The 112,116-nt window shown below is 65.7% G+C and carries 102 protein-coding genes and 1 pseudogene (1 of these 103 only partly in view); 49 read left to right on the top strand and 54 right to left on the bottom strand.

Annotation, left to right across the window (positions count from 1 at the left end; genetic code table 11):
- Together QYS36_RS08375 and QYS36_RS08370 are read right to left on the bottom strand one after the other, a co-directional pair.
- A protein-coding gene (locus QYS36_RS08375; protein WP_308839042.1) for a hypothetical protein crosses the window boundary here: on the bottom strand, window positions 1-308 show its 5' portion. It extends 124 nt beyond the left edge of the window; the window shows 308 of its 432 coding nt (coding positions 1-308); it begins with the start codon at window positions 306-308; its stop codon lies beyond the left edge, outside the window.
- Window positions 305-847: a gamma carbonic anhydrase family protein gene (locus tag QYS36_RS08370; RefSeq protein ID WP_308839041.1), complete on the bottom strand. Its 543-nt coding sequence runs from the start codon at window positions 845-847 to the stop codon at window positions 305-307. Before QYS36_RS08370 ends, QYS36_RS08375 begins: the two co-directional genes overlap by 4 nt.
- 99 nt (window positions 848-946) lie before the next feature.
- On the opposite strand from QYS36_RS08370, the gene prlC reads away from it, so the two are divergent.
- Window positions 947-2,995, top strand: coding sequence for an oligopeptidase A (gene prlC, locus QYS36_RS08365; protein WP_308839040.1), 2,049 nt, complete (start codon window positions 947-949; stop codon window positions 2,993-2,995).
- Window positions 2,992-3,282: a YheV family putative zinc ribbon protein gene (locus QYS36_RS08360; RefSeq protein WP_308839039.1), complete on the top strand. Its 291-nt coding sequence runs from the start codon at window positions 2,992-2,994 to the stop codon at window positions 3,280-3,282. Before prlC ends, QYS36_RS08360 begins: the two co-directional genes overlap by 4 nt.
- Window positions 3,283-3,346: 64 nt before the next feature.
- On the opposite strand, the gene QYS36_RS08355 is transcribed toward QYS36_RS08360, so the two are convergent.
- From QYS36_RS08355 to QYS36_RS08345, 3 genes are all read right to left on the bottom strand, one after another.
- Complete coding sequence (locus tag QYS36_RS08355) at window positions 3,347-4,867, bottom strand: tripartite tricarboxylate transporter permease (protein WP_308839038.1); 1,521 nt, start codon at window positions 4,865-4,867, stop codon at window positions 3,347-3,349.
- Between the two features lie 9 nt (window positions 4,868-4,876).
- Window positions 4,877-5,401: a tripartite tricarboxylate transporter TctB family protein gene (locus tag QYS36_RS08350; protein ID WP_308839037.1), complete on the bottom strand. Its 525-nt coding sequence runs from the start codon at window positions 5,399-5,401 to the stop codon at window positions 4,877-4,879.
- A 64-nt stretch (window positions 5,402-5,465) separates the two neighbouring features.
- Window positions 5,466-6,443, bottom strand: a complete 978-nt coding sequence (locus tag QYS36_RS08345) for a tripartite tricarboxylate transporter substrate binding protein (protein WP_308839036.1) — start codon at window positions 6,441-6,443, stop codon at window positions 5,466-5,468.
- 617 nt (window positions 6,444-7,060) lie between these two features.
- Between QYS36_RS08345 and QYS36_RS08340 the strand changes: the two genes are divergently transcribed.
- The 4 genes from QYS36_RS08340 to QYS36_RS08325 all read left to right on the top strand — a co-directional run bounded on the left by QYS36_RS08340 (window position 7,061) and on the right by QYS36_RS08325 (window position 11,759).
- On the top strand, window positions 7,061-8,368 hold the full coding sequence (locus QYS36_RS08340) for an MFS transporter (protein ID WP_308839035.1): 1,308 nt from the start codon (window positions 7,061-7,063) through the stop codon (window positions 8,366-8,368).
- Between the two features lie 27 nt (window positions 8,369-8,395).
- Window positions 8,396-9,814 (top strand): FAD-binding oxidoreductase, encoded by a 1,419-nt coding sequence (locus QYS36_RS08335; RefSeq protein WP_308839034.1) that lies wholly within the window; start codon window positions 8,396-8,398, stop codon window positions 9,812-9,814.
- A 72-nt stretch (window positions 9,815-9,886) separates the two neighbouring features.
- Window positions 9,887-10,960 (top strand): hypothetical protein, encoded by a 1,074-nt coding sequence (locus QYS36_RS08330; protein ID WP_308839033.1) that lies wholly within the window; start codon window positions 9,887-9,889, stop codon window positions 10,958-10,960.
- 19 nt (window positions 10,961-10,979) lie between these two features.
- Complete coding sequence (locus QYS36_RS08325; protein WP_308839032.1) at window positions 10,980-11,759, top strand: DUF1835 domain-containing protein; 780 nt, start codon at window positions 10,980-10,982, stop codon at window positions 11,757-11,759.
- Between the two features lies 1 nt (window position 11,760).
- Here QYS36_RS08325 and QYS36_RS08320 read toward each other — a convergent pair whose 3' ends face one another.
- A complete protein-coding gene (locus tag QYS36_RS08320; RefSeq protein ID WP_308839031.1) occupies window positions 11,761-12,552 on the bottom strand; it encodes a helix-turn-helix transcriptional regulator in 792 nt (263 codons plus the stop codon).
- 98 nt (window positions 12,553-12,650) lie between these two features.
- Between QYS36_RS08320 and QYS36_RS08315 the strand changes: the two genes are divergently transcribed.
- On the top strand, window positions 12,651-13,667 hold the full coding sequence (locus QYS36_RS08315; protein WP_308839030.1) for a bile acid:sodium symporter family protein: 1,017 nt from the start codon (window positions 12,651-12,653) through the stop codon (window positions 13,665-13,667).
- A gap of 18 nt (window positions 13,668-13,685) precedes the next feature.
- Here the strand turns inward: QYS36_RS08315 and QYS36_RS08310 are convergent, their stop codons facing one another.
- The 3 genes from QYS36_RS08310 to QYS36_RS08300 are packed head-to-tail and all read right to left on the bottom strand — an operon-like array spanning window position 13,686 to window position 16,984.
- Window positions 13,686-14,633: a transporter gene (locus QYS36_RS08310; protein ID WP_308839029.1), complete on the bottom strand. Its 948-nt coding sequence runs from the start codon at window positions 14,631-14,633 to the stop codon at window positions 13,686-13,688.
- A 55-nt stretch (window positions 14,634-14,688) separates the two neighbouring features.
- Window positions 14,689-15,453 (bottom strand): coniferyl-alcohol dehydrogenase, encoded by a 765-nt coding sequence (locus QYS36_RS08305; RefSeq protein ID WP_308839261.1) that lies wholly within the window; start codon window positions 15,451-15,453, stop codon window positions 14,689-14,691.
- Between the two features lie 49 nt (window positions 15,454-15,502).
- A complete protein-coding gene (locus QYS36_RS08300) occupies window positions 15,503-16,984 on the bottom strand; it encodes a benzaldehyde dehydrogenase (RefSeq protein WP_308839028.1) in 1,482 nt (493 codons plus the stop codon).
- A 255-nt stretch (window positions 16,985-17,239) separates the two neighbouring features.
- Here QYS36_RS08300 and QYS36_RS08295 point away from each other — a divergent pair, with 255 nt between their 5' ends.
- Both QYS36_RS08295 and QYS36_RS08290 read left to right on the top strand, forming a co-directional pair.
- Window positions 17,240-19,006, top strand: coding sequence for a sigma 54-interacting transcriptional regulator (locus QYS36_RS08295; RefSeq protein ID WP_308839027.1), 1,767 nt, complete (start codon window positions 17,240-17,242; stop codon window positions 19,004-19,006).
- A 143-nt stretch (window positions 19,007-19,149) separates the two neighbouring features.
- Window positions 19,150-19,617 (top strand): transposase, encoded by a 468-nt coding sequence (locus tag QYS36_RS08290; RefSeq protein WP_308839026.1) that lies wholly within the window; start codon window positions 19,150-19,152, stop codon window positions 19,615-19,617.
- Between the two features lie 171 nt (window positions 19,618-19,788).
- Here QYS36_RS08290 and QYS36_RS08285 read toward each other — a convergent pair whose 3' ends face one another.
- The 3 genes from QYS36_RS08285 to QYS36_RS08275 are packed head-to-tail and all read right to left on the bottom strand — an operon-like array spanning window position 19,789 to window position 25,042.
- Window positions 19,789-22,875 (bottom strand): efflux RND transporter permease subunit, encoded by a 3,087-nt coding sequence (locus QYS36_RS08285; protein WP_308839025.1) that lies wholly within the window; start codon window positions 22,873-22,875, stop codon window positions 19,789-19,791.
- Window positions 22,872-23,936: an efflux RND transporter periplasmic adaptor subunit gene (locus QYS36_RS08280; RefSeq protein ID WP_308839024.1), complete on the bottom strand. Its 1,065-nt coding sequence runs from the start codon at window positions 23,934-23,936 to the stop codon at window positions 22,872-22,874. The genes QYS36_RS08285 and QYS36_RS08280 overlap by 4 nt, the downstream gene beginning before the upstream one ends.
- Window positions 23,933-25,042 (bottom strand): efflux RND transporter periplasmic adaptor subunit, encoded by a 1,110-nt coding sequence (locus tag QYS36_RS08275; protein WP_308839023.1) that lies wholly within the window; start codon window positions 25,040-25,042, stop codon window positions 23,933-23,935. The genes QYS36_RS08280 and QYS36_RS08275 overlap by 4 nt, the downstream gene beginning before the upstream one ends.
- Before the next feature lie 151 nt (window positions 25,043-25,193).
- On the opposite strand from QYS36_RS08275, the gene QYS36_RS08270 reads away from it, so the two are divergent.
- The 15 genes from QYS36_RS08270 to QYS36_RS08200 all read left to right on the top strand — a co-directional run bounded on the left by QYS36_RS08270 (window position 25,194) and on the right by QYS36_RS08200 (window position 43,124).
- Window positions 25,194-26,255, top strand: a complete 1,062-nt coding sequence (locus QYS36_RS08270) for a PA0069 family radical SAM protein (RefSeq protein WP_308839022.1) — start codon at window positions 25,194-25,196, stop codon at window positions 26,253-26,255.
- Window positions 26,256-26,537: 282 nt separating this feature from the next.
- A complete protein-coding gene (locus QYS36_RS08265; RefSeq protein ID WP_308839021.1) occupies window positions 26,538-27,263 on the top strand; it encodes a carbonic anhydrase in 726 nt (241 codons plus the stop codon).
- Window positions 27,264-27,519: 256 nt separating this feature from the next.
- Window positions 27,520-28,425, top strand: a complete 906-nt coding sequence (locus tag QYS36_RS08260) for an AraC family transcriptional regulator (protein ID WP_308839020.1) — start codon at window positions 27,520-27,522, stop codon at window positions 28,423-28,425.
- Window positions 28,426-28,649: 224 nt separating this feature from the next.
- On the top strand, window positions 28,650-29,960 hold the full coding sequence (locus QYS36_RS08255; RefSeq protein ID WP_308839019.1) for a sugar ABC transporter substrate-binding protein: 1,311 nt from the start codon (window positions 28,650-28,652) through the stop codon (window positions 29,958-29,960).
- A gap of 184 nt (window positions 29,961-30,144) precedes the next feature.
- Window positions 30,145-31,071 carry a carbohydrate ABC transporter permease gene (locus QYS36_RS08250; RefSeq protein ID WP_230125371.1) on the top strand — a complete coding sequence of 309 codons (927 nt, stop codon included), beginning with the start codon at window positions 30,145-30,147 and terminating at the stop codon, window positions 31,069-31,071.
- A gap of 10 nt (window positions 31,072-31,081) precedes the next feature.
- The gene (locus QYS36_RS08245; protein WP_027908524.1) at window positions 31,082-31,915 is read left to right on the top strand and encodes a carbohydrate ABC transporter permease; all 834 of its coding nucleotides are present in this window, start codon (window positions 31,082-31,084) and stop codon (window positions 31,913-31,915) included.
- Window positions 31,916-31,933: 18 nt separating this feature from the next.
- Entirely contained in the window at window positions 31,934-33,040 is a 1,107-nt protein-coding gene (locus tag QYS36_RS08240; protein ID WP_308839018.1) for a sn-glycerol-3-phosphate ABC transporter ATP-binding protein UgpC, read from the top strand.
- 17 nt (window positions 33,041-33,057) lie between these two features.
- A complete protein-coding gene (locus QYS36_RS08235) occupies window positions 33,058-34,533 on the top strand; it encodes a mannitol dehydrogenase family protein (RefSeq protein ID WP_308839017.1) in 1,476 nt (491 codons plus the stop codon).
- 3 nt (window positions 34,534-34,536) lie between these two features.
- Window positions 34,537-36,021: a xylulokinase gene (gene xylB, locus QYS36_RS08230; RefSeq protein ID WP_308839016.1), complete on the top strand. Its 1,485-nt coding sequence runs from the start codon at window positions 34,537-34,539 to the stop codon at window positions 36,019-36,021.
- A gap of 70 nt (window positions 36,022-36,091) precedes the next feature.
- Entirely contained in the window at window positions 36,092-37,039 is a 948-nt protein-coding gene (locus tag QYS36_RS08225; protein WP_308839015.1) for a carbohydrate kinase, read from the top strand.
- A 113-nt stretch (window positions 37,040-37,152) separates the two neighbouring features.
- Window positions 37,153-38,817 (top strand): glucose-6-phosphate isomerase, encoded by a 1,665-nt coding sequence (pgi, locus tag QYS36_RS08220; RefSeq protein ID WP_308839014.1) that lies wholly within the window; start codon window positions 37,153-37,155, stop codon window positions 38,815-38,817.
- A 366-nt stretch (window positions 38,818-39,183) separates the two neighbouring features.
- Window positions 39,184-39,915, top strand: coding sequence for a carbonic anhydrase (locus QYS36_RS08215; RefSeq protein ID WP_111462820.1), 732 nt, complete (start codon window positions 39,184-39,186; stop codon window positions 39,913-39,915).
- A gap of 200 nt (window positions 39,916-40,115) precedes the next feature.
- Window positions 40,116-41,645: a SulP family inorganic anion transporter gene (locus tag QYS36_RS08210; protein WP_111462819.1), complete on the top strand. Its 1,530-nt coding sequence runs from the start codon at window positions 40,116-40,118 to the stop codon at window positions 41,643-41,645.
- Window positions 41,646-41,840: 195 nt separating this feature from the next.
- A complete protein-coding gene (locus QYS36_RS08205) occupies window positions 41,841-42,473 on the top strand; it encodes an SCO family protein (RefSeq protein ID WP_308839013.1) in 633 nt (210 codons plus the stop codon).
- Between the two features lie 123 nt (window positions 42,474-42,596).
- A complete protein-coding gene (locus tag QYS36_RS08200) occupies window positions 42,597-43,124 on the top strand; it encodes a transposase (RefSeq protein WP_308839012.1) in 528 nt (175 codons plus the stop codon).
- A gap of 115 nt (window positions 43,125-43,239) precedes the next feature.
- On the opposite strand, the gene QYS36_RS08195 is transcribed toward QYS36_RS08200, so the two are convergent.
- Window positions 43,240-43,665, bottom strand: coding sequence for a VOC family protein (locus QYS36_RS08195; RefSeq protein WP_308839011.1), 426 nt, complete (start codon window positions 43,663-43,665; stop codon window positions 43,240-43,242).
- 96 nt (window positions 43,666-43,761) lie between these two features.
- On the opposite strand from QYS36_RS08195, the gene QYS36_RS08190 reads away from it, so the two are divergent.
- Together QYS36_RS08190 and QYS36_RS08185 are read left to right on the top strand one after the other, a co-directional pair.
- A complete protein-coding gene (locus QYS36_RS08190) occupies window positions 43,762-44,652 on the top strand; it encodes a LysR substrate-binding domain-containing protein (protein ID WP_308839010.1) in 891 nt (296 codons plus the stop codon).
- Window positions 44,653-44,655: 3 nt separating this feature from the next.
- Complete coding sequence (locus QYS36_RS08185) at window positions 44,656-45,087, top strand: GFA family protein (RefSeq protein ID WP_308839009.1); 432 nt, start codon at window positions 44,656-44,658, stop codon at window positions 45,085-45,087.
- 81 nt (window positions 45,088-45,168) lie between these two features.
- Here QYS36_RS08185 and QYS36_RS08180 read toward each other — a convergent pair whose 3' ends face one another.
- The 7 genes from QYS36_RS08180 to QYS36_RS08150 form a co-directional block, all read right to left on the bottom strand.
- Window positions 45,169-45,945: a MetQ/NlpA family ABC transporter substrate-binding protein gene (locus QYS36_RS08180; RefSeq protein ID WP_308839008.1), complete on the bottom strand. Its 777-nt coding sequence runs from the start codon at window positions 45,943-45,945 to the stop codon at window positions 45,169-45,171.
- Between the two features lie 61 nt (window positions 45,946-46,006).
- The gene (locus QYS36_RS08175; RefSeq protein ID WP_308839007.1) at window positions 46,007-46,672 is read right to left on the bottom strand and encodes a methionine ABC transporter permease; all 666 of its coding nucleotides are present in this window, start codon (window positions 46,670-46,672) and stop codon (window positions 46,007-46,009) included.
- Complete coding sequence (locus tag QYS36_RS08170) at window positions 46,672-47,676, bottom strand: methionine ABC transporter ATP-binding protein (protein ID WP_308839006.1); 1,005 nt, start codon at window positions 47,674-47,676, stop codon at window positions 46,672-46,674. The genes QYS36_RS08175 and QYS36_RS08170 overlap by 1 nt, the downstream gene beginning before the upstream one ends.
- 141 nt (window positions 47,677-47,817) lie before the next feature.
- Entirely contained in the window at window positions 47,818-48,645 is an 828-nt protein-coding gene (locus QYS36_RS08165; RefSeq protein WP_308839005.1) for a hypothetical protein, read from the bottom strand.
- A gap of 85 nt (window positions 48,646-48,730) precedes the next feature.
- Window positions 48,731-49,519, bottom strand: coding sequence for a zinc ABC transporter permease subunit ZnuB (gene znuB / locus QYS36_RS08160; RefSeq protein ID WP_308839004.1), 789 nt, complete (start codon window positions 49,517-49,519; stop codon window positions 48,731-48,733).
- Window positions 49,512-50,315 (bottom strand): zinc ABC transporter ATP-binding protein ZnuC, encoded by an 804-nt coding sequence (gene znuC / locus QYS36_RS08155; RefSeq protein ID WP_230124344.1) that lies wholly within the window; start codon window positions 50,313-50,315, stop codon window positions 49,512-49,514. Before znuC ends, znuB begins: the two co-directional genes overlap by 8 nt.
- Window positions 50,312-50,812, bottom strand: coding sequence for a Fur family transcriptional regulator (locus tag QYS36_RS08150; protein WP_230124343.1), 501 nt, complete (start codon window positions 50,810-50,812; stop codon window positions 50,312-50,314). Before QYS36_RS08150 ends, znuC begins: the two co-directional genes overlap by 4 nt.
- Before the next feature lie 153 nt (window positions 50,813-50,965).
- On the opposite strand from QYS36_RS08150, the gene znuA reads away from it, so the two are divergent.
- Complete coding sequence (gene znuA / locus QYS36_RS08145) at window positions 50,966-51,931, top strand: zinc ABC transporter substrate-binding protein ZnuA (RefSeq protein ID WP_308839003.1); 966 nt, start codon at window positions 50,966-50,968, stop codon at window positions 51,929-51,931.
- Here the strand turns inward: znuA and QYS36_RS08140 are convergent.
- The 3 genes from QYS36_RS08140 to QYS36_RS08130 form a co-directional block, all read right to left on the bottom strand.
- Window positions 51,928-52,587: a VTT domain-containing protein gene (locus QYS36_RS08140; protein ID WP_308839002.1), complete on the bottom strand. Its 660-nt coding sequence runs from the start codon at window positions 52,585-52,587 to the stop codon at window positions 51,928-51,930. The two genes, znuA and QYS36_RS08140, sit on opposite strands and share 4 nt — an antisense overlap.
- Before the next feature lie 180 nt (window positions 52,588-52,767).
- The gene (locus QYS36_RS08135) at window positions 52,768-53,718 is read right to left on the bottom strand and encodes a homoserine kinase (RefSeq protein ID WP_308839001.1); all 951 of its coding nucleotides are present in this window, start codon (window positions 53,716-53,718) and stop codon (window positions 52,768-52,770) included.
- A gap of 12 nt (window positions 53,719-53,730) precedes the next feature.
- Window positions 53,731-54,015, bottom strand: coding sequence for a DUF2782 domain-containing protein (locus QYS36_RS08130; RefSeq protein ID WP_013793388.1), 285 nt, complete (start codon window positions 54,013-54,015; stop codon window positions 53,731-53,733).
- Between the two features lie 75 nt (window positions 54,016-54,090).
- On the opposite strand from QYS36_RS08130, the gene polA reads away from it, so the two are divergent.
- The gene (gene polA / locus QYS36_RS08125) at window positions 54,091-56,952 is read left to right on the top strand and encodes a DNA polymerase I (RefSeq protein WP_308839000.1); all 2,862 of its coding nucleotides are present in this window, start codon (window positions 54,091-54,093) and stop codon (window positions 56,950-56,952) included.
- Between the two features lie 457 nt (window positions 56,953-57,409).
- Here polA and yihA read toward each other — a convergent pair whose 3' ends face one another.
- From yihA to QYS36_RS08105, 4 genes are all read right to left on the bottom strand, one after another.
- Window positions 57,410-58,057 carry a ribosome biogenesis GTP-binding protein YihA/YsxC gene (gene yihA / locus QYS36_RS08120; protein WP_308838999.1) on the bottom strand — a complete coding sequence of 216 codons (648 nt, stop codon included), beginning with the start codon at window positions 58,055-58,057 and terminating at the stop codon, window positions 57,410-57,412.
- 85 nt (window positions 58,058-58,142) lie between these two features.
- A complete protein-coding gene (locus tag QYS36_RS08115) occupies window positions 58,143-59,039 on the bottom strand; it encodes a D-hexose-6-phosphate mutarotase (protein WP_308838998.1) in 897 nt (298 codons plus the stop codon).
- Window positions 59,040-59,149: 110 nt separating this feature from the next.
- A complete protein-coding gene (locus tag QYS36_RS08110) occupies window positions 59,150-60,526 on the bottom strand; it encodes a TRAP transporter large permease subunit (protein ID WP_308838997.1) in 1,377 nt (458 codons plus the stop codon).
- A complete protein-coding gene (locus QYS36_RS08105; RefSeq protein ID WP_308838996.1) occupies window positions 60,519-61,064 on the bottom strand; it encodes a TRAP transporter small permease subunit in 546 nt (181 codons plus the stop codon). Before QYS36_RS08105 ends, QYS36_RS08110 begins: the two co-directional genes overlap by 8 nt.
- Before the next feature lie 211 nt (window positions 61,065-61,275).
- On the opposite strand from QYS36_RS08105, the gene QYS36_RS08100 reads away from it, so the two are divergent.
- Window positions 61,276-62,370 carry a TRAP transporter substrate-binding protein gene (locus QYS36_RS08100; protein ID WP_308838995.1) on the top strand — a complete coding sequence of 365 codons (1,095 nt, stop codon included), beginning with the start codon at window positions 61,276-61,278 and terminating at the stop codon, window positions 62,368-62,370.
- 739 nt (window positions 62,371-63,109) lie between these two features.
- Here QYS36_RS08100 and argB read toward each other — a convergent pair.
- The 4 genes from argB to coaBC form a co-directional block, all read right to left on the bottom strand.
- On the bottom strand, window positions 63,110-64,015 hold the full coding sequence (gene argB, locus QYS36_RS08095; protein ID WP_308838994.1) for an acetylglutamate kinase: 906 nt from the start codon (window positions 64,013-64,015) through the stop codon (window positions 63,110-63,112).
- Window positions 64,016-64,038: 23 nt separating this feature from the next.
- Entirely contained in the window at window positions 64,039-65,430 is a 1,392-nt protein-coding gene (gene algC / locus QYS36_RS08090; protein ID WP_308839260.1) for a phosphomannomutase/phosphoglucomutase, read from the bottom strand.
- Window positions 65,431-66,641: 1,211 nt separating this feature from the next.
- Window positions 66,642-67,097 (bottom strand): dUTP diphosphatase, encoded by a 456-nt coding sequence (gene dut, locus QYS36_RS08085; RefSeq protein WP_111462798.1) that lies wholly within the window; start codon window positions 67,095-67,097, stop codon window positions 66,642-66,644.
- Window positions 67,098-67,128: 31 nt separating this feature from the next.
- On the bottom strand, window positions 67,129-68,337 hold the full coding sequence (gene coaBC, locus QYS36_RS08080) for a bifunctional phosphopantothenoylcysteine decarboxylase/phosphopantothenate--cysteine ligase CoaBC (RefSeq protein ID WP_308838993.1): 1,209 nt from the start codon (window positions 68,335-68,337) through the stop codon (window positions 67,129-67,131).
- A gap of 177 nt (window positions 68,338-68,514) precedes the next feature.
- Between coaBC and radC the strand changes: the two genes are divergently transcribed.
- Complete coding sequence (radC, locus tag QYS36_RS08075) at window positions 68,515-69,189, top strand: DNA repair protein RadC (protein ID WP_308838992.1); 675 nt, start codon at window positions 68,515-68,517, stop codon at window positions 69,187-69,189.
- A 24-nt stretch (window positions 69,190-69,213) separates the two neighbouring features.
- On the opposite strand, the gene QYS36_RS08070 is transcribed toward radC, so the two are convergent.
- Window positions 69,214-70,575: an esterase-like activity of phytase family protein gene (locus QYS36_RS08070; protein WP_308838991.1), complete on the bottom strand. Its 1,362-nt coding sequence runs from the start codon at window positions 70,573-70,575 to the stop codon at window positions 69,214-69,216.
- Between the two features lie 125 nt (window positions 70,576-70,700).
- A complete protein-coding gene (locus QYS36_RS08065) occupies window positions 70,701-72,278 on the bottom strand; it encodes an ABC transporter substrate-binding protein (RefSeq protein WP_308839259.1) in 1,578 nt (525 codons plus the stop codon).
- Window positions 72,279-72,661: 383 nt separating this feature from the next.
- Between QYS36_RS08065 and rpmB the strand changes: the two genes are divergently transcribed.
- Window positions 72,662-72,898: a 50S ribosomal protein L28 gene (gene rpmB, locus QYS36_RS08060; protein ID WP_013793374.1), complete on the top strand. Its 237-nt coding sequence runs from the start codon at window positions 72,662-72,664 to the stop codon at window positions 72,896-72,898.
- Between the two features lie 10 nt (window positions 72,899-72,908).
- On the top strand, window positions 72,909-73,064 hold the full coding sequence (gene rpmG, locus QYS36_RS08055; RefSeq protein ID WP_013793373.1) for a 50S ribosomal protein L33: 156 nt from the start codon (window positions 72,909-72,911) through the stop codon (window positions 73,062-73,064).
- Window positions 73,065-73,136: 72 nt separating this feature from the next.
- Here the strand turns inward: rpmG and QYS36_RS08050 are convergent, their stop codons facing one another.
- From QYS36_RS08050 to QYS36_RS08040, 3 genes are all read right to left on the bottom strand, one after another.
- Window positions 73,137-75,515 (bottom strand): penicillin acylase family protein, encoded by a 2,379-nt coding sequence (locus QYS36_RS08050; protein WP_308838990.1) that lies wholly within the window; start codon window positions 75,513-75,515, stop codon window positions 73,137-73,139.
- 68 nt (window positions 75,516-75,583) lie between these two features.
- The gene (locus QYS36_RS23930) at window positions 75,584-76,318 is read right to left on the bottom strand and encodes a methyl-accepting chemotaxis protein (protein WP_374990433.1); all 735 of its coding nucleotides are present in this window, start codon (window positions 76,316-76,318) and stop codon (window positions 75,584-75,586) included.
- A 986-nt stretch (window positions 76,319-77,304) separates the two neighbouring features.
- Window positions 77,305-77,874 carry a DUF6436 domain-containing protein gene (locus tag QYS36_RS08040; protein ID WP_308838988.1) on the bottom strand — a complete coding sequence of 190 codons (570 nt, stop codon included), beginning with the start codon at window positions 77,872-77,874 and terminating at the stop codon, window positions 77,305-77,307.
- Between the two features lie 124 nt (window positions 77,875-77,998).
- Between QYS36_RS08040 and QYS36_RS08035 the strand changes: the two genes are divergently transcribed.
- Window positions 77,999-78,940 carry an alpha/beta hydrolase gene (locus QYS36_RS08035; protein WP_308838987.1) on the top strand — a complete coding sequence of 314 codons (942 nt, stop codon included), beginning with the start codon at window positions 77,999-78,001 and terminating at the stop codon, window positions 78,938-78,940.
- On the opposite strand, the gene QYS36_RS08030 is transcribed toward QYS36_RS08035, so the two are convergent.
- On the bottom strand, window positions 78,934-79,665 hold the full coding sequence (locus QYS36_RS08030) for a hypothetical protein (protein ID WP_308838986.1): 732 nt from the start codon (window positions 79,663-79,665) through the stop codon (window positions 78,934-78,936). The genes QYS36_RS08035 and QYS36_RS08030 overlap by 7 nt on opposite strands.
- An 82-nt stretch (window positions 79,666-79,747) precedes the next feature.
- Between QYS36_RS08030 and QYS36_RS08025 the strand changes: the two genes are divergently transcribed.
- Window positions 79,748-80,371, top strand: a complete 624-nt coding sequence (locus QYS36_RS08025; protein WP_308838985.1) for a 2OG-Fe(II) oxygenase — start codon at window positions 79,748-79,750, stop codon at window positions 80,369-80,371.
- A 218-nt stretch (window positions 80,372-80,589) separates the two neighbouring features.
- Here QYS36_RS08025 and serA read toward each other — a convergent pair whose 3' ends face one another.
- Window positions 80,590-81,819 (bottom strand): phosphoglycerate dehydrogenase, encoded by a 1,230-nt coding sequence (gene serA / locus QYS36_RS08020; RefSeq protein WP_308838984.1) that lies wholly within the window; start codon window positions 81,817-81,819, stop codon window positions 80,590-80,592.
- Between the two features lie 184 nt (window positions 81,820-82,003).
- On the opposite strand from serA, the gene QYS36_RS08015 reads away from it, so the two are divergent.
- The 5 genes from QYS36_RS08015 (at window position 82,004) to QYS36_RS07995 (ending at window position 86,663) form a co-directional block, all read left to right on the top strand.
- The gene (locus QYS36_RS08015; protein WP_308838983.1) at window positions 82,004-83,395 is read left to right on the top strand and encodes an FAD-binding oxidoreductase; all 1,392 of its coding nucleotides are present in this window, start codon (window positions 82,004-82,006) and stop codon (window positions 83,393-83,395) included.
- A 35-nt stretch (window positions 83,396-83,430) separates the two neighbouring features.
- Window positions 83,431-84,096, top strand: coding sequence for a fumarylacetoacetate hydrolase family protein (locus QYS36_RS08010; RefSeq protein ID WP_308838982.1), 666 nt, complete (start codon window positions 83,431-83,433; stop codon window positions 84,094-84,096).
- 185 nt (window positions 84,097-84,281) lie between these two features.
- On the top strand, window positions 84,282-84,629 hold the full coding sequence (locus tag QYS36_RS08005) for a NirD/YgiW/YdeI family stress tolerance protein (protein ID WP_308838981.1): 348 nt from the start codon (window positions 84,282-84,284) through the stop codon (window positions 84,627-84,629).
- A gap of 99 nt (window positions 84,630-84,728) precedes the next feature.
- Window positions 84,729-85,649, top strand: coding sequence for an SdiA-regulated domain-containing protein (locus QYS36_RS08000; protein WP_308838980.1), 921 nt, complete (start codon window positions 84,729-84,731; stop codon window positions 85,647-85,649).
- 99 nt (window positions 85,650-85,748) lie between these two features.
- Window positions 85,749-86,663 (top strand): SdiA-regulated domain-containing protein, encoded by a 915-nt coding sequence (locus tag QYS36_RS07995; protein WP_308838979.1) that lies wholly within the window; start codon window positions 85,749-85,751, stop codon window positions 86,661-86,663.
- A gap of 107 nt (window positions 86,664-86,770) precedes the next feature.
- Here the strand turns inward: QYS36_RS07995 and QYS36_RS07990 are convergent, their stop codons facing one another.
- Together QYS36_RS07990 and rpiA are read right to left on the bottom strand one after the other, a co-directional pair.
- A complete protein-coding gene (locus QYS36_RS07990) occupies window positions 86,771-88,723 on the bottom strand; it encodes an autotransporter domain-containing protein (RefSeq protein WP_374990430.1) in 1,953 nt (650 codons plus the stop codon).
- A gap of 238 nt (window positions 88,724-88,961) precedes the next feature.
- Complete coding sequence (gene rpiA, locus QYS36_RS07985; protein ID WP_308838978.1) at window positions 88,962-89,633, bottom strand: ribose-5-phosphate isomerase RpiA; 672 nt, start codon at window positions 89,631-89,633, stop codon at window positions 88,962-88,964.
- A gap of 131 nt (window positions 89,634-89,764) precedes the next feature.
- On the opposite strand from rpiA, the gene ilvA reads away from it, so the two are divergent.
- Window positions 89,765-91,279: a threonine ammonia-lyase, biosynthetic gene (gene ilvA / locus QYS36_RS07980; RefSeq protein WP_308838977.1), complete on the top strand. Its 1,515-nt coding sequence runs from the start codon at window positions 89,765-89,767 to the stop codon at window positions 91,277-91,279.
- A gap of 133 nt (window positions 91,280-91,412) precedes the next feature.
- Window positions 91,413-91,853 (top strand): DUF2269 family protein, encoded by a 441-nt coding sequence (locus tag QYS36_RS07975; RefSeq protein ID WP_308839257.1) that lies wholly within the window; start codon window positions 91,413-91,415, stop codon window positions 91,851-91,853.
- Here QYS36_RS07975 and QYS36_RS07970 read toward each other — a convergent pair whose 3' ends face one another.
- Both QYS36_RS07970 and QYS36_RS07965 read right to left on the bottom strand, forming a co-directional pair.
- Entirely contained in the window at window positions 91,854-93,080 is a 1,227-nt protein-coding gene (locus QYS36_RS07970) for an MFS transporter (RefSeq protein WP_308838976.1), read from the bottom strand.
- A 49-nt stretch (window positions 93,081-93,129) separates the two neighbouring features.
- Entirely contained in the window at window positions 93,130-93,786 is a 657-nt protein-coding gene (locus tag QYS36_RS07965) for an HAD family hydrolase (RefSeq protein ID WP_308838975.1), read from the bottom strand.
- A 165-nt stretch (window positions 93,787-93,951) separates the two neighbouring features.
- On the opposite strand from QYS36_RS07965, the gene QYS36_RS07960 reads away from it, so the two are divergent.
- Both QYS36_RS07960 and ptsP read left to right on the top strand, forming a co-directional pair.
- Window positions 93,952-94,431, top strand: a complete 480-nt coding sequence (locus QYS36_RS07960; protein WP_013793353.1) for an RNA pyrophosphohydrolase — start codon at window positions 93,952-93,954, stop codon at window positions 94,429-94,431.
- A gap of 10 nt (window positions 94,432-94,441) precedes the next feature.
- Entirely contained in the window at window positions 94,442-96,721 is a 2,280-nt protein-coding gene (gene ptsP / locus QYS36_RS07955) for a phosphoenolpyruvate--protein phosphotransferase (protein WP_308838974.1), read from the top strand.
- A 101-nt stretch (window positions 96,722-96,822) separates the two neighbouring features.
- Here the strand turns inward: ptsP and QYS36_RS07950 are convergent, their stop codons facing one another.
- Both QYS36_RS07950 and QYS36_RS07945 read right to left on the bottom strand, forming a co-directional pair.
- Entirely contained in the window at window positions 96,823-97,569 is a 747-nt protein-coding gene (locus QYS36_RS07950) for an NRDE family protein (RefSeq protein ID WP_308838973.1), read from the bottom strand.
- A gap of 2 nt (window positions 97,570-97,571) precedes the next feature.
- Window positions 97,572-97,937 (bottom strand): hypothetical protein, encoded by a 366-nt coding sequence (locus QYS36_RS07945; protein ID WP_308838972.1) that lies wholly within the window; start codon window positions 97,935-97,937, stop codon window positions 97,572-97,574.
- Between the two features lie 122 nt (window positions 97,938-98,059).
- On the opposite strand from QYS36_RS07945, the gene QYS36_RS07940 reads away from it, so the two are divergent.
- The 3 genes from QYS36_RS07940 to QYS36_RS07930 are packed head-to-tail and all read left to right on the top strand — an operon-like array spanning window position 98,060 to window position 100,443.
- Window positions 98,060-98,842, top strand: coding sequence for a sulfite exporter TauE/SafE family protein (locus tag QYS36_RS07940; RefSeq protein ID WP_308838971.1), 783 nt, complete (start codon window positions 98,060-98,062; stop codon window positions 98,840-98,842).
- Between the two features lie 9 nt (window positions 98,843-98,851).
- Window positions 98,852-99,652 (top strand): prolipoprotein diacylglyceryl transferase, encoded by an 801-nt coding sequence (gene lgt, locus QYS36_RS07935; RefSeq protein WP_308838970.1) that lies wholly within the window; start codon window positions 98,852-98,854, stop codon window positions 99,650-99,652.
- Entirely contained in the window at window positions 99,649-100,443 is a 795-nt protein-coding gene (locus QYS36_RS07930; protein ID WP_308838969.1) for a thymidylate synthase, read from the top strand. Before lgt ends, QYS36_RS07930 begins: the two co-directional genes overlap by 4 nt.
- A gap of 94 nt (window positions 100,444-100,537) precedes the next feature.
- Here the strand turns inward: QYS36_RS07930 and QYS36_RS07925 are convergent, their stop codons facing one another.
- Together QYS36_RS07925 and QYS36_RS07920 are read right to left on the bottom strand one after the other, a co-directional pair.
- Window positions 100,538-100,867, bottom strand: a complete 330-nt coding sequence (locus QYS36_RS07925) for a hypothetical protein (protein ID WP_308838968.1) — start codon at window positions 100,865-100,867, stop codon at window positions 100,538-100,540.
- On the bottom strand, window positions 100,864-101,787 hold the full coding sequence (locus QYS36_RS07920) for a LysR family transcriptional regulator (RefSeq protein WP_308838967.1): 924 nt from the start codon (window positions 101,785-101,787) through the stop codon (window positions 100,864-100,866). Before QYS36_RS07920 ends, QYS36_RS07925 begins: the two co-directional genes overlap by 4 nt.
- Window positions 101,788-101,878: 91 nt before the next feature.
- Between QYS36_RS07920 and QYS36_RS07915 the strand changes: the two genes are divergently transcribed.
- Window positions 101,879-102,760, top strand: a complete 882-nt coding sequence (locus tag QYS36_RS07915; protein ID WP_308838966.1) for a DMT family transporter — start codon at window positions 101,879-101,881, stop codon at window positions 102,758-102,760.
- A gap of 94 nt (window positions 102,761-102,854) precedes the next feature.
- Here the strand turns inward: QYS36_RS07915 and QYS36_RS07910 are convergent, their stop codons facing one another.
- The 5 genes from QYS36_RS07910 to QYS36_RS07890 all read right to left on the bottom strand — a co-directional run bounded on the left by QYS36_RS07910 (window position 102,855) and on the right by QYS36_RS07890 (window position 107,716).
- Window positions 102,855-103,175 (bottom strand): cupin domain-containing protein, encoded by a 321-nt coding sequence (locus QYS36_RS07910; protein ID WP_308838965.1) that lies wholly within the window; start codon window positions 103,173-103,175, stop codon window positions 102,855-102,857.
- A 22-nt stretch (window positions 103,176-103,197) separates the two neighbouring features.
- A complete protein-coding gene (locus QYS36_RS07905) occupies window positions 103,198-103,470 on the bottom strand; it encodes a hypothetical protein (RefSeq protein WP_308838964.1) in 273 nt (90 codons plus the stop codon).
- On the bottom strand, window positions 103,467-104,852 hold the full coding sequence (locus tag QYS36_RS07900; protein WP_308838963.1) for a GTPase/DUF3482 domain-containing protein: 1,386 nt from the start codon (window positions 104,850-104,852) through the stop codon (window positions 103,467-103,469). Before QYS36_RS07900 ends, QYS36_RS07905 begins: the two co-directional genes overlap by 4 nt.
- 45 nt (window positions 104,853-104,897) lie before the next feature.
- Entirely contained in the window at window positions 104,898-106,274 is a 1,377-nt protein-coding gene (locus tag QYS36_RS07895) for a DUF2868 domain-containing protein (RefSeq protein WP_308838962.1), read from the bottom strand.
- A gap of 335 nt (window positions 106,275-106,609) precedes the next feature.
- Window positions 106,610-107,716, bottom strand: coding sequence for a glycerophosphodiester phosphodiesterase (locus tag QYS36_RS07890; RefSeq protein WP_308838961.1), 1,107 nt, complete (start codon window positions 107,714-107,716; stop codon window positions 106,610-106,612).
- A 136-nt stretch (window positions 107,717-107,852) separates the two neighbouring features.
- Here QYS36_RS07890 and QYS36_RS07885 point away from each other — a divergent pair, with 136 nt between their 5' ends.
- The gene (locus tag QYS36_RS07885; protein WP_308839256.1) at window positions 107,853-108,377 is read left to right on the top strand and encodes a dihydrofolate reductase; all 525 of its coding nucleotides are present in this window, start codon (window positions 107,853-107,855) and stop codon (window positions 108,375-108,377) included.
- A gap of 19 nt (window positions 108,378-108,396) precedes the next feature.
- On the opposite strand, the gene QYS36_RS07880 is transcribed toward QYS36_RS07885, so the two are convergent.
- Both QYS36_RS07880 and QYS36_RS07875 read right to left on the bottom strand, forming a co-directional pair.
- Complete coding sequence (locus QYS36_RS07880; RefSeq protein WP_308838960.1) at window positions 108,397-110,349, bottom strand: alkaline phosphatase family protein; 1,953 nt, start codon at window positions 110,347-110,349, stop codon at window positions 108,397-108,399.
- A 107-nt stretch (window positions 110,350-110,456) separates the two neighbouring features.
- Window positions 110,457-111,134 carry a Crp/Fnr family transcriptional regulator gene (locus tag QYS36_RS07875; RefSeq protein ID WP_308838959.1) on the bottom strand — a complete coding sequence of 226 codons (678 nt, stop codon included), beginning with the start codon at window positions 111,132-111,134 and terminating at the stop codon, window positions 110,457-110,459.
- 88 nt (window positions 111,135-111,222) lie between these two features.
- On the opposite strand from QYS36_RS07875, the gene QYS36_RS07870 reads away from it, so the two are divergent.
- Window positions 111,223-111,744 (top strand): Mpo1-like protein, encoded by a 522-nt coding sequence (locus QYS36_RS07870; RefSeq protein ID WP_308838958.1) that lies wholly within the window; start codon window positions 111,223-111,225, stop codon window positions 111,742-111,744.
- Between the two features lie 149 nt (window positions 111,745-111,893).
- On the opposite strand, the pseudogene QYS36_RS07865 reads toward QYS36_RS07870, so the two are convergent.
- A pseudogene (locus tag QYS36_RS07865) lies at window positions 111,894-112,116 on the bottom strand (hypothetical protein); the annotation flags it as partial.

Genomic DNA, 112,116 nt, shown 5'->3' with positions numbered 1-112,116 from the left:
AAGCTGTAGCGCCCGCCGATGCGTTCTTCGTCAGGCAGCACCTCCAGCCAGGTGCTGAGGTATTCCCACGGGCGACCCTCTACCTCGTCGACCACTTCGCTGCTTTTGAACACGATGGGCAGGCTGTCGGCCTGGCCGGCATACAGCACCGTGCCGGCGCGGCTCCACTCGCCTTGTTCGGTGGTGAACAGGGTCAGGCTCAGGCGGATCGGCTTGCCGCCGCCGGTCGATTGCAGGCAGCGCACATCGTCTGCCCAGGCTGGCGCGCAGGCGGTGACCAATAGCGCGCCTGCCAGCAGACGCCTCACCTGTCGTAGCCCTCGGTGATGTGCTGATCCTTGAGCTTCACGTAGTTGCCAGCGGTGTAGCTGAAGAAGTTGCGCTCCTTGTCGTTCAGTGGCCGCGCCTGTTTCACCGGGCTGCCGACGTACAGGAAGCCGCTCTCCAGCACCTTGCCCGGTGGCACCAGGCTGCCTGCGCCGATGATCACGTCGTCCTCGACCACCGCGCCGTCCATCACCGTGCTGCCCATGCCGACCAGGATGCGGCTGCCCAGGGTGCAGCCGTGCAGCATCACCTTGTGGCCGATGGTCACTTCGTCACCGATGATCAGCGGGAAACCGTCCGGGTTGAACGGCCCGGCGTGGGTGATGTGCAGCACGCTGCCGTCCTGCACGCTGGTGCGCTTGCCGATGCGGATGCGGTGCATGTCGCCGCGGATCACGGTGAGCGGCCACACCGAACTGTCCTCGCCGATTTCCACGTCGCCGATGACCACCGCCGAGGCGTCGACGAATGCACGTTCGCCAAGCTGCGGGGTGATGGATTGGTAAGTACGAATCGCCACGATAGAACCTCTTAAGCTGCGTCGGGGGTTGATTGTAATTAAGATGACCGCCATATCAGTTGTCAGTCTTTCTAATTCATTCCACCACAGGTACCCGACGTGAGTGCGAACAATCCCCTGCTGCAAGATTTCGACCTGCCGCCGTATTCGACCATCAAGCCCGAGCATGTAGAGCCGGCGGTGGACGCCATTCTCGCCGAGAGCCGCAGCGTGGTCGCCAAGGTGCTGGCCAGCCAGGGCGATGCGCCGCGCTGGGAAAGCCTGATCGACGCGCTCGACGAGCAGGGCGCCAAGCTGGGCCGCGCCTGGAGCCCGGTCAGCCACCTCAATGCCGTGCGCAACAACCCCGAGCTGCGTGCCGCCTACGAGGCGTGCCTGCCGAAGCTGTCGGAATACTGGACGGAAATGGGCCAGAACCGCGCCCTGTTCCAGGCCTACGAGGCGCTGGCCGCCAGCCCCGAAGCGGCGAATTTCGATGTCGCGCAGAAGACCATTCTCGAACAGGCCCTGCGTGATTTCCGCCTGTCCGGTATCGACCTGCCGCCCGAGCAGCAGAAGCGCTACGGCGAGATCCAGATGAAGCTGTCCGAGCTGGGCAGCCGCTTTTCCAACCAGCTGCTGGACGCCACCCAGGCCTGGACCAAGCACATCGAGGACGAAAGCCTCCTGGCCGGCATCACCGAGTCGGCCAAGGCGCAGATGCAGCAGGCCGCCGAGGCCAAGAACCTGCAGGGCTGGCTGATCACCCTGGAATTCCCCAGCTACTACGCGGTGATGACCTACGCCGACAACCGCGCGCTGCGCGAAGAGCTGTACGCGGCTTATTGCACCCGGGCCTCGGACCAGGGTCCGAATGCCGGGCAGCACGACAACGGCCCGGTGATGGCCGAGATTCTCGAGCTGCGCCAGGAGCTGGCGCGCCTGTTGGGCTTCGCCAACTATTCCGAACTGAGCCTGGCCAGCAAGATGGCCGACTCCACCGAACAGGTGCTGAGCTTCCTGCGCGACCTGGCGGTGCGCAGCAAGCCGTTCGCCGAGCAGGACCTGACCGAGCTGCGTGCATTCGCCGCCGAGCAGGGCTGCAACGACCTGCAGAGCTGGGACGTGGGCTACTACAGCGAGAAGCTGCGCGAGCAGCGCTACAGCATTTCCCAGGAAATCCTGCGTGCCTACTTCCCCATCGACAAGGTGTTGAGTGGCCTGTTCGCCATCGTCGAGAAGCTCTACGGCATCCAGATCAAGGAGCTGCATGACTTCGACACCTGGCACCCGGACGTGCGGCTGTTCGAGATCAGCGAAAACGGCGGGCACGTCGGGCGCTTCTTCTTCGATCTTTACGCCCGCGCCAACAAGCGTGGCGGTGCCTGGATGGATGGCGCCCGTGACAAGCGCCGTGCATTGAGCGGCGAGCTGGTCAGCCCGGTGGCCAACCTGGTGTGCAACTTCACGCCTGCTTCGGCCGGCAAGCCGGCGCTGCTGACCCATGATGAAGTCACCACGCTGTTCCACGAATTCGGCCATGGCCTGCATCACCTGCTGACCCGCGTCGAGCATGTCGGCGTATCCGGCATCAACGGCGTGGCCTGGGACGCCGTCGAGCTGCCGAGCCAGTTCATGGAAAACTGGTGCTGGGAGCCCGAGGGCCTGGCGCTGATCTCCGGCCATTACCAGACCGGCGAACCGCTGCCCCAGGACCTGCTCGACAAGATGCTCGCCGCCAAGAACTTCCAGTCCGGCCTGATGATGGTGCGCCAACTGGAGTTCTCGCTGTTCGACTTCGAACTGCACGCCACCCATGGTGACGGCCGCAGTGTACTGGAGGTGCTCGAAGGCATCCGCGACGAGGTCTCGGTGCTGCATCCGCCGGCCTACAACCGCTTCCCCAACAGCTTCGCGCACATCTTCGCCGGCGGTTACGCGGCCGGTTACTACAGCTACAAGTGGGCCGAGGTGCTGAGCGCCGACGCCTTCTCGAAGTTCGAGGAAGAGGGCGTGCTCAACCCGCAGACCGGTCGTGCCTTCCGCGAGGCGATCCTGGCGCGCGGTGGTTCCCAGGCGCCGATGGTGCTGTTCGTCGATTTCCGCGGCCGTGAGCCAAGCATCGACGCGCTGCTTCGCCATCTCGGCCTGAGCGCGGAGGCGGCATGAGCGACGCGCCTGTAGAGGTCACGCCCAAGCGCTTTATCGCCGGTGCCGTATGCCCGGCGTGCAGCGAGATGGACAGCATCAAGATGTGGAACGTCGACGGCGTGCCGCACCGTGAATGCGTGCAGTGCGGTTACGCCGACACCCTGGACGAGCGCGGCAACTCGGTGGCCAGGGAGCTGCCGACCCGCGTCAACGTCAGCGGCCTGACGCCGAAGAAGCCGGCCGACCCCAAGGTCAAGGCGGTGCAGTTCTTCCCCAATCCGAAGCTGAAGAAAAGCGACGACTGACAGCATCGCCACAATAAAAAACGCCGCTCCAGTTGGAGCGGCGTTTTCGTTTCCACGGCAGCGATCAGGTACGCAGAATCTCGTTGATCGCGCTGGGTTTCGGGCGCAGTGCGCTGAACACTTGCCAGAGGATGAACGCCAGCGCCAAGCCGAGGAAGGTGCCGGCGATGGGGTTGGTGAAGAACTCCGTGAAGTTGCCATCGGACAGCATCAGGCCGCGGCGCAGGTTGGTTTCCGCCATCGGCCCGAGGATGAAGCCGATGATGAACGGCGCCGCCGGCATGCCCGCCTTGACGAACCCGTAGCCGAGCAGACCGAACAGCAGGATCGACCAGACGTCGAACAGGCGGCTGGAGAGGCCGAAGGCACCGACCACGCACAGCACCAGGATGATCGGCAGCAGGATGTGCTTGGGCACGTCGAGCAGCTTGATGAACAGGCGCAGGCCGTAGAACTCCATGAACAGCATCATCACCGTGGCGACGATCAGCGCGGCGAAGATGGTGTACACCAGTGGCCCCTGGCTGATGAACAGCAGCGGGCCAGGCTGGATGCCGTGGATCAGGAAGCCGCCGAGCATGATCGCGGTAACGGTGTCACCGGGAATGCCGAGGGTCATCAGCGGCATCATGGCGCCACCGATACCGGCATTGTTGGCGGTCTCGCTGGCCACCACGCCACCGATGTTGCCCTTGCCGTAGGTGTCACCATCCTTGGCGCGCTTCTTGGCGATGATGTAGGACACCAGGTTCGAGGTACCCGCGCCGATACCCGGCAGGATACCGATGCCCAGGCCGATCAGGCCGGAGCGGCCAGCGTTGGGCAGTTGCTCGCGGAACTCCTTGAGCGAGAAACCGAAGCCCTTGATGTTTTTCATGCTCACCGACTTGGCCTTGCCCTGCACGGCATGCCGGCCGGTTTCGGCGAGTTTGATGATCTCGGCCACGGCGAACATGCCGATCATCACCGTCAGCATCGAGAACCCGCCGTTGAGCTCGCTGAACCCGAAGGTGAAGCGGCGGATGGCCTCGACCGGGGCGATGCCCACGGTAGACACGGCGATGCCCAGTGCACCGGCGAACAGGCCCTTGACCATGGAGCCGGCCGACAGGGTGGCGATCAGGGTCAGGGAGAATACGGCGATGGCGAAGTATTCATGGGGCCCGAAGCTCAGGGCTACCTTGGCCAGCTGCGGGGCGATGAACATCAGCGCGGCGATGCTGAAGATGGTGCCCAGGAACGAGAACACGATGCCCACGCCCAGCGCTTTCACGCCATGGCCCTGTTCCATCAGCGGGCCGCCGTCGAACACCGTGGCGATGGAGGACGGCGTACCGGGGATCTTCAGCAGGATCGCCGAGATCAACCCCCCCGAGGTGGCACCGATGAACAGTGCGACCAGCAGGGACAGGCCCGCTTGCGGGCCCATGGTGAAGGTCAGCGGCAGGCACAGCGCCACGGCCATGGTGGCCGACAGCCCCGGCACGGCGCCGAAGACGATGCCCATGGCCACGCCAACGGCCATCAGCATCATGATGTTCAATGAGAAGACGGCACCGAAGCCTTGCTGCAATAAGTCGAGCATGGTCGATCCTCAGATGAAGTTGTTCAGCAGGCCAGCGGGCAGCAACAGGTCGAAGGCCTCGCGGAACAGCAGGAAGATGACGGCCGAGCAGATCGCCGCGGTCAGCAGGTAGACGACGTGCCGAGGTTTCTGCGTGACGGGCGTCAGCACCAGGAACTGCAGGTACAGGTAGATCACCGTCATGATCGGGAATCCGACCGGGCCGAGCAGCGCCATGTACCCGAGGATCAGGCCGAGGGTCAGCAGCACGGTTTTCGGTTCGATGACATCGGCTGGCGCTTCTTCCTTGGGCACCTCGGGCAGGTCGCTGGCGGTGGTCACGGGCACTTCTTCGCCGGGCCCTTTCTTCGGCAATGCGCCGAGCAGCTGAAACACGCCCAGCAGGGTCAGGAAACCGGCCAGCAGCACGGGCAGGGTGCCGGCATCGATGCCGTCATGCCCGGGCAACTGGTAGGCCATCACCATGTAGGCGAGGCTGACACCGATCATGACCACGCCAATGATCAGCTCTTTCTTTTTCGCGGTGGTGCTCATGTGAAACCTCGAAGAACGAATGCGCGGCGCCGGCCCGCTCATTGAGCCGGCGCGGCGTCATGACTCACTTGGCCTGGCGCAGTTGATCCTTGAACTGCATGAAGTCTTCGCGGGTCTTGGCCAGAACCTGCTTGGCCTCTTCGGTGCCGTAGAACGCGACAGGTTGCTTGAATTTCTTCAGGTCTTCGGCGTACTCGGGTTTCTCGGTGATCTGTTTCATGATGTCAGACATCTTCTTGATGATCGCCGGATCGGTACCTTTCGGGAAGGCCACCACGTAAGGCTTGTCCATGGTGATGTCCAGGCCTTGCTCTTTCAGGGTCGGCACGTCGCCCAGCAGTTCGTTGCGCTCGGCGTTCGGCTGGCCGAGGGCAACCATCTGGCCGCCGTTGACGTAGTCCTGTACCGAGCCATAGGTGATGGCGCCCAGATCGAGGCGGCCGCCCAGCATGCCCACCACGCGGTCGGATACGGTGCCACCATCGACCATCTTCAGTTTGGCGCCGGTGAGTTTTTCCAGCATCAGGCCCTGCAGGTGCGAGAAGCTGCCCATCTCGGTGCCGTAGGTGATGCTGCCCGGCTTGGCCTTGGACTTCTCGACCAGATCCTGCATGTTGGTCACGCCCGACTGCTTGGAGGCGACGAACACGGTGCTCTTGTCGACGCCGGCAATGCAGGCCACATCGAAGGTCTCGTAGCTGTCTTCGGTCAGACCCGCCACTTCGTTGACGATCAGCTGCCCCGGGTGGGTGAACAGAATGGTGTTGCCGTCAGCGGCTGCGCCTTTCACCTGCTCGGCTGCCAGGGTTCCGCCACCACCGGCGACGTTGGTCACCACCATGTTCTTGCCGGTGATCTCGTTGAAGTACTTGGCCATCATGCGGGCGTTGAAGTCGGTATCACCGCCCGGGTTGGCGATCACCACGACCTGCACCGGGCGGGTCGGCCATTTGACCTCATCAGCAATGGCTGCTGATTGAGCGCCGATGGCACCCATGCCGACGACGGCAGATAGAAGAGAGGCGCGGAATATTTTTTTCATTGGAAGCTCCGTGGTGGTGTAGGACCGTCAGTTCATGACGATGAATCGGGAACGGCGCATCGCTGCCGTGCCGCAAGGCGAAGGAAGACAGGGCGTGACTCGGGTGCGGTAGCGTGGCCATGGCAGAAGCCTTGGTGGCCGACAGGCAGGCATGCGGGAGCGGCGTGATCAGGCGCAGGCATGGGCGCTTGACCGGGGTAAGGGGAGCAGAGGTGTCGGGGCACCCGGGTAGGCAGTTGTGGTCGTAGGCATGACCGTAGCCTCTCTTGTTATAGGTTGTCGTATGACTTGGCGAATTAGTACCAAGCTCGCTCGGTGCTGTCAACGGAACCCTTGCTGTTGATGCGCTTTGAGTCACGTGCAGAAATGCGACTGGGCTTCTGAGAAGCCGCGGTAGGTAGGTGTGGGATGATTTTTTATGTTGTTGTACGATAACGTATGACAAAAGTTGTGTTCGAGTCCGTATGCTCGTTCTCCATCCGCCCGCGCGCTCCCGGCGCCGTATAACAACAAACAAGGCCCCTGATGATCAACATTGCCCCCGCAGCCCCCGACATCCGCTGTGAACCCTGACGCCGGCCTTTTTCCCGTGTCGTGTTTCATCGCAAGGATCGCTCATGGCTGCCCCTAGAATCGGACGCGTACGCTTCAGCATCGTGGCGATGCTGTTTCTGGTCACTGCGGTGACCTTTGCCGACCGCTCGAGCATGTCCATCGCCGGGGCGGCCCTGCAGGCCGACCTGGGCATCGACGCGGTGACCCTCGGTTATATCTTCTCGGCATTCGGCTGGGCCTACGTGGTCGCGCAGATTCCTGGCGGCTGGCTGTTCGACCGTTTCGACGTCAAGCGCGTGTACGCCATCGCCCTGTTGAGCTGGTCGGCGCTCACCTTCGCCCAGGGTTTCGTCGGCTTCCTGCCGGTGGCCTGGACGGTGGCCAGCCTGTTTCTGCTGCGCGTGGCGGTCGGCCTGGCTGCGGCCCCTTGTTTTCCCGGCAACGCGAGGATCATCGCCGCCTGGTTCCCGAGCGCCGAGCGCGCCACCGCCACCGCGGTGTCCGGCTCGGCGCAGTATTGCTCCACGGCGCTGTTCGCCCCCCTGATGGGCTGGGTGGTGCAAGCCTTTGGCTGGCAGCAGGTGTTCATCGTGCTCGGCTGTTTCGGTTTCGCGCTGTGCTTCCTCTGGGCGCGAACCATCCACAGCCCGCGCCTGCATCCGCGCATCGGCGCCGCCGAGTTCGCGCATATCGAGCGCGGCGGCGGGCTGCTCGACCTGACGCCGCTGCCCGCGACCGGCAAGCCCCGGCAGCGCGGTCATCTTTGGCAGCTGCTGAGCCAGCGCACCCTGCTGGGCATCTACGCCGGCCAGTACCTGAGCAATGCCACCACCTACTTTCTGCTGACCTGGTTTCCCGTGTATCTGGTGCAGGAGCGTGGCATGACCCTGATCGGAGCCGGTTTCGCTGCGGCATTGCCGGCCATCAGCGGCTTTGTCGGCAGCCTGGCGGGCGGCATGCTTTCCGATGCCCTGGTACGTCGCGGCTACTCGCTGACCCTGGCGCGCAAGCTGCCGATCGTCACTGGCATGACGTTGTCGGCCTCCATCGGCCTGTGCGTGTTCGCCGACAGCGACGCCGCGGTGCTGGCGCTGATGGCCCTGGCGTTCTTCGGCAAGGGCTTCGGCACCCTGGGTTGGACACTGGTGGCCGACACCTCGCCGCGGCAGATCGTCGGGCTCAGCGGCGGGCTCTTCAACAGCTTCGGCAACCTGGCGGCGATCACCACGCCGATCATCGTCGGTTACCTGGTCAGCCGCAGCGGCTCGTTCGACCTGGCCCTGGCCTACGTGGCGGCCAACTCCCTCCTGGCGGTGTTTTGTTACCTGCTAGTGGTCGGCCGTATCCAGCGCATCGAACTGAAAGACTGAAAACCCGCCGACGGAGGAATAGAGACCATGAGCATGCTTGATCAGCGTTTGCTGCAGGATCTGGAAAAGGTGGTCGGCGAAGCCGGTCTGGTACGCGATGAACAGCGCCTGCAAAGCTACCTGAGCGACTGGCGCAACGCCTACCGCGGCAAGGCCGCGCTGGTGGTGCGCCCGGCCAGCACCGAGCAGGTCGCGGCGGTGGTTCGCCTGTGCAGCGCGGCCGGCGTGGCCCTGGTGCCCCAGGGCGGCAACACCGGTTTGTGTGGCGGTTCGATTCCAGACGGCTCCGGCACCCAGGTGGTGCTGTCGCTGACGCGCATGACGCAGATTCGTGACGTGGACGCCGGCAACGAAACCATCACCGTCGAGGCCGGCGTGCTGCTGCAGCGCCTGCAGGAGGCGGCTGCCGAGGCCGGCCGGCTGTTTCCGCTATCCCTGGGCGCCGAGGGCAGTTGCACCGTGGGCGGCAACCTGGCGACCAACGCCGGCGGCACCGCCGTATTGCGTTACGGCAACATGCGCGACCTGGTGCTGGGCCTGGAAGTGGTGCTGCCCGACGGGCGCATCTGGAACGGCCTGCGCGGCCTGCGCAAGGACAACACCGGCTACGACCTCAAGCACCTGTTCGTCGGCAGCGAGGGCACCCTGGGCATCATCACCGCCGCCGTGCTCAAGCTCTACCCGGCGGTGCGCAGCCGCACCACCGCCTGGGTCGCGTTGCCGAGCCCACAGGCGGCGGTCGACCTGATCGGGCGCATGCGCGCCCTGTGCGGTGATCGCCTGACCGGCTTCGAGCTGATGTCGCGGCAGAGCGTGGAATTCGTGCTGCGCCACGTGGCCGGCTGCAGCGAGCTGTTCGCCGAGCCGCACCCCTGGTACGTGCTGATCGAACTGAGCGACACGCTGGTCGACGCGCCCCTGGCCGAGATGCTGGAAAGCGGCCTGGGTGAGGCCTTCGAGCAGGGCGAAGCGTTGGACGCCGTGGTGGCCAGCAGCGAGGCGCAGGTTGCCGCGCTATGGAAGCTGCGCGAGGGCATTTCCGAGGCGCAGAACCATGAAGGGCCAAGCCTCAAGCACGACATCAGCGTGCCGGTCAGTCGTATTCCTGCGTTCATTGCCCAGGCCGACGCGCGCCTGCAACAGGCCTTCCCGGGTGTGCGTATCGTCGCCTACGGCCACGTCGGCGACGGCAACCTGCACTACAACATCAGCAAGCCGCTGGGCAGCGAGGATGCACCGTTCAAGGCTCAGGCCGAGGCGATCATGCAGCTGATCTACGACGTGACCGCGGCGTTCGCCGGCAGCATCAGCGCCGAGCACGGCCTCGGCCAGGCCAAGCGCGAGGCGGCGCGCCGCTACAAGGACCCGCTGGAGCTGGAGCTGATGCGCACCCTCAAGAACGCCCTGGATCCGGCCGGGTTGATGAACCCGGGCAAGCTGCTCTGAGCCTTCGTCTGGAGTTCGCGGGGGACGTGGCGGATACTGCCGGCCTTTCGTGACTGCATTAAGGACGTGCTCGTGCGCTTGCTGCTATTGCCCCTGGTTGCCATCGCCCTGCCTGCGCTGGCCGATGTGCGTATCGATGACCTCACCGCCAAGCGCAGCGACTGGGAGACCTATCGCTTCCCGCTGCTGGTCGGCGACAGCCCGGCCATCGGGCGTATCAACACCTTTTTGCATGCGCGCGAACTGCAGGCGCTGCCGGGGCGGTTCAGCAAATCGCCGTTCGAGAAGGTACAGCCCAAGGATGGGGAAATCTGGGGCGTGAACAACCTCGATTATCAGGTCGTCGGCCAGGGGCCAGGCTATCTGTCGCTGAACATCGACGGCGAGTACACCGGCGCCTACACCAGCCAGGGTTCACGCAGCTACAACTTCGACCTGGCCAGCGGGCGGCCCATCGGCTTGCCGCAGTTGCTCACTCCCGAGGGGTTGCTGCGTGTGCAGGGCGAGCTGCAGAAGCAGCGGGTCAAACGCCTGGAAGATTTCCTGACCGCATTGCCGCCCGCCAAGGCCGACGACGCCGAAAACCTCAGCGACGACGAGCAGTGGCTGGAAGGTCAGCGCGCCATGTACCGCCAATGCGTGGGCATGCGCCGCGCCGCCAGCCTTGACTACGACCGCTTGCAACTGGGCAGCGACAGCCTGACGCTGATAGGCGAGACCTGTGCCAACCATGCCAGCCGTGCGCTGGACGACCTTGGCGAGTTCGCCAACAGCCTCGGCTATCAGGCCCTGAGCGGCGATCTCAGCCCCTACGGCCGCTGCCTGCTGCTGGAAAAACGCAGCGACTGCACCTTGCCGGCCAATAGCACGGCGCAAGGCGTCTACCACGGCACTCTCGGGCCTTATCCGATCACCTTGGTGATCGAGCAGCCCTATGCCGATCACAGCCTGTCGGCCAGCTACTTCTACGACAAGCATGCCAAACAGATCGAACTGGGCGGCGAATTCCAACAGGACTTCCTCACCCTTCACGAGAACGGCGAACCGCCGGCCCGCTTCGAACTCGAATTCCAGGCCGATGGCAGCCTGACCGGCACCTGGCAGCAGGGCGACAAGCCGGCGCTGGCGGTGAAACTCACCCCGTAACGCTCGACGAGGAGGACTTATGTGGCATCTGGTCTGTGGTGACAACGCTGTCGCCGGCGTCGCCCATGTGATCGGCCCGCAGGCCGCCGAAGCTGGCCTGCGCGTACTGCGCGACGATCTGGCCGTCGGCCCGCTGGGTGATGTCGACACACCGCCCTGTGCGGCGCGCGTGGCGTTCTGGCACGCGCTGTGGCCCGAGGGCGTGGCGCCGCTGCCGGATTTCGCTACGGAGCTGCCCGCCGACGCGCAGTGGCTTGCCGGCCTGGCGCTGCAGGCGCGGCCGGTTACCGTCTGGCATGGCGACAGTGCCAGCGAGCAGCTGCTGCTGGCGCGGGTAGCCAGCGCGTTGGAAGGCAGCCCCGTGGCGCTGATCGAGGTGGCCTGCGGCACCGGCAACAGCTGGGTGCAGAGCCGCCAGGCGGTGGCCATGCATGCGCCGCAAGCGTTGCTGGGCCTGGCCAAACCGCGTGTGGTCGAGGCCCAGCGCCGTGCCAGCCTGGCCGCGCAATGGCGGGCCGCCGTGGCCGATGGCGGGCTGATTCATCGCTGGCAGGCGGGCCATTTCACGGCCGAGGATTACCAGGCCATCGACGCGGCGCTGCTGCGCCACGCCCGCGCCGAGCCGCAACCTCTGGCCCGGGTCATGGCCGAGGTGATGGCGCGCTGCGACGGTTTCTTCGCCAGCGATTACTTGCTGTTCTGGCGTGCCCGCGAGCTGGCGGCAAGCGGTCAGCTGGTAGTCGATGGCGAGCCCGGCGAGCACGGCTACTCGGGCCTGCAGGTGCGCCGTAGCAGCTGATTCAGGCGCTGAAGAACTCGCCGGGCGTGGCACCGAACTGCTGGCGAAACGCGGCGATGAAGGCTGAGGTCGAGTCGTAGCCGCAGAGCAGGGCGACATCGGTGACCCGCTCGCCGCGCTCCAGCGGCGTCAGCGCACCGAGCAGGCGCAGGCGTTGCCGCCAGGCACGAAAGGTCAGGCCGGTGTCGCGCAGGAACAGGCGGCTCAGGGTCTTTTCCGACACGCCAAGCTCGTTGCCCCAGGCGGCCAGCGTGCGGTCATCGTCCGGCTTTCGCTGCAGGCGGCTGCAGAGTTTTTTCAGGCGCGGGTCGCTTGGCAGGGGCAGCGACAGGAGCACTTCCGGCGCCATCCGCAGGCGGTCGAGCAGCACCCCGGCGAGGCGGCCATCCGGCCCGCTTTCGTCATACTCCACCGGTAGCTCGCAGAAGCTGCGGATCAGCTCGCGGGTCAGCGCATCCACGCCCAGCACGCGGCAACCTGGCGGTGGGTTTTGCGGGCTGTCGTCGTGCAGGTACAGGCTGCGCATCTCGGTATTCGGCGAACTGAGCACCTCATGCTCCAGGCCGGCGGGGATCCAGATCGCCCGCTGCGGCGGCGCGACGAAGCTGCCGGCCGCGGTGCGTACGTGCAGCACGCCCTGAATCGCGTAGGTCAGTTGCACCCAGGCATGGCTGTGGCGCGGTGTGCCGGTCTGCCGGGGCAGTGATTCGTTGCGTGCGTAGAGCGGGCGGGGCAGGCGCTCCAGCTGGGGAATACTGCGTTCGGTGATGCTGCTTTGTCCGTTAGGCGACATGATCTGGCTTTATGGCGTTAGTCGGCAATTATGGGGCAGGGTAGAGTGGCCGCCTTTATGTGGCAACTGCCTGCCATCGCCTGCCCGGAGTGCTGCCCATGGCCCGTTCCCGTTTACTGCCCGACAACTTTACCCTGACGCTGATCGCCGTCGTGCTGATCGCCACCTTCCTGCCCGTCAGCGGCCAGGCGGCGGTGGCCTTCGGCTGGATCACCAACCTGGCCATCGCCCTGCTGTTCTTCCTGCATGGGGCCAAGCTGTCCCGTGAGGCAATTCTTGCCGGTGCCGGCCACTGGCGTCTGCACCTGTTGGTATTCAGCTGCACCTTCATTCTCTTTCCGCTGCTGGGGCTGGCGCTCAAGCCGCTGCTATCACCGATGATCGGCGCCGAGCTGTACCTGGGCATGCTCTACCTGTGCGCCCTGCCGGCTACCGTACAGTCAGCCATCGCCTTCACCTCCCTGGCGCGCGGCAATATCCCGGCGGCGATCTGCAGCGCAGCGGCCTCCAGCCTGTTCGGCATCTTTCTCACCCCGCTGCTGGTGGCGCTGCTGATGGACGTGCAAGGCAGCAGCGGTTCGACCCTGGACGCCATCGGCAAGATCACCCTGCAACTGCTGGTGCCCTTCATCCTCGGGCAGATCGCCCGGCGCTGGATCGGCGCCTGGGTCGGCCGCAACAAGAGCTGGCTCAAGTACGTCGACCAGAGTTCGATCCTGCTGGTGGTCTACACCGCGTTCAGCGCGGCGGTGGTCGGTGGCCTGTGGAGCCAGGTGTCCTGGCCGACCCTTGGCATGCTCATCGGCGCCTGCTGCCTGTTGCTGGCCCTGTCGCTGGGCATCACCGCGCTGCTCGGCAAATGGTGCGGTTTCAACATGGAAGACCGCATCACCATCCTGTTCTGCGGCTCGAAAAAGAGCCTGGCCACCGGCGTGCCGATGGCCCAGGTGCTGTTCGCCGGTAGCAGCATCGGCCTGATGATCCTGCCGATGATGATCTTCCACCAGATCCAGCTGATGGTCTGCGCGGTGATTGCCCAGCACTACGCCCGACGCCCGGAGGCCGTCATCGAGGCACCGGCAGCGCAGCCGGCGCCTGTCGCCAAGGCGCCGTGATGGCGTCCGCGCCGGAGCTTAGAACAGTTTGTGCACGAAGCTGAGCACGAACTTGTTGCCCTCGGTGCGGTTCTCGGCGTCCTGCTCGAAATAGCTGTTGGCGGTGAGGATGTTCTCCTTGGAGAACCCATAGGTGAAGCCCGGGCCGATGGCCCAGACCTGCTCGCGGCGGCCGCTGACATCGCGGCCGTCGACCTGGGTATCACTGATCTGCTTGAGCCAGTAACCGGTCAGGCCGACGCTCAGTTTGTCGTTGAGCGCGTACTGGGTGGCGAAATTGGCGTGCAGCGCCTGGCCGGCCTGGGTGCTCGACACATCGCCGAACGCCGCTGACGGGTCACGGTTCTTGGCGTTCCACAGGTACCAGAAGCGGCCGCTGACCGACCACCTGGGGGTGAACCAGTAGGTGGCCGCGTAGTAGGGGTTGAACGACCAGAAGTTGCTGCCCGGGTTGACCGACTTGTCACGGTCGTAGGCGCCGGTCGGCAGGATCACCTCGGCCTCGAGGCGCTGGGCGAACAGCGGTGAGCCGTCGGCGCGGGTGGTCAGCGGCGATTGCAGGAACGCGCCCAGCACCAGGTCTCCCAGGCCTTCACGTGAGCTGAGCACGCTGTTGTCGAGGCCGTCGTCTACCTCGGCATGGGCCAGCCAGGGCAGGATCACCGTGGCGCCGGGCATCCAGCCGTTGGCCAGCGGCTGGCCCAGGTGGATGTACTGGGTGACCGGCGCGAAGGTCTCGATCTCCTGCCTGGGGAGCGGCAGCTTGTCGCCGCGCTGGTCGTTGAAGCGCGAAGCCTTGCCGTAGATCAGGTACTCGACCACGTAGTCGCCCGGTCCGCCGGGCAGCGGCGCGCCGTCGTAGAAGCTGGTGGAGCCCAGGTTGACGGAAGGCAGGTCATAGGCCTGGGCGGTGCCCGCCAGGGCAGCCAGGCCGAGGCTCAGCGCCGAGAGGCGTGATGCGTGCATGGTGATGATCCTTGTCTTGTTGTTTTCGTAGATCGCTGCGCCGCGTTGGCGCGACTCACACGTAGCTGGCGGCCAGCCCGCCATCGACCGGGATGTTGGCGCCACACACCCAGCGCGCCGCATCCGAGCAGAGGAACAGCACCACCGCGGCCACCTCGTCGGCCAGGGCCGGGCGCTTCATGTGGCGGCCGTCGCGTTCCAGGCGCTCGTCACTGAGCATCTGCACGAAGTCGCCGAGAATCGGCGTGAACACCGGGCCGGGGGCCACGCAGTTGAGACGCACGTCGTGCTCGCGGAACCAGGGCGAGGCGTTCTGGTACGACCAGACGATCAGCGCCTCCTTGAAGTACTGGTAGCAGGTGGCCTGTTCCACCGGGTTGGCGGCCAGCCAGGCGCTGCCGGCCGCGAAGCCCGCCGTGGCGGCCAGGGCCTTGTGCGCGGCGAGGCGTTGCGGCCATTCGGCGCCGAGGATCGAGGCGGCGTTGACGATGCAGCCGCCGGCCAGGCGCGGCAGCAGGCCTTCGCTGAGGTGGCGCAGGCCCAGGTAGTTGACGCGGCTGACCAGGTCGGCGGGTGCCGTGCCGGGCACGCCGGCGATGTTGCACAGACCGTCGATGCGCTCGGGCAGGCGGGCGATCACCTGGTCGATACTCGCCGGGTCGCCCAGGTCCACCGGGTGGTAGGCGTGCACGCTGATCTGCGGTTCGTTGCGGTCCAGGGCGATCACCCGCGCGCCTGCGAGGCGGGCCAGGCGGGCGACTTCCGCGCCGATACCCGAGGCGGCGCCGGTCACGATCAGGGTCTTGTCTTGCAGGTTCAGGTTCATGGTGGATCCTCTTGTTCTTGTCGTGAGCCAATCGGCTGAAGCCTCAGAAGGGGTATTGCGGCGGCGTGTCCTTGACCGTCACCCACTGCCACTGGGTGAACTCGTCCCAGTTGGCCGGGCCGCTCATGCTGCCGCCGTTGCCGGAATTGCCACGGCCGCCGAACGGGTTGACGCCGTCGTCGTTCACCGTCTGGTCGTTGATGTGCAGCATGCCGGCGCGCAGCCGCGCGCCGACCGCCATGGCGCGGCCCACCGAGCGGGAGATCACCGCCGCGGCGAGGCCGTACTCGCTGCGGTTGGCCAGCTCGATGGCCTGCTCGTCGCTGGCGAAACTGGCCACGCAGGCGACCGGGCCGAACATCTCGGTGTCGAAGGCCGGCATGCCCGGTTTGAGGTGGCTGAGCACGGTGGGCTGGTAGAACAGCCCCTCGTACTGACCGCCGGTGTGCAGGCGCGCGCCGGCCACTACGCTGTCGAGCACCAGTTGGTGGGTGCGTACCAGCTGGTTCTCGTTGATCATCGGGCCGAGCTCGACGTCGCCGCCGGCCGGGTCACCCAGACGCAGGCGCCGGGTACGCTCGACCAGCCCCTCGACGAAGCGCTCATGCAGCGACTCGTGCACCAGGATCAGCCCGCTGGCCATGCAGATCTGCCCCTGGTGCAGAAAGGCGCCCCAGCTGGCGCAGCTCAGGGCACGCTCCAGGTCGGCGTCGTCGAGGACGATCAGCGGGTTCTTGCCGCCCAGCTCCAGGGCGACCTTCTTCAGGTGCCGGCCAGCGGTTTCCGCCACCTTGCGGCCGGCGGCGGTGGAGCCGGTGAAGGCAATCATCCGCACGTGCGGGTCGCTGCACAGCGCCGCACCGGCGTCGGCGCCACCGGGCAACACGTGCAGCACGCCCTTGGGCAGACCGGCCAGTTCGAACAGGCGGGCGATCAGGAAACCGCCAGCGATCGGCGTTTGTGGGTCGGGCTTGAGCACCACCGCGTTGCCGGCCGCCAGGGCCGGGGCCACGGCGCGGATCGACAGGATCAGCGGGAAGTTGAACGGTGAGATCACCCCCACCACGCCGTGGGGCAGGCGCCGCGCGTAGGACAGCGTGCCGGTATTGCTCGGCAGCACCAGGCCATGGGGCTGCATCACCTGGCCGGCGGCGAGCTGCAGGAACAGCACCGCTTCACGTACTTCATGCTGGGCCTTGGGCAGGATGCCGCCGGTCTCCCGGGCGATGAACAGCGCGCATTCCTCGGCCTGGGCCTGCAGCAGGCCGGCGGCGCGCAGGAAGATTTCCGCGCGCTGGCGCGGCGCCACCGCCTCCCAGGCCGGTTGCTGGGCGGCGGCTGCGGCGGTAGCCAGGGCGACATCCTCGGCACGGGCCTGGCCGGTGGTGGCCAGGCACGCACCGGTGGCCGGCTCGCTGACCGCGTTGCGCCCGCCTGCCAGTGGCGGGCGCCAGGTGCCGGAAAACAGCCTGGCATGCCACACCTGTTCATCCAGCAAGGCAGCGTTCGATTCTGATCGAGACATGGTGTCTCCTTGGAGTATTGTTGTTTTCAGTGATGTGCCAGTGGCACTGATGGTTATCGCAAGGAGCGTGCCCGGCCACCCAGCGGGCCCCGGTCATGCGCAGAATTCATAACAATTTCAATAATCTGGATGCAGTCATCAGAGTGAAGCGGTTGCCCAGGCGTGAATTTCAGGCGCTCGCGCTTGAGCAAATGATCAAATCGCCTGTGCTTACGTCTTGCCGACATGATGATTTGCGCAAGCAAGGAGCCGCCCATGGTCGACCCCCGTCGCATTTCCCTGGATGCCCTGCAGGCCATCGAAACGTCCCATTACCGCGGCGCCAGCGATGCGCTGGACTGGGAGAGTGCCCCAACGCTGCAAGACCTCACCGAATGCCTGTTCTTCTCCCCGGGTGACGGGCGCATCTGGCTCAACGACCAGCGCATGGTGTTGCTGCATTGCGAGGCGCTGGGCGCACTGCGCCGCGAGTTGATCGACAGCCTCGGCCTGGAGCGCGCCCGCGGCCTGCTGACCCGTGCGGGTTATCTCTCCGGCGCCCGCGATGCGCGCCTGGTGCAGCAGCGCTGGGCGGATGCCGAGCCAGCCTCGATCTTCGCCGCCGGCATCCGCCTGCACGGCCTGGAAGGCATGGTCAAGGTCGAGCCGCTGCACTTCGAATTCGATGTCGACCGCGGCCACTACGACGGCGAGTTCCTCTGGCACCACGCCCACGAGGACGACGAGCACATCGCCGCCTACGGCATCGGCAACGACCCGGCCTGCTGGATGGAGCTGGGCTACGCCATCGGCTACGTGAGCGGGCTGTTCGGCCGCCTGGTGGTGTTTCGCGAGGTGGAGTGCCGCGCCATGGGCCATCAGGTGTGCCGCGTGCTGGGCAAGACCGCCGAGCTGTGGGGCGATGTGAGCGAGGACCTGCGCTACCTGAACGCCTCGGCCGAGGAGGGCGAACACCGCCGCGTGGAACGGGCGCCCTATCAGCCGCTGCCGCCCAGCGCCGGGGAAGCCGACGAGGGCCGCATGATCGGCGCTTCGGCCGCCTTCAGCGCGGCATTCCAGTCGCTGCAGCGGGTGGCGCGTACACCGGCCACGGTGCTGTTCGGCGGCGAGTCCGGAGTCGGCAAGGAACTGTTCGCCAGCAACCTGCACCGGATGAGCGAGCGCCGCGACGGGCCGTTCGTGGCCCTCAACTGCGCGGCCATCGCCGAAAGCCTGATCGAGGCCGAACTGTTCGGCGTCGAACGCGGCGCCTACACCGGCGCCAGCCATTCGCGGCCCGGGCGCTTCGAGCGCGCCCAGGGCGGCACGCTGTTTCTCGACGAAGTCGCCTGCCTCAGCCTGCCGGGGCAGGGCAAGCTGCTGCGCGCCCTGCAGGAGCGCGAGATCGAGCGGGTCGGCGGTACCTCGGTGATCAACGTCGACGTACGGGTGATCGCCGCCACCAACGTCGACCTGCGCGCGGCGGTGCGCCGTGGTGAGTTTCGCGAGGACCTGTACTACCGCCTCAACGTCTACCCGATCCTTATCCCGCCGCTGCGCGAGCGGCGCGACGACATCCCGCTGCTGGTGGATTTCTTCATGCGCCGTTATTGCGAGCGCTACGGGCGCACACCGGTCGGCCTGACCATGCGTGGCCTCAAGGCGCTGCTCAACTACAGCTTTCCCGGCAATATCCGCGAACTGCAGAACCTGATCGAACGCGGCGTGATCGCCAGCAACGAAGGCGCGCCCATCGACCTCAATCACCTGTTCCGCGACGAGGAACTGCCCGCCGAGTTCTATTCGCTGCTGCAGCAGGGGCGCCTGGTGCAGCATCAGGAGCAGCCTGGCGAAGTTGACCTGCTGACGCGGCTCGGCTGCCCCGACCTGCCCGACGCCAGCCTGTCGCTGGAGGCCGTGGAAAACCAGTTGCTGGAACAGGCGCTGCAACGCAGCGCCGGCAACCTCGCTGCCGCAGCCCGGCTGCTGGGGTTGAGCCGGGCGCAGTTCGCCTATCGGCTCAAGCGCGCGCGGGGGAGCTGAGCGCGTTCGCGGGCATGGACCAGGCGCCCCCGCCCGCTACCACGCGTCGGATGGCTCCCACACATTTTGTGGGAGCTCGCCATGCGCGCGAAAGGAGAGCGAGCACTACACTGGCACCACTGAATCAACATGGAGGTCGATTCATGCTGTTGTCATCCATACCAGGCTATCGCGCCCTGCGCAGAGGCCGCGCCTCTTGCCCCGGGGCGGCCTATCTGATCACCACCATCACCCGTGAGCGCGCGCCGGTGTTCAGGCATTTCCCTGCGGGCTGTGCCGCCGCCCGCTGCTTCGAAAATCCAATGCTTCTGCGCGATAGCAGCATGTTGGCCTGGGTGCTGATGCCGGATCATGCGCACTGGCTGATCCAGCTGGGCGAGGTGGACAGCCTGGCTGCGCTGGTCAATCGGCTGAAGTCGTCGAGCAGTCGAATGGCGGGGAAATGCGCGGGTACTGAGAGCAGCATCTGGCTGGCAGGCTTCCACGACCATGGGCTGCGTGCCGAGGAGGATTTGCTGGGGGTGGCGCGTTATATCGTGGCCAATCCGCTGAGGGCTGGATTGGTCAGGCGGGTGGGTGACTATCCGTTCTGGAATGCGGTCTGGCTTTAGGGGCGAGCCGACTGCTGAATTTTTCGCGGGCATGGCACGCTCCCACAGGATTTGTGTTCGACACCGAATTGAAGGCGCCCAGAAGTCCCTTGGTGGGAGCGGGCCATGCCCGCGAAGGGGTATACCAAGCACCGCAGAAACTCACTGACAGCACGCGATAGGCCATTCACCTCAAGCCGGCGCTTCCTCCCGCTGCTCTTCCGACGGCTCCTCGATCCGATACCAGGCCACATACAGCGCCGGCAGGAACAGCAGGGTCAGCAGGGTGGCGCTGAAGATGCCGCCGATCATGGCGTAGGCCATCGGCCCCCAGAACACTTCGCGGGCGATGGGGATCATGCCCAGGCTGGCGGCGGCAGCGGTCAGCAGGATCGGCCGGCGGCGGTGGTGGGTGGCGTCGATCACCGCTTGCCAGGGCGAGTCGCCAGCGCGTTCGAACTCGTCGATCTGGGTCACCAGGATCACCGAGTTGCGGATGATGATGCCGATCAGTGCCAGCACGCCGAGAATCGCCACGAAACCCAGCGGCGTGCCGGTCGGCACCAGGGCCAGCACCACGCCGATCAGGCCCAGCGGCGCCACGCTGAACACCAGGAAGGTCTTGGCCACACTGTGCAGCTGGATCATCAGGAAGGTGGCCATCAGGAACAGCATCAGCGGCAGCACGCTGGCGATCGGCCCCTGGGCCTTGCCGCTTTCCTCCACGGTGCCGCCGGTGGCGACGCTGTAGCCGCCCGGCAGCCCGTCGGAGAACTTCTGGATATCCGGCGCCAGGTTGGCGACCAGGTCGGTGGGCTGGATATCGCTGACCACCGCGGCCTTGAGGGTGATGGTCGGCTTGCGGTCGCGGCGCCATACCAGCGGCTGCTCCAGTTCGTAACCAACGGTGGCGAAGGCGCGCAGCGGAATGGCCACGCCGTTGGGGTTGACGATCTGCAGGTTCTCCAGGGTTTGCGGCGAGCTGCGTTCGCTGTCTTCGGCGCGGCCGATGACGTCGATCAGGTAGATGTCATCTTTCACCTGGGTGACCGTGGTGCCGCTGACGATGCCGTTGAGCAGGTTGGCGACGTCTTCGGACGACAGCCCGAACTGGCGTGCCTTGTCCTGCGCCACGTCGATGCGCAGCACCTTGCCGGGCTCGTTCCAGTCGTAAACCATTTCGCCGATGTCCGGGTTCTTGTCCAGCAGGGTGGCCAGTTCCAGGGCGTGCTTGCGCACCTGGTCGACATCTGCGCCGCTGATCCGGTACTGGATTGGCCGGCCGACCGGCGGGCCCATCTCCAGCGGCTGCACGAAGCTGCCGATGCCGACGAAGTCTTCGCGCAGGCGCTTGTTGAGCTTGGCCACCAGGCGATCGCGGGCGTCGATGTCCTTGGCGACGATCACCAGCTGGGCATAGAAGGGGTTCTGCAGTTGCTGGTCGAGCGGCAGGTAGAAGCGCAGGGCGCCCTGGCCGATGTAGGTGCTCCAGCGGGCGATGTCGTCGTCGCCCTGCAGGCTGGCTTCGAGGCGATCGACCTGGGCGCGGGTCTCGTTGATCGAGGCGTTCTGCGGCAGGTTGAGGTCGACGAGAATTTCCGGGCGGTCCGAGGCCGGGAAGAACTGGCTTTGCACCATCGTCATGCCGGCCAGGGAGGCGGCGAACAGGGCGATGGTCAGGCCGATGGTCCACCAGCGGTGCCGCATGGCCAGCAGCAGGCCGCTGTCGAAGGCGCGGGCGATGCGGCCCGGGCCTTTTTCCTTGGCCTGCAGGCGCTTGGGCAGGATGTGCACGGCGATCACCGGGGCGAACACCACGGCCACCAGCCAGGACAGCAGCAGCGCCACGGCGATCACCGCGAACAGGGTGAAGGTGTACTCGCCCGCCGAGCTGGAGTTGAGGCCGATGGGCACGAAGCCGGCCACCGTCACCAGGGTGCCGGTGAGCATCGGGAAGGCCGTGGAGGTGTAGGCGAAGGTACCGGCGTCGTGCAGCGAGTCACCTTTCTCCAGGCGCGTGACCATCACTTCGACGGTGATCATCGCGTCGTCGACCATCAGCCCGAGGGCGATGATCAGCGCGCCCAGGGAGATACGCTGCATGGTGATGCCGCTGTATTCCATGAACATGAACACCATGGCCAGCACCAGCGGGATCGAGCAGGCGACCACCAGGCCGGCGCGAATGCCGAGGCTGACGAAGCTCACCAGCATGACGATCAGCACCGCCTCGAACAGCGCGCGGGTGAAGCCGCTGACGGCTTCTTCCACCACTTCGGCCTGGTCGGACACCACGTGCACGCCAACGCCCACCGGCAGCTCGGCAGTCAGTTGGTCCATGCGCCCGTGCAGGGCCTTGCCGAAGGTCTGGATATTGCCGCCGTCGCGCATGGCGATGGCCAGGCCGATGGCCGGCTTGCCGTTGTAGCGGAACAGCGCCTGGGGCGGGTCGACGTAGCCGCGGGTGATTTCGGCGATATCGGTCAGCCGGTAGAAGCGGTCGTCGAGGCGCAGGTTGACGTTGCGCAGGTCGGCTTCGGAGGCGAACTGGCCGCTGGTGCGCACGGAAATCCGCTCCGGCCCGGCCTCGATCACCCCGGAGGGCGTCACCGCGTTCTGCGCCTGCAGGCTCTGGATTACCTGGCGCTGGTCGATGCCCAGGGCGGCCAGTTTGCGGGTCGAGAAGTTGAGGTAGAACACCTCGTTCTGCTGGCCGACCATCTGCACCTTGCCCAGATCCGGCACGCTGCGGATCTCGGCGCGCACCTGCTCCACGTAGTCGCGCAACTGGCGCATGCTCAGGCCGTCGCCGGTGAAGGCGTAGATCGAGCCGAACACATCGCCGAATTCATCGTTGAACGAGGGGCCCTGCAAGCCCTGGGGAAACTCGCCGCGGATGTCGTCGATCTTCTTGCGCACCTGGTACCAGATGCCGTCGATTTCATCGGCCTTGGTGGTGTCGCGCAGGAACACCATCACCGTTGATTCGCCGGGGCGCGTGTAGCTCTTCACGTAGTCCAGCGAGTCCAGTTCCTCGAGCTTCTTCTCGATGCGGTCGGTGACCTGGCTGAGGGTTTCGTCGACCGTGGCGCCGGGCCAGCGGGTCTGGATGACCATGGTCTTGATGGTGAACGCCGGGTCTTCCTCGCGGCCCAGGTTCATGTAGGAAATCACGCCCATCAGCAGCGACACGAACATCAGGTACCAGACGAACGACTGGTGGCGCAGCGCCCAGTCCGAGAGGTTGAAGCCGTTCTTGCGCGGCGCCTGCTGGGTCATGGTGCGACGCCCTCATCGATGCGGATCTGCTGGCCGTCCTTGAGTTCGCTCAGGCCGGCGCTGACTACCTTGTCGCCGGCCGACAGGCCCTCGACGCTGATCTGTTCGCCGTCGCGGCCGACCACCTGCACGCGGCGCGGGTGTACGGTCTTGGCCTGGGTGTCGATCACCCACACGCGGCTCTGGCCGTCGACTTCCTGCACGGCGGCGGCCGGCAGCAGGCTGCGCGGCTTCTGCGCGCGGGTCAGGCTGATGGCCACGGCGGTGCCCAGGCGCAGGCCGGGCGGCGTGTCTTCCAGGGTCAGGCGGGCGCGGCGGGTACGGGTGGCGGCATCGGCGCGCGGCGCCAGTTCGCGCAGCCGACCACGGGTGGCGATGCTCGGGTCGAGCTGCGAGGCGACGTTGAACTGCACCTGATCATCCAGGCCGTCAGCCAGCTCCACGGGCAGGTCGAACACTGCTTCGCGCACGTCTGGGCGGGCCAGGGTGACCACCTCCTGGCCGGCGCCGACCACCTGGCCGGCCTCCACGTGCCAGGCGGTGACCACCGCATCGAAATCGCTGCTCAGGGTGCCGTAGGCGAGCCGGTCGCGGGCCTGGCGGGTGGCCGCTTCGGCCTGTTCGCGGTTGCTGCGGGCGTTGCTCAGTTCGGTCTGCGCCTGTTCCAGGTTGGCCTTGGCACCGACGCCACGGTCGAACAGTTGCTGCTGGCGGCGGGCATTGGCCTGGGCGTTGATCCACTGCGCTTCGCTGCGCGCCTGGTCGCTTTCGCTGGCACGCAGGGCGTTCTGCTGGTCGGTGGGGTCGAGGGTCGCCAGGGTGGTGCCGGCCTTCACTTCGGCCCCGGCATCCACCAGGCGGCGGGCGACCCGGCCGCCGACACGAAAGCCCAGGGTGCTCTGCACCCGTGCCTCGATGGTGCCGGCGAAGCGGCCGAGAATCTGCTGGTTCTGCTGCTGCACCTCGGTGTAGAGCACCGGGCGGATTGGTTCGGGTTTTTCGTCCTCGGCGCAGCCGCTCAGCAGGGCGACGAGCAGCACGAACGGGATAGCCCGGTTCATGGCTGCTGCTCCTGCGTGTGCTTCTGCTCACGGGCCTCGGCGATTTCCACCTTCTGGCCCGGGTGCAGCAACTGCCCGCCGGCCACCACCACGCGGTCGCCATCTTCCAGGCCGGCGCGAATGATCACCTTGTCGGTCAGGTAACGGCCCACCTGCACGGGGTGCAGCTGCACGCTGTCATCGTCAGCGAGGCGCCACACCGCCGGCTCGCTTTCCGCTTTGGTCAGCGCTGACCAGGGCAGCTCGACGCTGCGCAGCGCCGGGTTGCGGACATGGGCGCTGACGGTGGAACCCAGGGTCATTGCCGCCGGCACCTGCTCAAGGCCGACTTTCACCTGCACGGTGCCGCTTTGCGCCGAGACCTGCGGGTTGACCTCACGCACCGTACCCCTGGCGCTCACCTCGGGGTTGTTCAGCAGGCTGACCTGTAGCTGTTGGCCAGGCTCGACCAGCAGCGCTTCGAAGACGTTGAACACCGCATCGCGCTCGCCCTCGCGGGCCAGGCCGAAGATCGGCGTGGCGGCCTGCACCACCTGGCCGACCTCGGCCTGGCGCGCGGTGATCACCCCGTCGCTTTCGGCGCGCAGTTCGGTATAGCCGGCCTGCTCGCGGGCGTCGGCGAGTTGCGCCTGGGCCGCTGCCAGGCTGTTGCGCGCGCTGCGGTCGCTGGCCAGGGCACTGTCGTATTCGCTGCGGCTGGTGTAGCCCTTGGGCAGCAGCTGCTGCTGGCGCCACAGGTTGGCGGCGCTGAGCTTGACCTGGGCCTGGGCGGCCTCGACCGCGGCTTCGGCGGAACGCACCGCGTTGCGCTGGTCCTGCGGGTCGAGGCGCGCCAGCACCTGGTCGGCCTTCACCGTATCGCCGACATCCACCAGCCGCTCGGTGATCTTGCCGCCGACGCGAAACGACAGGTCGGTCTGTACCCGCGCCTGGATATCACCGGTGATGGTGGCGTCTGCCGCGTAATCGACCTGGCTGACCGTGGCCACCTTGACCCGCGGGTTCTTCGGCGCGGGGGGTGGCTCATCGGCGCAGCCAGCGAGCAGCGCGAAAGCCAGCAAGGCCACGGCAAGGCGAGGCAGAGCAGAGGTCGATACGGGCGGCATGCGGGCTCCGGCACGGCAGGGGTGCAAAGGTGTGTGCAGATGCGACCGCGCCAGGCGACGAACGGTTCAGGCTACTCGCGCGACGAGCGAGGCTTGTGTTGAGCGGGAGAATCCTAATACTGTATTTATATACAGTTATCGAGCCTGCATCATGAACCCGACTTCAGCGCCGCGTGGCCGCGGCACCGCCAGCAAACCGCACAATCGCTTCGCGCCCACCAGCAGCGAGGCCGAGGACGACGGCTGGTATCAGGAACAGACGCCGCTGACCTTCGTCACCGAGGTGCGCCACGAGCGGGCGAAGACGGTGATCAGCCGCAACAGCTCGCCGGACGTCGGCTTCGACCGCTCGGTGAACCCCTATCGCGGCTGCGAGCACGGCTGCATCTACTGCTTCGCGCGGCCCAGCCACGCCTACTGGGACCTGTCGCCGGGCATCGATTTCGAGACCAAACTAATCGCCAAGACCAACCTGGCCGAGCGCCTCGAGGAGCAGCTGAGCAAGCCGGGCTATGTGCCGGCGCCGATCGCCCTGGGCATCAATACCGATGGCTACCAGCCCATCGAGCGCGAGCACCAGCTGACCCGCCAGGCCCTGGAGATCCTGCTGCGCTATCGCCATCCGGTGAGCATCATCACCAAGAGCGCGCTGATCCTGCGTGATCTCGACCTGCTCGAAGAGCTGGCCAGCCGCAACCTGGTCAGCGTGGCGTTCAGCGTCACCACTCTGGATGACGAGCTCAAACGCATCATGGAGCCGCGCACCGCCGCGCCCAAGGCCCGGTTGCGGGCGATGAAAACCCTGCACGAGCACGGCGTGCCGGTTGGCCTGATGGCCGCGCCGATGATCCCGATGATCAACGACATGGAGCTCGAGCGCCTGCTCGAAGCCGGCCGCGATGCCGGGGCCAGTTCGGCCGGCTATGTGCTGCTGCGCCTGCCCCTGGAGATTGCCGATCTGTTCGAGGAGTGGCTGCAGAGCCATTTCCCCGACCGCGCCGAGCACGTGATGAGCCTGATCCGCCAGTCCCGTGGCGGGCAGAACTATGACAGCCGTTTTGGCGCACGGATGAAGGGCGAGGGCCACTTCGCCGAGCTGCTGGCCCAGCGCTTTCGCCTGGCGCGGCGGCGCTACGGCTACGATGGCAGCAAACGGGCCATCCTCGACTGCTCGCAGTTCGCGCCCCCCGGCCAGCAGATGGGGCTGTTCTGACGGCTGCGTCGTTGTTGCAATTCCCGGGTGTCGCTGCGCTCGACCCAGGCTACGGGTATGGTGGAGGGCGGCGCTGGGTAGCCTGGCGTTGAGCGAAGCGATACCCAGGGCGCGATGCCCGAACTCCACCGTTACACCCCGTGAGCGGATATTTGTTGCCCAGACGTGTCTTGAATCATCCTGGCACAGTCCAAGCCTTCGACCCCTTGTCGGTAACCCTGCCGACTGGGAAGCTTCTGCACTGTCTTAGGCTTCGCTCCCATCCGTAAACGAGGTAACACTATGCCTGGTAATCATCGCCCTACTGATGGCAAGTCCGATAAGAACGCGGCATCGGCCGCCGAAGCGCTGGATCACCTGGTCGATGGCTTCCTGCGCTTTCGTCAGGATGTGTTCCCGCAGCAGCAGGCGCTGTTCAAGAAGCTGGCCCACGCCCAGTCGCCACGCGCCATGTTCATCACCTGCGCCGACTCGCGCATCGTCCCCGAGCTGATCACCCAGAGCGAGCCGGGCGACCTGTTCGTGACCCGCAACGTCGGCAACGTGGTGCCGCCCTATGGCCAGATGAACGGTGGCGTGTCCACCGCCATCGAATACGCCGTGGCGGCATTGGGCGTGCAGCACATCATCGTCTGCGGCCACTCCGACTGCGGCGCGATGAAAGCCGTGCTCGACCCGGCAACCCTGGAGCGCATGCCCACGGTAAAGGCCTGGTTGCGCCACGCTGAAGTCGCCAAGACCGTGGTCGCCGACAACTGCGGCTGCGCCGACCACACCACCCTCGGTGTGCTCACCGAAGAAAACGTGGTGGCCCAGCTCGACCACCTGCGTACCCACCCGTCGGTGGCTTCGCGCCTGGCAGCCGGCCAGCTGTTCATCCATGGCTGGGTGTACGACATCGAAAGCTGCCAGATCAAGGCCTACGATGCCGAGACCGGTGAGTTCCGCCAGATCGGTGACGGCCCGCTGCCCATGGCCACACCGCGCGCGCGTTATCCACAGGGCTGATCCTGCGGCGTTTTGTCCTGCGAATTGTGGGAATCGCGGGCATGGCCCGCTCCCACAAAAGCAGATTTGTAGTCGTAGCATGGGTGCAACCCATCACCACGTTGATGGGTTGCACCTACGCGGCCCGGCCCATCGGACTGCGCTCAACCAGCGAACTCGCTGGACTGTGCTAGGGTCTTTAGTCGGTCGGTTGGCCTGCGTTTGAAGCGCGGCCAACCGGCAATCACCGACAAGAACAAGACGATGCCGCCCAGCCATGTCCCGAACGCAGAGAACGCTCGACCCCTCCTATGAGTTGATGGATGACCACGAAGGTCATTCGCTGATCTATCGCCAGCACGGCTTCCCCAGCCCGCTGGTGCGTTGGCATTTCCACAAGGAGTACGAGTTGCACCTGATCGTCGCCAGTGCCGGCAAGGTGTTCATCGGCGACTACATCGGCAACTTCTCTCCCGACACCCTGTTTCTCACCGGCCCCAACCTGCCGCACAACTGGATCAGCCAGATGGCGCCGGGCGAGGCGGTGGCCGAGCGCGACATGCTGGTCAACTTCACCGACGAGGTGCTGGAAAGCGGCACCGCGGTATTCGCCGAGCTCAAGGATCTGCAGCCGCTGCTGGCCCGCGCCCAGTACGGCATCGAGTTCCGTTGCCCGCATACCATCGCCGAGGCGCGCCAGCTGCTGCAGCGCATCGCCGATTCCCAGGGCATGACCCGCCTGGGGCATTTCTTCATCCTCATGGAGCTGCTGGCCGGCTGCGAGTCGTACCAGCTGCTCTCCGACCGTACCGCTGCGCAGCTGGCCGACGAGCACCATGTCGACCGCATCAACCGCGCCGTGGACTACATCTTCCAGCGCTATGCCCAGGAGCTGAGCCAGGAAGAAGTGGCCGAGTACCTGGGCATGACGCCCACCTACTTCTCGCGCTTCTTCAAGCAGGCCACCGGGCGCGGCTTCGTCGAATTCGTCAATCGCCTGCGGGTGAGCAAATCCTGCGAGCTGCTGACCCAGAGCGACAAGCCGGTGACCGAGGTGTGTTTCGAGTCCGGCTTCAACAACATCTCCAACTTCAACCGGCGTTTCCAGCAGCTCAAGGGCATGACCCCCAGCGGCTACCGACGGCTGGTCACCCAGCGCATCACGGCGCAAAACCTGTACTGATTGCGTTGCCGCAAATCCCCCTGTGAATGCCGGAAGCGCCGATCTTGACGCTTGCGCCGTTATCGCGGCGCGCTATGGCGCGGCCTGTTCAGTGCAAAAAAGTATCGGTTGCAGTGCAGTCGAGGCGTTGTTTGCGTCCAGGCGTAGGGGTGTAATCCGGGTCGGCCCACAAAAACAATAATGTCTCCCGCGGCTCACGGGGCCAGGGAGAGGAGTTCAAGACCATGAACCATACGCTCAAAGTATTCGTAGCCGCTTCCTGCCTGTCCCTCACCGTCGGCGCCCAGGCCGCCGAGACCGTGACCATCGCCACGGTCAACAACAGCGACATGATTCGCATGCAGCGCCTGGCCAAGACCTTCGAAGAACAGCACCCGGACATCAAGCTCAAGTGGGTGGTGCTCGAAGAGAACGTGCTGCGCCAGCGCCTGACCACCGACATCGCCACCCAGGGCGGCCAGTTCGACGTGCTGACCATCGGCATGTACGAAGCGGCGCTGTGGGGCGAGAAGGGCTGGCTGGAGCCGATGAAGGACCTGCCCGCCGATTACGCCCTCGATGACGTGTTCCCCTCCGTGCGTGAAGGCCTGTCGGCCAACGGCCAGCTCTACGCGCTGCCGTTCTACGCCGAAGCCTCGATCACCTATTACCGCAAGGACCTGTTCGAGCAGGCCGGGCTGAAGATGCCCGAGCAGCCGACCTGGGAGCAGATGGCCGAGTTCGCCGGCAAGCTGCACCACCCCGACAAGGGCCAGTACGGCATCTGCCTGCGCGGCAAGGCCGGCTGGGGCGAGAACATGGCGCTGATCACCACCGTGGCCAATGCCTACGGCGCGCGCTGGTTCGATGAGCAATGGAAGCCGGAATTCACCGGCAGCGAGTGGAAGAACGCGCTGAATTTCTACGTCGACACCATGAACAAGTACGGCCCACCCGGCGCCTCCAGCAACGGCTTCAACGAGAACCTGGCGCTGTTCAACAGCGGCAAGTGCGCGATGTGGGTGGATGCCAGCGTGGCCGGCTCCTTCGTCACCGACAAGTCGCAGAGCAAGGTGGCCGATTCGGTGGGCTTCACCTTCGCGCCGACCCAGGTCACCGACAAGGGCGCCTCGTGGCTGTATTCCTGGGCACTGGCAATCCCCACCAGCTCCAAGTCCAAGGACGCCGCCAAGACCTTCAGCGCCTGGGCCACCTCCAAGGCCTACGGTGAGCTGGTCGCCGAGAAGGATGGCGTCGCCAACGTGCCGCCAGGCACCCGCGCCTCGACCTACAGCGATGCCTACATGCAGGCCGCGCCGTTCGCCAAGGTGACCCTCGACTCGCTGAAGAAGGCCGACCCGGCCAACCCCAGCGCCAAACCGGTGCCATACGTGGGCATCCAGCTGGTGACCATTCCCGAGTTCCAGGCCATCGGCACCAGCGTCGGCAAGCTGTTCGCAGCCGCGCTGACCGGGCAGATGAAGCCGGAGCAGGCGCTGCAGGCTGCCCAGCAGAGCACCGAACGGGAAATGAAGCGCGCCGGCTACCCGAAGTAGCCATCTTGCGGTCCCGTAGGGTGGACAACGCGAAGCTTGTCCACCGCTCTATGTCGCCACTGGTGGACAAAAAGAGCGTTGTCCACCCTACGTCTGATATGTATTCCCACGCGGACGGTTCGACGCCTCGACGTGGGAACGATCAAAAGGGTCGTTCGCCGTAGAACTGTCTTTCGGAGACACGATGAACACAATCGAAAACCCTGCAGAGCAGGCCCACGAGGCCCCGCCGCGTAAATCGCGACGCCTGGCGCCCGGCTGGTTTCTGGTCAGCCCCTCGGTGGTTCTGCTGCTGATCTGGATGATCGTGCCCCTGGGCATGACCATCTATTTCTCGCTGATCCGCTACAACCTGCTGTACCCCGGCGAGAACGATTTCGTCGGCCTGGAGAACTTCGAGTACTTCGTCACCGACGCCGCGTTCCTGTCCGGCGCCGGCAACACCTTGCTGCTGGTCGGCAGCGTGCTGCTGATCAGCGTGGTGTTCGGCGTGCTGATCTCCGCACTGCTGGAGGCCAGCGAGTTTTTCGGCCGCGGCATCGTGCGGGTGCTGCTGATTTCGCCGTTCTTCATCATGCCCACGGTCAGCGCCTTGCTGTGGAAGAACCTGATCTTCCACCCGGTATCGGGAATTCTCGCCGCGGTGTGGCAGTTCTTCGGCGCCCAGCCGGTGGACTGGCTGGCCCACCACCCGCTGTTCTCGATCATCCTCATCGTGTCCTGGCAGTGGCTGCCGTTCGCCATCCTGATCCTGATGACCGCCATGCAGTCGCTGGATCAGGAGCAGAAGGAAGCCGCACGCCTCGACGGTGCCGGCCCGCTGGCGATCTTCTGGCACCTGACCCTGCCGCACCTGGCGCGGCCGATCGCGGTGGTGGTGATGATCGAAACCATCTTCCTGCTTTCGGTGTTCGCCGAGATCTACACCACCACCAGCGGCGGCCCCGGTTACGAGTCGACCAACCTGGCCTACCTGATCTACACCCAGGCGCTGCTGCAGTTCGACGTGGGCATGGCCTCCGCCGGCGGGCTGATCGCCGTGGTCATCGCCAACATTGCCGCCATCGTGCTGATCCGCATGATCGGCAAGAACCTGACCGACAAACAGTGAGGGCGCCGAGATGCTGACACTCAAACAGTCCCGTCGCCTGCAGAGCGTGCTGGTCGGCACGCTGGCCTGGGCCGTGGCCGCGCTGATCTTCTTCCCGATCTTCTGGATGGTGCTGACCAGCCTGAAGACCGAGCTGGATGCCTTCGCCACGCCGCCGCAGTTCATCTTCACGCCGACCCTGGAGAACTACCTGCACATCAACGAGCGCAGCGACTACTTCGCCTACGCCTGGAACTCGGTGCTGATCTCCTTCTCGGCAACCCTCCTGTGCATGCTCATCGCGGTGCCGGCGGCCTACTCGATGGCGTTCTTCGAGACCAAGCGCACCAAGGGCACGCTGCTGTGGATGCTGTCCACCAAGATGTTGCCGCCGGTGGGCGTGCTGGTGCCGATCTACCTGCTGGCCAAGCAGTTCGGCCTGCTCGACTCGCGCATCGCGCTGATCGTCATCTACACCCTGATCAACCTGCCGATCGTGGTGTGGATGGTGTACACCTACTTCAAGGACATCCCCGGCGAGATCCTCGAAGCGGCGCGCCTGGATGGCGCCACCACCTGGCAGGAAATCGTCCGCGTGCTGCTGCCCATCGCCCGTGGCGGCCTGGCCTCGACCATGCTGCTGTCGCTGATCCTGTGCTGGAACGAGGCGTTCTGGTCGCTCAACCTGACCAGCTCCGCCGCCGCGCCGCTGACCGCGCTGGTGGCGTCCTACTCCAGTCCCGAAGGCCTGTTCTGGGCCAAGCTTTCCGCCGTTTCGACCCTCGCCTGCGCGCCCATTCTGATCTTCGGCTGGATCAGCCAGAAGCAGCTGGTGCGTGGCCTGTCGTTCGGCGCTGTGAAATAACAAGAAGGATCAAGAGCCATGGCTGATTTGAAAATCCGCAACCTGCAGAAAGGCTTCGACGGCACGGCGATCATCAAGGGCATCGACCTGGATATCGAAAACCGCGAGTTCGTGGTGTTCGTTGGCCCGTCCGGCTGTGGCAAGTCCACGCTGCTGCGCCTGATCGCCGGGCTGGAGGAAGTCTCCAGCGGCACCATCACCCTCGATGGCGTCGATATCACCGACACCGCGCCGGCCAGGCGCGACCTGGCGATGGTCTTTCAGACCTACGCCCTGTACCCGCACATGACGGTGCGCAAGAACCTGTCCTTCGCCCTCGACCTGGCGCGGGTCGGCAAGGGGGAGGTCGAGGAGAAGGTCGCCAACGCCGCGCGCATTCTCGAGCTGGGTGCTTTGCTGGAGCGCAAGCCCAAGCAGCTCTCCGGTGGCCAGCGCCAGCGCGTGGCCATTGGCCGCGCCATCGTGCGCAACCCGAAGATCTTCCTGTTCGACGAACCGCTGTCCAACCTCGACGCCGCCCTGCGCGTGCAGACCCGCCTGGAACTGGCGCGCCTGCACAAGGAGCTCAAGGCGACGATGATCTACGTGACCCACGATCAGGTCGAGGCCATGACCCTGGCCGACAAGGTGGTGGTGCTCAATGGCGGCCGCGTCGAGCAGGTCGGCTCGCCGCTGGAACTCTACAACCACCCGGTCAACCTGTTTGTCGCCGGCTTTCTCGGCACGCCGAAGATGGGCTTCCTGCGTGGCCAGGTGGAGGGCGTGGACAGCGGCCGCTGCCAGTTGCGCCTGAGCTGCGGCGCCGCCCTGGACCTGCCGCTGGCCGCCACCGGCCTGCGCAACGGCGACCTGATCACCCTCGGCATCCGCCCCGAACACCTCAACGTGGTGCCGGCCGGGCAGGGCCGCCTGCAGGCCACCGCCGATGTCAGCGAGCGCCTGGGCAGCGACACCTTCTGCCACGTGCGCGTGGGCGAGGAGGACCTCACCGTGCGGGTGCGCGGCGACTTCTCGCCGGCCTACGGCGAAGCCCTGGCGCTGGATTTCGACCCGGCCCACTGCCATGTCTTCAACGCCGATGGCCTGGCCATCGACAAACGCATCCAGGCCGGCCAGGCCGCCTGACGCGCAGGAATCGCCCCATGAAACTGAATCGCAAGAATCTCGCTGCACTGGCCCCGGAAGTCGAAGTGCCGGTTTACGACCCCTCGACCGTGCGCCAGGGCATCGCCCACATTGGTGTCGGCGGCTTCCACCGCGCCCACCAGGCGATCTACACCGAAGCCCTGCTCAACCGCGGCGAAGCCCAGGAGTGGGGCATCTGTGGCGTCGGCCTGCGCCGTGAAGACCGCGCCATGCAGCAGGCGCTGGCCACGCAGGATCACCTCTACACCATGCTGGTACTCGGCGACGAGCCGGGCCTGGAGGTGCGCGTGGTCGGCGCCATCAACGGCATGCTGCTGGCCGAGGATTCACCGGCGGCGCTGATCGACAAGCTGGCCGACCCGGCGATCCGTATCGTCTCGCTGACCATCACCGAAGGCGGCTACTGCATCGACGACAGCACCGGCGAGTTCATGGCCCACCTGCCGGACATCCAGCATGACCTGGCGCACCCGCAGGCACCGCGCAGCGTGTTCGGTTTCCTGTGCGCGGCCCTGGCCAAGCGCCGCGCCGCCGGCACGCCGGCATTCACCCTGATGTCCTGCGATAACCTGCCGCACAACGGCGCGGTGACCCGCAAGGCGCTGCTGGCCTTCGCCCACCTGGCCGACCACGAGCTGGCGAGCTGGATCGACAGCCACGTGAGCTTTCCCAATGCCATGGTCGACCGCATCACGCCGATGACCAGCGATGCCCATCGCGCCCAGTTGGCCGAGCGCCATGGCATCGAGGACGCCTGGCCGGTGGTCTGCGAGCCGTTCCTGCAATGGGTGCTGGAAGACAAGTTCGTCAACGGCCGGCCGGCCTGGGAAAAGGTTGGCGTGCAGTTCACCGATGACGTCACGCCCTACGAGGAGATGAAGATCAAGCTGCTCAACGGCAGCCACCTGGCGTTGACCTACCTGGGCTTTCTCAAGGGCTACCGCACCGTTCACCAGGCCATGAACGATCCACTGCTGCGTCGCTACGTGCGCACCTTCATGGATCAGGACGTGACCCCGCAGCTGGCAGCGGTGCCCGGCATCGATCTGCAAGGTTACAAGGACACCCTGATCGAGCGCTTCTCCAACCAGGCCATCGCCGACCAGCTCGAGCGCGTGTGCTCGGACGGCTCGTCGAAGTTTCCCAAGTTCATCGTGCCGACCCTCAACCGGTTGATCGACGACGGCCGGCCGCTGGAGCGCGCCGCCCTGGTGGTGGCGGCCTGGGCGCTGTACCTCAAGGGCGTCGACGAGACCGGCACCAGCTACCGGATTCCCGATCCGCGCGCCGAGTTCTGCCAGGCCCTGGTGGCCGACGACGACAAGGTGCGCGAGCGGGTACTGGGCGTCGAGGTGATCTTCGGCAATGCCATCCCCCAGTCGGCGGCCTTCGTTACCGCCTTCGAGCTGTGCTACGACAGCCTGCGCAAGCTGGGCGTGACGCGCACCCTGCAGACCCTCCTGGGTGACTGAACCATGTACCTCGGCATCGATTGCGGCACCCAGGGCACCAAGGCGCTGATCCTCGATAGCCACAGCGGCAAGGTGCTGGGCGAGGGCAGCGCGGCGCACCGGCTGATCAGTGGCCCCAATGGGCGCCGCGAGCAGGATCCGGCCGACTGGCTGCTGGCCTTCGAGCAGGCCACCGCCCAGGCCCTGCAGCAGGCCGGGGTGGCAGGCAGCGAGATCCTCGGCATTGGCGTGTCCGGGCAGCAGCACGGCCTGGTGCTGCTCGATGCCAAGGGTGAGGTGCTGCGCCCGGCCAAGCTGTGGTGCGACACCGAGTCGGCTGCCGAGAACGCCCATTTGCTGGAGTTCCTCGGCGGCGACAATGGCTCGCTGGAGCGCCTCGGCGTGGCCATCGCGCCGGGCTACACGGTGTCGAAACTGCTGTGGACCCGTGACCATCACCCCGAGGTGTTCGCGCGCATCGCCCATATCCTGCTGCCCCACGACTACCTGAACTACTGGCTGACCGGGCGCGCCTGCGCCGAGTACGGCGATGCCTCCGGCAGCGGCTATTTCAACGTGCGTACGCGCACCTGGGACACCGAACTGCTGGAGCTGATCGACCCGGACGGCGCCCTGGTGCGGGCCTTGCCGCAGCTCATCGAGTCGCAGCGCTGTGTCGGCACCCTCCGCCCGCAGGTCGCCGAGCGCCTGGGCCTCAACCCCAGGGCGCAGGTCGCCAGCGGCGGTGGCGACAACATGATGGGCGCCATCGGCACCGGCAATATTGCGCCGGGCGCCATCACCATGAGCCTCGGCACCTCGGGCACGGTGTATGCCTATGCCGAGCAACCGCGAGTCAGCGTGCACCCGCAGGTGGCGACCTTCTGCTCGTCATCCGGCGGCTGGCTGCCGCTGATCTGCACCATGAACCTGACCAATGCCAGCGGCGTGATTCGCGAGTTGCTGGGGCTGGATGTCGAGACCTTCGGCGCCCTGGTTGGCGAGGCTCCCATCGGCGCCGGCGGCGTGCTGATGCTGCCGTTCTTCAATGGCGAGCGGGTGCCGGCGCTGCCCCTGGCTACCGCCAGCCTGCACGGCCTGACGACCGACAACCTGACCCGCGCCAACCTCTGCCGTGCCGTGGTGGAGGGCACCACCTTCGGCCTGCGCTACGGCCTCGACCTGCTGCGCGCCAGCGGCATTCGCAGCGACAGCATCCGCCTGATCGGCGGTGGCGCGAAGAGCGCGACCTGGCGGCAGATCGTCGCCGACATCATGGGCGCGCCCGTGGCCTGCCCGCAGCACACCGAGGCGGCGGCGCTCGGCGCGGCAATCCAGGCGGCCTGGTGCGTCAGCCATGGGCACGGCGAGGCGCTGAGCCTGGATGCGCTGTGCCAGCGTTGCGTGAGCTTCGATCACAGCCGCGGCGCCGAGCCCGACCAATTGCGCAGTCGCGCCTACGAGGCCGTCTACCAGCGCTATCGCGAGCAGGTGCGCGGGCTGCAATAATCCGATCCGGTGGCGCTGCCGCCGGCCCTTTCCCAGCGCGAATGCGCCTGTTCCGTGACGCGGAGATCCCATGTACCTGGTATGCGGCGAAGCCCTGTTCGATTTCTTCTGCAACCCCGGCGAGCGCAGCAGCGAGCTGAATTTCAAGGCCCTGGCCGGCGGCTCGCCGTTCAACGTGGCGGTCGGTTTGCGCCGACTGGGCGTCGAGTCGGCGCTGTTCGCGGGTATTTCCAGCGACTATCTCGGCCAGCGCCTGCGCCAGGTGCTCGATGAGGAGGGCGTCAGTGACCGTTACCTGGTCGCCAGCGATTCGCCGACCACCATGGCCATGGTCGCCCTGGATGCCCAGGGCTCGCCGCAGTACATGTTCCGCGGCGAAGGCTGCGCTGATCGCCAGCTGCTGGCCGCGCACCTGCCGGTGCTCGACGAGACGGTCAGTGGCCTGCATGTCGGCTCCTATTCGCTGGTGGTGCCGCCGGTCGGCGACGCCCTGCTGGCGCTGGTCGAGCGCGAAAGCGGGCGGCGGCTGATCAGCCTGGATCCCAACGTGCGCCTCAATCCGGCGCCCGATATCGAGCGCTGGCGCCAGCGAATTGAATCTTTTGCCGCCCACGCGCATCTGATCAAGGTCAGCGAGGAGGACCTGGAGCTGCTGTATCCCGGCGTTCCCCCGTCGACGAGCATCGAGCGCTGGCTGGCCCAGCGTTGCCAGGTGGTATTCCTGACCCGCGGCAGCGAAGGGGCGAGCGTGTTCAGCCGGCAGCACGGGAACTGGTCGGTGCCGGCACGCCAGGTGGTCACCCGTGACACCGTGGGCGCCGGCGATACCTTCCAGGCGGCGATCATCGCCTACCTGGTGCAGCATGGGCTGGACAGCCCGGCTGGCCTGGCGGCATTGTCGCGTGAGGCGCTCGCTGCGATGCTCGATTTCGCGGTGCAGGCCGCGGCGTTGACCTGTTCACGGGTTGGCCCGCAGTTGCCGTATCGCCATGAGTTGCAGAGTAACCAGGCCGTTTAGGGATGTAAGGCGCGGTAGGCAATTTTCAACGCAGTATTGCCAACGCCATACAACCTACGGCATGTAATCGAATTCGCGGGGCAAGCCTGGCTGGCCCGAACCAAGGAGTCTTCATGCCGTATCTTTCTTCATCGCTGGATGTCACCCAATTGCCGAGCTGGCAGGCCCTGGTCGCCCACCGCGAGCGCCTCGCCAGCTTCAGCATGCGCCAGGCCTTCGCCGCCGACCCCAAGCGCTTCGAGACCTTCAGCCTGAGTGGCTGCGGGCTGTTCCTGGACTACTCGAAGAACCTGATCAACACCGAGACCCGCGAGCTGCTGGTCAACCTGGCCCGCGAAGTGGGGCTGGAAAAGGGCATCCGCGCGCTGTTCGACGGTGAGCTGTTGAACAACACCGAGCAGCGCCCGGCCCTGCACACCGCGCTGCGCCGCCCGCTGGGCGACAAGGTGGAAGTCGATGGCGTGGATATCATCCCCGAGGTGCAGCGCGTGCTGCAGCAGATGACCGAGCTGGTCGGGCGCATCCACAATGGCCTGTGGCGCGGCTATACCGAAAAGCCGATCACCGACGTGGTGAACATCGGCATCGGCGGCTCCTTCCTCGGCCCGCAACTGGTCTCCGAGGCGCTGCTGCCGTTCGCCCAGCGCGGCGTGCGTTGCCACTACCTGGCCAATATCGACGGCAGCGAATTCCACGAACTGGTCGCCAAGCTGCGCGCCGAGACCACCCTGTTCATCGTCTCGTCGAAGTCCTTCGGCACCCTGGAAACCCTCAAGAACGCCCAGGCGGCGCGTGGCTGGTACCTGGCCCAGGGCGGTTCGGAAGCCGAGCTGTACCGCCACTTCATCGCCGTGTCGAGCAACCGCGAGGCGGCAGTGAGCTTCGGTATCCGCGAGGAAAACATCTTCCCGATGTGGGACTGGGTGGGCGGCCGCTATTCGCTGTGGTCGGCCATCGGCCTGCCGATTGCGCTGTCCATCGGCATGTCCAACTTCAAGGAGCTGCTGTCTGGCGCCTACCGCATGGACGAGCACTTCAAGACCGCGCCGTTCGAGGAGAACATGCCGGTGCTGCTGGCCCTGCTCGGGGTGTGGTACGGCAACTTCTGGAATGCCCAGAGCCACGCCATCCTGCCGTACGACCACTACCTGCGTAACATCACCAAGCACCTGCAGCAGCTGGACATGGAGTCCAACGGCAAGAGCGTGCGTGGCGATGGCCAGCCGGTCAGCGTCGCCACCGGGCCGGTGATCTGGGGCGGTGTGGGCTGTAACGGCCAGCACGCCTACCACCAGTTGCTGCACCAGGGCACCCAGCTGATCCCGGCGGATTTCATCGTCCCGGTGAGCAGCTACAACCCGGTTGCCGACCACCACCAGTGGCTGTACGCCAACTGCCTGTCGCAGAGCCAGGCGCTGATGCTCGGCAAGTCCCGCGAGGAGGCCGAGGCCGAACTGCGTGCCAAGGGCATGAGCGAAGAAGACGTGCAGCGCCTGGCACCGCACAAGGTGATTCCCGGCAACCGGCCGAGCAATACCCTGGTGATGGAGCGCGTCAGCCCCCGCCGCCTCGGCGCATTGATCGCCATGTACGAGCACAAGGTGTTCGTGCAGAGCGTCATCTGGGGCAACAACGCCTTCGACCAGTGGGGCGTCGAACTCGGCAAGGAGCTGGGCAAGGGCGTCTACTCGCGCATGGTCGGCAGCGACGAAGTCGCCGCCGAGGACGGCTCCACCCAGGGCCTGATCGACTTCTTCCGCGGCCGTCACCGCGGCTGACCGCTGCAAGGCACCCCCAGGCAGCTCGCACACAGGCGTGTGCGAGCTGCCGATCCTCCCGGCTGATGACTATTGCCGCGTGCCTGCTTGCTGATGAACGGCACCGCGCTGTAACACGCAGGACATCTGTGCGTTTTTAGATGGGTCGTTATAACGCCCGTTCTAGAGCGGTTGCTTGCTGGGTTTCCCGATCTGGCCAGCGTGGCATGCAGTTACAAATACGCTATCGATATCTGCCGCATTTCTTGCGATTAAGGTTGGTTTAAGCCTTTATGGTTAAGTTCGTCTGCGATGTGACCATATAGTCACGAAGCAAACTGCCACTAGATGGCAAGTCAATATCACGACTGAAAACCAGGAGGCACCATGAGCGAGCGCATCCGTTCCATTCGATCCGCCACACCCACCGCAGCCGGCAAGCAGCGTGCAGACGAGGCCCTGCAGACCCTGCTTGATGGCTTTCAGCGTTTTCGCAACGATGTCTTCCCCGAGCAGCGCGAGCTGTTCAGCAAACTGGCCCGTCAGCAAAGCCCGCAGGCCATGTTCATCACCTGCGCGGATTCGCGCATCGTTCCCGAATTGATCACCCAGAGTGACCCCGGCTCGCTGTTCGTGACCCGTAACGTCGGCAACGTGGTGCCGCCCTATGGCCAGATGAACGGCGGCGTTTCCACCGCCATCGAATATGCGGTGATGGGCCTGGGCGTGCAGCACATCATCATCTGTGGCCACTCCGACTGTGGCGCCATGAAGGCGGTGCTCAACCCACAGAGCATCGAGCGCATGCCGACGGTCAAGGCCTGGCTGCGCCACGCCGAAGTGGCCAAGACCGTGGTGGCCGATAACTGTGGCTGCGCCGATCACTCCACCCTGGGCGTATTGACCGAAGAGAACGTGGTCGCCCAGCTCGATCACCTGCGCACCCATCCCTCCGTGGCGGCACGCCTGGCCAGCGGTCAGCTGTTCATTCATGGCTGGGTCTACGACATCGAGAACTGCACCATCAAGGCGTACGACGCCGAGCGTGGCGAGTTCCTGCCCCTCGATGGCGAAACCACCCCCAGTGCCAGCCCACGAGCCCGTTACCTGGCCTCGTAAAACACTTACGACAGGACGTCACCCGGTGGCCATGAATCGACCCGCGGATCAACCGCCCACAATCGACAGCCGTTTTCGGGCTTGTTGCTGGCTTGCCCTGCAACAAGCCTCTTGGGTTTTGACTGCCTTACACCTGCTGATGGTGAGCCCCCGCTCATCGTCATGACTTTTCGTGCGCTGGATCTGCAGGAGACCGCACCATGACCCTCGCTTCATTCAAAGCCGCTCTACCCCGGGATGCATTGGCATCCATCGTGGTATTTCTCGTCGCCCTGCCACTGTGCATGGGTATCGCCATCGCTTCCGGCATGCCGCCGGCCAAGGGCCTGATCACCGGTATCATCGGTGGCCTGGTGGTCGGCTGGCTGGCCGGCTCGCCCTTGCAGGTCAGCGGCCCGGCTGCCGGCCTGGCGGTACTGGTGTTCGAACTGGTACGCACCCATGGCATCGCCATGCTCGGGCCGATCCTGCTGCTCGCCGGCCTGCTGCAACTGGTTGCCGGGCGCCTGCGCCTGGGCTGCTGGTTCCGCGTCACCGCACCGGCGGTGGTGTACGGCATGCTCGCCGGTATCGGCATCCTCATCGTGCTTTCGCAGTTTCACGTGATGTTCGACGTCAAGCCCCAGGCGTCCGGCCTGGACAACCTGCTGGCGTTCCCCGACACCCTGCGCCGGGCCATCCCCGGCCTCGGTGGCGGTAGTGCCCTGGCCGCGGCGTTGCTGGGTTTCGGCACCATCAGCTGCATGTTCCTGTGGGACAAGCTGCGCCCCCAGGGCCTGCGCTTTCTGCCCGGCGCGCTGATCGGCGTGACGCTGATGACCCTGATCAGCCTGTGGCTGGGCCTGGGTGTGGCGCGGGTCGAGGTACCGGCAAACCTGAGCGATGCCATCGACTGGATACAACCGGCGGATCTGTTCAACCTGGCCAACCCGCAGATCATCCTGGCGGCGGTGGTGGTGGCCTTTATCGCCAGCGCCGAAACCCTGCTGTCCGCTGCGGCGGTGGATCGCATGCACAACGGCCCGCGCTCCAACCTGGATCGTGAGCTGTCCGCCCAGGGTATCGGCAACATGCTCTGTGGCGTGCTCGGTGCGCTGCCGATGACCGGGGTGATCGTGCGCAGCTCGGCCAACGTCCAGGCCGGCGCCCGCACCCGCCTGTCGACCATCTTCCACGGTGCCTGGCTGCTGGCCTTCGTCATGCTGCTGCCGGCTGTGCTGCAGAGCATCCCGGTCGCCTGCCTGGGTGGCGTGCTGGTCTACACCGGCTTCAAGCTGGTCGACATCAAGGCCATCCGCAGCCTGGGCCGCTATGGCCGCGCCCCGGTGTTCATCTACGCGGCTACCGCCCTGGGCATCGTCGCCGTCGACCTGCTGACCGGCGTACTGATCGGTTTCGCCCTGACCCTGGTCAAGCTGGCCGGCAAGGCCTCGCGCCTGAAGGTCAGCCTCAGCGAGATCGGCCCCGACGAAGCGGAGCTGCGCCTGACCGGCTCGGCGACCTTCCTCAAGGTGCCGCACCTGGCCAGCGTGCTGGAAGGCATTGCGCCGACCACCCGCCTGCATGTGCCGCTCGACAACCTCAGCTATGTCGACCATGCCTGCATGGAGCTGCTCGACGACTGGGGCCGCGCCGCCGAGCAGCAAGGTGGTGCGCTGCTGATCGAACGCCATGGCCTGACCCGCCGGCTCGAGGGCCGTGCGCTGAGCATGCGCCGCGCGACGGCCTGAGGCAGGCCTGCGGTCGGCGCGTGACAGCCCGCCGCAGGCGTAAACGGCCACCTGGCGCTGCGTATCTGGTACCTTTTCCCGCTGCGCATCGCCAGATGGCCGATCCCTGTGCCGCCCCCAGGCACAGCTTCCCCGCGAAGCCGGGGCGTCGGGTCATCCAGGGCGATACCCTTCACCCTGACCAGCGTGGCCGCCATGACTCGCAAGCACCTCATCGTATTCGCCCTTATCGCTGCCGTTGCCCTGGCGCTCGGCCTGATCGCCAGCCAGGCACTGCGCGGCAAGTCCAACGACGCCGCGGCGCTGCTCGACGCCGGCATCGTCATGCTGCCCCAGCAGCGCCAGGTTCCCGCCCTGGATTTCCTCGACCAGGACGGCCAGACCTTCTCCACCGGCCAGCTCAAGGATCAGTGGAGCCTGCTGTTCTTCGGCTACACCTTCTGCCCGGACATCTGCCCTGCGACCCTGGCGCAGCTGCGCCAACTGCGCACGCAGATCCCGGAGCAGGCGTGGAACAACCTGCGCATCGTGCTGGTGAGCGTCGACCCGGCCCGCGACACGCCGGAGCAGATGAAGAAGTACCTGGGCTACTTCAACGCTGGCTTCATGGGCCTGACCGGCGAGCCGGACACCATCCAGGCACTCTCCAACGCGGTGAGCATTCCCTACATTCCGGCCGATACCAGCAAGGAAAACTACACCGTCGACCACAGCGGCAACCTGGCCATCATCGGCCCGGACGGCACCCAGCGCGGCTTTATCCGCGCGCCGATCAATATCGACAAGCTGGCGGCGCAGCTACCGGGGCTGATCAGCAAGACTGATTGATAGCGATTGATGGGTTGCACCTACGCGGCCCGACCCATCCTACGTTAATGTATCCACTCGTAGGATGGGTGAAACCCATCAGCTCCATCACTGCACCCAAAACGTCCAAGGAAGGGAACGTTGATGACCGATTATCGCCGCCACTACCGCCCAGGCGGCCTCTACTTCTTCACTTTGATTCTCGCCGATCGCCGCCAGGACTGGCTGGTCTCCCATATCGACGCGCTGCGCCAGAGCATCCACCAGGAGCAGCAACGCGCGCCTTTCGCGCTACAGGCCTGGGTGGTGCTGCCCGAGCACTGCCACCTGCTGATGCGCTTACCCGAAGGCGACAGCGATTTCTCCAATCGGCTGCGACGGATCAAGGGTGAATTCTCCCGACAGATTCCGCTCCCTGCGGATTTGCGCCAAAGCCAGATCGAGAAAGGTGAACGTGGCGTCTGGCAGCGTCGCTTCTGGGAACACGCCATCCGGGATGAGGAGGACTGGCGGCGGCATATGGACTACATCCATCACAACCCGGTCAAGCATGGGTTGGTGGATCGAGCCTGCGACTGGCCGCACTCTTCGTTTCACGCGTATGTGCAGCGTGGCGTGTATCCGCAAGATTGGGGATGGGCCGCGGAGGTGGAGATGCCGGCGGGGGAGTAATTGCGGGGGATACTGCTTACCGCGGGTTGCATTGATGGGTTTCACCCATCCTACGGGTCCGCGCAGATCCGTAGGATGGGGCGGGCCGCGTAGGTGCAACCCGTCGACTCCCAACCTATTTGGCGAACAGCTGGCTCATGTCCTTGAACGCCTTGAACTCCAATGCGTTGCCGCAGGGGTCGAGGAGGAACATGGTGGCCTGCTCGCCGACCTGGCCCTTGAAGCGGATGTAGGGCTCGATCACGAACGCCGTTTCGCGTGCCTGCAGGCGCTGGGCCAGGGCTTCCCAGGTTGGCCAGTCGAGAATCACCCCGAAGTGGGGCACCGGCACGTCATGGCCATCCACCGGGTTGCTGATGGCCGACTCCTGGTGCGGCATCTTCGGCGCTTCGTGGATCACCAGTTGGTGGCCGAAGAAGTCGAAGTCCACCCAGTGATCGCTGCTGCGGCCTTCGGCGCAGCCGAACACCTCGCCATAGAAATGCCGGGCGGCGGCCAGGTCATGGACGGGGATGGCCAGGTGAAACGGGGACAGTGCCATGTGAGCGCTCCTCAGGTCGGTATCGGTGGATTCTAGATGCAAGAATTTTGATTAAAAGCGAATATTCTTGCCGTCCAGCTCAAAAGAAATTGATCAATGCTCCGTGAACTGAAGACCTTCGTCGCTGTGGCTCGCTACGGTACCTTCGCTGCTGCCGGGCTGCGGGTGGGCCTCACCCAGTCGGCGGTCAGCGCGCAGATGCGCGTGCTCGAGCAAAACCTCGGCGTGCGCCTGTTCGACCGCAGCGGGCGCAGCGCCGTACTCAGCGCAGGCGGGCGCCACGCCTTGCCGCTGGCCGAGCAGATGCTGGGCCTGTACGCGCAGATGGCGCTGCCGACTGCGCTCGAAGAATGGCAGGGCGAACTGAAGATCGGCGCCATCGCCAGCGTGCAGACCGGGCTGTTGCCCGAAGCCCTGGTGCGTTTTCGTACCCAGGCCGCGCGGGTGGAATTGAAGCTGGTGCCCGGGGTTTCCCTCGATCTGCTCGGCCAGGTGGATGCCGGTGAACTGGACCTGGCCGTGCTGATCCGCCCGCCCTTCGAGCTGCCCAAGGAGCTGCTGCAGGTGGCGCTGGTGCGTGAACCCTTCGTACTGATCGCGCCCCCCGGCCTACCCGGAGACGACCCGCTGCAGCTGCTGCGCGAACAGCCCTTCGTGCGCTATGACCGGCGTTCCTTCGGCGGCCGCCAGGTCGAGCGCTTCCTGCGTGAACAACGGCTGACGCCCCGCGAGGCGCTGGAACTGGATGAACTGGAAGCCATCGTGCGCATGGTCGAGTGCGGCCTGGGCGTGTCGCTGATCCCCCGCGCCGGCCTGTGGTGCCAGCGGCCACAGACGCTGCGCGTGCTGGAACTGGGCGAGCTGACCTTCCACCGCGAGCTGGTGGCGATTCTGCGCCGCGCCCAGCGCCAGCCCGCCCTGGACTGGCTGCTGCAATGCCTGGCCGAACCCACCTATGATGAAGTTTTCAGTCGAGCGGAGGTGTGACCGATGAACAAGGATATCGGCGAGATCAGTGGTGCCTGCCACTGTGGCGGGGTGCGCTTTCAGGTGACGCTCAGCGATGGCCTGCACAGCGCACGGCGCTGCAACTGCTCTTATTGCCGCATGCGCGGTGCGGTGGCGGTTTCGGCCGAGCTGGCCGACTTCCGTATCCTGCAAGGTGAAGACCTGCTGACGGTCTATCGCTTCAATACCATGAGCGCCCAGCACTTCTTCTGCTCGCGCTGCGGTATCTACACCCACCATCAACGCCGCTCCAACCCGGATCAGTACGGCGTCAACGCCGCCTGCCTCGAAGGCATCAGCCCGTTCGATTTCGCCGAAGTGCCGGTCAGCGATGGCATCGCCCACCCCAAGGATGACCCCAGCGGCGGCGCATCGCGGCAGGCCGGCGTGCTGCGGTTTATCCGCTCCGAGTGAGCGCCCCGGGGCGCAGAAATGAAAATGCCGCGTAGCGTGAAGGCTTCGCGGCATCGGTTGCAGCAGGGGGTAGTACGGCAATCAGAACGCCGGAACCACCGCGCCTTTGTATTTCTCCAGGATGAAGGCTTTCACCTCGTCGCTGTGCAGCGCCTTGACCAGCTTCTGCACGGCCGGGCTGTCCTTGTTGTCTTCACGGGTCACCAGGATGTTGACGTACGGCGAGTCGCTGCCTTCGATGGCCAGGGCGTCCTCGGTGGGGTTCAGCTTGGCTTCCAGGGCGTAGTTGGTGTTGATCAGCGCCAGGTCGACCTGGGTCAGCACGCGCGGCAGGGTCGCGGCTTCCAGTTCACGCACCTTGATGGCCTTGGGGTTCTCGGCGATGTCCTTCGGGGTGGAGAGGATGTTGCTCGGATCCTTGAGGGTGATCACGCCGGCTTTCTGCAGCAGCAGCAGGGCGCGGCCGCCGTTGGTGGCGTCGTTGGGGATCACCACGTTGGCGCCTTGCGGCAGATCCTTCAGGTCCTTGATCTTGCTGGAGTAGGCGCCGAACGGTTCGACGTGCACGCCAGCGACGCTGACCAGGCTGGTGCCACGGCTCTTGTTGAACTCGTCCAGGTACGGCTGGTGCTGGAAGAAGTTGGCGTCCAGGCGCTTCTCGGCGACCTGTACGTTGGGCTGCACGTAGTCGGTGAAGACCTTTACGTCCAGCTCCACGCCTTCCTTGGCCAGGGCCGGTTTGACGAACTCGAGGATTTCCGCGTGCGGGACGGCCGAGGCGGCGACGCGCAGGGTTTCGGCCTGGGCGGCGCTGGAGAAGGCTGCGACGACAGCCAGGGCAGTGAGCAGTTTTTTCATGGTGTGACTCCTTGAAATGAGGCGGCGTGGCGGCAGGTTGCCGCCGGCCCTTCCAGCTGTTTTATTTACGAGAAAAATGCACCACCAGGCGATCGCCGATGGTTTGCAGAATCTGTACGAGCACCACCAACAGCGCCACGGTGACGAACATCACGTCCGGCTGGTAACGCTGGTAGCCGTAACGCACCGCCAGGTCACCCAGGCCGCCGCCGCCGATCAGGCCGCTCATCGCGGTGTACGAAACCAGGGTAATGGCGGTGACCGTGATGGCCGCCAGGATACCCGGCAGCGCCTCGGGCAGCAGGGCGTTGAAGATGATCTGCCGGGTGCTGGCGCCCATCGCCTGGGTCGCCTCGATGATGCCGCGGTCGACCTCGCGCAGGGCGGTTTCCACCAGGCGCGCGAAGAATGGCGTGGCACCCACCACCAGCGGCGGGATGGCCCCGGCGACGCCCAGGGAGGTGCCGGTGATCAGCACCGTGACCGGGATCAGCAGGATCAACAGGATCACGAAGGGCACCGAGCGCAGCACGTTGACCACCAGCGAGATCACCGCGTAGAGACCCTTCTGTTCGAACATCTGCCGCGGGCCGGTGAGAAACAGCAGCACGCCGAGGGGCAGGCCGAACAGCACGGTGAACAGCATCGAGCCGCCGAGCATGTTCAGGGTATCGAGGCTGGCCTGCCAGATTTCCAGCCAGTCGACGTTGGGCAGTAAGGTTTCCATCAGCGCAGGACCTCCAGGTGCACGTCAGCCGCTTCGAAGCGGGCCAGGGCGGCGTCGATGTCGCCGCCGGTCAGCGCCAGGGTCAGCTGGCCGTAGGGCGTGTCCTTGATGCGGTCGATGCGCCCGGCGAGGATGCTGTAGTCGATGCCGGTTTCCCGGGCGACCTGGCCGAGAACCGGCGAGTAGGTGGATTCGCCGATAAAGGTCAGGCGCAGGATGCGCCCCTGCACATGGGCGAAGTCGTCGCGCTGGTCGTTCTCGTCGACATGCTCGGCTTCCTGCACGAAACGCTTGGTGGTGGCGTGTTGCGGGTGCAGGAACACCTCGGCGACCGGCCCCTGTTCGACGATCACCCCGGCATCCATGACCGCCACGCGGTCGCAGACCCGGCGGATCACGTCCATCTCATGGGTGATCAGCACGATGGTCAGGCCCAGCTCGCGGTTGATCTCGGCCAGCAGCTGCAGCACCGAAGCGGTGGTTTGCGGGTCGAGGGCGCTGGTCGCCTCGTCGCAGAGCAGAATCTTCGGCCGGGTCGCCAGGGCGCGGGCAATGCCGACGCGCTGTTTCTGGCCGCCGGAGAGTTGCGCCGGGTACTTGTTGGCGTGCTCCTGAAGGCCGACGCGCTCGAGCAGCGCGGCGACGCGCTGATCGATTTCCCGGGCCGCTACGCCCGCCAGTTTCAGCGGCATGCCGACGTTGGCGGCGACGGTCTTGGAGGACAGCAGGTTGAAGTGCTGGAAGATCATGCCCACTTGCTGGCGGAACTTGCGCAGGCCGTCGGCGCCGAGGGCGGTAACGTCCACGCCATCGATGTCGATGCGCCCGCCGGAGGGCTCCTCGAGGCGGTTGATCAGGCGCAGCAGGGTGCTCTTGCCGGCGCCGGAGTGGCCGATGATGCCGAACACTTCGCCACGTTCGATATGCAGGTCGCAGGGTTGCAGGGCGGGGATATCGCGGCCACTGACGCGGTACGCCTTGTGAACCTGATGAAAGTCGATCACGCGTTAAACCTTTTGGGTTCTTCGTTGTGCCGGATAGGCATGAATGGATGGCCAGTCTACCCGGCGCTGGTTAGACCTCAAAAATCTTTGTAGGCCTATGTTTATATCTAAAAAGCTATGACTGCAGCCTGATTCGGAACCTCACTGGCCCCGGGGGCGCAGCACCAGGCGCGGCACCTGAACCGGTTTGACGGCATGGCTGAGGGCCAGTTTGAAGGTCGGGTCGAGCTTCATCACCCGCGCTTCGAGCAAGGCCGAGACACGCCGCAGATCCTCGGCGCTGCGCACCTGGATATGTACGCTGCGGTCGAAGGCCACGATATCCGCGGCCACCGCATCGAGGCGCTCGAACAGCGCCGCCTCGTCGCGGCTGTCGAGCATCGCCAGGCTGACGTCGCTGCGCTTGGCCGCCGGGTCGATCAGTTGTGCCGGCACCTGCGCCGGCGCGCCATCGGCCGCGCGGCTGGCAGCGGCTTGGGCTTCGGCCGCCTGGCGCAGCAGGCGCAGTTGTTCCTGGCGTGCTGCCTGGGCCTGCTCACCGGCCTGACGGGCCTGCTCGACGGCGCTGAGTTCGGCTTGGCGGGCCTTGCCGATGGCGCCGTCCAGCCCGGTGGTCAGGGCCGGCGCCTTGGGCATCAGGGTGCGCGCGTGGGCCAGGGATTTGGCGGCCTTGTCCAGGTCGCCAGCTTCCAGGGCCTTCTGGCCTGCCTGCAGGTAGGCTTCGGAGAGCTGGCGCCGGGCCTGCAACAGTGCAGCGGGCTGGTTATCGGCCTTGAGGACCTGAAGCTGGGCCTCGGCCTCGGCCAATTGGCCGGCGGCCAGGTACGCGTCGAACTGCTCCTGGGCGCCCGGCGCCGTCGCTGCTGCAGCCGGGGCTGGCGCCGGCTCGGCTGCCTGCTGGCTCTGGCAGCCAGCGGTCAGCAGGGCCAGCACGGCCAGGGCAGCGCAGCGTAAAGGGAACGATGTCATGGCTGCGGGTCTCGGTTTGTGCAAAAAATACGCAATTCTACACGGCGGCCGGCGGGCCACCAAATGTGCCATCACGGCGGCTGCGTCAGGCCTTGCGGCGTGGCAGCAGAAAGCTCAGCAGGAACAGGCTGGCTGCCGACACCACGATCGACGGCCCGGCCGGGGTGTCCTTGAACCACGACAGGCTCAGACCGCAGCACACCGCGACGATTCCCAACAGGCTGGCGCCAAAAGCCATTTGCTCCGGCGTACGGGCATGGCGCTGGGCGGCGGCGGCGGGAATGATCAGCAGCGAGGTGATCAGCAGCACGCCGACGATCTTCATGGCCACGGCGATGACGATGGCGATCAGCAGCATCAGGCCCAGGCGGATCGCCGCCACCGGCAGGCCTTCGACCCGGGCCAGTTCCTCGTGCACGGTGATCGCCAGCAGCGGCCGCCACATCAGCGCCAGCAGCACCAGCACCAGGGCGCTGCCGGCGAGGATCCAGGCGAGGTCCGTGGGGCTGACAGCGAGCAGGTCGCCAAACAGGTAGCCCATCAGGTCGATGCGCACGTCGCGCATGAAGCTCAGCACCACCAGGCCCAGCGACAGGGTGCTGTGGGCGAGGATGCCGAGCAGGGTGTCGCTGGCCAGGGGCTGGCGGGTCTGCAGGGTGACCAGCAGGATCGCCAGCAGCACGCAGCCGACGGTCACCGCGAAGGTCGGGTTGACGTCCAGCATCAGGCCCAGCGCCACCCCGAGCAGGGCGGCGTGGGACAGGGTGTCGCCGAAATAGGCCATGCGCCGCCACACCACGAAGGAGCCCAGGGGGCCGGCGACCAGGGCCAGGGCCAGGCCGGCGAGCAGGGCGTTGAGCAGAAAATCAGCCATGCTTGCAGCCGTCTCCATGTACGTGGGGGCGCACCTGGCCATGAATGGTCAGGCCCGGTTTGTCGCTGACCACGCCGCCAGTGAGGTCGTGTTCGTGGTCATGGTGGTGGTGATAGACGGCCAGGCTCTGGGCATCGCGGCCGAACAGCTCGACGAAGGCCGGGTCGAAGCTGACCTGCTCCGGATGCCCCGAGCAGCACACGTGACGGTTCAGGCACACCACCTGGTCGGTGGTGCTCATCACCAGGTGCAGGTCATGGGAAACCATCAGCACGCCGCAGCCGTGGCGGTCGCGCAGGCGGGTGATCAGCCGGTACAGCTCGGCCTGGCCGGCCACGTCGACGCCCTGCACCGGCTCGTCGAGCACCAGCAACTGCGGTTCACGCAGCAGCGCACGGGCCAGCAACACGCGCTGCAGCTCGCCACCGGAAATCCCCTGCAGCGGGCTGTCGAGCACCTGGCTGGCGCCCACTTCGGCCAGCGCGGCCTGGGCGCGGGCGCGATCCACGCCCGGCACCAGGCGCAGGAAGCGCAGCACGCTGAGCGGCAGGGTCGGGTCGACGTGCAGCTTCTGCGGCATATAGCCGATGCGCAGCTTGGGCTTGCGCCACACCGTGCCGCTGTCCGCGCTGAGCAGGCCGAGCACGGCGCGCACCAGGGTGGTCTTGCCGGCGCCGTTGGGGCCGATCAGGGTGACGATCTCGCCGGGGTTGATGGTCAGCGCGACCTTGTCCAGCACGGTCTGCCCGCTGAAACCCACGGTCACGCCTTCGAGGCGAATCAGCGCGTCGCTCATTGGCTGCCCTGGCAGCCTGCGCACAGGCCGACGACTTCGACGGTCTGGCTTTCCACCACGAAGCCGACGCCCTTGGCGCCGCGCACGATGGCGTCGCTGATGGCGGTCTGCTCCAGCTCCACGGCAGCGCTGCAGCTACGGCAGATCAGGAACTGGCTCTGGTGGGCGTGGGCCGGGTGGCTGCAGCCGACGAAGGCGTTCAGCGAGGCGATGCGGTGCACCAGGCCGTTTTCCAGCAGGAAATCCAGCGCGCGGTAGACCGTGGGTGGCGCGGCGCGGCGGCCGTCTTCCTCGCTGAGCACGGCAAGGATGTCGTAGGCGCCCAGCGGTTTGTGGCTGGCCCAGACCAACTCCAGCACCCGCTTGCGCAGGGCGGTCAGGCGCAGGCCCTGGCGGGCGCAGATGGCCTCGGCTTCGGCCAGCGCATGGCTGACGCAGTGGGAGTGATCGTGGGGGCGCGATGCCAGTGGCGGCACGACGCTGGCGGGTTTGTACATGGCGTGGGCCTCGAAACGTAGGACGTTATTCTATTACGCATTGACCGCCCGGCGCCACGTATCGGCCCGCCTGCCGGTCGGCGCGCTTCGACGCGAGGCAGAAAGAGATGTTATTGTATTACTTCCATTCGCTTCTGATCGACGCTCCTGCCTATGTTGCCGCGCCTGCTCTCCCCGTTTACGTTGCTGTTCTCCTTCCTGTTGTTCGCTGCCGGCACCGCCCAGGCCGAGGTGCGTGTGCTGACCAGCATCAAGCCCCTGCAACTGATCGCCGCTGCCGTGCAGGACGGCGTGGGCGAGCCAGAGGTGCTGCTGCCAGCGGGCGCGTCGCCGCACCATTACGCGCTGCGCCCGTCCGACATGCGCCGGGTGCAGGAGGTGGATCTGCTGTACTGGATCGGCCCGGACATGGAGGGCTTCATGCCCCGCGTGCTGGCCACCCGCGAGAAACCCAGCGTGGCCGTGCAGAGCCTGCCGGGCATGACATTGCGGCACTTCGGCGAGCAGCATGGCCACGATCACGATCATGATCACGATGGCCATGAGGCTGAACAGGCCCAGGCAGCGCCGGATGAGCACGACCATGACCATCGCCCCGGCAGCCTGGACGCCCACCTGTGGCTGTCGTCGGCCAATGCCCGGGTGATCGCGGCACGCATGGCGGCGGATCTGGCCAAGGCCGACCCGGCCAACGCGGCGCGTTACCAGGCCAACCTGGCGTCGTTCGGCAAGCGCCTGGATGCCCTGGAGCCGCGCCTGCGGGCACAGCTCGCGCCGCTGGCAGACAAGCCGTATTTCGTGTTCCACGAAGCCTTCGATTATTTCGAAGCCGCCTATGGCCTCAAGCATGTCGGCGTGTTCAGCGTTGCCAGCGAAGTGCAGCCGGGCGCCCGGCATGTGGCGGCCATGCGCGAGCGCTTGCAGGAAGTGGGGCCGAGCTGCGTGTTCAGTGAGCCGCCGCTGCGCCCGCGCCTGGCCGAAACGCTGACCGCGGGGCTACCGGCGACGCTGGCCGAGCTGGACGCCATGGGCAGCGCCGCGCCCATCGATGCCGGCGGTTACCAGGCCATGCTGCAGACCCTGGCCGATGGCTTCAGCGGCTGCCTCGGCAAGCTCTAGGCCGCTTGCCGGGCCGCCATGCGTCGGCGCCACAGGTAGATCGCCAGGCCCGCCGCAGCCAGCACGGCGAGCGCTATGGCGCCATTGCCCAGGTCATGTTCGAGCAGCGACTCGCCGAGCACCACGAAGCCAACGGCGTAGATCCCGGTGATCAACCCCGAGACCCCGAAGTAGATCCAGAACGGCACGCCGGCCATGCCCAGCAGGTAATGCTTGATGAAGATCGGCACACCTGGGGCCAGTTTGACCAGCAGGGCGAAACGCAGCGCGCCATCGTCCTTTTCGAAATCGGGAATCTCATAGCGCGTGCGCGCCAGCAGCCGGGCGAGCCAGGGGCGCAGGCCGCTGCGGGCGATCCAGTAGCAGAGCAGCAGGTTGGCCGACAGGGCGACGGCGCTGCCGGCAAGCCCCACGGCGGTACCGAAGGTCGCTCCGGCGACGATGAAGAACGGGGTGATCGGCACGCCCAGCGCAGGCAGCAGCCCCATGGCCAGAAAGAACGGCACCACCCCGGCCTCTTCGCGCCAGGCGATGAACGCCTGATGATCCCAGGCATTCCAGATCAGCACGGCGAGCACCAGCAAGGCGAGCGCGCCGAGGGCACGCCGGGCCCAGGTGACAGGCGTCGAGCGCCGAGGGTGCTGGGGTGATCGCATGGTGGCCCTTGTCGTGCAGCTGGCTCGCCTTGGACGAGCCGATGATGACGGCCTGCCGCGGGCGCGATGCGCGACCCCGGCGGCAGGCGATTGAGAGCCGCAGCATAGGCGCAGGGGTTTGCCGGGAACAAGAGCGGCGCCTGGGCAAGGCGCCACCATTACGTCACATCTTGCGTCCGCCTACAGGGCGAACGGCAGCGCCAGGCTGACCTGCTGGCGTGCCGCCAGGCGGCGCTGGAACTCACCCGGATCGTGGATCAGCACATCCTGCCCGGCAAAGGCCTCGGCGGCGATCAGGCGTGACAGCCAGAAACGCACGCAGGCGATGCGCAGCATGGCTGGCCAGAGTTGCGCTTCTGCGGCAGTGAACGGGCGCAGCGCGGCATAGGCGCCCAGCAAGGCACGAGCGCGGCCTTCATCCAGGCGGCCTGCTTGGTCCGAGCACCAGTCGTTCACGGTGATCGCCAGGTCATAGAGCATCGGCCCCGAGCAGGCGTTGTAGAAGTCGATCACCCCGCTCAGGTGGGTGCCTTCGAACATGCAGTTGTCGCGGAACAGGTCGGCGTGCAGGTTGGCGCGCGGCAGTTTGCGCACCTGCTCCTGCAGCGCGGCGATTTCTGCCAGCGCATCTTCGAGCAGCGCGGTGGCGTCTGCGGCCTGATGGGTTGCCAGCACCTTGCCCTCGCGCAGCATCCACTCCAGGCCGCGGTCGCTCTTGCGCTGCAGCGGGTGGTCGCGGGTCGCCAGGTGAATGCGCGCCAGCAGCTCGCCCACTTCATGGCAATGCTGGGCGTTGACGTCGCGCACGTGCTTGCCGCCCAGCCGCGGCTGCAGCAGCGCCGGCTTGCCGGCCAGGCTGCGCAGCGCTTCGTGGTTGTCGGTGCGCAAGGCATACGGAACCGGCAGCCCGGCCTCGTGGAGAACATCGAGCAGCTCGATGAAGAACGGCAGATCCTCGCTCGGCCCGCGTTCGATCAGGGTGAGCACGAACTCGCCCTGTTCCAGGCTGACGAAGAAATTGCTGTTCTCGCTGCCGGCCTCGATGCCCTGAAAGTCGAGCAGGCGGCCGAGCCCGTAAGGCGCGAGAAAGGTTTCCAGTTGCGGACGTTGCAGCGGGGTGAACACCGACATGAATTGACTGCCTTACCAGCTGAAGATTTCCCAGGCCGGAATCAACATATCCGGCGAATCGGAACGCACGAAATTGCCGTCGCTGCCGTCGGCCCGTACCAGGAAATAGGGTTTGCCACCCTTGGGGGTGACCTTGATGGCGTAGAGGAAGCCATTGACCCGGTACTCCTCCACGGTGCGGTCGCCGTCCTGGCGGATGGTTACGTCGGGCTCCGCCGAGGGCGCATCACTGGCCTGCGCGGCGAACGGCACGGCTGCCAGCACGGCAAGCAGGATCAAGCGATTGAATGGTCCCATGGTAACCTTGTCCCTTTGATATCAACGGTGCCTTGTATTCTAGCGCCACGCCCGCCGAAAAGGTTGATTGCCCTCATGAGCCAAGCTCCCCTCGTCCTGGTCGACGGTTCCTCTTATCTGTACCGCGCCTTTCACGCCCTGCCGCCCCTGACCAACTCCAAAGGCCTGCCTACCGGAGCGGTGAAGGGTGTGCTGAACATGCTGCGCAGCCTGCGTCGGCAGTACCCGGACAGCCCCTTTGCGGTGGTCTTCGACGCCAAGGGCGGGACCTTTCGCGACGAGCTGTTCGCCGACTACAAGGCCAACCGCCCGCCAATGCCCGACGAGCTGCGCCTGCAGGTCGAGCCGCTGCACGCCAGCGTGCGTGGCCTGGGCCTGCCGCTGTTGTGCGTGGAGGGCGTGGAAGCCGATGACGTGATCGGCACCCTGGCCCGGCAGAGCGCCGCCGAGGGCCGCGACGTGGTGATCTCCACCGGCGACAAGGACATGGCGCAGCTGGTGTGCAAGCACGTCACCCTGGTCAACACCATGACCGGCAGCGTCTACGACATCGAAGGGGTGAAGGAGAAGTTCGGTGTCGGCCCGGAGCTGATCATCGATTACCTGGCGCTGATGGGCGACAAGATCGACAACATTCCCGGCGTGCCCGGGGTTGGCGAGAAGACCGCCCTGGGCCTGCTGGTCGGTATTGGCGGCGGCCTCGACGTGATCTACGCCAACCTCGACAAGGTGCCGGGCCTGCCGATTCGCGGCGCCAAGACCTTGCCGGCCAAACTCGAGGAACACCGCGAGATGGCCTACCTCTCCTACCAGCTGGCGACCATCAAGCTGGACGTGCCGCTGGACCTGAACTGCTCGCAACTGATGCCCGGCGAGCCGGATATCGAGGTGCTGCGCCCGCTCTACGAGAATCTGGAGTTCAAGGGCTGGCTGGACGAGCTGCTGCGCCAGACCAAGGGCGCTGCGCCCAAGGCCAAGGCGGCCGCGAAGTCCGAACTCGCGCCGCCGGCCGGCGACCTCTTTAGTGGCGCGCCAGGCGAGGCTGCGGGAGAGGTGCCGGCAGTCGAAGCCGCCGCCGACGTACAGCAGGCAGCGACCGATGATCAGGCGCCGATGGTTGCCGGCGAGTACCGCACGATTCTCGAACAGGGCGAGTTCGATACCTTGCTGGAGGACCTGAAGCAGGCCGAGCTGATCGCCTTCGACACCGAAACCACCAGCGTCGACGCCCAGCAGGCGCAGCTGGTCGGTCTGTCGTTCGCGGTCAAGGCCGGCGAGGCAGTGTACGTGCCGGTCGCCCACAGCTACATGGGCGTGCCGCAGCAGCTCGATCGCGATGCCGTGCTGCGCGCGCTCAAGCCGATTCTCGAAGACCCGGCCAAGGCCAAGGTCGGCCAGCACGCCAAGTACGACATCAACGTACTGGCCAATGCCACCACGCCGATCAACGTGCAGGGCGTGGCCTTCGACACCATGCTCGAATCCTACGTGCTGGATTCCACCGCCACCCGCCACGACATGGACAGCCTGTCGCTCAAGTACCTGGGCCACAGCACCATCCGTTTCGAGGACATCGCCGGCAAGGGCGCCAAGCAGCTGACCTTCGACCAGATCGCCCTGGAGCAGGCCGGCCCGTACGCCGCCGAAGATGCCGACGTGACCCTGCGCCTGCACCAGAACCTGTGGAGCCGCCTGCAACAGGTGCCAAGCGTGGCCAGCGTGCTGCGCGACATCGAGATTCCCCTGGTGCCGGTGCTGGCGCGCATCGAGCGCAATGGCGCGCTGGTCGACGCCAAGCTGCTCGGCGAGCACAGCCAGGAACTGGGCGAGAAGCTGGTGGCCCTGGAGCGCCAGGCGTTCGACGTGGCGGGGGAGGAATTCAACCTCGGCTCGCCCAAGCAGCTCGGCGCCATTCTCTATGAAAAGCTCGGTTTGCCGATTCTCAGCAAGACCGCCAAGGGCCAGGCCTCGACCGCCGAAGCGGTACTCGCCGAGCTGGCCGAGCAGGATTACGAGCTGCCCAAGGTGCTGATGCAGTACCGCAGCCTGAGCAAGCTCAAGAGCACCTACACCGATCGCCTGCCGGAGCAGATCAACCCGCGCACCGGGCGCATCCACACCAGTTATCAACAGGCCGTGGCGTCCACCGGGCGGCTGTCGTCCAGTGACCCGAACCTGCAGAACATCCCGATCCGCAGTGCCGAGGGCCGGCGCATTCGCCAGGCGTTCGTGGCGCCGAAGGGCTACAAGCTGGTGGCCGCGGACTATTCGCAGATCGAGCTGCGCATCATGGCCCATCTGTCGCGCGACGAAGGGCTGATGAACGCCTTTCGCGATAACCTCGACGTGCACACCGCGACTGCCGCGGAAGTGTTCAAGGTCGAGCTCGATCAGGTCAGCAATGACCAGCGACGCAGCGCCAAGGCCATCAACTTCGGGCTGATCTACGGCATGGGCGCGCAGAAGCTGGGCAAGGACATCGGCGTCGACAGCAAAACCGCCAAGGCCTATATCGAAACCTACTTCGCCCGTTACCCCGGCGTGCGCGAGTACATGGACCGTACCCGGCGCCAGGCGGCGGAGCAGGGCTACGTGGAAACCCTGTTCGGCCGGCGCCTGTACCTGCCGGCGATCAACTCCAGCCGCCCCCAGGAGCGCGCCGGTGCCGAGCGCACGGCGATCAACGCGCCGATGCAGGGCACCGCAGCGGACATCATCAAGAAAGCCATGGTCGCCGTGGACCAGTGGCTGACCGACTCGGGGCTGGACGCCCGGGTGATCCTGCAGGTGCACGACGAACTGGTGCTGGAGGTGCGTGAGGACCTGGTCGAGCAGGTCAGTGCACAGATTCGTCCGCTGATGGGCGAGACCGTGAAGCTCGATGTACCGCTGCTGGTCGAGGTTGGTGTCGGCAACAACTGGGATGAAGCCCACTGATGGATCGGGGCGTGCTGCGTCCCGTTATCAGTTAGTACCAGGCGGTCTTAATGGTTATTAAGACCAAACAAAGGAATCTAAGGGCGGCTGAACTTTACTTCTGAACGCCCGGTCAGAGTTTACGAATGGCCCATAAAGCCCTTCGATGCTCCTTTGTTGTGTTAAGTGTTGGCAGACATCTGAGCCCCGCCCTAGCGGTTCAGACCCTTAAACCCCGATCTTCTCCCTCCCCATACGAAGTTCGGGGTTTTTTTTGCCTGCAGAAAAGTGCCGGCAGCCCTGGTTCACCCATTCCTCCCTGGAGCCTAGCCGCTCCTCGCCAGAGCGCAACGCAAAACGCCCCGCGTTTGCGGGGCGTTTCAAGATGTAGCCTGGCGTTGAGCGCAGCGATACCCAGGAAGAGCATGTGGCTACTCCCGGGTGTCGCTACGCTCGACCACGGGCTACTACAAGCGCATCAGTCTTCGGCTTGGTCGTCGTCTTCTTCGCCGATCAGGCCCAGCCAGTGGCCCAGCACGGTTTGCGCGTCCTCCACGCCAATGCGCTTGGGCGCCGAGAACAGCTGGATGCTGACGTGATCGCCCCACCCCTTGCGGATCTCCTGCTGCACCTTGAGCAAGGTGGTCTTGGCCGCGCCGAAGGCCAGCTTGTCGGCCTTGGTCAGCAGGATGTGCATGGGCATGCCGCTGGCGCCGGACCAGTCGAGCATCATGCGGTCGAACTCGGTCAGCGGGTGGCGGATGTCCATCATCAGCATCAGCCCGCGCAGGCTCTCGCGGCTGCCCAGGTAGGCCTCGAGGTGTTTCTGCCAGTGCAGCTTGAGCGGGATCGGCACCTTGGCGTAGCCGTAACCGGGCAGGTCGACCAGGCGGCGCTCGTCATCCAGGCGGAAGAAGTTGAGCAACTGGGTACGCCCCGGGGTTTTCGAGGTGCGCGCCAGGCTGGCGTGGGTCAGGGTGTTCAGCGCGCTGGATTTGCCGGCGTTGGAGCGGCCGGCGAAGGCGACTTCATAGCCCTGGTCGTCCGGGCACTGGTCGACCTTGGCGGCGCTGATCAGAAAGGTGGCTTGCTGACACAAGCCGATTGCAGGGTTCTTTGCGTGCATCGGGGTATCCGGTGATGGGGCGTGCATCGCGGCAGTCTATCAGGCTGGCGGCGTGCTGGCCCGCGCAGCCTGACTGCCCGTCACCTCAAAGTGCCTGCGCCCACAGCGTCACGTCGAGGCGGTATTCGGCCCCGGGGGCGAGGATCAGCGAATCCTCCAGCACGTTGGCGTGCTCGATGCAGAGCATGCCCTGCCAGGCGTCGTCGGCAAATTGCGAGAGGCGCTTGGCCTTGGCGATCCACGGGTTCCACACCACCGCCGAGGCCGAGCCTTCGCTGCGCATGACGATGCGCCGCTTCCAGCCCGGGTCGACGATGCTCAGCTGTTGCGGCGTATCGAGGTAGATGCGGTCGGTTTCACCGCTGAAGGTCACCGCGCCTTTCTGGCGGACTTTCTTCCAGTCCTGCAGGGTGTCGACGTAGCGGCAGGCGTCCAGGCCTTCGATCTGTACCTTGCGGATATCGCTGACCGCGAAGTAGCTGTGCAGTGCCTGGCTGATCGGCAGTTCGCCGTCGCCCAGGTTGCGGGTGGTGAGGCTGAGTTTCAGGCGCTCGCCAAGGTGGATGTCGAGCTGCAGCTCGGCGGCATGGGGCCATTCGGCGATCGGCTGGGCGGCGCTGTCGAAGGCGAACGACAGGGTCACGCCGTCTTCTTCGGTGTTCAGGCCGATCAGTTGCCAGTCGCGGTCGCGCACCAGGCCGTGGGCCGGAGCCTGTTCAGGGCGCGTGTACGCGGCGCGGATGGCCTCCGGGTTGCGCTGCAGGTCGCCGAACCAGGGCCAGCACACCGGCACGCCGCCGCGCACGCTTTTGCCGCGTTCATAGGCTGCCGCGTCGCTGAGCCAGATCAGTGGCTCGCCCTTGGCCGGCTGGTAGCGCAGGATCTGCGCGCCTTGTTCGCTGACCAACAGCTCGGCGCCGGCATGCTGGATGCGCCAGCAGACCAGGTCGCCCAGCTGGATGCGTTCGTTGGTGGTGCTCATGGACGTGCTGCTCCTGTAGAGATTGGCTGTTGGGTCACGCCGCGGCGGCGAGGTTCGCGCTCACCATGAAAAACGCCCGTCGGAACGGGCGTTTTCAAGGGCCAGGTCGGTTACGGGCCGTAGACCTGGGTCGGCAGCCAGGTGATCAGACCCGGGAAAATGTAGGCGATGACCAGCAACAGCAGCTGAATCAGAATGAATGGCACCACGCCCTTGTAGATGGTGCTGGTCGGGATGCTCGGCGGGGTCACGCCGCGCAGGTAGAACAGCGCGAAACCAAAGGGCGGGGTCAGGAAGGAGGTCTGCAGGTTCAGCGCGATCATCACGCCCAGCCAGACCGGATCCAGGCCCATGGCCAGCAGCACCGGCCCGACGATCGGCACCACCACGAAGGTGATTTCGATGAAGTCGAGAATGAACCCGAGCAGGAAGATCACCAGCATCACCAGGAAGAAGGCGCCAAGCACGCCACCCGGCAGTTGGGCGAACACGTCCTCGATCAGCACTTCACCGCCGAAACCGCGGAACACCAGGGAGAACAGCGAGGCGCCGATCAGGATCATGAACACCATGGCGCTGATTTCGGTGGTGCCGTAAGCGACGTCCCGCAGCTGAGTGAAATTCAGCTTGTTCTTGGTCAGCGCCAGCAACATTGCGCCGACGGCGCCGAGCGCGGCCGCTTCGGTGGGCGTTGCGTAGCCGGCGAGAATCGAGCCGAGTACCGCGCCGATCAGGATCAGCGGCGGCACCAGGGCCTTCAGCAGCTTGCCCCACTCGACGTCACCGAGTTCTTCCTTGGACAGTGCCGGCAGCTTCTTGGGCTGCAGGATCGCCACGCCGATGATGTACAGGATGTACAGGCCGACCAACAGCAGGCCTGGCAACAGCGCACCGACGAACAGGTCGCCCACCGAAACGGTCTTCGGCGAGAAGATGCCCATTTTCAGCTGGGCTTGCTGATAGGCGCTGGACATCACGTCGCCGAGCAGCACCAGCACGATCGACGGCGGGATGATCTGCCCCAGGGTGCCGGTCGCTGCCAGGGTGCCGGTGGAGATCGCCGGGTCGTAACCGCGGCGCAGCATGGTCGGCAGCGCCAGCAGGCCCATGGTCACTACCGTGGCGCCGACGATACCGGTGCTGGCGGCGAGCAGGGCGCCGACCACGCACACGGAAATCGCCAGGCCGCCACGCAGGGTGCCGAACAGCCGCGACATGGATTCGAGCAGGTCTTCGGCGACCCGCGAGCGCTCCAGCATCACCCCCATGAACACGAACAGCGGCACCGCCAGCATGGTCTGGTTGTTCATGATGCCGAACAGGCGGTTGGGCAGGGCGCTCAGGTAGCCGGCATCGAAGGTGCCGGTGAGCACGCCGATACCGGCGAACAGCAGGGACACGCCGCCCAGGGTGAAGGCCACCGGGTAGCCCGCCATCAGCGCCAGGCAGATGCTGGCGAACAGCAGAATCGCCATCAACTCAGCCATGTTTCACCTCCGCAACCGGCAGACGCCCGCTGATCACGTAGAACGCCTTGATCAGGTTGGAGATGCCCTGCAGCGTGAGACTGACCACCAGCAGCAGGATGATGCTCTTCTGCAGGTAAACGAATTTCAGCCCGCCCGATTCGCTGGAGCCTTCGTGGGTCGCCCAAGCGTTGGCGACGTAGTCCCAGCTCGCCCAGCCGAGGAACAGACACAGCGGCAGCAGGAACAGCAGGTTGCCGAGAATCTCGACAAATGCCTGACGCCGGCCGCTGAATTGCTGGTAGAAGATGTCTACCCGCACATGGGCGTTGCGCTGCAGGGTCCAGGCGGCAGCGCCCATGAACACCAGGGCATGGCCGTAGAGCACCGCTTCCTGCAGGGCGGTCGCGCCGATGCCGAAGCCGTAGCGCAAGATCACGACGATGGTGGTGCCCAGCACCAGGAACAGGGTCAGCCAGGCGCAGGTCTTGCCAAGGGCGCCGTTGATCGCGTCGATGGTTTTGGCCAGGCCCAGGGGAAGCGAAGGCGAGTTGGACATGGGGCGTCCTTATAGTTATCGGAAGTGTCGGCAAAAGCGGCTGATTCTAGGCAGTTCGCTGGTAAAACAGCAATCGCCATACGACTTTAGTCAGCTTTGCTATACCTGATGGCAGCTTGCCTCTAATGTAGGCACATTTGCGCGTATCGCCAGGCCGTGATCGCCGATCACCAGCTGGCAACAATTATTACAACAACAAAAGGAGCTACCTATGAAACGTCGCCAAATACTGGCTGCTGCAGGCGTCGGCATCGCCGCCGGGGCATTGGTCGGGTGCAAGGAGGAGGCCGGCGCCGATGCCGCCAAGCCGGCCGCCGAGGCCAAGACCTTCGCCTGGAAAATGGTCACCTCCTGGCCGAAGAACTTCCCGGGGGTGGGCGTCGGTGCCGAGCGCTTCGCCAGGCTGGTCGAGCAGATGAGCAGCGGTCGCCTGAAGATCAAGGTCTATGCCGCCGGTGAACTGGTACCGGCGCTGGAGGTGTTCGATGCGGTATCGCGCGGTACCGCGGAGATGGGCCACGGCGCACCTTACTACTGGAAGGGCAAGGTACCGGCTGCGCAGTTCTTCTGCGCCCTGCCGTTCGGCCCCAACGCCCAGGAAATGAACGCCTGGCTGCACTACGGTGGCGGCATCCAGCTCTGGGAGGAGGTCTACAAGCCCTATGGCGTATTGCCGATGGCCTGCGGTGCCACCGGCGTGCAGACCGCTGGCTGGTTCAACAAGGAAATCAACTCGGTCGACGACCTCAAGGGCCTGAAGATGCGCACCCCGGGCCTGGGCGGCGAAGTGCTGACCAAGGTCGGCGGCACCGTGGTCAACATGCCGGCTGGCGAGATCTTCACGGCGCTGCAGACTGGCGCCATCGACGCCACCGAATGGATCGGCCCCTACAACGACCAGGCGCTGGGCCTGCACAAGGCGGCCAAGTACTACTACACGCCGGGTTGGCAGGAGCCGAACGTCACCTTCGAGCTGGATATCAACATCAAGGCCTGGGAAACCCTGCCGGCCGACCTGCAGGCCATCGTTCGCGCCGCGGCCCGTGACGTCAACGCCGACATGCTCGATGACTACAACGCCAAGAACATGGCGGCCATGGAGCAATTGAAGAAGGAGGGCGTGGACGTGCGCCGCCTGCCGGATGAAGTGCTCGCCAAGCTCAAGGAAGTGTCCGCCGGGGTAGTCGATGCCACCGCTGCCGCCGACCCGGCCGCGCAAAAGGTCTGGGAGCAGCAGAAAGCCTACCTGGCGCGCCTGTACGAATACGCCGAGGCCAACGAGAAGGATATCTACGCGATTCGTTGATGGGCTGATGGAAGGCAAAAGCGCATATCCAGCGACCTTGTGGGCACGTAGGGTGGATGACGCTCTTTTCATCCACCGCGGCGATTGCGGAGCGGTGGACGGGTGAAGCGTCGTCCACCCTACATGCTTTGGTTTGCCAGAGTTATCGCGTTGCTCGTACCTCCCGTTCCGCTCTGTCGAGCGGGTTTCTTTTGGCATTGCCCGGATGGCCGGCCCCGCCAAAAGAAACCAAAAGGTCTAGCCCCGACATCCGGCCCCAGCTTCGCTGGGGTTCCCTCGCTCCATCATTGCTCCGAGGGCCCGGCCTAGGCGGCCCCCCACGAAGGGCCGTCCCTGGCCCATCGCGGCTCTCGCGGCATCCATGTCGCTCAACCCTCTCCACAACGATTCCGCTCGGCCTTCTGAAGGGGCGAATTGGTGTCGCCTGTTAATTTCGTGGCATGAAAAATACCAAAAAGCCAAAGCGGCCGATCAGCACGTAGGGTGGATGACGCTCTTTTCATCCACCGCGGCGATTGCGGAGCGGTGGACGGGTGAAGCGTCGTCCACCCTACGTGCTGTTGCATGCCGCGCGCAGTTTCGTAGGGTGGGTGGAGGCGCCTGTTGGTTGTTTGAAGCGCTCGCGTTTAACGGGCGCCGTAACCCACCATGGGCAATACGCCGCCCATCACCCGATGGATTGCGCGTACAAACGAAAACGCCGGCTACAAGGCCGGCGTTTTCGTTTCACGAGCCGTGATCAGGGGCGCTTGCGGTTGCTGATCATGGTGCCGTTACCGATATCGGTGAAGATCTCCAGCAGCACCGCATTCGGCACGCGACCATCGATGATGTGCGAGCTGGTCACGCCACCCTGTACCGCTTCCAGCGCGCATTTGATCTTCGGCAGCATGCCGCCGTAGATGGTGCCGTCGGCGATCAGCTCGTTGACCTGCTCGGTGCTCAGGCCGGTGAGTACTTCGCCCTGCTTGTCCATCAGGCCGGCGATGTTGGTCAGCAGCATGAGCTTCTCGGCTTTCAGCGCCTCGGCCACCTTGCCGGCCACCAGGTCGGCGTTGATGTTGTAGGACTCGCCTTGCGGGCCCACGCCGATTGGCGCGATGACCGGAATGAAGTCGCCCTTGGCCAGCATGTTGAGCAGGTCGGTATTGACCCCGGTGACTTCACCGACATGGCCGATGTCGATGATTTCCGGCTGGGTCATTTCCGGCGTCTGCCGGCTGACGGTGAGCTTGCGGGCGCGGATCAGTTCGGCATCCTTGCCGGTCAGGCCGATGGCGCTGCCGCCATGGCGGTTGATCAGGTTGACGATGTCCTTGTTGACCAGGCCGCCGAGCACCATTTCCACCACGTCCATGGTGGCGGCGTCGGTAACGCGCATGCCATCGATGAAGTGGCTTTCGATGGAGAGGCGTTTGAGCAGATCGCCGATCTGCGGGCCGCCGCCGTGAACCACCACCGGGTTGATGCCCACTGCCTTCATCAGCACGATGTCGCGCGCGAAGCCTTCCTTGAGGTCATCACTTTCCATGGCGTTGCCGCCGTACTTGATCACCAGGGTCTTGCCAACGAAGCGACGGATGTACGGCAGTGCTTCGGACAGCACCTTGGCGACGTTGGTGGCGGCTTCACGCTCTAGGGTCATGCGGGGCTCCAGTGCTGGACGGATCAGAACGGTAGTTGGACGTCAGGGGCGACGTGGTGCATTTGCGAGCGGAACAGCTCCTGGATCCGCTCCAGCTCGGCCTGGCTCTCCGCTTCGAAGCGCAGTACCAGCACCGGCGTGGTGTTGGAGGCGCGCACCAGGCCCCAGCCTTTGGGGTAATCGACGCGCACACCATCGAGGGTGGTCACACTGCCTTCGCCCCACTGGCCTTCACGCTGCAGGCGCTCGATGATCGGGAACTTGGTCTGCTCGGTGACCTGCACGTTGATTTCCGGGGTCGACACGTCGTCCGGGAAGGCGGCGAACACCTGTTCGGCGCTGCGCTTGTCCTGGCTGAGGATTTCCAGCAGGCGCGCGGCGGCGTAGATGCCGTCGTCGAAACCGAACCAGCGCTCCTTGAAGAACACGTGGCCGCTCATCTCGCCGGCCAGCAGGGCGCCGGTTTCCTTCATCTTCTTCTTGATCAGCGAGTGGCCGGTCTTCCACATCACCGGGCGGCCGCCATAGCCACTGATCAGTGGGGTCAGGCGGCGGGTGCATTTGACGTCGAAGATGATGTCGGCGCCGGGGTTGCGTGACACCACGTCCTTGGCGAACAGCATCAGCAGGCGGTCCGGGTAGACGATGGTGCCGGTGTTGGTGACCACGCCGACGCGGTCGCCGTCGCCGTCGAAGGCCAGGCCGACGTCGGCATTCTCTTCCTTGACCTTGGCGATCAGGTCGACCAGGTTCTCGGGCTTGCCCGGATCCGGGTGGTGGTTGGGGAAGTTGCCGTCGACATCGCAGTACAGCGGAATCACGCTGCAGCCCAGCGCTTCGATCAGCTGCGGGGCGATCACCCCGGCGGCGCCGTTACCGCAATCGACCACCACGCGCAGGGGCTTGGCCATGGCGATGTCGCTGCGGATCTGCTCCAGGTAGCGCGGCAGCAGGTCGACGACCTCGACGCTGCCTTCGCCGCTGCTCAGGTCATTGGTATCGATGCGGGTCTTGAGTGCCTGGATCTGTTCGTTGGCCAGGGTGTCGCCGGCGATGACGATCTTGAAGCCGTTGTAATCCGGCGGGTTGTGGCTGCCGGTGAGCATTACCGCGGTCTTGCCGGCCAGCACATGGCCGGCGAAGTAGACCACCGGAGTCGGCACCATGCCGACGTCGCTGACCTGGCAGCCGCTGTCGACCAGGCCCTGAATCAGCTGTTCCACCAGGCTTGGGCCGGACAGGCGACCGTCGCGGCCGACGGCGACGTTCGGCTCGCCTTCGGCCAGGCTCTGCGAACCGATGGCGCGGCCGATCCAGTAGGCGGTTTCCGGGGTCAGGCCTGCGCCTACCACACCGCGGATGTCATAGGCTCGGAAGATGTCTGCTGGGAGTTTCGGGGCTTGCGGCGCGGTCATGATGGGGGTCTGCTCCAGTCCCAGGAGATCCTGGTCGTCGTCGAGGATGTCGATATCGAGAATATCGGTGTCTTGAAACAGCGGATTCACGAATTCCGCTGGCTTGGCTGCGACGCGACCACTGGGTGCTTCACTGGCCACCGGATCCGGGCGGGTCGCCACGGGTTCCTGGGCGCGACGGGGCAGTCGGCTCAGGTTCTGCGCCAGGTTATTCAGGGCGGGCAGGCTCAAGCTGAAGGCTTTGACGGCTTTGCCCGCGGAGAGTTCTTTAACCAGTTCGGCCAATTGCGCGGTATCGCGATCCAGGCGCTGCTGCAGGCTGCGCTTGACCAGATAGAGCCCGGCCAGCGCAGCAGCCAGCGCGACCAGCAGGGCGAGGCCCAGCAGCGCGGGCGACAGGCCCGTGGCGCCCAGGCCTGCAGCTGGTGTGAAGTTCAGCGTCCAGTGCGGATTGCCGGTGGCGAACGCCTGGGCCGTGCCCTCGGCCTGGCCGCGCTGGGCCAGCACCTGGGCGGCGCCGGCATCGAAGCGCTGTACCAGCTGGATCTGCCCGACATCGGCCGGCAGCGGTGGCAGGTTGCCGAGCAGGCGGTTGAGGTCGACCGCCAGCAGCAGGGTGCCGACCATCGGCTGGTCATCGTTCTGGCGCACCGGCGCCACGCTGTAGGCCAGCCAGCGCTCGCCGACCTTGTAGGCTTCCACGGCCGGCGCCTGGCCGGCCTCCAGGCGGCGCAGCAGGTCCAGCGCGGCGAAGTTCATCGGCGCGCTGCGCGAGCTGTCCGGCACCGCCTGGCCTGGCAAATTGAGCTGGGCATCAACTACGCCAGCCCAGTAGCGCAGGCCGTTTTCGGCATTGCGCAGCTGGGTGTCGTCGTCACTCTGCAGGGCTTGCGACAGCGCCGGGTTGCGGGCGGCGGCAAGGGTGTCGGCGCCGAGCTGCTTGAGGGCCTGTTGCAGGCTGGCCGCCTGGCTGCTGCCCCAGGCCTGGCTGAGCTGTTGCTGCTGCAACTGCTGCGCCGGGCTCACGGCGCCGAACCACAGGATGGCACCGGCCAGGGCCACGCCGAGGATGGCGACGATCGCGCCGTTCAGCAGGTCGGCCGAGGCCATGGACTGCCCGCGAGTGCTGGCTTGCGAGTCGCCGGGGCGTTCTTCCTTGGGCGCGCGTTTGAAGCCTTTCATCCGACGTCTCCTGGCGATCTAGAGGGGGATCATTTGCTACCCGAGTGGCCAAATCCACCGGCGCCGCGCTCGCTGTCGTCGAAGTCCTCGACCACTTCGAAGCGCGCCTGGATCACCGGCACCAGCACCAGCTGGGCGATACGCTCGCCGATGGCCATGTTGAACGCGGTATTGCCGCGGTTCCAGCACGACACCATCAGCTCGCCCTGGTAGTCGGAGTCGATCAGGCCGACCAGGTTGCCGAGCACGATGCCGTGTTTGTGGCCCAGGCCCGAGCGCGGCAGGATCAGCGCCGCCAGGCCCGGATCGGCGACGTGAATCGCCAGGCCGGTGGGAATCAGCACGGTCTGGCCAGGTTCCAGGGTCAGGTCTTCCTTGAGCATGGCACGCAGGTCCAGGCCGGCCGAACCGGGCGTGGCATAGGCGGGCATGGGAAATTCACTGCCGAGGCGGGGGTCGAGGATCTTGGCTTGTAGGGCGTGCATGGGGCGATCAGGGTTTCCGTGCGAATGAATGTCAGGATTTGGGTTGCTGTGCGGCGATGAAGCTCACCAGCTGGCGGGCGATCTTGCCCTTGCTGGTCTGCGCAAAGCTGCTCTGCTGCAGCCCGCGATCGATGATGGTGATCGCGTTGTCCTCGCTGTTGAAGCCGATGCTCGGGTTGGCCACGTCGTTGGCGACGATCAGGTCGAGGTTCTTGTCCTTGAGCTTGCGCGAGGCGTACTCCAGCAGGTTCTCGGTCTCGGCGGCGAAGCCGACGCTGAACGGCCGGTCGTCACGCTGCGCCAGGGTGGCGAGGATGTCCGGGTTGCGCACCATCTGCAACAGCAGGCCATCGCCGCTGTTGGGGTCTTTCTTCAATTTGTGCTGGGCGACAACTTCCGGGCGGTAGTCGGCCACCGCGGCGGCGGCGATGAGGATGTCGCAGGGCATCGCCGCTTCGCAGGCGGCGAGCATGTCGCGGGCGCTGACCACGTCGATGCGGGTGACCCGATCCGGCGTTGCCAGGTGCACCGGGCCACTGATCAGGGTGACCTTGGCACCGGCTTCCACCGCCGCTTCGGCGAGGGCGAAGCCCATCTTGCCGGAGCTGTGGTTGGTGATGTAGCGCACCGGGTCGATGTTTTCCTGGGTCGGCCCGGCGGTGATCAGCACGTGCTTGCCGGTCAGTGCCAGGTGTTCGAAACAGTCGGCGGCCAGGTGTACCAGGTCATCGGCTTCGAGCATGCGGCCCAGGCCGACGTCGCCACAGGCCTGGCTGCCGGAGGCCGGGCCGAACATCTTCAGGCCGCGGCTGCGCAGCAACTCGACGTTGGCCAGGGTCGCCGGGTCGCGCCACATCGCCTGGTTCATCGCCGGCGCCAGGGCCACCGGGGCATCGGTGGCCAGCACCAGGGTGGTCAGCAGGTCATTGGCCACGCCTTGCGCCAGGCGCGCCATCAGGTCGGCGGTGGCCGGGGCGATCAGCACCAGGTCGGCCCAGCGCGCCAGTTCGATATGGCCCATGGCGGCTTCGGCCGCCGGGTCGAGCAGATCCAGGTGCACCGGGTGGCCGGACAGCGCCTGCAGGGTCAGCGGGGTGATGAATTCGCGACCACCCTGGGTCATGACCACACGCACTTCGGCGCCCTGATCCTTGAGGCGGCGGACCAGTTCGGCGCTCTTGTACGCCGCGATGCCGCCACCCACGCCAAGGATGATGCGTTTGCGATACAGCCGCTGCATAACTCTGCCTTTGTCGTGTGTAGTTACAGACGCAGATGCCCGAGACCTCCCCAGGCCCGGCGCCCTGCGAAAAACCGGGCTACGATAGCACAGCGGCAGCAGGGGAGCAGCGGCACGCCGGGCAAGGCCGTCACCTGTGAAAGTGAACCTTGGGGCGAACGGACAGGGAGCGTCTTGATGAGCATTCGTGAGTGGCCCGCGGCAGAGCGCCCGCGGGAAAAATTGCTGGCCCAGGGGGCGGCCAGCCTGACCGACGCCGAGCTGTTGGCGATCTTCCTGCGTACCGGGGTGGCGGGGCAGAGTGCGGTGGACCTGGCGCGCCATCTGCTCGCCGATTTCGGCAGCCTGCGCGCGCTGTTGCAGGCTGATCTGCCGTCGTTCAGCCAGCGCCTGGGGCTCGGCCCGGCCAAGTTCGCCCAGCTGCAGGCCGTGCTGGAAATGGGCCGTCGCCACCTGGCCGAGCAACTGCGTCGCGACTCGGCGCTGGAAAGCCCCCAGGCGGTGCGCGATTACCTCAAGGCGCTGCTGCGCCACGAGCCCCACGAAGTGTTCGGTTGCCTGTTTCTCGATGCCAAGCACCGCGTGCTGGCTTTCGAGGCGCTGTTCCAGGGCTCCATCGACAGCGCCAGCGTCTACCCGCGGCAGGTGGTCAAGCGCGCCCTGGCCCACAACGCGGCGGCGCTGATCCTTACCCACAATCATCCGTCCGGCATCGCCGAGCCGAGCCAGGCCGACAAGGTGCTGACCCAGCGCCTGAAGGACGCGCTGGCGCTGGTCGAGGTGCGCGTCCTCGACCATTTCATCATCGGCGACGGCGAGCCGCTGTCGATGGCCGAGCACGGCTGGATGTAGCGACATCCGCCGCTTCGGCATGCGTCAGCGGGCCTTGAGCAGCTCGCCGACGTCCAGCAGCACCAGTTCGTTGTCATCGGCCTTGTTCGGTTCGCGGCTGCTGGAGAACGGCAGGTTGTTGTCGTTGCCGACCACGATATGGCGATCGTCGACGATGTCGACGTTCTCGATGGTGAAGAACGGAAAGGTCAGCACGCCGTCGTTCAGCGGCTTGCGGGCGATGCCCTGGGGATCGCGGATGGCGAGCAGGTCGATATAACCGAGCTTGCGCACGGCCTGGCCGACGTTGCTGTCGTCGAAGGCGACCTTGTAGACGCGTTTGAAGCGGGCGATATCCGAGAAGCAGGTGGTGCCCTTCTCGCCGGCCGGGCAGGCCTTGTCCGCGGTGCCCTCGCCGTTGTCACGCTCGATCACCAGGCCGCTGGCCGCATCGATCATGTTGAAGTCGCCGATGGCATGGCCGGGCTGCTCCAGCGGGTAGAACCAGTGACGCCCCGTCCAGGCTTCGCTGGCGACGTCGAACTCGAGCACCCGCAGCACGCGCTTGCCGTCGCGCTGCTCGGCATCCTGGCTGGCCGCAGCCCAGAGCGGGCCTTCGAGCAGTGCGTAAAGCTTGCTGCCATCCTTCGCGGCGGCCATGCCTTCCAGGCCCTTGGAGCGGCGCACCTGGAAGTTCATCGCGTCGGCTGGCCAGGCTGGGGTGGTGACGGCGGGGTTGTCAGGCGAGCGCACCGGCTTGCCGTCGGCCTCGACGTCGAACACCGCCTGCACGCGGCCCTGCAAATCGGTCTTGATCAGGTAGGGGCCGAACTCGTCGCCGATCCAGATCGAGTCGCCGATCAGCTGGAAGCTTTCCGGGTCGAAGTCCGCGCCGCTCAGGTAGCGAGCCGGGGTGCCTTCGTGAACGATGCGAAACGGCACCTTCTTGTCCGGGTCGCTGAGAAACACCGTGGCCAGGCGCTTGAAGTCACCGTGCTGGAAGTCGACGGCGTAATGGCTGAGGTGCAGCATCGCATCGGCGGAATTGGCCTTGGTGCCGAAGCCGTTGTCGGTGAGCACCCAGAAGCTGCCGTCCGGCATGTGCTTGATACCGGAGTGGCCCTGCAGCGGCTGACCCTCGAAGGGCAGCGACATACCAGTGGGGCGGTTGGCCGACAGGCCTTCCACGCTGCCGACCTGTTCGTTGCGCTGGCCATTGGAGAATTTGCCGCTGATGGCGAAATCCGCCGGTGCATCGGCGGGCGGCTGAATGAAGCTCGCCGCCGGCATTAGCGCATGGCCGGCCAGGGTGGCGGGGTAGGCGGTGGCGCTGTCCTGGGCGATGGCGAACGAGGCCCAGCAGGCCGTACCGGCGAGAAGCGTGGGAAGGCGAAGAATGCGACGCATGGCAGATGATTCCCTGCGGTTAAAAAACCAACAGGGTGCGACAGCCGTGTGTCATGCCGGTGACAGCCGCCGGCATGCTTGATCGGTATCGGGCTGCCACCCGCCATGGGGGGCAGCCCGAGGGATCACGGCACGCTGACCTGGGAGAAATCCTGTCGGCCGAAGGGGCTCACGCTGTAGCCCTCGACGGCCTTGCGGGTCAGCGCGTAGGCGGTCGGGTGGGCCAGGGGTAGCCACAGTGCCTGCTGCTGGATGATCGCCTGGGCCTCCTGATACAGGGCGCTGCGCTTGGCCTGGTCGCTGAGCGTCTTGCCGTCGGCGATCAGCTTGTCGAGCTTGGCGTCGCAGAAACGCGCGAAGTTCAGGCCGGACTCCACCGAGGCGCAGGAAAACTGCGGGGTCAGGAAGTTGTCCGGGTCGCCGTTGTCGCCCGCCCAGCCCATGAACAGCAGATCATGCTCGCCGGCCTTGGCACGGCGGATCAGCTCGCCCCACTCGATCACGCGGATCTGCGCCTTGATGCCGATTTCGGCCAGATCGGCCTGCAATAGCTGTGCGCCCAGGCTGGGGTTGGGATTGAGCAGGCTGCCCGAGGGGCGCGTCCAGATGGTGGTGCTGAAACCATCGGCCAGCCCGGCCTCCTTGAGCAGTTGGCGGGCCTTCTGTGGATCATGGGCGTAACCCGGCAGGTCGCTGGCGTAGCTCCAGGTGTTCGGCGGGTAGGGGCCATTGGCCGGTTCGGCGCTGTTCTCGAACACCGCCTTGATATAGCTGCGCTTGTCGAAGGCCAGGTTGATGGCCTGGCGCACGGCGGGTTTGTCCAGCGGCGGGTGCTGACTGTTGATGGCCACGAAGGCGGTCATGAAGGCGGCGGTCTTCACGGTGCTGAGGTCGGCATCCTTGCGCGCCGCGTCGACATCGACCGGCTTGGGCGACAGGGCGATCTGGCACTCGCCGCGGCGCAGGCGCTGCAGGCGCACGTTGGCATCCGGGGTGATGGCGTACACCAGGGCGTCGACCTTGGGCTTGCCGGCGAAGTAGTCGGCGTTGGCGGTGTAGCGCACCGCGGCGTCCTTCTGGAAACGCCGGAACACGAAGGGACCGGTGCCGATCGGCTGGCTGTTGAGCTTCTCCGGCGTGCCGGCCTTGAACAACTGGTCGGCATACTCGGCCGAGTAGATGGAGGCGAAGCCCATGCTCAGGGTGGCGAGAAAGGTCGCGTCCGGCTTGTTCAGGGTGATGCGCACGGTGTGGGCGTCGACCTTCTCCACGGCCTTGATCAGCGCGGGCCACTGCATGGACTGGGCATGGGGATAGCCGCTGGTGGCCGTCTTGTGCCACGGGTGATGGCTATCGAGCATGCGCTCGAAGCTGAACAGCACGTCATCGGCTTCCAGCGTCCGGCGGCTGGGCTTGAAGTAGTCGGTGCGGTGGAATAGCACGTCCGGGCGCAGGGTGAAGGTGTAGGTCAGACCGTCGTCGGAGATCTTCCAGCTGCTGGCCAGGCTCGGTTGCAGCTTGCCGCTGGCGGCGTCGAATTCGACCAGGCGGTTCATCAGCACGTCGGCCGAGGCGTTGGTGGTGGTCAGGGAGTTGTACTGCACCACATCGAAGCCATCGGGGCTGGCTTCGGTACAGACGCTCAGGGTCGCGGCCTGGGCGAACAGCGGGGCGACGAGCAGCGGCAACAGGGCAAGGCGCATGGTGATCTCCTGAACGAAACGGCGTGCATCCGGCGCGCCGGTGGTGAGAATGCTGAGGGGCAAGGAGGGTCGCGTTAACGCGTGGACAGACCCTAAACGATAAGATGCCGGCTAACAACGTGATAGGGCGACGAGCGGTCTGTGCGGCGCCTGCCCGCCGCCTGTGGGGGCAGCGCCCGCAAAGCCGGCATTTAAAGTGCGTTCGCGCTTGTTGCTGTGGGGCCTTTCTGGTATAAAGCAGCGCTCTTTTCTAGGGGCCCGGTTGCTTGATCGCGATCTATCACCGGTAAGACCCTGAAGAAACGCGGCGCCCAGCGCCGAAAAACAGAGATTAAGCGGCCAACCCATGCCGGGTTGGGCATGTGGTTTTAGAGGGCTGAGGTATGTCGAGAGTCTGTCAAGTTACCGGTAAGGGTCCGGTAACCGGGAATAACATTTCCCACGCAAACAACAAAACCCGTCGTCGTTTCCTGCCGAACCTGCAGCATCACCGCTTCTGGGTCGAGTCTGAAAACCGCTTCGTGCGTCTGCGCCTGTCCACCAAAGGCATGCGCATCATCGACAAACGTGGTATTGACGTAGTTCTGGCCGAGCTTCGTGCTCGCGGCGAAAAGGTTTAAGGAGACTGTCATGCGTGAACTGATCCGTTTGGTGTCCAGCGCCGGTACCGGCCACTTCTACACCACCGACAAGAACAAGCGCACCACCCCGGACAAGATCGAGATCAAGAAATACGATCCGGTCGTCCGCAAGCACGTTGCCTACAAGGAAGCCAAGATCAAGTAATTGATCGGCTGACTGGAAGGAGCCCGCCCATGGCGGGCTTTTTCATGCCCGCGATTCAGGCCGCGGCTTGAATCAGGGCGCAGGGCGAAGCAGCAGCGTGCTGCGGGTGTGGGCGGCGACGTCGTCGGCGCTCAGGTGCTGCGGTACGTACCGGCCCTGGATGAAGCGCTGGGCCTGGTCGCTGTAGTGGCGGTCGAACGGCACGCCGCTCTGGCCCAGCGGGTTGATGCCCAGGCTGTGGTCGGCGTCGGCCAGGTCGATCAGCCGGCGCGTCGAGGGCCCGTAGCCCACGGCCCAGGGCGCGGGGCCGATACGGTGCGACAGGTTGTTGGGCATCTCGTGGCCGCCGGGCGCCGGCAGCGGGCCGACGTTGAGCAGCGTATCCAGCGGCCACTGCACGCCCAGCGGATGTTGATGGGTGAGGGTATGGGCCTGGCCCCAGCGCCATTGTGCGGGGTCGTCGCCCAGGGTGGTTCGTAAATGCTGCAGGGTGGCGCGCCAGGCCTCGGCCACCGCTTCGGCGCGGCTGCGCGGCTGGCCATCGACGTTGGCCCACCAGGGCGAGTGCGGGTCGGCGGTCAGCCGCGACAGGGCGCTGTCGATCATCCGCGTCGACAGCAGTTGCTCGAAGGCCTGCGCCCCCAGGCGCGGTTGCAGGGTGGCGCGGCCCAGTTCGTAGATGAACTGGTTGAACAGGGTTGCCGGCAGCGATTGCAGCGGGTGATCGCCGTTCCAGGCCGCCAGCGCTTCGACCAGCTCGCGCTCCTGCTCGCCTGCTGCCGCGGCGCGCAGCTCATCGAGAATCGGTGCCAGCAGTTGCGGCCCATAGCTCGTGGCGGTTTCCAGCTGCAGGGCCTGGCTGTTGTCGAGATCCCAGCGCACGCTCGGGTCGGCCAGATGCTGGTTCAGGCGTTGGCCGCGCTCTGGCGGGTTGTAGTAACCGGGAATCTCGATGCCGTTGGCCGGCAGCGGCTGGAAGTTGGCCGAGACGATATAGCCGCGGGTCGGGTTCTCTTCCTGGGGGTTGGCGCTGAAGGGGTGGAAGCCGAGTTTGTCGGCCGCCTCGGTGCTGCCCTCGAGGATGAACGCGGGGTTCACCCCGGCCGGCCGGATCGGCAGCCTGGCCGCCGCCCACCAGGCGATGTCGCCGCCGGCGTTGGCCCACACCAGGTTGAGGCCCGGGGCGTGGATGCGCTCGGCGGCGGCGCGGCCCTTGGCCAGGGTATCGGCACGGTTGAGGCGGTAAAAGGCCTCGAGCAGCGGGTTTTCGGCTTCCAGAAAGGTCCACCACATGGCGACTGGCGTGGTGCCGGCGCTGTCGCCCAGGGCGTCGTTGATGATTGGGCCGTGGGGCGAGCGGCGCAGCCTGAGGGTGACCGGTTCACCGTCCTTGACGCGGATGACTGCCTGGCGCTGCTGCAGGTCGACCCAGCGGCCCTGGTACCAGACCTGTTCAGGGTTCTCCGGGTTGAGGTGCTCGGCGATCAGGTCCATGTCGTCGTTCTGGAACATGGTCAGGGTCCAGGCAAAATCCCGGTTGTGGCCGAGAAAGGCCACCGGGGTTGCCGGCTGATGATGGCCGTAGAGCTCGAAGCCCGGGTACCTGAGGTGCGCCTCGTACCACACCGAGGGCGCCGAGAAGCGGATGTGCGGGTCGCCGGCCAGCAGTGGCTTGCCGCTGGCGGTGCGGGCACCGGAGATCGCCCAGGCATTGCTGCCTTCGAACTGCGGCAGGCCGCTGTCGGCCAGGGCCTGGTCGCTCAGCGCGGCGAGCCGGTCGAGCAGCCGCCAGTCGTGTTCGCCGAGGGCGGTGTCGAGCACGCCGTCGGGGTGCCAGTCGATATCGAAGATCTTCAGGTAGTCGCTGCCCAGCTCATCGCGAATGCGCGTCAGCAGGGGCTCGCTGCGTAGCGCTGCGGCGAAGCTGTAAGCCAGGTAGCCGGCGATGGACAGGGTGTCCGCGGCAGTGAAGGGGCGTTTGTCGATGCCCAGCAGGTCGAACTCCGGCGGGGCCGGGCGGCTGTCCTGGTACTGGTTGATGCCATCGAGGTAGGCGGCCAGCGCCTTGCCGTGGGGGCTGTCGGGGTCCAGCTCGCGGGCCTGCTGGTCGGCCCGGTCGCGGATCTGCAGGGTGCGGAACAGGCGGTCGGTGGGCAGCAGCTTGGCGCCGAGCACCTCGGCCAGCTCACCACGGGCCAGGCGGCGCAGCATCTCCATCTGGAACAGGCGATCCTGGGCCTGTACGAAACCCAGTGCGCGGTACAGGTCGGCTTCGTTCTGCGCCTCGATATGCGGCACGCCGCGCTCGTCGTAACGCACCTGCACGGGCGCGCCAAGGTGCTGCAGGGCCAGTTCGCCGTCACGCAGCGGCTGCTTGCCATGCAGGTACCAGGCACCACCGCCAGCTGTGGTGAGCAGCACGGCCGCCAGGGTGATGAGGAAGCGTTTCATGCTGCCATCCTTGTCTCACGCGGGCCGCCATGCTGCGGGCAATCGGCAGCCACTGCAAGGCGGTCTGCTCAGGAGGTGACACGGCCCTGGCTGACCTGGAACTGCCCGCACAGGCCGTTGAGGTGCTCGGCCAGCCCGGCCAGGCGCTGGCTGTCGCCGGCCACCTCGCCGGCATCGCGAGCGGTGTCGCCGGCCACCTGGCGCACCTGCTCGATCAAGCGGGCCACTTCGGTGGTCGCCGCCAGCTGTTCGCGGGTGGACACGCCGATTGCCTGGATCGCCTCGATGGAGCGGTGCACGTTGTCCAGCAGCGTCACCGTGCGCTCGGTGTGACCGACGCAGCGGGCCACGCCGGCGTGGCTTTCGGCCATGGCGCTCACCGCCTTGGCCGAGCCCTGCTGCAGGCGGCTGATCATCCCCTGGATTTCGCCAGTGGCCTGCTGGGTACGCTGCGCGAGCTGGCGCACTTCGTCCGCCACCACCGCGAAGCCGCGGCCCTGCTCACCCGCGCGGGCTGCTTCGATGGCGGCGTTGAGGGCCAGCAGGTTGGTCTGTTCGGCCACCGAGCGGATCACCTCCAACACCCTGTCGATAGACTGTGCCTCGGCCGCCAGTTGCTGCACCACCTCGCTGCTGCTGTCCATCTGCCGGGACAGGGTGTGGATTTCACTCTGCGTATCGCTGATCGCCGCGGCGCCGGCCGCGGCATCGGCATCCGCCTGGCGAGCGGTTTGCGCCGCCTGTTCCGCGCTGTTGGAAACGTCGCCGACGGCGTGGCTCAGTTGCTCGATGGCGCCGCCCATCTGCGCCGTGGCGTCGAGCAGATCATCGGCGCACTGATTCAACTCATGGGTCGACTGGGTAAGGCGCTGGCTGGTGGCGCGCAGCTCGTCACCGGCGCCCACGACCCGACTCACCAGGTTGTCGAGCAGGGCCAGAAAGCGGTTGAAACGCTGCGCCAGGCTGTCGCTGGAAGGGCTGCGGTAGGCCAGGTCGACCGGCTGGCCATCGCGCAGCAGGTGTGCCGAGGTGCGCTGCAGGTCTTCTCCGGCGGCTGCTTCGCGGGCGCTGTGGCGCACGAGCACGAGAAGAATGGCGGTTTCGGCGATCACGTAGGCGGCGTGAATGAACACCACATGCCAACCGGAGCCCGGCTGCAGCAGGTAGATGCCGCTGCCGCTCTGCTGCAGCACGAAGAAACTCAGGTGGTGGACGGCGATGGTGGCGGCGGCGAGCAGAATGGGCAGCCAGTCGCGGTAATAGACCAGGAACGCCAGCAGCACGAAGACGCTGAAGTGGGTTTCCACCATGCCATGGCTCTGCTGGATATGCAGGGCGGCCAGCACCATGAAGGCCACGGCAATCAGGCAGCGGTACAGGCGGGTGCCGCCCACCATGGCGTAGAGCGTGCTGAGCGTGACGGCGGTGCCACCGCCGATGACCAGGGCCGCTGCCCAGGTGGCGTGCCAGAAAGCCAGCCCCAGCGCATACAGCGTCATCAGCCAGACGACGCACAGCATCAGGCGATCGGCCTGGCGATAAAAATGGTCATGCATGGGAATCTTCCTGTGGTTACCGCTTTTTTTAAAACCTTGCCATGGCCCTGCCGTGCATCGGCCGTGCTGCGTTGAAAACCCCCTCGGGCTGCTCGGTTACCGCTGGTAAACGCCGCGTCTTCGGGTGCTTCGCCACGCATGGTGCGAGCTCGCTAGAGCATGAAAAGGTTCTCAGAAGGAGTGGCAGTACGGAAAGAAAAGCAGATCTGGCTCTTTTTGCTGGCCGATTGCCGCTATTTAACCCAATCGCAGAAACAGCCGCTAGCCAGGTTGTTGTCCGCCAGCACCTTGCGTCCGTCGAGCAACGCATCGAGCACCGGCTCGACGAAGCTGTTGCCGGAGGTGCAGTTGAACCCGCTGCTGTAGGGGCCGAAGTAGGCCAGCCTGCCGCGCTGATCCCAGATCGCCACGGCCGGGCTGGCGGGTAGCCGCTCGCTGCCGGTCAGCCCAGTCAGGGGCTCCAGCGCACGCAGCGCCTGGGGCAACTGCCCGTCGCTGCCGGCCTTCTGCACCGAATAGAACTGCACACCCCGCCCGCTGTAGCGTTCCAGCAATTCGCCGAGGTGCTGCTGGTTGCCGACATTGCAGGGGCAGGCCGGATCCCAGAAGTGCACCAGGCGAACATTGCCCGGCCCGGCGAGTTCATCCGGCAGGCGCAGGTGGTTGCCGGAAAACAGCGCGGTACGCTCATCGAACGCGCGCAGGTAACGTGCCTCGAACCACCAGAAGGCGACGAGCATGGCGATCAGCCAGAGCGCGGCGACCAGGCAGGCGAGGGCAGTGGTGCGGCGTGAGCGGGGCATGCCGACAGCTTCCATTGGGCGACTCGGTAGCTTGCCATGGCGAGCCCGGCAGCAGAAGATCGTCACTCTACCGGTTGCCCACCCAGGTGACGCTGCCGTGAATCAATGCGAGTCGATGGTGCCGATGTCCGATATCTTCCAACCCGAACCCCTGGTCGCCAGCCTGCGCCCGCTGGCCAGCGCCGCGCCGCTGTCGGCCGCGGAACTCGCCTATCGGCAGTTCTACGGCTTCCTGCCGCGCGAGGCGGTCGACAGCCGGCTGGGCTGGTTCGAGGTGGATGGCTACCGCATTGCCGCTCAGCTCTGGCAGCCCGTTGCGCCTCGCGCCACCCTGTTGCTGCTGCACGGCTATTACGACCACAGCGGCCTCTACCGGCATGTGATCGAGTGGGCGCTGGAGGCCGGCTTCGCGGTGCTGGCCGTGGACTTGCCGGGGCACGGGCTGTCCAGTGGCCCGCGGGCCAGTATCAAGGATTTCGCCGAATACCAGGCGGTATTGCGTGCCGCCTTGCAGCAGGCCGACGCCCTGGGCCTGCCGGCGCCGTGGCACCTGTGCGGGCAGAGCACCGGCGGGGCGATCCTGATCGATTACCTGCTCAACGACCAGCCGCTGGCCGAGGTGGGGGAAACCATCCTGCTGGCGCCCCTGGTACGGCCGCGCCGCTGGAACTGGTCGCAGCTCAGCTACCGGCTGCTGCGGCGCTTCGTGCAGGAGATTCCGCGGCGCTTCAGCGAGAACTCCAGTGACCCGGAGTTTCTCGATTTCCTGCGCAACCGCGATCCCTTGCAGCCCAAGGTGGTGCCCACGGTCTGGGTCGGTGCGCTGAGCCAGTGGGTGCCGCGCATCGAGCAGGCACCGCGCAGCACGCGCAGCCCGCTGATCATCCAGGGCGAGGCGGACATGACGGTAGACTGGCGGCACAACCTGGCGGTGCTCGAGAACAAGTTCAGTGCGCCGCGCATCCTGCGCCTACCCGAGGCGCGCCACCACCTGGCCAACGAGGTGGCGCCGCTGCGCCAGCGCTATTTCGCTTACCTCGGCGAGCAGCTGGACCGCGGCTACTGACCCACCGCCAGGCCGGCGCGGATCGCTGCCAGGGCCGCCTTGTAGTAGGCCGCGCCTTCGCTGGACTGGGCGAAGGTGACGAACTCTTCCAGTTCCGGATCGGACAGGTTGCGATAGACGTGCAGCAGGGTGTTGTCCAGATCCTTGTCGATCTGCGTCATCAGCCGTTGGCGCTGGCCGTCGAGCAGCCCCTGGGCGGTAGCGCCACCGAGCAGGCCGGGAATCATCTGGCTGAGGCTGTCGGCCGCCACGCCGGCCAGGGCCAGGCTGATCTCCGCACCCGCTTCGCTGGCCGGCAGGGCCTGGGCCAGGTGACGGATCAGCAGGCGGCGGGTGGCATCGGCTTCGCTGAGCGGCAGGCCGTCGGCGTACTTGGCCAATTGGTCCGGGCGGGTGGCAAGCAGTTCGGCACTGACGATCTTGCGGCCCAGGGGCGATTCGAAGAAGCGCAGGGCCGGGGCCGGATCGGGGAGATTGGTGCGCAGGCTGCTTTCGGCGCGCTCGTCCATGGCACGGGCGGCGAAACGTCGGTTGCTGTTGTCGACCAGCGCTTGATACACCGCCGGCGGCAGGCTCTGGCTGTAGCGCGCCTGGGCGGCGCTCAGAGCATCGCTGAAATGCGCGCGCTGCTGCGGCCAGCCGGCTTTTTCATACAGCTCGGCATGGGTGTCGGCGCTGGCCGGCAGGCTCAGGAGCAACAGCAAGAAACAACACAACGCACGCATACGAACTCCTGTCTGGGGCGGCTATTTTCGGCAGCCAGGTGGAGCTTGTCGAGGTGTACGTGACACAGGGTAGAATCCGGCCATGACGACAGACATTTCCGATTCGTTGCTGAGCCGCATCATCGATGACCTTGCCGAATTCGGATGGTCGTTGCAAACCCAATTTGCCCCAACGTCTTTGACCCACCAACTGGCCGAGGAGTGCCGCCAGCGTATTGCTCAGGGCACCCTGGCGCCGGCTGGTACGGGGCGTGGGCATGCGGTAGCGGTGCGCGAAGGTACCCGCAGCGACCACATCCAGTGGCTCGAGGCGGGGCAGTCACCGGCGTGCGACGGGTACCTGCAGTTGCTCGACGAGCTGCGCGAAGCCATCAACCAGAGCCTTTACCTGGGCCTGGTGGACTACGAGAGCCACTTCGCCTTCTACCCACCGGGCGGCTTCTACCTCAAGCATCTGGATCGCTTCCGCGACGATGACCGCCGGGCGGTATCGGCGGTCTTGTACCTCAATGACGGCTGGCAGCCCGAAGACGGCGGCATGCTGCGCCTGTACCTGGCCGATGGGCAGGTACGCGACGTGCTGCCCGAGGCCGGCACGCTGGTGGTGTTCCTGTCTGCGGATATTCCCCACGAAGTGCTGCCGGCCAGCCGCGATCGCCTGTCCTTGACCGGCTGGTTCCGTCGCCGCGGTGATGGCGTGTTCTAACGCCAGAGTGCAGGCATGAAAAAGGGAGGCCGGACAGGCTGTGTGAAAACGTAGCGAGCGAAGGTCAGGCAAGGGCTAGGCGCCCCCGCAAACCGGCGAAAAAGCGCAGTTTACGTGGTGTAAATGAGCATTTTGAGCCGGTTTTTAACGCCGCATGGCCGAGCGCAGTAGTTTTCACACGGCCTGCGGAGCCTCCCTTTGTCGTTGCAGCGAATGGCCTAGAACAGCACGCGGCTGCGGATGGTGCCGTTGACCTGCTGGAGTTTTTCCAGGGCCAGGTCCGAGTAGTCGGCATCGACGTCGATGACCACGTAGCCGACCTTGTCGTTGGTCTGCAGGTACTGGCCGGAGATGTTGATGCCGTTGTCGGCGAACACCTTGTTGATCTCGCTCATCACGCCCGGCACGTTGGCGTGGATGTGCAGCAGGCGGTGCTTGCCCGGGTGTGCCGGCAGGGCCACTTCCGGGAAGTTGACCGACGACACCGAGGTGCCGTTGTCGCTGTACTTGACCAGCTTCTCGGCCACTTCCAGGCCGATATTGGCCTGGGCTTCGGCGGTGGAGCCGCCGATGTGCGGGGTCAGGATCACCCGATCCAGGCCGCGCAGCGGGCTTTCGAAGATATCGTCGTTGGACTTCGGCTCGACCGGGAACACGTCGATGGCGGCGCCGATCAGGTGTTCGTCCTTGATCGCCTGGGCCAGGTGCTCGAGCTCGACCACGGTGCCGCGGGCGGCGTTGATCAGGATGCCGCCCTTCTTCATGGCGCGAATTTCCGCCTCGCCGATCATCCACTGGGTGGACGGCAATTCCGGCACGTGCAGGGAAACGATGTCGCACAGGCCGAGCAGGTCATGCAGCTTGCCGATCTGCTGGGCGTTGCCCAGCGGCAGCTTGGTCACCGTGTCGTAGAAGAACACCTGCATCCCCAGGGCTTCGGCAAGTACCGAGAGCTGGGTGCCGATCGAGCCGTAGCCGACGATACCCAGCTTCTTGCCGCGGATTTCGAAGGAGTTGGCCGCCGATTTGATCCAGCCGCCACGGTGGCAGGAGGCGTTCTTCTCGGGGATGCCGCGCAGCAGCAGGATGGCCTGGGCCAGCACCAGCTCGGCGACCGAACGGGTATTGGAGTAGGGCGCGTTGAACACGGCGATGCCGCGCTCGCGGGCGGCGTCCAGGTCGACCTGGTTGGTGCCGATGCAGAAGCAGCCGACGGCGACCAGCCGCTTGGCGCAGTCGAAGATCTCTTCGGTCAGCTGGGTGCGCGAACGGATGCCGATGAAGTGCGCATCGGCGATCTTGGCCTTCAGCTCCTCGCCGGAGAGCGCGGTCTTGAGGTACTCGATGTTGGTGTAGCCGGACGCCTTCAGGGTGTCCACGGCATTTTGGTGGACGCCTTCGAGAAGAAGGAACTTGATCTTGCTCTTGTCGAGAGAGGTCGTGCTCATCGGAGTACCTGTTGCCCCACTAATTTAAGTGTCAGGAGAAGGATCGGCGCGCTCGCCAATCGGCCCGGCAAGTCGCTGTGCAGCGCGATTCGCGGGGTGCATATGCTAGCATGGCTTCCCTTTTCCTTGCTCGGGTGCGACCTGAACGGTTCTCAGGGCGACCATGAAAGTTTCGAGAGTTGCTATGACTGATCTCATGCCGATTGACGAACTCAGCACCCTGGTCGAGCCCGGCAAATTGCTGACCGACGCCGCCTCCCTGGAAACCTACGGCAAGGACTGGACCCGGCAATACGCGCCCGCGCCCAGCGCCATCGTGTTTCCCAAGACCATCGAGCAGGTGCAGGCCATCGTGCGCTGGGCCAATGCCCACAGGATCGGCCTGGTGCCGTCGGGCGGCCGCACTGGCCTGTCGGCGGCGGCGGTCGCTGCCAACGGCGAGGTGGTGGTGTCGTTCGACTACATGAACCAGATTGTCGATTTCGACGCCTCCAACCGCACCGTGGTCTGCCAGCCGGGCGTGGTCACCGGTGTGCTGCAGCAGTTCGCCGAAGACAACGGCCTGTATTACCCGGTGGATTTCGCCTCGAGCGGCTCCAGCCAGATCGGCGGCAACATCGGCACCAATGCCGGTGGCATCAAGGTGATTCGCTACGGCCTGACCCGCAACTGGGTGGCGGGCCTGAAGGTGGTCACCGGCACCGGCGAATTGCTCGAACTGAACAAGGACCTGATCAAGAACGCCACCGGCTACGACCTGCGCCAGCTATTCATCGGCGCCGAAGGCACCCTGGGCTTGGTGGTCGAGGCGACCATGCGCCTGGATCGGGCGCCGCGCAACCTCACCGCCATGGTGCTGGGCACGCCGGACTTCGACTCGATCATGCCGGTGCTGCACGCCTTCCAGGGCAAGCTCGACCTCACCGCCTTCGAGTTCTTCTCCGACAAGGGCCTGGCGCGGATCATGGCGCGCGGTGATGTGCCGTCGCCCTTCGACACCCGTTGCCCGTTCTATGCCCTGCTGGAGTTCGAAGCCAGCAGCGAGGAAGTGGCCAACGAGGCCCTCAGCACCTTCGAGCATTGCATCGAGCAGGGCTGGGTGCTGGACGGGGTGATGAGCCAGAGTCAGACCCAGCTGAAGAATCTGTGGAAGCTGCGCGAGTACCTGTCCGAGACCATCTCCCACCACACGCCCTACAAGAACGACATCTCCGTCACCGTCTCCAAGGTGCCGGCGTTCCTGCGCGACATCGACGCGGTCGTCGCCGAGCACTATCCCGACTACGAAGTGGTCTGGTACGGCCATATCGGCGATGGCAACCTGCACCTGAACATCCTCAAGCCCGAGCACATGGACAAGGAGGCGTTCTTCGCCTCGTGCGCGCGGGTCAACAAGTGGGTGTTCGAGATCGTCCAGCGCTACAACGGCTCGATCTCCGCCGAGCACGGTGTGGGCCTGGTCAAGCGCGACTACCTGCAATACAGCCGTTCAGCGGAGGAAATCGCCTGCATGAAGGCGATCAAGGCGGTCTTCGACCCCAACGGCATCATGAACCCGGGCAAGATCTTCGCCTGACCGACCCAGGCCTGCAAAAAACAACAGGAGCGACCATGAGCTACCAGCACCAGTACATCGATGGCACCCGCATTCACTTCCCGCTGGGCAAGGTGGTGTGCATCGGCCGTAACTACGCCGAGCATGCCAAGGAACTCGACAACCCGGTGCCGACCGAACCGCTGCTGTTCATCAAACCCGGCAGCTGTGTGGTGCCGCTGGAAGGCGGCTTCAGCATTCCCGACGATCGCGGCTCGGTGCATTACGAGGCGGAAATTGCCGTGCTGATCGGCAAGCCGTTGTCACGCACGCCCAATGAAGAAGAGGTGCTCGACGCCATCTCCGGGATCGCCCCGGCGCTGGATCTGACCCTGCGCGACGTGCAGAGCAGGCTCAAGGACAAGGGCCATCCTTGGGAAATCGCCAAGTCGTTCGACGGTGCCTGCGTGCTGGCGCCCTTCGTGCCGGGCGACGCCATCGCTGATCTGCGTGATATCGGCATCCGCCTGACCATCAATGGCGAAGTCCGCCAGGACGGCAGCAGCGCCGAGATGATCTTCCCGATCGTGCCGGTGATTCAGGAAATGGCCGGCCACTTCAACCTGCAACCCGGTGACGTGATCCTGACCGGCACGCCCGCTGGCGTCGGCCCGCTGAACAAAGGCGACGAGCTGGTGCTGGACCTGGTCGGTCACTCCAGCTTTGCCAGCCGGGTGCTGTGAGGCGGTAGCTGATTTTGTGGGAGTGGGCATGGCCGCGAATCGCGGGCATGGCCCGCTCCCACATTGGCTCACTTGGCATCCCAACCCTCCGCAGCCAATTAAGTTTCGCTTAAGCCGCCTTTAAGCCTCGCTTCAGCTGCGCGACTTAACCTGACCCCGTCATCTACAGATAGAGGGTCATCCCCATGAAAGCTCCCGTACTCGCACTGCTGCTCGCTCCGCTGTTCTCCACCGCCGCCCTGGCTGCCGGCTACACCGGCCCGGGTCAGGTCGCCCAGGTCACCACCGTCGAGCAGGCGCTGAAAGCCGGCGACGACACCCCGGTGGTGCTGCAAGGTCAGATCGTCAAGCGTCTGCAGGACGAGCTCTATGAGTTCAAGGACGCCACCGGCACCATCCATGTCGAGATCGACAACGAAGACTGGCCGCCGCAGGCGATCTCCGAGAAGGCCACCGTCAAGCTGACCGGTGAAGTCGACAAGGACCTGACCAGCCGTGAAATCGACGTCGATATCGTCGAACTGGTGAAATAACCGCCACGCTGTTAGCTTCCCGTCACCGCATTGAATGGCCGCCTCTCGACGCATCGAGGGGCGGCGTTGTCATTTCTGTCGTTGCATATGTGAGTCGCCATGGGCCGCCTGTTTTCGATCAAGGGATTACTTCTGTTGCTGGTGCTTGTCGTGCTGGTCGCGCTGGCCATCACGAGCCAGCAATTTCGCCTGTTTGAAAGGGCCTGGTTCAACGTCAGCCAGCCGGCCGAAGCGCCCGCCCATTCGCTGTGGCTGAGCGACTACCAGGTGGTGATCGAGGCGCAGCGCATCGAAGGGCTGGAAGACGACGTGTCGGCGCTGACCTACGATCCAGAGCGCAAAAGCCTGTTCACCGTGACCAACCAGCACCCCAAGCTGATCGAGCTGTCGCTCGATGGCAAGGTGCTGCGGCAGATCGAGCTGGTCGGTTTCGGCGACCCGGAAGCCGTCGAATACGTGGCCCCCGGGCGTTTCGTCATCGCTGACGAGCGCGCCCAGCGGCTGGTCAAGGTGCGCATCGATGATGACACCACCGCCATCGATGCCGCCGAAGGGCAGCAGATGTCGCTGGGCCTGGAAATGGGCACCAAGAACAAGGGCTTCGAAGGCCTGGCCTACGACCTGAAAGGCCAGCGGCTGTTCGTGGCCAAGGAGCGCGACCCCATGCGCATCTACGAAGTGCAGGGGTTTCCCAATCTCGATCCGGCCTCGCCGAACCCCGTGCAGATTCGCGACGACCGCAAACGCGATGCCGGCATCTTCGTGCGTGATCTCTCCAGCCTGCATTACGACAGCCTGACCGGCCACCTGCTGGCGCTGTCCGATGAGTCGCGCCTGGTCGTCGAGCTGGATGAAGCCGGCAAGCCGATCAGCAGCCTGTCGCTGCTGCAGGGGCAGCAGGGCCTGAAGAAATCGGTGCCGCAAGCCGAAGGCATCACCATGGATGATCAGGGCGTACTGTACATGACCAGCGAGCCCAACCTCTTCTATGTATTCAGCAAGGGTGGCAAGGCCGATTGAGGGGGCGCGCTGGTTAAGCGAGGCCAGGGCTGTTAGCTTCGCGGGTCGAACGGCGCTCCAGGTTGAGCGACGCTGTTTTTCTTCCATGGGTGAGCGGGTATGCGTCGTCTGATTTCTCTCAAGGTCTGGTTGCTGCTGCTGGTACTGATCGCGGCATTGCTGCTGGCTATCTGGGGGCAGGAGCTGCGGGTATTCGAGCGTGCCTGGTTCAACGTGCGACAGCCTGCGCAGGCGCCGGCCAATACGCTGTGGCTCGATGGCTATCAGGTGAGCCGTGAGGCCAAGGTGATCGACGGGCTGGTCGACGATGTGTCGGCGCTGACCTACGATCCGCTGCGCAAGAGCCTGTTCACCGTCACCAACCAGAATACCCGGCTGATCGAACTGTCACTCGACGGCAAGGTGCTGCGCGAGATCGGCCTGGTCGGCTTCGGCGACCCGGAGGCCGTGGAGTACGTTGCGCCAGGCGTCCTGGTGATCGCCGACGAGCGCCCGCAGCGCCTGGTCGAAGTCCGTATCGACGACGCCACTACCCAGGTCGACGCTGCCGACGGCCAGCAGCTGTCGCTGGGCCTGGAGATGGAGGCCAAGAACAAGGGCTTCGAGGGCCTGGCCTACGACCTGGCGGGCAAGCGCCTGTTCATTGCCAAGGAACGCGATCCGCTGCGTATTTACGAGGTGCATGGCTTCCCGCATCTCGATCCGCACAGCCCGTCGGCGATTCGCATCATCGATGACCGTGAGCGTGATGAAGGGCTGTTCGTGCGAGACCTGTCCAGCCTGCAATACCATGCCCGTACCGGCCACCTGCTGGCGCTGTCCGATGATTCGCGCCTGCTGGTGGAAATGGATACCAAGGGCGAGCCGATCAGCAGCCTGTCGCTGGTCGGCGGCCAGCAGGGGCTCAAGGAGTCCGTGCCGCAGGCCGAGGGTATCGCCATGGATGAGCAGGACGTGATCTACCTGATCAGCGAGCCCAACCTGTTCTACACCTTCGAAAAAAAGGCCAAGTGAGCGCTCACTTGACCTTTTCGGGTGCACCTTGAGCTTGGCACCTTCACGCTTTCGCCAGTAGCGAACGGCAACCGGGCATGGCCCCGTGACCCACTTGGCGCGCTGCCTCAGAACAGGTACTGCAGGCCCAGGCTATAGCTGGCCTGATCGCCATCAGCATGCCGCAGGCGTGTGTTGGCTTCGGCATAGACGGCGAACGCCTCGCCGATGGCCAATTGCGTGCCGAGACGCGCGCGGGCGAAGTGCTTGTCGTTTTCCCGACCGTTGCTCACCCGGCGTGCCGAGCCATCGGCCAGGCTGGTCACGGTGAAGTCCTCGCTCATGCCATCGCCCAGCTCCTCGATCCAGGTCAGGCTGGCATAAGGCTGCAGGCGCATCGCACGATCCAGCGCGAAGTTGCCGCGTACCTGCCAGCCGAGGCTCAACTCTGCCGAGTCGAAGCCTTCGTCCTCGAAGCGTAGCGCGGTGCGTTGCGTGGCCCTTTCGCTGAAACCGTCGAGTTTGTAGTGGCGGTAGTCGAGGCCCACCTGCGGGCCGGTACGCCAGTCGCCGAACGGCAGGTCATAGCCGCCCAGCAAGCCTGTGCCCCAGAACGTGGCATCGGTTTCGCCGGCAAGCTTCTGGTCGAGCAGCGCCGGGCCACCGGCATTGCCCTGGATGAACACCGAGCGATCCAGATCGAAGCGAGTACGGCCGGCGCTGAGGTCGGCACTCAGCCACAGCGGCCCGGCGTTGCTCAACAGCGCATACAGGCCAGCCTGCCAGGTATCGCTTGCAACCTTGCCGCCGTGTTGCAGGTCATCCTGGCCGCGGATGACGCTCAGCCCGGCACCGAGGTTCAGCCATTCGCTGAGTTGTGCATCGCCGAACAGGTAGGCAGTGGCCTGGCGGGAACGCTGATCCAGCGAACCGTCGAAGCCGCTACTGGGCTGCCACTGGCCTTCCACCCCGACACCGCCGTCGACGCTGCCGACCTCGCGTGGCATGGCGCGCAGGGTTTGCCTGCGACGTTCCAGCCGTTGCTGGTGGGTCTGCTGCTGGCGCTTCAGGGTGTCTTCCAGGGTGCCGAGCATGGCACCGCCAGATAGCGCCGAATAGCGCAGGTCGGTATTGGTGGCTTCCAGTACCAGGCGCGTCAGCAGGCGCGAGTAGTCACGCAGGCGTTGCGCGATGCGCTCTGCGCCGAAGGCGCCGGTCAGCACGGCCTCATTGTCGAGGGCCGGGTTATGCCAGGTCGCCCCACCGGCAATGGCTGGGTTGGTGGTCTGCTCATAACCGTCGAGGTCGCCGATCTGCCAATTGGTGGCCTCCACGAACAGCACCGCAATACCCAGGCCCTCGAAGCTCTCCGCGTCGCTGCAGCAGCCGGTGCCAGCGGGATAGGCGGCGTTGAGGCCGGGGTTGGTGTGCAGCTCGATGCCCAGCTCCTTGGCAATGCGTAGGGTATGTTCGCGCAGCGCCGCCAGTTCCGCTGTGGCGGCGCTGTCCGAGCCGGCATGGGCATACATCATGTCGCCGGTGATCAGGCTGTCGATGTTGATCATGCCGGTCAGGCGGGCGCGTGACTCGGCATCCAGGGAGGCGACGTAGGCGCGTGAGCCGCGCAGGCCTTCCTCCTCGGCACCGAAACCGATGAAGGTCACGCCATCCTCGAACGACAGGCCGGCCAGGTTGCGGGCGATTTCCGTCAGCACGCCAGCCCCCGAGGCGTTGTCGTCCAGGCCCTGCAGGGTAGGGCGGCCGAAGAAGGTGTCGAAGTGGGCGCCGACCACCAGGTTGTTACCGGTAATACCGGCGGCCTCGACGATCACGTTCTGCGAGCTGCGGTTGCCTGCCCAGGTGAAGTCCTGCCGGTAGCCGTCATAGCCGGACGCCGACAGGCGCTGTTCCATCCAGTCGGTCGCACCCGCGAAACTGGCGGTGCCACGGTAGCGGCCCGGGTAGTCGTTGATCAGCGTGTCGACGGTGCCACCGGCGTACTCGCCGTACTGGTAGGCCGTGGCCAGGGTGGGTAACAGCGTGCCTGCCAGGCCCATACCCAGGATGAGAGGTTTGATCACATCATGCTCCTTATGCTGTTTTTGTGTGGCATTCAGCGCAGAGCAGTATGTGGGCCGGAAATCCGAACCGGTAGGAAAATGCCGCAGTACAGAGGCGCAAGTGTCGCCTGCCTGTAAGTCACGGCGGATACCTGCCGCTGCGGCGCTGGCAGGCGTGAGCAACTATCTGGCAGGCCGGCACTCACTTGGTGCGCACCGGCAGATGGTGGGGCGGATGCGGGTCATCCGCCCGCGGAGTTCAGCGCTTGAGCGTCTTCACGCCTTCTGCGGTGCCGAGCAGCAGCAGGTCGGCCGGGCGGGCGGCGAACAGGCCGTTGGTGACCACGCCGACGATGGCGTTGATGTCCGCCTCCAGTTTCACCGGGTCGGTGATGCTCATGTTGTGCACGTCGAGGATCACGTTGCCGTTGTCGGTCAGCACGCCTTCACGGTACACCGGGTCGCCGCCCAGTTTGACCAGTTGGCGGGCCACATGGCTGCGCGCCATGGGGATCACTTCCACCGGCAGCGGGAATTCGCCGAGCACCGGTACCAGCTTGCTGCCGTCGGCGATGCAGATGAAGGTGCGTGCTACGGCCGCAACGATCTTCTCGCGGGTCAGGGCAGCGCCGCCGCCCTTGATCAGGTGCAGGCGCTCGTCACTCTCGTCGGCGCCGTCGACGTAGAACTCTAGGTCGCTGACGGTATTGAGTTCATACACCGGGATGCCATGGCCCTTGAGGCGCGCGGCGGTGGCTTCGGAGCTGGCCACGGCGCCGTCGAACTCCAGCTTTTGCTTGGCCAGGGCGTCGATGAAGCAGTTGGCGGTGGAGCCGGTGCCGACCCCAATCACGCTCTTGGCGTCGAGCTTGGGAAGGATGAAGTCGACGGCGGCCTGGGCCACGGCTTGTTTGAGCTGATCCTGGGTCATGCGGGTTCCACGAGAAGGAAGGAAACGAGGCCGGGATTATAGCCGGCAAAACCCCGGAATTCGTATGGTCGCTCGGCGGATGGCTAGGTTAGACTCGTCCGTTCCCCTCGAAGCCGCCTGCGATGCCCGCCATGCTCGAACAGTACGTCAAGAAGACCCTGACTTCCCGTGTCTATGACGTTGCCGTGGAAACCCCGCTGCAACCCGCTCGCCAACTTTCCGAACGCCTGGGCAATCAGATTCTGCTCAAGCGCGAGGATCTGCAGCCGGTGTACTCGTTCAAGATTCGTGGCGCTTACAACAAGCTCGCCCAGCTCTCGCCCGAAGAACTGGCCCGCGGCGTGGTCACCGCCTCGGCCGGCAACCATGCCCAGGGCCTGGCGCTGGCCGCCAAGCACATGGGCGTGAAGGCCACCATCGTCATGCCGCGCACCACGCCCGAGCTCAAGGTGCAGGGCGTGCGCTCGCGCGGTGGCAAGGCGGTGTTGCATGGCGATGCCTTCCCCGAGGCCCTGGCCTACTCGCTGAAACTGGTCGAGGAAAAAGGCCTGGTCTACGTGCACCCCTATGATGATCCCCACGTGATCGCCGGCCAGGGCACGGTGGCGATGGAAATTCTTCGCCAGCACCAGGGCCCGCTGCACGCGATCTTCGTACCCGTCGGCGGCGGCGGCCTGATTGCCGGTATCGCCGCCTACGTCAAATACCTGCACCCGGAAATCAAGGTCATTGGCGTCGAGCCGGATGATTCCAACTGCCTGCAGCAGGCACTGGCCGCCGGTGAGCGGGTGGTACTGCCGCAGGTCGGGCTGTTTGCCGACGGCGTGGCCGTGGCGCAGATCGGTCAGCACACCTTCGCGATCTGCAAGGATCATGTCGACGAGGTGATCACCGTCAGTACCGACGAGATCTGCGCGGCGATCAAGGACATCTACGACGATACCCGCTCGATCACCGAGCCCGCCGGCGCCCTGGCGGTGGCCGGCATCAAGAAGTACGTCGAGCGCGAAGGCATTACCGGCAAGACCCTGGTGGGTATCGACTCCGGTGCCAACGTCAACTTCGACCGCCTGCGCCATGTGGCCGAGCGTGCCGAACTGGGCGAGAAGCGCGAAGCGATCATCGCCGTGACCATCCCCGAGAAGCCGGGCAGCTTCAAGGCGTTCTGCGAGGCCATCGGCAAGCGGCAGATCACCGAGTTCAATTACCGCTACCACCAGGATGGCGAGGCGCACATTTTCGTTGGCGTGCAGACTCACCCGGAGAACGACCCGCGCGCGGCGCTGGTGGAAAACCTGCGCGGCCAGGGCTTCCCGGTGCTCGACCTGACCGACAACGAGCTGGCCAAGCTGCATATCCGCCACACCGTGGGCGGCCATGCGGCGGCGGTGCCGAACGAATGCGTGTTCCGCTTCGAATTCCCCGAGCGGCCCGGCGCGCTGTTCAACTTCCTCGACAAGCTGGGCGGGCGCTGGAACATCACCCTGTTCCACTACCGCAACCACGGCGCTGCCGATGGCCGGGTAATGGCTGCCCTGCAAGTGCCGGAAGACGAGCGCCACCTGTTGGCGCCGGCGCTGGACGAGATCGGCTATCCGTATTGGGATGAAACCGACAACCCGGCCTACAAGCTGTTTCTCGGCTAGTCGTTTCGCGTAACTGATCTTCCCGGGTATCGCGCTGCTCCACCCAGGCTACGCAGGTTTTCTATCGGTAGCCTGGCGTTGAGCGCAGCGATACCCAGGGCCTGAATCCATAAAAAACAAAGGAAACACCGTGATGGAGCATTATCTGCTGATCAGAGTCCTCCATGCGCTGCCCGGCATTCTCCTGCTGCTCGGCGTGCTGGCCCACGCCTTCATGCTCTGGAAAGCCTGGCGCGCTGGTGACAAGGCGGTGCTGCAACGCAAATTGCAGCGCACCCGCACCATCAGCCTGCCGGTGTTCGCCGTGCTGGCGCTGAGCCTGCCAATGACCGGCTGGTGGATGGTCAACCTGGCCGGCTGGCCACTGGGCCAGTTGTGGCTGCTGCTGGGCAGCAGCCTGTTTGCCGTGCTGATGATCGTCGGCCTGTTGCTGTTCGGCCGCCTGGGCGCCTGGCAGGCGCAGGCCGACGGCGCGGTGCCGGCCAAGTCGCTGCGCCTGGTGATGGTCTACGCCGCGCTGATCGTGGTGCTGCTGGTGGTGACCATGGCGGTGATGGCCGCCAAACCGATCTGATCACCCGTGCGTTGGTCTGGCCGGGCGTAGCCAGGCCAAGGCCAGTAGCAGGTAGATCAACGAGCCTCCCCAGTACAGCCAGGCGAAGCCGTTGTTCAACCCGATCAACAAGTAGGCAAATAGTGGGCCCAGCGCGGCGCCGAGATCCTGGGCTATCGAGTAACGCGTCATGAAAGCGACCACGTTGCCGGTACTGGCGACATCGCTGGCGAGTGCGTCCGAGAGCGTGGTCAGTGCAGTCGCCAGCAACATCACCACGACGGTCACGGCAATCCAGGCTGCCAATGGCAGGCCGCTGGCCATCAGGCCAAAGCTCGCCGCGGCGCCCGCCAGTGTCCATCCGTAGAGCCGTGAGCGACCTCCTGGGCGATCGGACCAGGCGCCGACACGCTTGCCCAACCAGGGTTCCCAGGACCAGCGCAGCGCTTGCAGGAAGCCGGACAGCGCGGTGGCGCCGAGCAGCAGGCCGAATAAATCGAGTTCGTTGCCGTAGAAATGGGCGATCAGGGCACTCAGCGTTGCGGCCAGTACACCCTGAATCAACAAGGCGACGCTAAAACCGTTGATCAGGACTGCGTGGACCCCGGTCGCCGGCCCCGCGCCATGTGCGGTGATGGTGCTTTTTGCAGGTGCGATCTGTTGGGCGCCGTACCCGGCTGGCAGGTGAAAATAGCGCAGCAGCAGCGGCAGGCCCAGCAGGGCCATGGCGGTAAAACTCAATGCCAGCGCGGGTAATCCGTAGAGCGGAACCAGCAGTCCGCCAAGTAGCATCCCCGCGAGGCTGCCAAGCCGATAGAGGCCGTTGTACAGGCCCATTGCCTGGCCTCGCGACTGGCCGTTCGAGCAGTAGACCACCGCCGACAGACCACCAATGCGAAAGAATGACCAGCCGACCCCCCAGGCTGCGCGCAATACAAGCCAGGCGATAAAGCCTTGGGCGATACCATAGCCCAGGGTCGTGGTCGCACCGATTGCGGTGGCCAGCAGCAATCCCGTGCGCAGGCTGATGCGCTGGTAAAGCCAGCCGATCATTGGGTTGAACGGTAGACGAATCAGCCGGTTTACCGACAGCAGTACACCAACCTGCCAGAGCGCATCGAGGCCCACGTCGCGCCAGTAGACCGGTAGCGCGATATACAGCATGGAGTCGCCAGCCAGGCAAAGCGCTGTAGCCAGCGCGACGACCACGAGTGGCCGCGAGGCCGGCTGATCGACGGTGTGCGGCATGAAGCTCCTGAGGCGCTTTGGGGCCTGTTTGAGGTCGATACTCGGCGCGTCAGTCGCGCAGCGACATGATCGGCCAGTTGCGGTCCTCTGCCTCGGCCATCAGCTTGGGATCCGGGTCGACGGCAACCGGATAGCTGACCTGCTCGAGCAGCGGCAGGTCGTTCATCGAGTCGCTGTAGAAGGTCGAGCGTTCCAGGGTGAAGCCGTTTTCCTGCATCCAGCGGTTGAGGCGGGTGACTTTGCCTTCCTTGAAGCAGGGCACGTCGGTGGTGCGCCCGGTGTAGCGGCCGTCGACCATTTCGCATTCGGTGGCCAGCAGGGTGTCGACGCCCAGCCGTGCCGCGATTGGCGCCGTCACGAAGCGGTTGGTGGCGGTGATGATCACCAGCTTGTCGCCAGCGGCGCGGTGCCTGTCGAGCAGCGCCAGGGCCTTGGGCAGAATGATCGGTTCGATGCAGTCGGCCATGAATTCGCGGTGCCAGGCATCGAGCTGGGCCATCTCGGTGCGGCCGAAGATATCCAGGGTGAAGTTCAGGTAGTCGGTGATGTTCAGGCGCCCGGCCAGGTAGTCCTGGTAGAAGGCATCGTTGCGCGCCTTGTAGGTGGCGCCGTCGAGGATCCCGCGTTCGCACAGCCAGTCGCCCCAGGCATGGTCGCTGTCGCCGCCAAGCAGGGTGTTGTCGAGATCGAATAAAGCCAAGCGCACGGAATCACCTCTTCATACAGGGCCAGGGAGGCGGCCAGAATAGCGGCTTTGCCGGCCTGGGGAAAACCGCGCGACGGGCCGCCGCGCCGTACCACCCGAGCGCGTTGCCGCTGTCGCGAGCTTTATGGAACAATGCGGTGACATGCGTTTACGAGGTTGTGTGCCGTGATCGATCCTGATGGTTTTCGCCCCAACGTCGGCATCATTCTCACCAATGATGTTGGCCAGGTGCTTTGGGCGCGTCGAATTAACCAGGATGCCTGGCAGTTCCCGCAAGGCGGTATCAACGACCGCGAGTCGCCGGAAGAAGCGTTGTACCGCGAACTGAACGAAGAAGTGGGCCTGGAAGAGCAGGACGTGAAAATTCTCGCCTGCACCCGGGGCTGGTTGAGGTATCGTCTGCCGCAGCGCCTGGTGCGCACCCACAGCCAGCCGCTGTGCATCGGCCAGAAACAGAAGTGGTTCCTGCTGCGCCTGACCTCCGACGAGCAACGGGTGCGTATGGACCTGACCGGCAAGCCGGAGTTCGACGGCTGGCGCTGGGTCAGTTATTGGTATCCGTTGGGGCAGGTGGTTACATTCAAGCGCGAAGTCTACCGTCGCGCACTCAAGGAACTCGCACCGCGCCTGTTGGCGCGGGATTAGGCAGGTCAGCATGCTCAACACGCTGCGCAAGATCGTCCAGGAAGTGAATGCCGCCAAGGATCTCAAGGCGGCGCTGGGCATCATCGTGCAGCGCGTCAAGGAGACCATGGGCACCCAGGTGTGCTCGGTCTACCTGCTTGACCCGGAGACCAACCGTTTCGTGCTGATGGCCACCGACGGCCTCAACAAACGCTCGATCGGCAAGGTCAGCATGGCCCCCAACGAGGGCCTGGTCGGCCTGGTCGGCACCCGCGAAGAGCCGCTGAACCTCGAAAACGCCTCCGAACACCCCCGTTACCGCTACTTCGCCGAAACCGGCGAGGAGCGCTATGCCTCCTTCCTCGGCTCACCGATCATCCACCACCGTCGGGTGATGGGCGTGCTCGTGGTGCAGCAGAAGGAGCGCCGCCAGTTCGACGAAGGCGAGGAAGCCTTCCTGGTCACCATGAGCGCCCAGCTCGCCGGGGTTATTGCCCATGCCGAGGCCACCGGTTCGATCCGTGGCCTGGGCAAGCAGGGCAAGGGCATCCAGGAGGCCAAGTTCATCGGCGTGCCGGGCTCGCCCGGTGCGGCGGTGGGTACCGCCGTGGTGGTGCTGCCGCCGGCTGATCTTGAGGTGGTGCCGGACAAGAGCATCGACGACATCGATGCCGAGTTGAAACTGTTCCAGAGCGCCCTGGAGGGTGTGCGCGCCGACATGCGCAACCTCTCCGAGCGCATGGCGACCCAGCTGCGCCCGGAAGAGCGTGCGCTGTTCGACGTCTACCAGATGATGCTCGAAGACGCGGCCCTCGGTAACGAGGTGGTCAATGTCATCAAGACCGGCCAGTGGGCCCAGGGCGCCCTGCGCCACGTGGTCAGCGAGCACATCAACCGTTTCGAACTGATGGACGACGCCTACCTGCGCGAGCGCGCCTCGGATGTCCGTGACCTGGGCCGTCGCCTGCTCGCCTACCTGCAGCAGGCCCGTCAGCAGACCCTGGTGTATCCGGACAACTGCATCCTGGTCGCCGAGGAACTGTCGCCGGCCATGCTCGGCGAGGTGCCGGAAGGCAAGCTGGTCGGCCTGGTGTCGGTGCAGGGCTCGGGCAACTCCCACGTGGCGATCTTCGCCCGGGCCATGGGCATTCCCACGGTGATGGGCGCGGTCGAGCTGCCGTACTCGAAGATCGACGGCATCCAGCTGATCGTCGATGGCTACCACGGCGAGGTGTTCACCAACCCCAGCGAGATCCTGCGCAAGCAGTATGCCGAGGTGGTCGAGGAAGACCGCCAGCTCACCAAGGGCCTCGACGCCCTGCGCGCGCTGCCCTGCGAGACGCTCGACGGCCACCACATGCCGCTGTGGGTCAACACCGGCCTGCTCGCCGATGTGGTGCGCGCCCAGGAGCGCGGTGCCGAGGGCGTTGGCCTGTACCGCACCGAAGTGCCGTTCATGATCAAGGACCGCTTCCCCAGCGAGAAGGAACAGCTGGCCATCTACCGCGAACAGCTGGCCGCCTTCCATCCGCTGCCGGTGACCATGCGCACCCTGGACGTCGGCGGCGACAAGGGCTTGAGCTACTTCCCGATCAAGGAAGAGAACCCCTTCCTGGGCTGGCGCGGCATCCGCGTGACCCTCGACCACCCGGAAATCTTCCTGGTGCAGGTGCGCGCCATGCTCAAGGCCAGCGAGGGCCTGAACAACCTGCGCATCCTGCTGCCGATGATTTCCGGCATCCAGGAGCTGGAAGAATCCCTGCACCTGATCCATCGCGCCTGGGGCGAGGTGCGCGACGAAGGCACCGATGTGCCGCTGCCGCCGATCGGGGTGATGATCGAGATTCCCGCGGCGGTCTACCAGACCCGTGACCTGGCCCGCCAGGTGGACTTCCTGTCCGTGGGCTCCAACGACCTGACCCAGTACCTGCTGGCGGTGGACCGCAATAACCCGCGGGTGGCCGACCTCTACGACTTCCTGCATCCAGCCGTGCTGCAGGCGCTGACCAAGGTGGTCGAGGACTCCCACGCCGAAGGCAAGCCGGTGAGCATCTGCGGCGAGATGGCCGGCGACCCCAGCGCGGCCGTGCTGCTGATGGCGATGGGCTTCGACAGCCTGTCGATGAACGCCACCAACCTGCCCAAGGTGAAGTGGCTGCTGCGCCAGATCAGCCTGAGCAAGGCCAAGGAGCTGCTTGGCCAGGCCATGCGCATCGACAACCCGCAGGTTATCCACAGCACCCTGCAACTGGCCCTGCGCAATCTGGGCCTGGGCCGGATGATCAACCCGGCGTCGGGGATTCAGGCGTAGCGGCTAGACCAGTCGCTTAGCGCTGTGGGAGCGCGCCATGCGCGCGACAGTGTCGCCGGCATGGGGCTCTGTCCCCTCGCACAAACCGGGTCACGCCGAGTCTAGCGCTCGAAGCGCACCTCACCAACCGATGTCCCTTCAGGGCCGAAACTGCGCTCGATAATCCGCCGCCTTCCATCGGCGTAGGTGTACAGCAGGGTACTGGCGCGGGTGCCATAGCTCGGGCTGGCGATAAATACGCTACCGAGCAGGCGCTCCAGATCCAGGCCCACGCCGGTATCCGGCAGCGCCGCGTCGTCAGGCCTTCCGGGGTCAGCCAGCAGCGCGAATAGCGACGCTTCATCGGCTGTCTCGAGGGCATCGGCGAGTGCAGCCTTGGCCTGCTGCAGTTTTGGCCACGGCGTATCCCGGTCGGCATTGGAAACACCATGGATACCGGGCGGTAGCGCCTGGGCCTGGCCGCTGTGCGAATTGAAATGCCACAGCACCTGGCTATCGCCGACCAGCAGGTTGAAGCCGCTGTATTCCGCCGCCTCGCGGCGCAGCTCGTTCAGAAAAACTTCGGGGCTCTGGTTTGCCTGCAGAAAGCGCAGCGCCAGCTCGCCGCGTGAGCGTGAGCCCTGCGCAGCCCGCGGGTCACGGATATTGGTGAGGGCGGCAAAGCGGCCAGCGCGGCCGATGCCCAGCCAGGTGCCGCCAGCCTGCAGGTCGCGCCCGGCGATCAGGCCGGGCATCTGCGGCCACTCGGCCATGGCGGCGGTCGGTCGGGCATGGAACTCATCGCGATTGGCGGCGACCAGTAGCGGCAGGGCGTGGCCGGGGCGCCAGGCGAGAACGATCAGGCACATGCTTATTGCAGCCTGCTGCGCACGCCATCGGCGTCGAGGATTTCGCCAACATGCAAGGCGGCCTTGCGCGCCCCTGCGCCCATGCCGAGCTCCATCAGAATGCGCTGTTCGACCTGGGAAAGGCCGCCTTCCAGCCGCTCCAGCGGCTGGATCAACAGCTTGGGTGCGGCATTGAGAAAGGCCAGGCGCTTGGGCATCAGGCTCTGCACCGCCGCCTTGATCATGCGGTCGGCGATACTGAACTCGGCCACCAGCAGGCGTTGATTGCTGAAGGGCGGGTCAGCCTCGAGTATTGCTACACGAGCGCTTTCCAGGTGGGTGAGGTGCAAATGGTTGCAGGCGATGCGCAGGTAAAAGGTATTGGCCACGGTGCAACTCGCTTGCTTGGGGAGCCTTCACTCTACGCAAAGCATCCCGTGGCATCCATCGCCAAAAGTAGAGGCTGCGGGCTGCTTCCGTTACCATGCCGCATCGCTTCGCAGAGCACAGCATGATCTTCCTTCTCTACATACTGCTCGGTGCCGCCGCAGGCCTGCTGGCCGGGCTGTTTGGCGTCGGTGGCGGCATGATCATCGTGCCGGTACTGATCTTCGCCTTCACGGCTCAGGGCTTCGACGCCTCGGTGCTGACCCATATGGCGGTAGGCACCTCGCTGGCGACCATTCTGTTCACCTCGATCAACGCCGTGCGTGAGCACCATAGCCGCGGCGCGGTACGCTGGGGGCTGTTCATCTGGCTGACCGTGGGTATCGTGCTGGGCTCGGCACTTGGCGCGCTGACGGCCGAGTCCATCGACGGCCTGGTGCTGCAGAAGATCATTGGTGTGTTCGCCCTGTGCGTGGCGCTGCAGCTGGCGCTGGACCTCAAGCCCAAGGCCAGCCGCGAGGTGCCGGGCAAGGCCGGGCTGAGTGCGGCCGGTGGCGTGATCGGCTGGGCTTCGGCGATCATCGGCATTGGCGGTGGTTCGCTGACCGTACCCTTCCTGACCTGGCGTGGTGTGTCCGTGCAGCAGGCGGTGGCGACCTCGTCGGCCTGTGGCTGGCCGATCGCCGCCGCCGGCGCCCTGAGTTATCTGTGGCTGGGCTGGGGCGACGCGCGTCTACCGGACTGGAGCCTGGGTTATGTGTACCTGCCGGCGCTGCTGGGCATCGCGCTGACCAGTGTGTTCTTCGCGCGCACCGGTGCGCGACTGGCCCATCGCCTGTCGCCGCGGGTGCTCAAGCGCCTGTTCGCGCTGTTGCTGTTTATCGTCGGCCTGAATTTTCTGTTGTGAGGAATCCTGATGCTGCCTTACCCGAATATTGACCCGGTCGCCCTCGACCTGGGCTTCCTGCAGATTCACTGGTACGGCCTGATGTATCTGGTCGGCATCGGTGGTGCCTGGTTCCTTGCCTCGCGGCGCCTGCACGCCTTCGACCCGACCTGGAGCAAGGAGAAACTCTCCGACCTGGTGTTCTGGGTGGCGATGGGCGTGATCGTCGGCGGTCGTCTGGGCTATGTGCTGTTCTACGACCTGCCGGCCTATATCGCCAACCCGCTGTTGATTCTCGAAGTGTGGAAGGGCGGCATGTCGTTCCACGGCGGCCTGATCGGCGTGATGCTGGCCACCCTGTGGTTCGCCAGGCGCAACGGCAAGAGCTTCTTCGAACTGATGGATTTCATCGCCCCGCTGGTGCCGATCGGCCTGGGCGCCGGGCGTATCGGCAACTTCATCAATGCCGAGCTGTGGGGCAAGGTTACCGACGTGCCCTGGGCCATGGTCTTCCCGACCGGCGGGCCGGAGCCGCGCCACCCCTCGCAGCTGTACCAGTTCGCCCTGGAAGGCGTGGCACTGTTCGTCATCCTGTGGGTCTACTCGCGCAAACCGCGCCCGACCATGGCGGTCTCCGGCCTGTTCGCGGTGTGCTACGGCATCTTCCGCTTCATCGTCGAGTTCGTCCGCGTGCCGGACGCCCAGCTCGGTTACCTGGCGTGGGGCTGGCTGACCATGGGCCAGGTGCTGTGCGTGCCGATGATCCTCGCCGGCCTGGGCCTGATGGTCTACGCCTACAAGCGCCAACCGGTAGCGGAGGTGGCACGATGAAACAGTACCTCGACCTGATGCGCCAGGTGCGCGACAACGGCACCTTCAAGCCAGACCGTACCGGCACCGGCACCTACAGCGTGTTCGCCCACCAGATGCGCTTCGACCTGGCTGACGGCTTCCCCCTGGTGACCACCAAGAAGTGCCACCTCAAGTCGATCATTCACGAATTGCTGTGGTTCCTGCAGGGCGACACCAACATCAAGTACCTGAAGGACAACGGCGTACGCATCTGGGACGAGTGGGCCGACGAGAACGGCGACCTCGGCCCGGTGTACGGCTACCAGTGGCGCAACTGGCCGGCGCCGAACGGCGAGTCGGTCGACCAGATCAGCAAGCTGATCGAGATGATCAAGAAGAACCCGGACTCGCGCCGCCTGATCGTCTCGGCCTGGAACCCGGCGCTGGTCGAGCAGATGGCCCTGCCGCCATGCCACGCGCTGTTCCAGTTCTACGTGGCCGACGGCAAGCTGAGCTGCCAGTTGTACCAGCGCTCGGCCGATATCTTCCTCGGCGTGCCGTTCAACATCGCCAGCTATGCGCTGCTGACGCTGATGGTCGCGCAGGTCTGTGGCCTGCAGCCGGGCGAGTTCATCTGGACCGGCGGCGACTGCCACCTGTACGCCAACCACCTGGAGCAGGCCGACCTGCAGCTGACCCGCGAGCCGCTGCCGCTGCCGACCATGAAGCTCAACCCCGAGGTGAAGGACCTGTTCGCCTTCAGGTTCGAGGACTTCGAACTGGTCGGCTACCAGGCGCACCCGCATATCAAGGCGCCGGTGGCGGTTTGAGCTTGTTCCTGGGTATCGCTGCGCTCAACCGCAGGCTACGCAAAGCAAAACCGTAGCCTGGGTTAGCCGAAGGCGTAACCCGGGGATCAAGCGCTCACTTTCCTAGCGAAAAACGCTCGGCGATTTCCTCGACGAGCTCGCTCGGCCCGCTGAGCTTCCACTCGAACCAGTTATCCCACTCCAGCCTCAGCTCATCCAGGCCCCGGCGCAGCCGGTAGCTGTCGTAATCGATACCCTTGTCGAACGCCATCGGGCTGTACTGGGCGACCTGCCGCCAGCCGTCGGCCTTGAGGCTGTCCAGAATCCGGTTGCCGACCTCGGTGTCGATATTCTCCAGGGTGAGGTGAGCAGCCGTATCCGCCGGCTGCCGCTCAAGGCGACGGCGTTCCAGCCAATGGCGAAGTCTGGTTATCCGCCCACTCATAGTGATTGCCCCTTGCCCAGCCCCTCGGCCAGGTGGTCGATCAGCACCCGCAGTTTGGGCGGCAGGTGGCGGGTCGGGTGGTAGAGAATCCATGCGGTGCCCTGGTAGGAGCCGGTGTAGCGCCATTGCGGCAACACCCGCAGCAGCTCGCCGCTGGCCAGTGCCGCCGCGGCGGTGAAGTGCGGCAGGCAGGTGATGCCCAGGTGGCCGAGCGCGGCGTTGAGGCGCACTTCGCTGTGGTTGCTGGCGAAGCGGCCGCTGACCGGCACCACGCATTGCTCCGGCCCGTTGCTGAAATGCCAGCGGTGGTCGTCCGGCGTTTCGTCCAGGTACAGGCAGGCATGGCGCACCAGCTCGCTGGGGTGTTGGGGTGTGCCATGACGCTGCAGGTAGGTGGGGCTGGCGCACAACAGCTGCTGGACATTGCACAGCGGCCGACCGGCCAGGGTTGGCGGCGGTTGGTCGGTGATGCTCACCAGCAGGTCGAACTGCTCGCTGATCAGATCCGGGCTGCGGTCGCTGAGGTTGAGGCTGACGTCCACCTCCGGGTAGCGCTGCAGAAAATCCTCAATCAGCGGCATCACCAGAAAGCGCCCGAAGGCTTTGGGCACGCTCAGGCGCACTCGGCCGCGCGGTTGGCTCATCAGCCGTTCACCGACATCCAGGGCAGCCTGGGCGGCGTCGAGCATGTCCTTGCAGCGCTCGAACACTTCGCTGCCGGCTTCGCTCAGGCGCAGGCGCCGCGTGGTGCGCTCCAGCAGGCGAATGCCAAGTGCCTGCTCGAGATGGGCGATCTGCCGGCTCACCGCCGACGCCGTGCTGCCCTGCTGGCGGGCCGCGGCAGAGAAGCTGCCGGTCTCGACCACGCGCACGAAGATGGCCAGATAGGGAAGCAGTTGTGGTGTGAGATTCGTGCGCATGGGGAACAGGTCTTGTTCGGGGTTGGTGGATTATCACGCCGAGGGACGCAATGGACAATGCGCTCCTTACCGATCGCAGGAAGTACCCCCTATGTCCACCCTGGTTAGCCGTTCCCCTTCGCGCCTGCTGCAGGCCAGTGATGTGCTGTTGCTGCTGGTCGCCATGGTCTGGGGCACCAGTTACGGTGTGGCCAAGGAAGCCCTGGTGTTCTACCCGGTGCTGGGCTTTCTCGCCGTGCGCTTCTGCCTGACTTTCTTGATCCTGCTGCCGCAGCTGCGCGGAGCGGGGCGCCAGGCCTGGGCGCCGGGGATTCCGCTCGGCGGCGTGATGCTGGCGATCTTCCTGTGCGAAACCTATGGCGTGCTGCACACCTCGGCCAGCAACGCGGCATTCCTGATCAGCCTGTGCGTGGTCATCACGCCCTTCGTGGAATGGTTGATGTTCGACCGCAGGCCTGACTCGCGCTTGCTGCCGGCGGTTGCGCTGTCGTTGTTCGGCACCTGGCTGCTCAGCGGCGGCGTCGACCTGCAATTCAACCTCGGCGACGGCCTGATGCTGATGGCAGCGCTGTTGCGCGCCGTGCTGGTATGCCTGACCGGGCGGCTGACCGCCCATACCCAGGTACCGGCCCTGGCGCTGACCGCGGTGCAGACCGGGGTGATCGGTATTGGCTGCCTACTGCTCGGCGTGATCGTTCTGCCGGGCGGCCTGCCGGCCCTGCCGACAGCGCCGGCGTTCTGGATCGGCACCCTGTACCTGGTGCTGTTCGCCACCCTGTTCGCGTTCTTCGTGCAGAACTACGCACTGCGCCGCAGCAGCCCGACCCGGGTGTCGCTGTTGATGGGCAGCGAACCGCTGTTCGGTGCGCTGTTCGCGGTACTCTGGCTCAGCGAGCAACTGAGCGTGCAGGCGTGGATCGGTGGCTTGCTGATCGTCGCGGCGACGCTGTGGACGAGCCTGCTCAGGCGTTGAGTTGTGGTGGTTATTTCGTGGTGGAAGGATGAAGCGTCTTCCACCCTACAGGGCGATACCCACAAATTGTCGCGCGCATGGCGCGCTCCCACAGTTAAACGCCATTGCCAGGATGCAGGTGGATGGCCAACCACAGCGCGCCGTCGCTGGTGCGTTCCACGCGGTGCGGTGTGCCGGCGGGCAGGAACAGGTGATCGCCGGCGGTGAGCTCGAGCGCTTCGCCAGCCACCGTCATGCGCGCCTCGCCGCGGGCCAGCAGTACCCATTCATCCTGCTCCTGCACATAGTCCACTGACTCGATACGTGACGAGCTGAGGATCCGTTCGATCTGCAGGTTGCGATGGCTCAGCAGGGTGTCGAAGCGCTCGCCCTGGGCGGGCGGCTCGCTGGCGTGGAACAGGTTGGCAACGGGCATGTTCGAGGCTCGCGGTCAGGGGTCAGCGGCGGCCGGGTTTGGGCGCGCCAGCGACCAGCAGGTGGTGGTGTTCGCGGCAATAAAGCTCTTCGTACCAGCCGTAGTGCGGGTCGTTGCAGTGGCCATGTTGCACCGACGGCGGTAGTTGGCTCAGGTCGCTCTTGAAGTCCTCGCGCAGGGCGGCGAACAGCGAGTCCGGCTGTGGCCAGCCGGCGCGATGGGGCGCCTGGCCGAGGCTGTTGCCCAAGCGCAGCTCGCGCTCGAGGACGGCGGCCAGTTCGCTGCACAGGCTCATTTCGCGCTCGGCGCCGCATCGATTTCCCTGGCCAAACGCTCGACCTGTTCCAGCCGCTCGACCTGATCGAGACGCGCGCCGGGGTTCAGGGACGACCATTCCGGCCGGGCCCGGGCGATACGCAGCGCGCCCGGTAGCTTGCCTTCGCGCCACTGGGTTTCTTGCAGGGCATCGAGGCGCACCGCTTCCACCGCCGCGTGGCCGCGATTATCCAGGGCCTGCAGCAGGTGTTGCTGGCGCAGCGCGAGCAGGCGCAACACGGCATCGTCGACGGTCAGTTCACGCTGGCCCTGCAGCTTGCCCTTGATGCGCGAGCCATAGTTGCGCAGGGTCTGCGCACCGCCACCGAGCAGCGCGCCGGCCAGCGCTGCGGTGCCCAGGGTCAGGCCGCCGACCAGCAGGTCGACGCCCGCCCCGGCGGCTGCCCCGGCTGCGGCGCCGCCGCCCAGGCGAATGCCCAGTTGCTTGATGGTTTCCGGGTTGAACAGGTCATCGCCCCAGCGGCCGTCGAGCAGGGGCAGGTCGTCGGCGCGGGCATCTTCGCGGCGGAAGGCATACAGGCGCAGCAGCGCTTCCACGCAGCGCTGTTCACGCTGGCGCACCTCGGCGCGCAACTCCTCGATGGCGCTTTTTTCCAACTCAGGCTGGTTGGCGACGCTGCGCCGGCAGGCGGCGCAGTCGACCAGCAGCTCGGCGATCAGGCGCTTGGCGCTGCGGTGGCGGGCCACGCGCTGGGCTTCGTGGTCGTCGATCAGGCGTTGCAGTTGCGGACGCGATTTCTCGTGCATCAGCGCCAGGCTCTCGTACAGCCGGCGCTCACCATCGAGCGGCGGCGCCACGCTGTCGAAACGCACCAGGGCGTGCAGCCCCAAGCGCGCCAGGGCCTCGCGCCAGTCGTCTTCACGGTGATTGGCGCTGGCCACGAAGTTCATTACCGGCAGCAGCGGTCGGCCACACATGGCCAGCACGTTCAGCTCGTCACGGTACTTGGCCAGCACCGGCTCGCGGGCGTCGATCACGTACAGGCCGGCGTCCGAGGCCTGCAACTGACGCAGCACCTTGGCTTCCTGCTCGAAGCGCTGGCGCGCCTCGCTGCCTTCCATGAAGCGCGCCAGCCGCGCCGGGCCGTCGAGGCGCTCGCCGGGGCGATCCAGCCTGTCGAGGTAGTCGAGCAGGGCAATGGCATCCTCCAGGCCCGGCGTGTCGTACAGCTCCAGCAGCGCCTGACCGTCCACCGACAGGCGCGCGCCTTCGACGTGGCGGGTGGTGCTGGGGCGATGGGACACCTCGCCAAAGCCGACGTCACGGGTCAGGGTGCGCAGCAGCGAGGTCTTGCCGACGTTGGTGTGGCCGACCACGGCGAGCTTCAACGGCTGGCTCATGGGCGATAACCCCCGGCAAACGGCCCATTCGCGCGACGGTTGGTATCAGTCATGGCCAGTCTCCAGCCAGGTCAGGGGCGAGCTTTCGCGGTGGGCCAGTTGCAGTTCGTCCAGCGCCCTGTGCCAGTCGCCAAGGCGCTCGCTGTCGAGGGTTTCCCCCTGGGGCGGCTGCAGCAGCCAGATACGGGTTGCGCCGGCGCAACGGGCCAGCTCGGCGAGCAGCGCCAGGCTGCCGCGGTCCGGTGAGCGCCGCGGGTCACAGGCGATGGCCAGGCGCGCGGGCGGAAAACGGGTGAGTTGGTCGAGTAATTGGCGGCGCTGCTCGCGGCTGTCGATGATCCCGGCGTCGGCTACCGACTTGGGCAGCACCGGCGGCCAGGGGCGCCGGTCATCCAGCTCGATGGCGACCAGCAGTGCGCCGCTGCTGGTGTCGACGCCAGCAGCGGCCTGCACCTGATAAAGCTGCGCCGGCTCGGCGTCGCATACGCCCAGGCGTTCGCTGTTGGGCTGCAGGCGCTCGCGCAGCAGGTCGTAACCGGGCAGGTCGACATCCAGCTGCAACGTGGCAACGCCAGCGCGCCAGCGCCACAGGCACAGCAGCCCCAGTAACAGGCGTGGCAGTACCCCGTAGAGCACCAGCACGCCGATCAGCCAGCCGGCCCAGGCATGGCGAGCGGCCTCCAGGGGCAGCGGGCTGTCGCCGCTGGCGCGGATGGTGGCGGCATCGGGTACCGGAAAGCCGAGCAGGCCAGGCAGCGCGCCCAAGGCCTGGGTGAGGGCAACGAAGGTGTCGCCGCCGAGCAGGGTGGTTTCCCAGACGAAGCCGTAGCGGCGGGTGGACAGCAGCGCCAGCAGCATCAGCAGCGCGGTGCTCAGCGCCACCAGCCAGAGGCCGTGCACGGCCATGCCGACCAGCCAGCGATTGAGGCGCTGGCGGCGCAGCAGCAGCACCAGCGCAGGGCCGGTGTGCAGCGCGCTGGCGTCGCGGGCCAGCTTCTCGCTGAGCCACAGCCACAGGCGCCCGAGCACCGCACCATGGCCGCCGCCAAACAGCAGGCCGAGCAGCCAGCCGAGCAGCATCAGAAGATGCAGGCCGAGCAGGCTGCCCAGGGCCCAGAACACGTTGACCGGCGTTTGCCCGTCGCCCAGGGCGGCTACCGCCAGGCCGGCGCCGCTGGCCAGGGCCAGCAGGCCGAGCAGCAGCAGGGCCAGGCGCGCACCCTGTAGCCAGTGGCGCTGCGCCTGCACCTGGCCATCGCGTTCGGCCAGGTGCAGGGCACGCTGTTCGATGCGGGTGGCCAGGTCGCCGCCGACTGCCTGGGCACGGCGGTTGGCTTCACTGTCTTCGAGCAGGCCGGCATGTTCTTCGCGCAGGCGCACGGCCTCGCAGAGCCAGAGGCGTTGCAGCTTGGGTAGTGGCACGCGATCTCCCGGTGAGTGTCAGTCTCCGGGAGCATACCCGCTGCGTGGTGAATGACAACAGCTCGCAGCTAGGGTCTGTTGCCGTTTCAACGCGAGCCGCGTTGTCGCGAGAAATCTCGCCAGGCTAGGCGGAGGACGCAGGTAATGGTTGTTCCCTTGCCAAGTCCTCCAACGACGCATGGCGAGATTTCCCGCACAACCCGAAGGGCCGGGCCCGTTTTGTCGCGACGCTGCGTTTCTCGCCGGCTCATTTAGCCCACTAAACTTCGCGGCTCGTGCCTTGCCTCGCGTCAAAACGGGCTCCGGCGCGGCCGTGCGTGAAACGGCAACAGACCCTAGTGTGCGGCAGCGTTGCGCAGGCGCACGGCGATATCCGGCTGGTCGATGAACAGCCCATCGATGCCGGTGGCCAGGAAGGCGCGCAGCTCGGCGTCGATATCGCCACGCGCGGCCGGGTCGCTGCCACGCTGCAGATTGATGGGCAGGAACTGATTCTCGGCGCGGAAGGTGTAGGGGTGCACCAGCAGGCCGGCGGCGTGGGCGTCGGCGACGAAGCGCGTCGGCTCGCCCAGGCTGCCGTCCGCTTTGCGCGGGATCACGTAGCCCTTGTCCGGGCCGACGCCGTTGGCGTACTGGGCGACCGCCTTCAGCCCGGCGGGCGTGGCCATCTGTTCATAGGTCAGCGGGTTGCCCAGCTCGACCTGATCCTGGGGCTGGCCCTTGCCGTACAGTTGCACCAGGCGCAGCGAACTGAGCTGGCGCAGTGCTTTCAGGTTGCTCACTTCGAACGACTGCAGATACACCGGCGCCTTGGCGTCGGCATAGCCGTTGCGGGCCAGGGTCTCGACCAGGGGCTTTTCCATGGCCAGGCCGAGTTGCTGGAAGTGTGCGGGGTGCTTGGTTTCGATATACAGGCCGATCTCGCGGCCCTGGCTGACCTGCAGCGCCTTTACCAGGTCGATGATTTCCTGCAGGGTCGGGATCTCGAACTGGCCATCCAGGCGGGTGTTCCCCGGACGGACGTCGGGAATCCGCTCGATGGCGCGCAGGCGTTTCAGCTCGGCGGCGGTGAAGTCCTCGCTGAACCAGCCGTCCAGCTCGACGCCGTCGATGGTGGCCTTGCGTTTGCGGTCGGCGAACTCCGGATGTTTGGCCACGTCGGTGGTCAGGCCCAGCTCGTTATCGTGGCGGGCGAACAGCTGGCCGTCCTTGCTCATCACCAGGTCGGGCTCGATATAGTCGGCGCCCTGCAGCACCGCGACCGCGTAGGCGGCGAGGGTGTGCTCGGGCAGGTAACCGCTGGCGCCGCGGTGGGCGATGATCAGCGGTTTGCCGTCGTCGGCACCTTTGGCCGCGGGGGCTTCGCGGGTTTCGGCATTCGCCGTGAAGGGCAGGGCGAACAGGGCGCTGAGCAGTAATGCGCGGGCCTGGTGGATCGGCATGGATATCTCTCCTGAGCGGCTTTAGGGCGTCTCTGAAAACGTAGGTGGTTGTTAGCGGTGGCCTAAGCCTGCACCGAAAAATATGGCGTGACGATGACAGCGCGGCAAGTCATGCGAGCCCATGGCGGGCTCTGCTATGCTCGGCGCCATGACGAATCGACTCCCCCTCTGCCTGATCGCTGCCCTCGCCGAAAACCGTGTGATTGGCCGCGACAATCAACTGCCCTGGCACCTGCCGGCCGACCTCAAGCACTTCAAGGCCAAGACCCTCGGCAAGCCGATCATCATGGGCCGCAAGACCTGGGATTCCCTGGGCCGCCCGTTGCCAGGCCGTCTCAACCTGGTGGTCAGCCGCCAGGCCGGCCTCACCCTCGACGGCGCCGAAGTGTTCACCACGGTCGAGGCGGCCCACCAGCGCGCCGAGGCCTGGGCCCGCGAGCAGGGCGTCGACGAAGTGATGCTGATCGGCGGCGCCCAGCTCTATGAGCAGGCGCTGCCGGTTGCCGATCGCCTGTACCTGACCCGCGTGGCGCTGCAGCCTGAAGGCGATGCCTGGTTTCCGGCGTTCGACGCAGCGCAGTGGCAGCGCGTCGAGTGCGACGAGCAGCCGGCTACCGAGTCGGCACCTGCGCACAGCTTCGAGACCTGGGCGCGCCGCTAGCTCGCCATCACGCTGGCGGTCAGGCGCGTTTCGGCGCCTCGCTGCGCTCTGCCACTTGATCGCGGTCATCGATGAATTCGGTGCGCGGTGAGCCGTCGGCGTTGAGCTGGAATACCTGGCTGGGCTGGCCCCTGGCGTTGAACAGCACCTGGCCGAGGCCGGCCGAGTTCCACAGCCGTTCGCCCGACTTGCTGTGCTTGGGAATGTGCGGGAAGACCTGCATGCGGCGGCGTTTGGTCAGCCAGTTGAGCGGTGACCAGGGCGCATACAGCCAGCGGTTGAGGCGGTCGAAGACGTCCAGCAGGCGGCGTGGAAATTCGTTCTTCACGCCGCTGCTGGTGATCTGCCAGATGGTCGGCCCATTGCGCCGTTGGCGTACCTTGACCTCGTAGAAGAACGAATAGTGCACGTCGCCGGAGAGCACCACGTAGTCCCTTGGCGTGCGCGAGTGGCGGAAGATGTTCATCATCACGCTGGCGGCGCCGCGATGGGCCATCCAGTTTTCCGCATCGACCATCAGCGGATGGCCGGCCCAGCTGAATACCCGCTGCACCGCTTCGATCAACTTGACGCCGAACATTGGCGCCGGCGAGACGATGATGGCACTCGGATGATCGAGCAGGTTCTGCTGCAGTTCGCTGAGCGCTTCCCAGTCGAGCAGGCCCGACGGGCGCTTGAGGTTACGCTCGCTGCGCCAGCGCCGGGTGCGTGTGTCGAGCACCAATAGTGCCGGGCTGCTCGGCAGTACGTAGTGCCAGTGCTGGAAGCGCATCAGCTCGTCGATCAGTTGATCCTGGGCCGCACTGCCGAAACCGTCGCCCTGCGCCTGCTCGCACAGGGCGTGAACATCGGCCAGCGGTTCGGCGAAGGCATCGGGATTGTTGCCCCAGCCCTGGCACAGCAGGTAGCCGATCAGCGCGTTGCCGATGATGCGCTTGGAGAAGGGGTGGCCGTAGGCGGTTTCCTCCCACTGGGCCGACAGGTTCCAGTCATCGGTGATGTCATGGTCATCGAAGATCATCAGGTTCGGCAGGTGCGCCAGCACCCGTGCCACATCACCCAGGCTGGCGACGAACGCGGTGATGCAGGCGCGTTCGCGGTCATAGCGCTGGGCATCCTCGGCACTCAGCTCGGGCACTTCGCGGTCGAGCAGCAACCAGGGCGTGGGCGACCACACCAGCAGGTACATGGCCAGCACTTCGGCCAGGGTGACCAGGTGGTTGTCGGCATTGCTGCTGGTGAAGATGGGCTTTTCGCTGCCGCCGAAGAAGCGCTCGCGCAGGGTTTCGTTGCTCTTCAGCGCAGGCAGCAGGTCGGCGCGGTGGTAGTAGCTGGCGGGGTGGCCATAGAGATCGGCGCTGTCATCGACCACCGCGCCTTCGAGCCTCTCGTGGTACAGGCCCAGGCGCTCGATCAGCTGGTGGATGGCGCGCAGCATCGGCCCGGCGACATCGTCGACGTACACCTGATCGCCGCTGTGCAGCAACACGGCCGGCCGCTCGGACGCCGCGTGAGGCGCGGCCAGCAGGCGGTCGGCGCACAGCAGGCCATCCTTGGACGGGTGATGCGGCTTGCGGCAGGAGCCGTGCAGTAGATGATCGATGCGCGAGCGCAGCACGAAGTTGGGCCGCGTCGCGCCGTCGTACAGCAGGTGCGCGGCCCAGTCGGCGATGCCCTGCTGGCCGTCGATCAGCAGGTCGTAGGCGATCAGCTCATCCTGCGGCAGGGGCGTGTCGAGGTGCAGGTCGATCAGGTGGATGACCGCACGTTCACCAACCACCAGGCGCTGGCAGGCGTCGTCGTCCAGCGGGTGATCGGATTCGGCCCTGTCGCCCGGCGCCAGGCGCAAGGTCAGCTGCAGTGGGCGGCTGGCGACCAGCCAGAGCACCAGGCGGTCGGGCTCCAGGCGGCGCAGTAGCGGGCCGGCGAGTACGCTGGGCAGGTCGATGGGGTCAGAATCTGGCAACGGCATCCCGGAGAGTTCGCGGCCGCTGGCGCAGCCAGCCGGCCTGTGGTTCGGAGAATGACTAAGGACATGGCGCTAGGCCATTGGTTCGGTTGTCACAAAAGCTTCATACCTCAATGTGCGGCCTTGCGCAGTGCGTCCAGGTCGAGAATCTCGATCTCGCCGTAGGTCAGCTTGACGATACCCCGCGCCTGCAACTCCTTGAGCACGCCATTGGCGGTCTGCCGGGAGATCGCCAGCATGGCCGCCAATTGCTCCTGGGACAGGTGGATGATGCGCCGTGGGCCCTGGCTTTCGCCATAGTCTTCGGCGATCAGCAGCAGGCGTCGCGCCAGGCGTTGTGCGGCGGGCAGCAGGCTGATCTCTTCGAGTGCGATAAAGGCCAGGCGCACCTTGTGAGCCATCAGCAGGGCGAGGTCGCGCCAGTAGGCGGGATGCGTATCGAGCAGGTTCAGCAGGCCCGCCTGGGGCACGTGCAGCAGGCTGCTGGCGCCTTCGGCAACCGCGTCGTGGGTACGCGGCTGGCCGTCGAACAGGGCGATTTCCCCGAACCAGTGCGGCGCTTCCACCAGCACCAGCAGCGCCTCCTTGCCGTCGGCATCCACACTGCCGACGCGCATCGCGCCGTTGAGCACGGCGTACAGCCCGCTGGGCGCGTCGCCGCGGCTGAACAGGCGCTGCCCGGCCTCCAGGTTCAGCCGTCGGCCCTGGCTCAGCAGCGCCTGCTGCAAGGGCGCCGGCAACACGGCGAACCATTGGCCCTGAAGCAGGGTGTCGCGCAGATCGGTCATGGGGATTCCGCTTTGTCGGCTAGCTGACAGTGCTGCTGCGCAAGCCGCGCCATGATGAGGCGGTACGCACCCCGAGAGGATAACAACAATGAAAACCCTGGTGGATCACCTCGCCCAATACGCGGCCTACCACCGCGACCGGCGCAATATCGTCACCCACTTCGTGGGTATCCCGATGATCGTGTTGGCCGTCACCCTGCTGCTGTCGCGCCCGGGAGTTGTTGTGGGCGGCCTGTGGCTGTCGCCGGCGACCCTGGCTGCGCTGCTCAGCACGCTGTTCTACCTGCGCCTGGACCTTCGTTTCGGGGCGGTGATGGGCGCCTTGCTGGGCTTGTGCCTGTGGTTCAGCGCCGGGCTGGCGATGGCCGGTACGACGCTGTGGCTGAGCATGGGGCTGGGGCTGTTCGTGGTCGGTTGGGTCATCCAGTTCATCGGGCACTTCTACGAAGGCCGCAAGCCGGCGTTCGTCGACGACCTGACCGGGCTGATCATCGGGCCGCTGTTCGTGGTCGCCGAAGCAGCCTTCCTTCTTGGCTTGCGCCAGGAGGTCGAGCACGAGGTGGTGCAGCGCGCCGGGCCGACCTGCATTCGCGAACGCGAGACGGCGTGATGTGTTGATCGTTATCTCGGCGTGATTAGCCCGTAGGGTGGACAACGCTCTTTTTGTCCACCATTGCGATGGTGATGCGGTGGACGGATCGGGCCGCGCAGGCAAGCGTCGTCCACCCTACAAGGGGCCGCTTTCGTACATTGCAGCCTCTAGAACCCGCCGCGCAGCGCCAGGTCGGCGCCGAGCAGCAGCAGGCCGATAAAGAACCAGCGCTTTGATCGTTCCTCACGCTCCGCGTGGGAATGCCTGCGGGGACGCTCTGCGTCCGCTGTTGCAGGCAACACGGCGCAGAGCGCCTGGGCCTTAGCTACCACGCTGGAGCGTGGGAGCCATCGTAAAAGCAGACATTGCTGTTTTACCTGTGGGAACGGG

The sequence above is a fragment of the Pseudomonas sp. G34 genome (genome assembly GCF_031119625.1).
Taxonomy (GTDB): Bacteria; Pseudomonadota; Gammaproteobacteria; order Pseudomonadales; family Pseudomonadaceae; genus Aquipseudomonas.
Note: the sequence above shows the minus strand (reverse complement) of the source record. Positions and strands in the feature narration are given on the sequence as shown.

Bases quoted from the DNA above. Each gene is read 5' to 3' on its own strand.
- QYS36_RS08360 (WP_308839039.1), top strand. From the start codon at position 2,992: ATGAGCGACGCGCCTGTAGAGGTCACGCCCAAGCGCTTTATCGCCGGT.
- QYS36_RS08355 (WP_308839038.1), bottom strand. From the start codon at position 4,867: ATGCTCGACTTATTGCAGCAAGGCTTCGGTGCCGTCTTCTCATTGAAC.
- QYS36_RS08350 (WP_308839037.1), bottom strand. From the start codon at position 5,401: ATGAGCACCACCGCGAAAAAGAAAGAGCTGATCATTGGCGTGGTCATG.
- QYS36_RS08345 (WP_308839036.1), bottom strand. From the start codon at position 6,443: ATGAAAAAAATATTCCGCGCCTCTCTTCTATCTGCCGTCGTCGGCATG.
- QYS36_RS08340 (WP_308839035.1), top strand. From the start codon at position 7,061: ATGGCTGCCCCTAGAATCGGACGCGTACGCTTCAGCATCGTGGCGATG.
- QYS36_RS08335 (WP_308839034.1), top strand. From the start codon at position 8,396: ATGAGCATGCTTGATCAGCGTTTGCTGCAGGATCTGGAAAAGGTGGTC.
- QYS36_RS08325 (WP_308839032.1), top strand. From the start codon at position 10,980: ATGTGGCATCTGGTCTGTGGTGACAACGCTGTCGCCGGCGTCGCCCAT.
- QYS36_RS08320 (WP_308839031.1), bottom strand. From the start codon at position 12,552: ATGTCGCCTAACGGACAAAGCAGCATCACCGAACGCAGTATTCCCCAG.
- QYS36_RS08315 (WP_308839030.1), top strand. From the start codon at position 12,651: ATGGCCCGTTCCCGTTTACTGCCCGACAACTTTACCCTGACGCTGATC.
- QYS36_RS08310 (WP_308839029.1), bottom strand. From the start codon at position 14,633: ATGCACGCATCACGCCTCTCGGCGCTGAGCCTCGGCCTGGCTGCCCTG.
- QYS36_RS08300 (WP_308839028.1), bottom strand. From the start codon at position 16,984: ATGTCTCGATCAGAATCGAACGCTGCCTTGCTGGATGAACAGGTGTGG.
- QYS36_RS08295 (WP_308839027.1), top strand. From the start codon at position 17,240: ATGGTCGACCCCCGTCGCATTTCCCTGGATGCCCTGCAGGCCATCGAA.
- QYS36_RS08290 (WP_308839026.1), top strand. From the start codon at position 19,150: ATGCTGTTGTCATCCATACCAGGCTATCGCGCCCTGCGCAGAGGCCGC.
- QYS36_RS08285 (WP_308839025.1), bottom strand. From the start codon at position 22,875: ATGACCCAGCAGGCGCCGCGCAAGAACGGCTTCAACCTCTCGGACTGG.
- QYS36_RS08280 (WP_308839024.1), bottom strand. From the start codon at position 23,936: ATGAACCGGGCTATCCCGTTCGTGCTGCTCGTCGCCCTGCTGAGCGGC.
- QYS36_RS08275 (WP_308839023.1), bottom strand. From the start codon at position 25,042: ATGCCGCCCGTATCGACCTCTGCTCTGCCTCGCCTTGCCGTGGCCTTG.
- QYS36_RS08270 (WP_308839022.1), top strand. From the start codon at position 25,194: ATGAACCCGACTTCAGCGCCGCGTGGCCGCGGCACCGCCAGCAAACCG.
- QYS36_RS08265 (WP_308839021.1), top strand. From the start codon at position 26,538: ATGCCTGGTAATCATCGCCCTACTGATGGCAAGTCCGATAAGAACGCG.
- QYS36_RS08260 (WP_308839020.1), top strand. From the start codon at position 27,520: ATGTCCCGAACGCAGAGAACGCTCGACCCCTCCTATGAGTTGATGGAT.
- QYS36_RS08255 (WP_308839019.1), top strand. From the start codon at position 28,650: ATGAACCATACGCTCAAAGTATTCGTAGCCGCTTCCTGCCTGTCCCTC.
- QYS36_RS08250 (WP_230125371.1), top strand. From the start codon at position 30,145: ATGAACACAATCGAAAACCCTGCAGAGCAGGCCCACGAGGCCCCGCCG.
- QYS36_RS08245 (WP_027908524.1), top strand. From the start codon at position 31,082: ATGCTGACACTCAAACAGTCCCGTCGCCTGCAGAGCGTGCTGGTCGGC.
- QYS36_RS08240 (WP_308839018.1), top strand. From the start codon at position 31,934: ATGGCTGATTTGAAAATCCGCAACCTGCAGAAAGGCTTCGACGGCACG.
- QYS36_RS08235 (WP_308839017.1), top strand. From the start codon at position 33,058: ATGAAACTGAATCGCAAGAATCTCGCTGCACTGGCCCCGGAAGTCGAA.
- xylB (WP_308839016.1), top strand. From the start codon at position 34,537: ATGTACCTCGGCATCGATTGCGGCACCCAGGGCACCAAGGCGCTGATC.
- QYS36_RS08225 (WP_308839015.1), top strand. From the start codon at position 36,092: ATGTACCTGGTATGCGGCGAAGCCCTGTTCGATTTCTTCTGCAACCCC.
- pgi (WP_308839014.1), top strand. From the start codon at position 37,153: ATGCCGTATCTTTCTTCATCGCTGGATGTCACCCAATTGCCGAGCTGG.
- QYS36_RS08215 (WP_111462820.1), top strand. From the start codon at position 39,184: ATGAGCGAGCGCATCCGTTCCATTCGATCCGCCACACCCACCGCAGCC.
- QYS36_RS08210 (WP_111462819.1), top strand. From the start codon at position 40,116: ATGACCCTCGCTTCATTCAAAGCCGCTCTACCCCGGGATGCATTGGCA.
- QYS36_RS08205 (WP_308839013.1), top strand. From the start codon at position 41,841: ATGACTCGCAAGCACCTCATCGTATTCGCCCTTATCGCTGCCGTTGCC.
- QYS36_RS08200 (WP_308839012.1), top strand. From the start codon at position 42,597: ATGACCGATTATCGCCGCCACTACCGCCCAGGCGGCCTCTACTTCTTC.
- QYS36_RS08195 (WP_308839011.1), bottom strand. From the start codon at position 43,665: ATGGCACTGTCCCCGTTTCACCTGGCCATCCCCGTCCATGACCTGGCC.
- QYS36_RS08190 (WP_308839010.1), top strand. From the start codon at position 43,762: ATGCTCCGTGAACTGAAGACCTTCGTCGCTGTGGCTCGCTACGGTACC.
- QYS36_RS08185 (WP_308839009.1), top strand. From the start codon at position 44,656: ATGAACAAGGATATCGGCGAGATCAGTGGTGCCTGCCACTGTGGCGGG.
- QYS36_RS08180 (WP_308839008.1), bottom strand. From the start codon at position 45,945: ATGAAAAAACTGCTCACTGCCCTGGCTGTCGTCGCAGCCTTCTCCAGC.
- QYS36_RS08175 (WP_308839007.1), bottom strand. From the start codon at position 46,672: ATGGAAACCTTACTGCCCAACGTCGACTGGCTGGAAATCTGGCAGGCC.
- QYS36_RS08165 (WP_308839005.1), bottom strand. From the start codon at position 48,645: ATGACATCGTTCCCTTTACGCTGCGCTGCCCTGGCCGTGCTGGCCCTG.
- znuB (WP_308839004.1), bottom strand. From the start codon at position 49,519: ATGGCTGATTTTCTGCTCAACGCCCTGCTCGCCGGCCTGGCCCTGGCC.
- znuC (WP_230124344.1), bottom strand. From the start codon at position 50,315: ATGAGCGACGCGCTGATTCGCCTCGAAGGCGTGACCGTGGGTTTCAGC.
- QYS36_RS08150 (WP_230124343.1), bottom strand. From the start codon at position 50,812: ATGTACAAACCCGCCAGCGTCGTGCCGCCACTGGCATCGCGCCCCCAC.
- znuA (WP_308839003.1), top strand. From the start codon at position 50,966: ATGTTGCCGCGCCTGCTCTCCCCGTTTACGTTGCTGTTCTCCTTCCTG.
- QYS36_RS08140 (WP_308839002.1), bottom strand. From the start codon at position 52,587: ATGCGATCACCCCAGCACCCTCGGCGCTCGACGCCTGTCACCTGGGCC.
- QYS36_RS08135 (WP_308839001.1), bottom strand. From the start codon at position 53,718: ATGTCGGTGTTCACCCCGCTGCAACGTCCGCAACTGGAAACCTTTCTC.
- QYS36_RS08130 (WP_013793388.1), bottom strand. From the start codon at position 54,015: ATGGGACCATTCAATCGCTTGATCCTGCTTGCCGTGCTGGCAGCCGTG.
- polA (WP_308839000.1), top strand. From the start codon at position 54,091: ATGAGCCAAGCTCCCCTCGTCCTGGTCGACGGTTCCTCTTATCTGTAC.
- yihA (WP_308838999.1), bottom strand. From the start codon at position 58,057: ATGCACGCAAAGAACCCTGCAATCGGCTTGTGTCAGCAAGCCACCTTT.
- QYS36_RS08115 (WP_308838998.1), bottom strand. From the start codon at position 59,039: ATGAGCACCACCAACGAACGCATCCAGCTGGGCGACCTGGTCTGCTGG.
- QYS36_RS08110 (WP_308838997.1), bottom strand. From the start codon at position 60,526: ATGGCTGAGTTGATGGCGATTCTGCTGTTCGCCAGCATCTGCCTGGCG.
- QYS36_RS08105 (WP_308838996.1), bottom strand. From the start codon at position 61,064: ATGTCCAACTCGCCTTCGCTTCCCCTGGGCCTGGCCAAAACCATCGAC.
- QYS36_RS08100 (WP_308838995.1), top strand. From the start codon at position 61,276: ATGAAACGTCGCCAAATACTGGCTGCTGCAGGCGTCGGCATCGCCGCC.
- argB (WP_308838994.1), bottom strand. From the start codon at position 64,015: ATGACCCTAGAGCGTGAAGCCGCCACCAACGTCGCCAAGGTGCTGTCC.
- algC (WP_308839260.1), bottom strand. From the start codon at position 65,430: ATGACCGCGCCGCAAGCCCCGAAACTCCCAGCAGACATCTTCCGAGCC.
- dut (WP_111462798.1), bottom strand. From the start codon at position 67,097: ATGCACGCCCTACAAGCCAAGATCCTCGACCCCCGCCTCGGCAGTGAA.
- coaBC (WP_308838993.1), bottom strand. From the start codon at position 68,337: ATGCAGCGGCTGTATCGCAAACGCATCATCCTTGGCGTGGGTGGCGGC.
- radC (WP_308838992.1), top strand. From the start codon at position 68,515: ATGAGCATTCGTGAGTGGCCCGCGGCAGAGCGCCCGCGGGAAAAATTG.
- QYS36_RS08070 (WP_308838991.1), bottom strand. From the start codon at position 70,575: ATGCGTCGCATTCTTCGCCTTCCCACGCTTCTCGCCGGTACGGCCTGC.
- QYS36_RS08065 (WP_308839259.1), bottom strand. From the start codon at position 72,278: ATGCGCCTTGCCCTGTTGCCGCTGCTCGTCGCCCCGCTGTTCGCCCAG.
- rpmB (WP_013793374.1), top strand. From the start codon at position 72,662: ATGTCGAGAGTCTGTCAAGTTACCGGTAAGGGTCCGGTAACCGGGAAT.
- rpmG (WP_013793373.1), top strand. From the start codon at position 72,909: ATGCGTGAACTGATCCGTTTGGTGTCCAGCGCCGGTACCGGCCACTTC.
- QYS36_RS08050 (WP_308838990.1), bottom strand. From the start codon at position 75,515: ATGAAACGCTTCCTCATCACCCTGGCGGCCGTGCTGCTCACCACAGCT.
- QYS36_RS23930 (WP_374990433.1), bottom strand. From the start codon at position 76,318: ATGGGCGGCGCCATCGAGCAACTGAGCCACGCCGTCGGCGACGTTTCC.
- QYS36_RS08040 (WP_308838988.1), bottom strand. From the start codon at position 77,874: ATGCCCCGCTCACGCCGCACCACTGCCCTCGCCTGCCTGGTCGCCGCG.
- QYS36_RS08035 (WP_308838987.1), top strand. From the start codon at position 77,999: ATGTCCGATATCTTCCAACCCGAACCCCTGGTCGCCAGCCTGCGCCCG.
- QYS36_RS08030 (WP_308838986.1), bottom strand. From the start codon at position 79,665: ATGCGTGCGTTGTGTTGTTTCTTGCTGTTGCTCCTGAGCCTGCCGGCC.
- QYS36_RS08025 (WP_308838985.1), top strand. From the start codon at position 79,748: ATGACGACAGACATTTCCGATTCGTTGCTGAGCCGCATCATCGATGAC.
- serA (WP_308838984.1), bottom strand. From the start codon at position 81,819: ATGAGCACGACCTCTCTCGACAAGAGCAAGATCAAGTTCCTTCTTCTC.
- QYS36_RS08015 (WP_308838983.1), top strand. From the start codon at position 82,004: ATGACTGATCTCATGCCGATTGACGAACTCAGCACCCTGGTCGAGCCC.
- QYS36_RS08010 (WP_308838982.1), top strand. From the start codon at position 83,431: ATGAGCTACCAGCACCAGTACATCGATGGCACCCGCATTCACTTCCCG.
- QYS36_RS08005 (WP_308838981.1), top strand. From the start codon at position 84,282: ATGAAAGCTCCCGTACTCGCACTGCTGCTCGCTCCGCTGTTCTCCACC.
- QYS36_RS08000 (WP_308838980.1), top strand. From the start codon at position 84,729: ATGGGCCGCCTGTTTTCGATCAAGGGATTACTTCTGTTGCTGGTGCTT.
- QYS36_RS07995 (WP_308838979.1), top strand. From the start codon at position 85,749: ATGCGTCGTCTGATTTCTCTCAAGGTCTGGTTGCTGCTGCTGGTACTG.
- rpiA (WP_308838978.1), bottom strand. From the start codon at position 89,633: ATGACCCAGGATCAGCTCAAACAAGCCGTGGCCCAGGCCGCCGTCGAC.
- ilvA (WP_308838977.1), top strand. From the start codon at position 89,765: ATGCTCGAACAGTACGTCAAGAAGACCCTGACTTCCCGTGTCTATGAC.
- QYS36_RS07975 (WP_308839257.1), top strand. From the start codon at position 91,413: ATGGAGCATTATCTGCTGATCAGAGTCCTCCATGCGCTGCCCGGCATT.
- QYS36_RS07970 (WP_308838976.1), bottom strand. From the start codon at position 93,080: ATGCCGCACACCGTCGATCAGCCGGCCTCGCGGCCACTCGTGGTCGTC.
- ptsP (WP_308838974.1), top strand. From the start codon at position 94,442: ATGCTCAACACGCTGCGCAAGATCGTCCAGGAAGTGAATGCCGCCAAG.
- QYS36_RS07950 (WP_308838973.1), bottom strand. From the start codon at position 97,569: ATGTGCCTGATCGTTCTCGCCTGGCGCCCCGGCCACGCCCTGCCGCTA.
- QYS36_RS07940 (WP_308838971.1), top strand. From the start codon at position 98,060: ATGATCTTCCTTCTCTACATACTGCTCGGTGCCGCCGCAGGCCTGCTG.
- lgt (WP_308838970.1), top strand. From the start codon at position 98,852: ATGCTGCCTTACCCGAATATTGACCCGGTCGCCCTCGACCTGGGCTTC.
- QYS36_RS07930 (WP_308838969.1), top strand. From the start codon at position 99,649: ATGAAACAGTACCTCGACCTGATGCGCCAGGTGCGCGACAACGGCACC.
- QYS36_RS07925 (WP_308838968.1), bottom strand. From the start codon at position 100,867: ATGAGTGGGCGGATAACCAGACTTCGCCATTGGCTGGAACGCCGTCGC.
- QYS36_RS07920 (WP_308838967.1), bottom strand. From the start codon at position 101,787: ATGCGCACGAATCTCACACCACAACTGCTTCCCTATCTGGCCATCTTC.
- QYS36_RS07915 (WP_308838966.1), top strand. From the start codon at position 101,879: ATGTCCACCCTGGTTAGCCGTTCCCCTTCGCGCCTGCTGCAGGCCAGT.
- QYS36_RS07910 (WP_308838965.1), bottom strand. From the start codon at position 103,175: ATGCCCGTTGCCAACCTGTTCCACGCCAGCGAGCCGCCCGCCCAGGGC.
- QYS36_RS07905 (WP_308838964.1), bottom strand. From the start codon at position 103,470: ATGAGCCTGTGCAGCGAACTGGCCGCCGTCCTCGAGCGCGAGCTGCGC.
- QYS36_RS07900 (WP_308838963.1), bottom strand. From the start codon at position 104,852: ATGAGCCAGCCGTTGAAGCTCGCCGTGGTCGGCCACACCAACGTCGGC.
- QYS36_RS07890 (WP_308838961.1), bottom strand. From the start codon at position 107,716: ATGCCGATCCACCAGGCCCGCGCATTACTGCTCAGCGCCCTGTTCGCC.
- QYS36_RS07885 (WP_308839256.1), top strand. From the start codon at position 107,853: ATGCTCGGCGCCATGACGAATCGACTCCCCCTCTGCCTGATCGCTGCC.
- QYS36_RS07880 (WP_308838960.1), bottom strand. From the start codon at position 110,349: ATGCCGTTGCCAGATTCTGACCCCATCGACCTGCCCAGCGTACTCGCC.
- QYS36_RS07875 (WP_308838959.1), bottom strand. From the start codon at position 111,134: ATGACCGATCTGCGCGACACCCTGCTTCAGGGCCAATGGTTCGCCGTG.
- QYS36_RS07870 (WP_308838958.1), top strand. From the start codon at position 111,223: ATGAAAACCCTGGTGGATCACCTCGCCCAATACGCGGCCTACCACCGC.